We start from the raw sequence: 89,319 nt of genomic DNA, 5'->3' as shown, positions 1-89,319 counted from the left end.
GGCCCTGGCCTCCCGAAGCTGCCGCGAAGTGACAAGTAGCTCTCTGTAGCCGATGTGACGGCCTGTTGTCCCGGTTTCCTGCGTTCTGGCTCTATCTCCGTTGTGCTCGCATCACCTTGGTCGCGTTGCGGTGATCGAGGTGAGGAGTAGGGCGTGCGTCGGGAGTGGGAACCGGAGGACCTGATCGAGGTCTGGACGCTGCTGGAGGAGGACCAGGAGCGGCTTCGGAACAAGTCGGGGGCGAACCGGCTGGGCTTCGTTATCTGGAGTCACTGAGGCACTGTCCAGGACGTGCAGCACGTACGGGTGAAGCCCCCTCGGCCACGTCCTGGATGGGATTACCTTCCGTCATCCACAACGGATGAGCGGGAGGTTCCATGAGGGTGCAGCGCGTGCTGATGCCGGACTCGGAGGCCGAGTCGTGGACCGTGCTCGGGGACGACCACGTGGCGGTCGCGCCGATCGAGCGCTACCTGGCCTACCTGGCCTGGGGCGAGAAGTCACCGAACACGGTCAAGGCGTACGCCCACGACCTGAAGGACTGGTTCGTCTATCTCACCGGCCGCGGGCTGGACTGGCAGTCGGTGACGCTGGAGGACGTCGCAGGGTTCGTGGGCTGGCTACGGCTTCCGCCGCAGGCCCGGGACGGAAAGGTCGCGGTGCTGCCCACGGCGGACCACCACTGCGCGGAGTCCAGCGTGAACCGCAAGCTCGCCGCCCTGTCGTCGTTCTGCGAGTTCCACGCCCGCCACGGGGTACCGCTCGGCGACCTGATGGTGACGATGCGGCCCGCTGGCCGCCGGGGCCGCGGCAGCTCCTACAAGCCGTTCCTGGAGCACATCGCCAAGAGCCGACCGCAGAAGGCCCGCACGATCCGGCTGCGGCAACCGCGGCGCCGGCCGGTCGTGCTGTCCGCCGGGGACGCCCAGGCGGTGCTGGACGGATGCGAGCATCTGCGGGACCGGCTGCTGTTCGCGCTGCTGCTGGACACCGGGCTGCGGATCGGCGAGGCATTGGGCCTGCGGCACGAGGACATCGCGCTGGCCGAGCGGCAGGTGAGCGTCATCCCACGGCTGAACGCCAATCGGGTGCGGGCGAAGGCGGGCCGCTCACGGGAGGTCCCGGCCAGCGTGGAGCTGATGCGGCTGTATGCCGACTACCTCAACCGCGAGTACGGCGCCCTCGACTCGGACTACGTGTTCGTCAACCTCTGGGGCCGCCCGCACGGCCGCCCGCTCACCTACTCCGCCGTCTATGACCTGGTGGAACGGTTGCGCCGCCACACCGGCATCGACTTCGAGCCGCACCAGTTCCGGCACACCTACGCCACCTGGCTGCTGCGCAAGGGCGCCGGCATGGAGAGCGTGAAGGAACTCCTCGGACACGCCTCGATCACCACCACGATGGATACGTACGGGCACCTCACCGTCGAAGACGCCCGCCGGACGCTGGAAGCGGCAGGCTGGTTCACCGGCCGGGAGGTGCGGCTGTGACCGTCACACCCCTGTCCACGGGCCCGCTCGGCCGGTCCGGGCTGCTGGAGAAACTGCTGGCCGCCGTCCGCTCGGAGTTCCGCGTCGACGTCCTGGTCCCCGACGCCGACGACCCAGTGCTGGGCTGGAAGCGCTGCCCGGTGGCGGGTTGCAACCGCGCCGCGCACGAGCAGGGCATGTGCACTGGCCATGCCCAACGCTGGCGGCGGGACGGACGCCCTGACCTCGCGGTGTTCCTCGCCGACCCCGGCCCTCCGCTCCGGGGAGTGGGCGAGCTTACGCACTGCACCGTTCCGGGCTGCCGCTTCGGCGCCGCTGGCAAGGGACTGTGCTCGCGGCACCGCGACAAGTGGTCCCGCTCCGGCAGCCTTGATCCCGCCGTCTGGGCGGCCTCCGCGCCGCCGCTGCCGGGCACCGACCGCACCGAGTGCGCCCTGCCCAACTGCACCTTGTGGGTGGAGAACGCGTCGAACGCGTTCTGCAAGAGCCATCACGTCCGGTGGCGTCAGGACGGCGCCCCGCCGGTCGCGGACTTCATCATCGAGTGCCAGTCCTTCGGCCTGCCGCGAGTAGACTTCCGTGGACTGGCGGCGCAGCTCAGGCTGGAGTTCCAGTACGCCGTCCAGGCCCGCCGCGACGAGCAGACCGTCACCGCACCGGCCCGCATGATCGCGGCCGCTATCCGCTGGGCCCGCGAAGAGCACGTGGGCTCCCTGCTGGACTATTCCGCGGAACGGTGGCAGCGGGTCGCCGACCCCTACCAACGCCGCGGATCCGGCGGCTACGACAAGCGCGTCGCAGTGTTCCTCCTCTACGCCCGGGACGCGGTCGAGACCCTGCGCGACGGCACCGGCTGGGAGGTCGAGTACGCCCGGGACGTGTGGCGGCTGGGCAAGCTGACCGGGCTCAACCGCAGCGTCAGTCGGCCCCGTCCCCGCAGCGAGCTGCGGTTCGACCGCATCACCCAGCCCTGGATGCGGGTGCTGGCGAAGCGGTGGATCAGGCTGCGGCTGTCGTCCGGCCTGAACGTCAGCACAGTTGTCAGCGACATGCAGGCCCTGACCCGGTTCAGCGAGTTCCTCGACGCCGTCGGCCCCACCGTTGTCCGCGGCCTGGGCGACGTCGACAGGGCCCTGCTGGAGCGCTACCTGGCCTGGCTGACCGACCTCCCCGGCGGGCTCAGCTCGAACGAGAGCCGCGTCAACGGCCTGCACCTGTTCTTCCAGGCCATCCGCCAGCACGGCTGGGACAGCTCTCTGCCGACCAGCGCCGCGTTCTTCACGGGCGACTGCCCGCGGCGCCGCACACGGCTCGCCCGCCACCTGGCCGAGCACATCATGACCCAGGTCGAACAGCCGGCGAACCTCGACCGGTGGACCGATCCCGCCGCCCGGCTGATCACTCTCATCCTGATCCGCTGCGGCCTGCGGGTCTCCGACGCCTGCACCATCCGGTTCGACTGCCTGCTTCATGACGGCCAGGGCGCCCCTTACCTGCGCTACTTCAACAACAAGATGAGCCGGGAGGCCGCCGTCCCCATCGACGAGGGGATCGAGGCCGAAGTCCGGGCCCAGCAGCAGCGCGTCCTTCAACGCTGGCCGGACGGCAATCCGCACGTCTTCCCCGGGCTGAAGGGCAACGCCGACGGCACCCGGCACTTCTCCCCGGACACCTACCGGCAGATGCTCAAGCGCTGGCTCGCCCAGTGCGACGTCCGCGACGAGAACGGGCAGCCGGTCCACCTCACCCCGCACCAGTGGCGGCACACCTTCGCCACCAGGCTGATCAACCGCGACGTCCCGCAGGAAGTCGTCCGCGTCCTCCTCGACCACGACTCCCACCAAATGACGGCCCACTACGCGCGGATCACCGACCAGACCGTCCGGCGCCGCTGGGAGGCCGCCACCAAAGTCAACATCCGGGGCGAGCGCGTCACCCTCGACCCCGAGGGGCCGCTGGCCCAGGCCGAGTGGGCCAAGACTCGCTACGGCCTCTCCACCCAGACCCTCCCCAACGGCTACTGCGGACTGCCTGTTCAGAAGAGCTGTCCGCATGCCAACGCCTGTCTGACATGCCCGGTCTTCCTCACCGGCCCGGAGTTCCTGCCCGAGCTGAAGGCCCAGCACCGGCGGACGCTGACGCTGATCGACAATGCGAAGGGCTCCGGACATCAACGGGTGGCCGAGATGAACGAGCAGGTCGCGGCCAACCTCGACCAGATGATCACCGAACTCGAAGCCGACGGGCCGCAGGAGGCCGCCGATGCGGGCTGACAACTCCCCACACATCGTCGCTGCCGCCCGTTCCCGGGCCGCGGCAACGAGGGAACGGGCCATCGCCGCTGTGCGGCGCATGGACGCCGCCGGCCAGCCGGTCTCCTTCGACGGGGTCGCCCGAGAGGCCGGTGTCTCGCGATCCTGGCTCTACAGCCAGACCGACCTGCGGGCCGAGATCCACCGCCTGCGCGAGCGGCACGGCCCGGTGGCTTCGGCTCCCCAAGTCCCCGACCAGCAGCGCGCGTCTGATGCTTCCCTGCTGCGGCGGCTGGAGGCCGCGACGGCCCGAAACCGTCAGCTGGAGGCGGAGGTGAGAGAACTGAGGGACCAGCTCGCCCGCGTGCTCGGACAGCAGCGGGCCGCCGCCGTCACCTCTTCGGGTGAATCCCGCAGCCCTCGCCAGCAGTCGGTGAAGACCATCGGACCCTGCTGATCCGGTCCGTCGTCGACACCGGCCACCAGGCAACGACCCAGGTCAGAGCCACGTCCGGTTCTGCGGCTGAAGATAAGCTTCGCGCTGCTGCTGAAGTTCTTCGAGGTGGAGGCGCGCTTTCCGGAGGAAGCGGCGGAGGTCCCGGCGGCCGCGGTGTCGTATGTGGCTCAGCAGGTGAAGGTGCTGGCCGAGGAGTGGGGTGCATACGACTGGTCGGGGCGGGCGATCAAGCGGCACCGGATGGAGGTCCGGGCGGCGTTCGGGTTCCGCGAGTGCACGCAGGAGGACCAGGTCCAGCTCGCGCAGTGGTTGGCGGCGGAGCTGTGCCCGGTGGAGCTGAACCGGGACCGGCTGGCTGAAGCGGTGGTCGCGCGGTGCCGCAAGGATCGTCTGGAGCCGCCGGCGCCCGCGAGGGTGACGCGGCTGGTCGCCTCGGCGGTGAACACCTTCGAGGAGGGGTTCTGCGCGACGACGGTGGAGCGGTTGTCTGCGGCCTCGCGTTCCCGGCTGGACGACCTGGTGGCCGAGGACGACGGGGATGAGGGCAGCGTGGGCGGGGGCCGGACGTTCTTCACCGAGCTGAAGGCGGACCCCGGAGCGTTGGGCCTGGACAGCCTGCTGACGGAGGTGAACAAGCTGCAGCGGGTGCGTCAGCTGGATCTGCCTCCCGAGTTGTTCGGGGAGTTCTCGGAGAAGCTGGTGTCGGCGTGGCGGGCTCGGGCGGCGAAGGAGTACCCGTCCGACCTGGTGGCCGCGCCGGGGCACGTGCGGTACACGCTGCTGGCAGCGCTGTGCCACGTACGCGAGACCGAGATCACGGACTCGCTGGTGGACCTGTTCATCCAGCTGGTGCAGAAGATCAATACGCGGGCGGAGAAGAAGGTCGAGGGCGAGTTCGTCAAGGAGCTGAAGAAGGTCCGCGGCAAGGAGGCGATGATGCTGAGGGTCGCGGAGGCCGCTTTGGCCGAGCCGTCCGGCACGGTCCGCAAAGTGATCTACCCGGTGGTGGGCGGGGAGAAGACGCTCAAGGCGCTCGCGGCGGAGGCGGCGGCGAACGAGGCCAAGTACAAGGCACGGATCCGCACCGTGCTGCGGTCCTCGTACTCGGCGCACTGGCGCCGGATGCTCTCGCCGCTGCTGTCGGCCTGGGAGCTGAAGAGCAACAACACCGCCTACCGGCCGGTGATGGACGCGATCGACCTGCTCAAGCGCTACCTGGACCAGCCGATTAAGGACGGGGCGTTCTTCGACGCGGCGGAGAAGGTGCCGCTGGAGGGGGTGGTGCCTGAGCAGTGGCGGGCCGCGGTGGTGGACGACAAGGGCCGGGTCGAGCGCATCCCCTACGAGCTGTGTGTGCTGGTCAGTCTGCGCGACGCGCTGCGGCGCCGGGAGGTCTGGGTGGCTGGTGCCGGCCGGTGGCGCAACCCGGAGGACGACCTGCCCCCGGACTTCGAGGACAACCGGGACGTGCACTACTCGGCGATCCGCCAGCCGCAGGACCCGCAGGAGTTCATCGCCGCCCTGCAGAAGCGGCTGCGCGAAGCCCTCACGGGCTTCGACCGGGCGTTGGAGCTGGGCACCACGGGCGGGGTGGAGATCACCAGGAAGCACGGCGAGCCGTGGATCAAGGTGTCCCCGCTGGCCAAGCAGGAGGAGCCGGAGAACCTGGTCGCCCTGAAGGCTGAGATCCAGCGCCGCTGGGGGACGATCGACCTGATCGACATCCTCAAGGAGGCCGAGTTCGCCACCGGCTTCACCTCCGAGTTCGCCTCGGTAGCCTCCCGGGAGGCGGTCCCACGCGATGTCCTGCGGCGCCGGCTGCTGCTCGTGCTGTTCGCGCTGGGCACCAACATGGGCATCAAGCGGGTGGTGGCCACCGGCAAGCATGGCGAGTCCGAGGCGGTCCTGCGCCGGATCCGGCACCTGTTCGTGAACCGGACCAACATGAGGTCCGCGCTGATCAAGCTCGTCAACAACACCTTCGCCGCCAGGGACGAGGGCTGGTGGGGCGCGGGCACCGCGTGCGCCTCCGACAGCCGCAAGTTCGGTGCCTGGTCCAGCAACTTCATGACCGAGTGGCACCAGCGCTACCGGGACCCGGGCGTGATGATCTACTGGCATGTGGAGCGCAAGTCGGTGTGCATCTACTCCCAGCTCAAGCACTGCTCGGCCTCCGAGGTCGCCTCGATGATCGAGGGCGTGCTGCGGCACTGCACCGACATGGAGGTCGACCGGCAGTACACCGACACCCACGGCGCCTCCATCGTCGGGTTCGCGTTCGCGCACATGCTCGGCTTCAACCTGCTTCCCAGGCTGAAGAACGTGGGGTCGGCGCGGCTGTACCGCCCGGCCGCCGGCGAGGACGAGCAGTGGCCGCAGCTGGGCCCGGTGCTGTCGACCAGGACGATCGACTGGGAGCTGATCCGCCAGCAGTACGACCAGATCGTCAAATACACCACCGCCCTTCGCCTGGGCACCGCGGAGGCCGAGCAGGTCCTGCGCCGGTTCACCCGCGGCGGCCCCAAGCACCCCACCTACCGGGCCATCGAGGAACTGGGGCGGGCCGTGCACACGGCCTTCATCTGCGACTACCTCGCCGACGCGGGCCTGCGCCGGGAGATCGGCGAGGGCTTGCAGGTCGTCGAGAACTGGAACAGCGCGAACCACGACCTGTTCTACGGCAAGGACGGCGAACTGACCGGCAAGGACAAGGAGGGCCAGGAGATCTCGATGCTCGCCCTGCACCTCCTCCAGTCGGCCCTGGTCCACGTCAACACGCTCCTGGTCCAAGAGGTCCTGGCCGAGCCGAAGTGGGCGGACAAGCTCACCGAGGCGGACCGGCGCGGTCTCTCCCCGCTTTTCTGGACCCACGTGAACCCCTACGGCAGGTTCGAGCTGGACATGAACCGCCACCTGCACCTCGGCCCGCTCCTCCCACGGCAGCGAACGACCCAGGACGGTGCCGTTTCCTCCGGCACGGCACCGGTCGGATGAGGGCCGCACTTGCGGTCCCGGCTCACTGGTGCCCGCAGGACGTCCATCCAGCACGGCCGAGAAGGTCTGCTGCAGCCATCCGAACGTTCGGGTTCTCGTCCTGCAGAAGCTCGCGGGCTGCCGACCCGTAGGTGGTCTCGTCGTCGCTGACCTGGAGCAGGTAGACGAGGGCTCGACGTCGAACCCAGTGGTCCGGATCCTTGAGCGCCGATGCCAGCACCTGGGCGGCGTCGCTGTCGAGCTCGGCCAGGGTCCGTGCCGCGTCCATCCTCACTCCCCGGTCGGGGTCGTCGGCCAGGGCCTGGACCAGCGCGTCCCGGGCACGATCGGTAAGGGGCTGACGGCCGCCCAGGGTGTAGGCCGCGGCTCGTCGTTCGCCAGGGGAACCCGCGGCGGTCAGGATGTCGATGAGCTCCTCGGAACTGCCGCGCCTCTGATCGCGAAAGTCGGGGACGAGCTCACCCTCCGGCAGCGTGTCGAGCCAATGCTCGTACCAGGTCAGGAAGTCTGGCTGGGGATGGAAGACCGGAGGTGCGGCAAGGTCTCCGAGGTTGGCATCGAGGAGTCGGCCTCGGGCGGGGCCCGAGATGACCAGCAGCGTCATCTCCAGGCAGCCGCGATGCACGACAGTGTGGGTCCCGGCGTACGAGTTGTCCTGCATGTTGCGGAGACGTGCCCAATCGGCGGCGACGGAGTCAGTCGGTTCCAGCGTGAAGACTCGCCCAAGTTGCTGACTGGTGGTGGGGATGTCGTGGGCGGACCAACGCGTCAGAGGGAGTAGTCCGTAGTCGGGTCCAATGCCTCCGTTGCCGATCTCGCGCAGGAACGTGCGATAGCTACGGGGAAGACGGACGCCGTGAGTTGCCTCGTAGGCGACCACTCGTTCTTCGCTGATGGGGGCGCCCAAGCGTTGACCGCCGGGCGCCCGCACGAAGGTCCGCGGGCGAGGGACGGGTTCCGTACAGGCAGCGGCCAGTTTGGATCGGATGCGGGCGACGATGTCGTCCATGGATGCTTCTTCCAAGGGGCGGCGTCACCTTATGGGAAGCCGCGTTCGCCGACATCCTATGCAAGGGAACTCCCCGGCAAGATCCAACCTCCTTTCGCGGCCTCTTGGTCGTGTCCGTTTGAGGAACCCTCAACGAACAATCGTGATCTTGCCCGGTGGGAGAGAACGACCTGCGCTGACGGCGTCTCATTTAGGGTGTCCGGTGATCTGTACGATGAGCGGGGGCTTACCGTACGCTCCGGGCATGAGTGAACGCGTCGGCTACGCGAGATGCAGTCTGGACAAGCAGGACCTCACCGCCCAGCGCGAGATCCTGATCAGCCTGGACGTCCCGGAGGACCGGATCTACCTGGACCACGGGCTGACCGGGACCAATCGCGACCGGCCCGGCCTGGCCCAGGCCCTCGCGGCGGTCCGCGCCGGCGACACCCTCGTCGTCCCCAAGCTTGATCGCCTCGCACGCTCGGTACCCGACGCCCGCGACATCGGCGACTCTCTCACCGCCCGCGGCGTCAAGCTCTCGCTCGGCGGCACGCTCTACGATCCCGCCGACCCGATGGGCAAGATGTTCTTCAACATCCTGGCCACCTTCGCCGAGTTCGAGGTCGATCTCCTGCGCATGCGTACCCGTGAAGGCATGGCGGTGGCGCGGGCCAAGGGCAAGCTCAAGGGAAAGCAGCCCAAGCTCAGCGCCCGCCAGCAGAGCCACCTGGTCCAGCAGTACCAGTCCGGCGAGCACACCATCGCCGACCTCGCCGAGCTCTTCTCCGTCAGCCGCGCCACGGTCTACCGCGTCCTTGAACGCCACCAGAACGCAGCCACGCCGTCGACTCCCGGTGGGCAGTGACGTGCTGCCCTACGTCTATCAGGTCACCAAGTACGACCCCGCCGACCGCGACCAGCACGGCCACTACGCCGGCACTGAGGACACGACCAGCGACCACGGGCCGGTCGAAGCCGCCTACCTGCGGGCCGTCGCCGCCTTCGCCGAAGACAGCGGCGTCGACAAGCTGGCCATCCGCGAGCCGCAGCTCGGAGGCTTCGCCCACTTCGGCCTGGAACCACCGATCGACGGCTACGGCCTGGCCGGCCTCTTCCCCGCCGGCCCCGTCGGGTTCCACGACGGTGCGCTGGTGCCGATCGGTGTCGGCTTGGAACTTGTCCGAGCGATGCTCCGCGACAACGGCGCCTGGTGCCGCCTGGAAGCGGAGGGAGAGTTCACGGTGCACGTCGGCTGGGACCAGTACCTCTACATCGGCAGCAACCTGCCCTGCGAAACCGCACTGGCCCGCACCCGCACGCTCGGCCTGTTCCCGGAACGCCTGGACGCCTCGCCGTACGACTTCGCCCCCGACGACCCCGCCTACGTGCAGCGGCCGGCCGACGCCGACTTCTGGGCCCGCCTGCACTGGACCGTCAGTGCCCACCGCGCGGTGTTCCTGGAGGAGGTCTTCGCCGTCAACGCCTCCCGGTGGCACCGCCTGACCCGCGACAACATCGAGACTGTGCGCTCCCAGCTGGCCCCACGCGCACAACTGGCAATCTGGCCAGACCTGCTCACCGACGTCGACAAGGCCGTGGCCGCTCTGCCCGACGAAGGCCTCGTGGAGATCGTCTGGGAGGACGAGGACGGGCAGATCACGAGCACGGTCGTGGACGAGACCCAGTTCGAGGCAGTGACCTCCCAGCTCGCCAGCGCGCGTGCTGCCAGCGTCGTATCCATGTATGCCGGTGAAGATCTCCCGCTGTTCACCGCTGTGCTGCCCGACAGCGACGGCGTTCTGCGCGCTCGCTGGCAGACCGAGCCGACGCCCAGCGACCGGGACTGGGCGCTCCTGAAGACCCTGCGGCGCGGCCAGGTCGTCACCGGCACGGTGACGACCATCGCCAGCTTCGGCGTCACCTTCGTGGACATCGGCGGCTTCACCGCGATGATCAAAATCCCGGAGCTGTCCTGGCGCCCGTTCGACCACCCGTCCGACGTCGTCAGCGTCGGCCAGGAGGTCACAGCCGAGGTTCTCGACGTCGACATGGTCCGGGAACGGGTGCCTCTGTCGCTCCGAGCGGTGCAGGAAGACCCGTGGCCACAGGTAGCGCAGCGGATCGGCCAAGTGGTCATCGGGCCGGTCACCAAGATCGTGCCGTTCGGCGTCTTCGTCCGCATCGAAGACCGAGAGGACGGCTTCCAAGGGCTCGTGCACACCAGCGAGCTGGATGAATCCTCCAAAGACGTCGTCGAGGTCGGCGATGCCCTCACCGTGAAGATCACTGAGGTCGACATGGCCCGCCGTCGCATTTCCTTGTCGCATACCCAGGCCCGCACAACCCGCTCTGAGGGCGGCATTGAGGGTGGATCGGCATGAGGAGCCAGGGCCGAGCTCGACCGGGACATAGCCGCGCTCTTGGCGGCCATGGCGTTTACCGAGATACGGCATCTGGCCGGGAGGCCACAGCGCGGCGAGCAGGACACCTCCCATGACGAGGTTCTGGACCGCATCAGGTTCCTGGCCAACTTGTGCCACAACCTTCCGGGTGTGGCACGGCCACGTGCCAGGAGGCCCTCCCGCCAGGGCAAGCCCATCGGGAGCTTCGATCAGGCGATGACCGAACGGCCGATGAGTTGGGTGTGGAACACCGCCGGCCCGGACGCCCGTGCATGGATGCTGCGTCACATCGAACAGGCAGGACGAAGCTGGACGCCACCCCCGCCGCTGCCACAATCCCGCAGGGCCCCGTCGCCGATGACGCCGCGGCAACGGATGGGCCTTCTACTCAGACGTTGGCCGGTCAAGGCCCCCGCCGGGCGGCAGCCGCTACCCGCAGAAGCGAACGTTCTCAAGGCCCTCGACACCGAAGCGGTCTGCGCCTTGAACGACGAGGCCCGACGGCTTCGGCTCGGCCTGGGTGGTGGCGGATCGTGGTTCCGGGCCCATCTCGCCCCCGACGGCGTCCACTATCTGCTCCCGGATCCGGCAAACTACTACTGGCCCGGCACCTCCAACGGTCGCGACGGCGAGATCGATTGGTGGCAGTGCACCATGCTGCTGCAGATGTACAACGGAGAGCAGGTCGGCGGCATGGTCGCCGTACTCCCGGAGACCTTCACGGCGTTGCCCTCGACATTGCTCCGGAAGAACCAGCTGCGACTCGTCCACCGCGTCCGCTCCATCGAGCGAGACACCTCCCAATGGGGCCGAGACCACAAGGCCGAATGCGCACCGCAGCTTTGCGGCTACGTCCCCGAAGCGACCGATAACGCCCCGACGACTACATGACCGCAGCATGGTGGCATCGCTACTGAGAGCTACTTGTCACTTGGCGGCAGCTTCGGGAGTGCAGGGCCACCACGTCCGCGACACCACCTTCGCCGAGGACGCCTCACAGCTGCGGACCGGCAACGCGCCCCGAGCGATGGCCACCTGGCGCAACCTCGCCCTCGGAGCCCTCCGCACAGCAGGGGTGAAGAACATCGCAGCCGGCCTCCGCCGCAACGCCCGCGACCCTCGCCGACCCCTCACACTCCTCGGCCTCGGATGATCACGAACCGGACGTCATGCGACTACGCCGAAGCCCTGACCGGACGGTGAGCTGGCGGTAGCCGAACAGCCAGGAGATCGACCGCTCGATCTTCCAGCGGTGGCGGCCGAGCCGTTCGCCGGACTCGATGCCCGGGCAGGCGATGCGGGCGACGAGACGTCGACTGCGAGCCAGGCGAGGTGGTCGGCGGAGTGGTACGCCTTGTCCGCGCGGATCTTGACGGTAGGCCGGACAATCGCTGCTGCTGAAAGTGAACAAAGCCAGCACACAGATTGACTGAACGACACGACCCCGAATCAACCCTGATACAACGGCCGATGAGAGAGTGCACCGAGACGACAGTGACCTGATAGTCGGTCCAGTTGTCGCGGACGCGTGGCGTGCGTGCACCCTGGCCTCCTCCTGGGCGTGGACGCAGGAGAATTGGTCCGACGACCAATTCGGCATCGCCAGAGAATCCCAAAGGCGTGCGGCGTTCATCCTGTGCCAGTGGCTCCGATCAGGGCTTGGGGGTGTTGGCCTCGGTGACGTTGACGGCTGCCCAGGCCTTGTCGACGGCCTTGTATTCGGCGCTGTCGGCCCCGTGCATGTCGGCGGCGGCCTGGAGGGTGGCGGTTCGGGCCTGGTGGAAGTCCGTGGTCGAGACCATGTACCGGGTCAGGGCCCGGTAGAAGATCTGCAGGGCCCTGGCCCGGCCGATGCCCTTCACCGTGGAGCCGTCTTTGGTCGGGGAGTCGTAGTTCACGCCCCTGATGGTCTTCTGCCCGCTTCCCTCCGCCAGCAGGTAGAAGGCGTGGGAGGAGACACCGGAGCCTGAGTGGACCTCGCGGTCGACCGTGCTGTTGTCCCAGTAGTCGACGCCGCCCCCCACGATGTCCAGCGAGGGCTTGTCGAGGCGGCGAATCCACCCCTGTGCCGGGCCCAGCTTCTCACCGAAGAGGTAGTTCGGGGGGTTGGCCTTGTTGTCCGCGTTGAACTCCACACCGGTGGCGAAGATGTCGGCCAGGGACTCGTTGAGCGCTCCGGGCTCGCCGTAGAAGCCCGCCTTGTCTTCGCGGGTCGCCTGGAGGTTGGCGGTCGCGCTGACCACACCGTGGCTGAGCTCATGGGCGGTGGTATCCAGGGAGACCGGCGGAATGTTGAACGGTTTGCCAGCACCGCCGCCGTAGAGGATGCAGCGACAAGTCTCGCTCCAGCCGGCGTTCCCGACCTTGTTGCCCCAGTGGACGATGGCGTGCGGGCCCTTGCCGTCGTTGTAGATGCCCTTACGGCCGAAGGTGCTCGCGTAGAAGTCGTAGGTGGCGCTGAGGCCGTAGTGGACGTCGACGGCCGCGGTGGCGGGATCGGATGTCTTCCCGTTGCCCCAGCGGTTGTCCTTGTCGGTGAGCACCTTCCCGGAGGAGAAGTCGGTGGGGGTATGTGACCGGGCGTCCCTGGTCTCGAGGTTGCCGCGGCGGGGGTCCTTGAGCGTGAATGTGCCGTCGGCGTGCTTCGTCGTGCCCAGGGGTACCTGTCCCACGTACAGCGAGCTTCCCGTACCGCCCTTCCCCGCCGCGGTCGGCCCGAGCTGGACGCGGGGAGGGATGATGCCCTCCTGCAAGGGAGCGCTGCTGAACACCTTGGCGTCACGCGCGTCTGGGACGACGCTGTGGCCGCCGGACCGGTCCTGGCGGTCGACGACGTCGACCCGGTGGGCGAGCGGCACCCTGTCCTTACGGAGGTCGATGATCAGCTTGGGCTTGCCGACGGAGCCCTTGGCGACAGTGGAAGCCCGGGCCGCCGCCTGACCGGCGGTCAGCCTGGGAGAGAGCGCGGAGGGATCGACCTTGCGGAGCGTGGCCCGGGTCACCCCCCGGTACGCGTTGTGCGCGTCAAGGTGGATCACAAGGTCCCCGCCCTTCACAGGAACGCCCTTGGGGACGCGGTCGAAGCGCACATGCCTCTTGCCCTCGGGGTCGATGAGAACGTCCTTGGTCCTCAGGGGCTCCTTCTCACCGACGCCGGTCTCCCCGGCGTGAGCGATGGCGGCCTTCTCGGCCGCCTTGACCACCTCGGGGAACGGGCCCTGGTACGCCGTGCCGGAGATCCCCGCATCGGTGGTCCCGCGCCCGGACAGGAGCGCCGCCGACGCGGCACCCAGCACGGCTGCCGCGGTGAGCACACCGATCGCAACAGCCACTGCCCGCCCGCGGGACCTGAGGAGTACAGGCATGGTCTTGTCTGCCCTTTGTGTGGAGGAAATAGCACAGCGGCGGGCTGTGCTGCGCTGCGAGGGACACGCCAGAAGACCAAGCCGTTGGCCAGAAGAATCGGTTTCACATGGGGAATGCAGATCCCGTGATTCCACATTCCTGAGGCAATGCCCGGCCCACCTGGAAATGCCGAACCGCATCGGGACGGCAGTCATCGCAACTGCATGGCACAGCAGCGCGCCCTTCGCAGCCCAACTAGCTGCGAAGGGCGCCCCTTACGCGTTTTTTCGACGTTGTCGACATGAGGACTGCCGAGGACGGGGCACTTGACGTACTGCGCCAGCATACGCGCCGCGGGGCGGGCAGGTGCATGCCACCGAAGCGGCAGACGCCCTGACTGGTCTGCCGACAGTACCGACGGTGCTCCCCCGCAGCCACGGCCGAAGCGCCTGCCGCAGCAGCAGCACGCGTTCAAGCACGGCAGGTCAGTAGTGCCAGTACCTGTCCCTGAACCATGCGTTCGACGTGACGCCGGCATCACGCATGTCATCCGGGCTGGCTTCGTCCTGCGTCTGCTGTTCCGGTGAGCTGGCGGCCGTCCCGGTGTCGTGCGCCGGAGCCTGGCCGGACGCGAACGCGGCACCGCTGCCCAGGAACGCGAGGACGGCGCCGCCGGTCAGCGCGAGACGCAGACGGGCTGAGCGCTGTGAGCGCTCGGTGGGACGCCGGTGCGAGGCAGGGGCGGGAGAGGGCGGATCTATATCCGAATTCACAGAATTGTCCCTTTCGTTGAAGGCGCAGCGAGTTCTCACACGCATGGGTGCTGCCGAACTTCTTCAACCTCATCAGGCAGGGCTCACCATGACAACCGAACTGTTTCGGCCGAGCCGATGCTTCGGTTGCAATCCCGAACTATTTCTGTGGCCATTCGAAACGCTTCGGTCTCAGTGGGCGTTTAGAGGTGTGTTGTGTCGCTAGGTGAGCCTTGCGGTCGCCGGTTTTCAGGGCCCGCTTGCTCCGCTTCTCGTGCACGAAGTCCGTCTGGTTTGAAGATAAGACGGAAACGCCCATCAGGCAGCGGAAAATCATCATCCGCCTTGCTCATGCCAACGCTACGGCGTGAGCCAGCGGAGCCCGTAACCCCAGTGACTTGTCCGACGCCCGATGGGCCTTGATCGAGCCGACTTTGACGGCTTGGAGAAAGACCCGGCTTGACCGCAGACCCACCGGGAAACCGGCGTCGGTCTCCTGGCTGTTCGGCTACCGCCGGCTCACCGTCCGGTACGAACGAAAGGGCAGCCACTTCCTCGCGTTCCTCGGCCTCGCAGCAGCACTGACCTGCTACAAGAAGCTCGCCAAACTCACCACGTGAGACATCCTCTTAGCGCCGCAATTTCTGCCAGCCTGTCGACCCGAATAGGGCGGCCGCTGTCCTTCCGGGGCCGGCCGCAAGTTGGAAGTCGGGCTAGGGGCAGCGCCCGTCGGCGTAAGCCGTCGGCGCCAGTCGGGGGTTAAATGGAAATCGCTCTCAGTGGCGCGCAGCCAGCAGTGCTGGGGTCGGCTGACGATGGTCCGGGTCATTTTGATCAAGCCAAACAGCTTGCGGGTCTGTATTCGCACGCCTGTCGCCGAAGGAAAGCGCCTGGCCGCGCCCCAATTCCCCCTGCCCGTGAGGCACGTCACAGATCATGTCCATATTGTGGACACGCCGTGAAGTGTTCAGGCGCCCTCACGACCAGGGCTTCGGCGTAGTCGCATGACGTCCGGTTCGTGATCATCCGAGGCCGAGGAGTATGAGGGGTCGGGTCACTTCACTCGCGGGTGGCCTGGGATCTGGCGAGGGGGACGACAACGGCTGAACGGGTAGCGAGTTGTCTGCGGAGCGCGTCGTTCTCCGCGAGGAGGACGGCGATCACGGTCGCTGACGCATCGACTTGGTCCTGGAGGCGCCGCCCCTCGGCCGTCTTCGTCTTGAGTTGACGTCGCAGTTCTTTGATCGCTTGAGCTTGGTCCTGGTCGCGCTGGCTCGCCGTGCTGCCGCTGATCCGGCTGTTCCAGTCGTTGAGCAGGGTCGTAGCGCGGTTCATCGTGGCTCGGCTGACGCCGGCCTCGCGCCAGAGGTTGTTCTTGGTGAGCTTCCCGTCGGTGCGAAGAGGGGTGCCGGCGAAGAGCCGTTCCATGGCTTCTCGCAGGGCCTTCTCGGCCTTGTCAGAGACCCTTGGCGGCTGTGAGGCGGAGGTCACGATTCGCCCGCCTTCCTGAGCACGATCTCGACGTCGCGGATCTCCTCGTCAATCAACGCCCGGCGGGCCGAGGGGAGGTTCGGCAGGGACCGCAGCCGCGTCAGGGATCCGTGTTCGGCTTTCCAGATCGGGATCTGCTCGATGGTGATGACGCTGTTGCTGCATCTGGAGGGGCGGCAGCGGTCCGGCAGAGGGCCTCTGTGGCCTTCCGGGACGATCGCGTCCTCGATGCACTTCGCGCCGGTCGGGTTGTTGTCGTCCATGGTGCAGTGGTTGAGCTTGCCGAACCGGATCGGAAAGCCTGTGCGTCGGAGCAGGTCGTATTCGACCCGTGCGTCGCCGCGCTGGGCCTGCCCGGTGCTGCGGAGCTCTTCGGCCCGGCGACGTACCGCTTGAAAGGTCTCGCGCATGCGATCAGCGCCGGGCCCATAGCCGACAGTCCCGCCTCGACCGTCTGCGTCGAACAGTTCCTTGAGTCGGTTGAAGCGGCGCTCGGCGATGGCATCGTCCAGGTATTTGGCCCAAGTCGGGTCCTTGGCCATATAGCCCTGGGTCGACCGGTTGGCCAGGGCCCTGGTGGCGACGTGCTTGAGCTGCATTCCAACGGCGATCTCGGAGCCTGGGAAGTCGCGGGTGAGCATCGCCATGGTCCTGCGGAACATGTGCGGCTTCACGTCGCCAACGACCGGGATCTCGGCCAGCCCGCTGTGGTGCCGGTACTTGTTGACGTGCGTGATAAAGCTCTTGATGGCCACCTGGCTGTCGAAGATGGCATCGGCTTCCCCTTCGTTGACCGCGGCGAAGGCGAACTCGTCGTGCAGAGACAGTTGCGAGGCGACATCGATGGCCTTGGCGACGGGATCGATGATCCACCAGTGCTTTGTCGGCAGGTCAGGATCGAGTTTCCGCTTGGTGGACTTCACTGCCGGGTTGCTGTAGTACTCGACGACAGAGTCCTTGAGCACGGCACGGATTACTGGCGGGAGGGGGTTATTCCGACCGTGCACTATTCCCTCAGCTGCCCTCAGGTTGAGTGCGGTCGCGGCTCAGCGAGTGGCGGGCCGTTCCCTCAGGCGTGAAGGTGAAGCCGTCCATGAACGGGGTGCCGCCGGCGCGGAACGCCCAGAGGATTGGCTCGGCGTGGACGCACGACGACGATGGGCTTGGGCTCGGCGTGAAACTGTTCCAGAGGTGAAAACAGAGAAGGACGTCGTCTCGCCGATCGGTCGTATAGGCAAGTGTCTTGGGGTAGTTGGGGTTGGTCCCCCCGAAGAGCACCGAGGGCGGACCGAACGCCGTGACGACATCGCTGAGGAACCGACCCTTACGAATGACCCGAAGCAACCCACGAAGAAAGGTACGGATCCCGCATGACCGCGCCGACCTACCCGGACCTGCCGGAAAGCTGCTTGGTGGTCCTCATCGGCGCATCGGGCGCCGGGAAGAGCACGATCGCCGGGACCTGGCCCGCCTCGCAGGTCCTGTCCCTGGACGCGATGCGGGAGGCGGTGAGCGGGGATGCGGGCGACCAGGAGGCGACGGCCGACGCGGTCGACGCCCTGCACCTGATCCTGGAGCGCCGGATGGCGCGGCGCCGGTTCACGGTCGTCGACGCCACCAACGTCACCAGGTCTGCCAGGGAGCCGCTGGTTGCCGCCGCCAAGCGGCACGGCATGCCCGCCATTGCGGTCATGGTGTCCACCCCGGCCTCCGTGTGCGTGGAGCGGCAGGGACCGCGGCCGGCCAACCGGACCGTCCCGGACGACACGGTCCACCGGCAGCACAAGGCGATGGTGCACTCCCATCCGCAGCTCACGAAGGAGGGGTTCAACGACGTCGTCTTCGCCGACAGCCTCTACCGGCTGCTGCCGCTCCTGGAGCGCCTGAGCGAGACGCGGAACGCCGACCTCGGCCTGGACGGCGGCGACGGCCTGGACGACCTGCTGCTCGTACGCCGGGTGTTCGGCCCCGAGATCCTGCCGCTGTGGCAGTGGAAGGACCGCTCCGAGGTTGCGGGCGGCGACCGCGTCGCGCAGATCCGCCTCGGTCAGATGTACCTCACCCTCGCCCTGCGCACCGACGTGGACGGCGAGGGGGACTACGGGTTCGACGTGATGGTGCCGTGCCCGCACGACGACGAATGTGCCGGCTACGCCTGGGGGCCGCCACCCCCTTGATGTCCCCGCCGTTCTCGCAGCACTGACCGAGCGCGGCTGCTCCTTCAGCCTGGACTTCCACCTCCCCAGCGCCCCCCAGCTCATCCGCGCCGCCGCCCCCTGGCTCCGGCACGCGGTCACGATCTTCGTCAACGCCGAGGAACACGCCCTCCTCACCCACCACGCCAGCCCGCGCCCCTGCCCGGAGACCGTCGTTACCGACGGCCCTCGCCCGGCACGCGTTGTCCTGCCCGGCTGTGCACAGCGACCCGTCGCCCCGCCAGCCGTGCCCACCGTCCGGCAGATCACCGGTGCCGGCGACACTCTGGCCGGCACCTACCTCGCCCACCGCGCACGGCATCTCCCACCGGCCGCAGCCCTCGACCGCGCCGTACAGGCCGCCAGCCAGCACACCGCCCACGTGCCACTGACCTTCCCCGCCCCACCCCGCGCCCCGTCCTGACCAGCAGCAGGAGGCAGCCCGATGTACTACGTCGCCCACCGTCTCTTCGCCGCCCACGACCGCGCCCTCGCCGCTCAGCTGGCCCACCACCTTGCCCTCAAGATCGGCGAAGACCAGGTCTTCCTTCCCTTCTGCGACACAGACGAGGAAGACCTCGTCGCCGACGTCAAAGGGAGGCGGATCTTCGAACTCGACCGAGAGCGGCTCCGCAGCGTCCGTGCCTTCCTCGCCATCGTTCACGGACCCAGCCCGGACGACGGCGTGTGCATGGAGATCGGCTACGCCGCCGCCCTCGGTGCACCCGTCATCCTGCTGACCACTGACTTCCAGGACTACTCCGCCGCCCCCCACGGCCCGCGCACCGTCTTCCCCGACCCGCTATTGGACGCCCTCGCCACCCGCATCGTCCGCGTCCCCCTCCTCGGAACCGCCGTCCGGGGCCCAGCCACAAGCCGCTTCGCAGACTTCGCCGCCCGCAACCACGCCCAAGCCCAGTACGCAACCGAGGCATGCGTCGACGCCGCCCTCCAACTCCCCGCCCGACTCCCGACAATGTCCGTCCCCGCCCAAGACTCCAGCACCGTGTATGCCGAGCCATCCCCGTACACGGCAGCCCATTACGCCCTTCCCGGCCTGACCACGATCACGGGAGTCACCATCCTTGGCCCGACCCGCTTCGCGGCCGTCGAACCCATCACGGCCGCACGCCATGATTGGGACGCCGCTCTCAGCTCGGCGCGCATTGTCGTCGACGGCTCCGGCCCCGAGACCCCACCTGGCGCCGCCCTGCTGATCGGGGCGGCCTGTGCCACGGGCCGCCCGGTGGCCGCGTATCTGCCCCGCAGCACCTACACCCACGCCGTCGGCCGTGAGCCCAATCACCGCAATCTGATGGTCCAGTACGGCGTTGATGCCACACTCCGCAGCGCAGACGAGGTGACCGCGTGGATCAACGGGTGACCATTGACGAGATCGCCCAGCACCGCACCGTCGTACTCGAAGGCGGGGACGGCGTCGGCAAGACCACCCTCGCCGACCTTCTCGTCACCCAGAGTGGCTTCATCGCAGTGCACTCACCCCGCACGCCCGACCACCAGAACCTGACCCGCCGATACCGCGATCTTCTAGCCCGGCCGGGCCGGCTCGTCCTGGACCGCAGTTTCGTCAGCGAACTCGTCTACGGCCCCCTCTACCGCGACCGATCCCGCATCACATGGGACGAGGCCCTCGGCCTGGCCGGCCTCGTCACGGCCCGCGACGGCGTCTTCCTCCACCTCACCGCGCCCGCCGCTGTCGTACGCAGCCGTCTCATGGCCCGCGACGGCCAGGCTCCCGAACTGGAGGAGATCGCCGCACTTGGCGACGCTTATGAGCGCGTCTTCCGCGTCCTGACCGGCCATGTGTCCGCTTTTATGTACGCCGCCGAGCCGGAATCCCACCGCCCCACCGGCTGACTCCTGTCCCGTTCCCGCCTCCCCGGCACCTGGGCCTCGTTAGTGTTCCCCGAGAAGGCCGCACCGCACCGTCAAGGGGAACCGCCGTGAACATCACCGACGCCCAGAGGCTTGCCTGGAAGAACAAGCTCGACAAAGGGTTCAACACCTCCGACATCCCGCTGGAGTTCGGCCTGCTCACGGCCGAGGTTGGGGAGGCGTTCACGGCTTGGCGTAAGGGGTTGCCCGACCGCGGGGAAGAGCTCGCCGACGTATTCCTGTACTTGGTGGCGATCGCCGAGATGCAGGGCGTTGACCTCGGCGAAGAGGTCGCGCGGAAGATCGAGAAGAACGCACGACGCGAATACACCGCCGGCGCCAATGGCACACTCCTGCGCACCAGCCGAGAGTAGAAATCGGATGCAGGCGCTGGTCAGAAGGCCGTGCGCACCACGCTCCGGGGGTCTGCCGGCGCGGTCCGCCCCTCGTAGAGTCCCGCCCGTCCCGAGCGGCGCCACGGCCGGGCCAGACGGATCGCGACGTCGATGTCCGTGGTGACTCGCGTCAAATTGTCCTGCCGCTTCGCGGCTAACGACCTCACCCGCGATTGAGTTTGAGGCGTGTCGGCCTGGCGGTTCGGCTGATGGGTGATCAGCAGGCGGCGTCGTCGGCGAGGACGAGTGCGGTGCTGTGCTCGCGGCGGGTGGGCCGCTTGGCAGCACGGTCGGAGATCAGGGCGGCGATGGCCTGCTGGGTCTCGGGGAAGGTTTCGCGGCGTCCGGTGAACCGCCGCAGTGGGGCCCATTGGCGCAGTTCGGCGTTGGTGTGCTCGACGCAGATCCGGGCAGAGGACTGCCGTCGCCTCGCCTCGCGCCAGGCGTATTTGTCGCCGTCGCAGGCGTCTTCCTTCGGTTTCTTCGGCGGCGCAGTGACCTGGTGGGGGAACTCCTTGGCCAGGCCCTGGTAGCCGGAGTCGACTTTCGCCTTCACGCCGGGACGGGTCCTGAACTGCTCGGCGATGCCCTCGGTGCGTACTGCGGTCTGGTCGTGCATCCGGCCGGGCCGTTCCGCCCCGGAGTAGAGCAGGCGGCCCTGGCCGTCGCTGAACGTGGTGGTCTTGATGGTGTTCTGCCTGCGCTTGCCCGAGACGAATGCCCGGCGCCCGGGGCGGTCGGCCTTCGGACGGCGCACCTGGGTCTCCGCACCGTCGAGCCGCAGCTCGATATTCTCGGCGTCCGCGTAGGCGAACACGTCCTCCAAGGTGCGCAAGCGCAGGCCGGACCGGTCGGGGACCGCGAAGCCGCGGGCCGCGAGCACGGGCCTGATCTCCTGGATGGCCCGGCCGACCGTCGACGAGCCGACGTCGTAGACCACGGCGAGGGCATCCTGGGGCAGGCCGGTGCGCAGGTAGGCCAAAGTGATCACCAGCCTGTCGCGGAAGGCGAGTTCGTACTTCGGCCCCGCCCCGGCCTGCCGACGGCGGTCGTGCCCGCGCCGGTCATGGCGTTCGCCCTCGCACCGTGATTCCCACCGGGGTTCGACCTCGTCGAGCAACTCGCCGAAGTGTTGGCGGCTCACGCCGCAGAAGGCAGGATGAGACAAGGCCGCGCGGGCCCACTTCTTGATCACACTCGAAGAACCCGCGCGGCCCTCGTCATGTCACGGCCCCGCCCCGATCAATCGCGGGGGACCTCGTTAGAAAGCCTTTTCGTTTGCTAGTCGCTGATACCGCCAGCTAGCTATGGTGGCGGTATGGGAAAGCAGACGAACATCCGACTGGACGACGCCGTCAAGGCCGCTGCCGAGGACCGGGCCAAGCGCCGCGGCCTGAGCCTGCAGGGATACGTCGCCGATTTGATCAAGGCCGATGTGGACCAGACCCGTGCCGCCTTCATGGCCGGCGCCGCGACGTTCCTGGCCGGGTACGCGGACACGTTCGAGGCGGAGGTCGGCGAGGACCGCTACCCCGGCCTTCCGGAGGGGCTGATGGAGAGCGCGCCGAGGGACGCCGCGTGAATCTCCGCATCGACCTCGCCTGGATCTTGGCCGTGGCGCAGCAGATCCCGGGAGACCCCCAGGTCGTCGACTACGGCGTGCCGGTCGCGGCGGAAGCGCGTCATCGGGCGGAGGTCCTGGACCACGAGGTCTATCCCGAGCCTCATCACAAGGCCGCGGCGCTGCTGTGCGAGCTGGCGAGGAACCCCAGCCTGGAGGTGAGGAACCTCCTGTTCGCGGCCACGGTGACTGCGGCCTACCTCTCGGCGTGCGGCCTTCCGGTGAGTCCCGGCCTGGACACTGTTTTCCCCCTGGCCCGTGCGGCCCGGGACGGGCTCCCGGTGCGGGAGGTCGCGGCTCAGATCAAGACCTGGACGAGCTGACCAGCAGGCTCTTCCCGCAGTTGCGTGCCGGGTCAGGATTCCGGGCCGTCAACGAGCGTCGGCTGGTCATCCCTTGCGGTGAGGCGTTCCGCCAGACCCAGCAGAGCCATCACGGCGACGGAGCCCACCAGGATGGCCAGCCACCCCACCGTCCACGACGTGGTGCGAAGGCGGATCACGAGGGGCGTGAGGACCAGCATGACGACGACCGCGCCCGACATGAGCAACCAGTGGCCCTTCAAGGTCACTGCTCCGATGTGGTGTCCGGGCCGTGCACCGCGCGGCCGGCATGGGCGACGGGGAAGTCGGGGTGGTTGTTCCACCGGTCAGCCAACGCCGTGAGCGCGCTGAGGACGCGGGTGGCCTCAGTGGTCCTGCCCGTCTGGACTGCGGTGGCGTACTCCTGACTGAGCTCGTGGGCGTCGCGCCAGGACTGGATGTACGCGTCGTGCCCTTCGGGATGTTGTTCATCCCGGAGTTCGTCCTGGCGGTCGCGAACAAACTGGTACATCCGCACACCGGTCTGCAGATCCATCGCTCTTCTCCTCACCGGCGCCGCGAGCCTTCGGTCTTTCCGATTCTCCTCTACGCCTCGCACCGTCCCGTGGAACCGCCGTTCGCTGTGACCGATTTCGTCACCGGCTGGTAGTGGGGCCGCCCGCCGAGCGGAGCCTGGCGAGTCATCTCCTGGCCGGTCGTGCGGCGCGGGCGCGCCGAGCGGCGCGGAATACTTCGGCGGGATCGTCGCAGGCTCCGGGGGCGGGACGCCACTCATCGGCTCGCCAGAGCGTGAAGGGGTGCCACCGACCGTCGAGACCGGGCCGGATCTGGACGCCTGCGGTCGAGTCGGTGATCGCTCCGTCGGCGATGTCGATGATGCCGAGGGTGACGGCGCGGGAGGCGCGGAGGGCCTCTGCGGCCTGTTCCAGGGTGCTCGGCGGGATCGTGGCTGCGGCGAGGGTGGCATGGGCGCCGGCCGGGCCGCCGTGACGGTAGCCGATCATCATGGCGCGCAGCGTGGTTTCGGTGAGACCGGTGGCGTCGGCGGCGGCGGGTAGCCGGTCGATGCCGTGAGGGCTGGCGAGGATTCGCACGGTGTCGGCGAGGTCGTCGTGGGGTGGGTCCGGGATGGCGGTCAGGAGCGCTCGGGCGCGGTTGGCGGCGTCCTGGGTCATCCAGGCCAGGTCTTGGGCGCGGGGCCCGGGGATGGGCGGGTCGTCGAGGGTGGTGGTGACCGGGACGATGGGATCGAGGTCGATGTCGGGCGGGGAGTGCGGTGGCCGGTGGGCTGCCAGGGAGTAGAGCTGGTCGGCGCGGACGGTTCCATCGGCGTCTGCCGGGAGGGTGCCGGGGTCGGTGTCGGCCATGAGGTCGCGGACGAGGGCGGCGAGGCTGCGGGCGGGCATGCCGCGGGCGCCGAGCAGGATGGAGGCCGTGACGGCGAGGCGTTCGGTGACGGCGTGGCCGAGGGCGGCGCTGTGGTCGCACACACGGCCCGCGTGGCCGGTGGGGCAGGAGCAGGAGAACGTGATCTCTTCTGCGTCCGGGACGATGGCGACGCCGCCTGCGTGTCCGGGGTCTGCGATCGCCGCGGGGACCCGGTGGGCGAGGAGGTCGGCGACGGCTTGGGGGTTGCCGGCCAGGCGGTCGGCGAGAGTGTCCCACTGGCTGTCGGTCAGTTCGGGCAGGAGCAGGACGGCTTGGTGGGTGGCCTTCTTCGCGGTGACGGCGGCGGCCAGGCGGCCGGGCTGTGCGTGAATCTGGGCGACGGCGCCGTTGCGGTGGAGGTTGAGGCCCTTGCCGTAGGAGCCGGAGCCGTTGGTCGCCAGGTGGAAGGCTTGTTTCCAGGCGGCGACGAGGGGGGCCATGTTGCGGGTGTTGCCGGAGCCGGTCATCGGGTCCCCAGGGCGACGAGCGCGTTGAGTTCGGTGTCGTCGAGGTCGGCGAGGGCGCTCTCGCCGGAGGTGAGGACCGCGTCGGTAAGGGCGCGTTTGCGGGCGAGGAGGTCGTTGATGTGGTCTTCCACGGTGCCCTCGGTGATCAGGTGGTGGACCTGGACGGTGCGGCGCTGGCCGATGCGGTGGGCGCGGTCGGTCGCCTGGTCTTCGACGGCCGGGTTCCAGGGCCGGTCGTAGTGAACGACGTGCTCGGCCCGGGTGAGGGTCAGTCCGGTGCCGGCGGCCTTGACGGACAGGATGAACACCGGCGCGGGGTCCGGGTCGTTCTGGAAGGCGTCGACGAGGTCCTGGCGGCGCGCTGGGGGCGTCCCGCCGTGGAGGAAGCGGACGGAGCGGCCGCGGGCGCGGAGGTGGTGCTCGAGGATCCGGCCCATCTGTACATACCCAGTGAAGATCAGGGAGGCTTCGCCGCGCTCGGCCAGGGTGGGCATGAGGTCGTCCAGGGCTGCCAGCTTGCCCGAGCGGAGGGAGAGGCCGGCCGGGTCGGCGTCGTCCAGCGGCTCCTTGAGATACAGGCTGGGGGTGTTGCAGATCTGGCGCAGGGCCTGGAGCAGCTTGAGGACCAGGCCGCGGCGCTGGATTCCGGTGCTGGTGGCGATCTTGTCCATGGTGTCGCGGACCGATGCCTCGTACAGGCCGATCTGTTCTTCGGTGAGGGCGACGATGCGGTGGTGGTGCACTTTGCCGGGCAGTTCGGGGGCGATGCCGGGGTCCGTCTTGCGCCGTCGCAGCATGAACGGGCCGACGAGCCGAGCGAGTTGGGCTGCGGCGGGTGAGGCGGAGTCCTTCTCGACGGCGCCGTAGCGGGTGCGGAAGGCTTTGCGGGTGCCGAAGAGGGAGGGGTTGGTCCAGTCGAGGATGGCCCACAGCTCGGTGATGTTGTTCTCCACCGGGGTGCCGGTGACCGCGATCCGGCCGCGGGCGGGCACGGTGCGCAGTGCCTTGGCGGTGGCGGAGGTGGGGTTCTTGATGTGCTGGGCCTCGTCCGCGACGACCAGGCCCCACGCGGCGGCGGCGAGGGATGTGGTGTCACGGCGGACGGTGCCGTAGGTGGTGATGACGACCGTGTTGGGGTCGAGGGCGTCGCGGTCGAGGGTTCGGTCGGCGCCGTGGTAGCGCACGACCGTGGTGGAGGGCGCGAAGCGGGTGATCTCGCGCTCCCAGTTCGCGATCAGGGAGGCCGGGCAGACCACCAGCGTCGGGCCGGCGGCGCGGGTGGTCTCGACGCGGTTCAGGTGCAGGGCGATGGTCGTCAGGGTCTTGCCGAGGCCCATGTCGTCGGCGAGCAGCGTGCCGAAGCCCAGGTCGACCATGTTCGCGAGCCAGGTCAGGGCGCGCTGCTGGTAGTGGCGCAGCGTCGCTTTCAGGGCGGTCGGCGGGGGCACGGCCCGGGTCTCGTCGGGGGCGCCGCGCAGCGTGCCGACCAGGGTGGCCAGGGCGCCGGCGGGCCGGGCTTCGAGGGCTTCGCCGCGAGGGTGAGGGTGCCGGACAGGGCCGCGGTCAGCGCGTCGAGGGATGGCAGGGGTGCGAGGTCTCGGGCGCGGGCGCGGCGAGCGGTGTCGGCGTCGACCAGGAGCCAGCGGCCTCGTAGTTGGATCAGCGGCCACGCGGCGTCGGCCAGCGCGGTCATCTCCTGCTCGGTCAGCGGGTCACCGTCGAGGTTGATGTGCCAGCGGCAGTCCACCAGGCGTTCCAGTGCGAGGTATCCGCCACCCGTCGGGGACTCGTCCTCGTCGCCGGGGTCGTGGGTGCCGATGACGGCGGTGCCGGTGAGGGCGCCGAGGAGGGTGGGGGGCCACTGCACGGTGATGCCGGCCTCGGCGAGCGGGGCGGTGGCGTGGTCGTGGAGGCGGGCCAGGTCCTGGGCGGTCAGGGAGATGCGGTGGGGGCGTTCCTGGGCGGCGAGGTGCGCCAGGGGCGGGTAGTGGCGGGCGGCCCGGCGCAGCGCGCGGCGTACAGCGGGCAGGGCGGCGGGGGTGAGCTCGGCTTGGCTGTGCGGTGCCCCGTCCCAGACCGTGATCGCTGCAACGGTGTCGTCCTGGTCGGGGGCGGCGAGGTGCAGGACGGCAGGTGCGGACGGGATGGTGCCCGCGGTGTCGGGTTCCTTGATGCGCAGCACCAGGCGCGGGGTGGGGTGGGGATCGACGGTGTCCTCGATCGCGTCCGCCCACCTCCACAACTCGGGTGTCGCCTCGGCGTCCTGGCCGGCGGGCCCGGTGTGGGGGCCGGATCCCAGGAGGGTGGGGGTGCCGGGGGTGCGGAGCATGGTGTCGGCGACGGCGTCGAGCAGGGGCCACACCGCGTGTTCGGGGGACGGGACGCGGATGGGGTTGGTGCCGGCGAGGAGGCAGTGTCCTTCGGGGGCCATCAGCGCGGCGACGTCGGTGACGGCGGTGCGCAGGGCTTCGGTAATCGGGCCGATGCGCCAGCAGCCCTGGCCTTGGTCGGTGAGGGCCGGGTGGACGCGCTGCTGCGCCACGCACGTGAGGGCCAGGCGCAGAGGGTGGCGCCATCCGGTGACCGAGGCGTGCTCTCCCTGGCGGGGATCGAGGATCAGGGGGAGGGCGAGTCGGAGCGGGACAGCCATGCCGGTCACGGTGGCGCGGCGCGGCATGATGCCGCCGGTCCCGGCCAGGACGAGGTCGCGGGTGACCGGCTGAAGGGGCGCCGGCAGTAGTTCGAGGTCGGGGAGCGGTGCGCCGTCGGGCCGGAAGATCATCCAGGTGCTGTGGGCGGGGTGGCGGGCGGGCAGCAGGGTGAGCGCCGCGCCGTCGGCGAGGGCCTGCTCGAGGACGTGGTGCGCGCGGAACAACTCGGCTGCGCTGGCGGGAACGGCGGGGGGTGGCTCTTGTGTACGGGCGAGGCCGAGCGGCGGAAGCAGCGCCGGGGCGGTGGACGGGGTGGGAGGCTCGGGCGTGGGAGCTGCGGGGACCTCGGCGGCCAGTGCTTGCTGAAGCATTTCCAGGAGGCTGTTGGCCGCGGCCGCGCGGGCGCTCTGTTTGCTCGATCCCTCACCTGTCGCGGCGAGCTTCTGCCCGCGGTGGACGGCGGTGACCGTGGCGGTGAAGGCGGAAGCGGCCCCCGTGACCCGGAAGTCGGGTGTCGTGGTGTGCCCGGCCTGGGCGAACTCGTGAAGGACCGAGATGGGGCTGCGGCCCGCAGCGGGTGCCGAGCCGGCGCGAGGCGCCGGGGCTGGCGGCGGGACGGCGGGGCCGACGGATGCGCCCCATGCCTTCGCGGCACGGTCGGCGAGCGGGTCGGGAAGGCCGGCGAGCGCCGCGATGAGCGTGGTCATGGCCTGCTGCCGGGCGCCCTTGCGGGTGCGGGAGCGCTGAATGCTGCCGCTGATCTGCTGGTCGTCGACCGTGAGCGTGGCCTGCGCGTGAAAGCCGTCCTGGCTCCCGGCGTCCTGGCCCTCGCGGACGGTCGCCGCCGGCAGCCGGAGCAGCTGGGCGTGCATGGAGATGATGCTCGGCGCCAGTTCCGGGCTGGCGGTGACTGTGGTGAGCGCTGCACGGCGAACCGCCGCCCAGACCTCCGAGCCGGGGGTCTCCAGGAGCAGCACCCGCAGGTCGGATACCTCCAGGCGGCCCTGAGTGAGCCGGCGCGCCGCTTCGGCGGCCGCCGCCGCGGCAACGGTTGGCGCGGCATCGCGCGCGATGCCGCGCTTCAGCGCTGCGCGGAAGGCGTCGGTACTCATCGAGGAGGTGCCGTCGGCACGGGGTGCGGTGCGTGAGGCGGGGATGCCGGGTCCGGACGTACGAGCGGCCAGCGCTGCGGGGCTGATGGGCTGCAGGCGGTCGATGGACAAAGAGCACTCCCCCAGTAACCGGACGCCGTCGAGACCGCCCCCATTGTCACCTGCGGGTGCGTCAGCTCGGTGCCATACACACGCCAGGCAGCCTCGTCCGCCACCGTCCGAGGAGGCGGTCAAGGCCACACGCGCGTTGCGTATTCATATTTCAAGATGTACTTTGGTCGTATCGAGCCGGGCTCTCCGGCTTCTTTCCCTTCCTCCTCCACCGCATCAGCGCGGCCGTACTCGGCTACGGCTGCACGGAAAGGCGCGTTTGCCATGTCCAGGAAGCCCCGCGACTTCACGTTCTCCGCTCCCCTCGTTTCGGCGGACGATCCACACGCCAACACCATCGCCGCCGCCATCGTGGCGATCGAGGCCCAGTGCGGTGAACAGGAGGGGTGGAACCGTCCCTCCCGCCTCTTCACGCTGCGGCTGCTGCCCGGCGATCGGGTGGAGACGGCTCTGTATCCCGAGGCCATCTGGAACCCCGGCGGCGTCAACCCCGCTGATGCCTTGAGTGGGTTGAGCAGCTCGCTGCCGCCCGTCCCGGACCTTCTCCTGCCCGCCGACGCGGCTCAGGCGCCCGTCTGCGCGGTCGGGTTCATGTTTGAGGGCTGGATGCGCGACACGACCGTCCCGCTGCCCCCGGCGGTGGAGCGGCTCCGGCAGACGGGCATGCGGGTGAACCATCTGCTGCCCAATCGGCGGGAAGTCCGGCTCGTGCACGCCGTCGATCTCAACCAGCGCACCTTCCACGTGAAGCGTCAGCGGGGTGGAGAGGCGGACGTACGGGTCGCCGGTGGGCGGGACGACGCGGCGGGGCCGGAAGGAACCGTCTCCGTCGCACTGGCCCGCATCATGCACGCCATGCGCAACGGCGAACAGGTCATTCCCGGTCGGCCCGCCTGATCATCACCCGTCCCGGCCGCGGGACAACCCTCCCGGCGGCCGGGCCCCACCCAAGGAGTGCCATGCACCCGTTCCCCATGCTGTTCCGCTTCATCGCGAGCGGCGCCACGCCCGCGAACGCCTTCGCCCTCTACGCCGCCGCAGACCGAGAACTCCCGGTCGACCTGTTCTCGCCCCGCGCGGACCTGACGAAGGTGGACCGCGTCACCGTCGTACGCGAACGCGCCGCGCTGCACGCCGTCGCGGCGGGCTACTTCAACGCCTCCCACGACCCATCGTCGCCCTCCGACGGAGAACCCCTGAACGAAGACGACGCCGAGTGGCTGGCCGACCGCCTGATCGAGGATGACGCCCCGTGCGTCCGGCTGGGCGGCGCCGGAGCGCTACTGCTCGATGCCGCCGGACCCGAGCCGAGCTGGCTCTTCTTCGGCTGGAGCACCCGGGCCGAGTGACCCGGCCTTCGTAGCCCGGTGTCGTGGAGATCCACGGCACCGGGCCACCCTCGCGTTGTGGTCACTGCGAGTCGTCGTCGACGCCTTCCAGTGCAGGGGGCGCCTGCCATTTCAGGGTGTCCAACGGCCGCGGCAGGCGCTGGCCCGAGCCGGGCACGGGCGTCATCACGGCGGATGCCTCGTCGCTGAACAAGGCGACGGGCATGCCCGAAGTGTGAGCGGGCGCGGGTGCTGCCGCGCCTGATGTCTTCATGGTGGTCATCTGCTCCCCCTGATGCGTCGCGGGCCCTGCCCGCTCCAAGGCCGGCACACGGGCCGGCTGCGAAAGCGTACCCAGATTCGAATCTACGGTCCGAGAGGATTTCCCTGGGCCGCGCCCGCAGGCCAGGCTCTCTTCGCTGCTGATCGGCTGCAAGTCGGCGCTCCGCCCCGCAAGCTCCCGTTCGCCTTCTCACCTTCCGGATCCGCCGCGCCGGGGCCCGCTGCTCTCACCGCTCGCCCGCCGCCACGCGGACAGCGCCCGAGTACGGCAAGACCGGCCGCAGCGGCCGCCGCATCTCGTACAACCGGCCTGTCCCGGCCCGGCCGGTGCCCGAGGCCGACCCGGCGCTCTTGCCGACGACGTGGGTCATCTCGTCCAGGAGCAGCACGGACGGCTTGAGCGGCGCCAAGACGACGTCCACGGCCGGCCCTCGATCGCGGACCGCTCGCGCCAGTTGGTGGAGCTCTTCGTGGCCGCGATGGTCGGCCCGAAGCTGGTCCTCGTCCATGAACACGGCCATCCGGCCTTCCGTGGTGTCCGCGAACGGTCCGAACGTCTGCTCGGCGGCGGCTGGCCCGAGTTCGCGGCATTCGACGGTGTGCAGGGCGCGCCTCAGCACGGCCGCGAGCTGGTAAGCATCGGCGTCAGCCGGCAGCGGCGTCTTCCCGCGCCCCAGGGGGCCTATGAACATGGCCAGGTCCGGCAGTTGCTCACTCATCGTGGGGCTCTCCTTCTTCCAAGGGTCGACGGGGATCAGATCTGGTCGAGGTGGCGTTCGTACCAGGCGGTCAGGTGGGCGGGGTCCTGGGGCATCGTCTTGATCAGGCGGAGGAGTCCTTCGCGGACGGGGCGGACCTCCGTGCAGGCCAGGGCGGAAAGGTCGGTGGTGCGCAGGGCTGCGAAGCCGGCTACGTGGCGCTCTTCGACAGTGCGCGCGCCGGCGAGGCTGTCGGCTGCGGCGAGGTAGCGGGTGACGAACGGGTCGAGCGCTGCGCGGTGGGCGGCGAGGTGGCGGAGGTAGGTGGGGCTGTCGACCGCGGCGGTGTTGGCGGCTTCGCCGTGGTGGGGTGAGGGGAGCTCGAACCAGTCGCTGATGAGAGCGGTGAGGGTGGCCGGGTGGTCGGGCGGGGTGTCGGAGTGAGGATCGGTGCGCCAGTGGCCGTCGGTTGCTCCCTGGGTGAGGCCGACGCGGTCGTGGAGGCGGCCGAGGACGCTGGCGAGGGTGAAGAACCCCAGGACGTGATCGGCTCCGGCGATGACGGACCGGATCGTGGGCTCGACCGCGGCCGACTCCGTACTGGGCAGCAGGAGGCGCTGCTTGCGGTGCTCGCGCTGGAAGGGCAGGCAGACCGCCGCTTCGATCGCGGCGTGTTCGGCCAGCAGGACGGCGGCGCTCTGTGAGGGGGCGGCCTCGCGTTCCCATTCCATGGTGTCGTCCTCGTCGGCGAGGTCGCTCAGGCCGAGTGCTTCCAGGCTGACGCGGTAGACGCCGGTGGTGCTGGTGGTCAGGGTCAGGGTGCCGTCGCGGTCGGGCAGCTGCTGCCTGTGCTGAAGCGTGCCGTCGGCCTCATTGGGGTTCCAGTCCAGACGACTGGTGGGGCGGGTCGCGGCGGCGAGCGCCCAGTCGAGCAGGTGGAGGAGTTCTTCCTGGCCGGCGTTGACGAGGTCGGTGCGCGAGGTGTCGGAGGATCGGCTGGAGTAGTGCCTGCCGAGGCGCTGGAGTGCGTCCTCGGGGAGGTCGGTGACTTTCTCGGCGCCGGGCGGGAGGCAGGGGTCGGTGCCGTGGACGGTGCCTTGGGGATAGGTGCGGCAGCTGCCTGCCCAGCCACCGGAGGCGTAGACGCTGGCGTGGGCGGGGTCGGCGAGGACGTGGGTGGCGACGTCGAGAACGTGCTCGGCGGCCTGGACAAGGACGGGGGCGGTGCTCAGGCCGGTGAGGTGGCACAGGGCGCGGGCGGCGCGGTGGTCGGCGGCGCTGGAGGGGGCGTGGGCGGGTTCGATCTCGGTGAGGAGGTCGAGCACAGCAGTGCGCGGGTCCCTCGGGCCTGGGGCGGGTATCGAGCCGGCGGGCCACAGCGCCAGGGGCAGGGACCGAGAGGTCCACAACGGCAGGACGGTGGGGGTGGCCTCGCACGCCTCGATCAGGTGGAGGTCGCCGTGGTGGCGGGTGGTGAACAGGTGGACGTGACCGCTCCCGCGGGTGAGGGCGTCGACGAGCCGGATCCGGCGCAAGGTGGCGCTGAGGTGGTCGCAGGCGCCGGCGAGTTCGGCGTCCTCGGTGGCGGTGTGCTCGGCCCCGCCGGGGAGCTGGGGGATCCAGTGCGGCATGAGGCTGCTCTGGTCGGCGTTCCGGCGTCCGAGGGCAGCACGCCAGTCGCTCTCGCTGATTTCGGCGAGGAGCATCTTCGTTCCGGGCAAGGTCAGGATGATCCCGTCTCGCCGGCCGGCCCAGCGCAGTCCTGCGACGCCGCTCCCGCCCTGCCGGTAGGCGAGGGCGTCGATCCACCGATCTATCTGGGAGGGCGCGATCCTCACCACCAGTTCGTCGGTGCGGGGGGTGAGACTGCGGATGCCGAACGGGCCGCCGGTGAGTATGGGGCGGTGGCGGCCGTAGGCGGTGATGAGTGCCTGGAAGACCCGTGCCTCGCCTCGGGCCTGTCCGGGGGTGGGCGTCGAGATGAGGTGCTGGGCGTCCGTGAGCTCGGCTCGGGCGGTCTCCTCGGGCTCACCCGTGGCCATCTGGCGCAGGGCGACCGGGTCAAGGACCGTGTCGGTCGTGCGAAGGCCCCACTGCTGTCGGGGCGTGTACGGGGTGAGGGTGTCAGGCACGTGCAACTCCCGCTGTGAGGTCCGCTGTCACCTGCTACAGGTGTGCGGACGACGCGCGGTGTGACAGTCGGAGCAAACGAGTTTCCAAGCTCGTTCGGACGCTGGGCGAAGTGTTCGCGCACTGGGCGTTGAGCGAGTCCCATCGCAGGCTGCCGGCTTGCCTTCGTCTCACCGACGATTGCGTACGCCGTCCAGGGGGTTGTCGCCTCTCGCTCCTGACCGCGGAAGAGCCCGGGCAGGGTCGGCCAGAACGCCGACCCTGTGTAGTTCTCCGCGCCTCTCACGGACCGGTGCCCATGCCGCGCAGCTCCGGCTCTCAGCTGAAGATGTCGAGGACGTCCAGCCAGGAGCCGTCGTCGGCGGAGCGGGGCCGCATCGCGCGCGGCTCCGGGTAGGTGGCTGCTGCAGCTCGAGCACGGACGACCTCCGGCCCGCCGCACGCCTCGACCGCGAAGGCGCCGAAAACCTTGGCGAAGGCGGCGGGGTCGCGAAACTCCACGCCGAACGCCCGGCCGTCTTGGAGCGGAACCCACACCACCCGGTCGAACCGTATCCACTCCAGCACCGGCTGGTCGTCCGCAGTCGACCGCCCTTCCAGCCACAGCCGCGCCACGTGCAGCAGGTTCACCTGCTCCATCGCCAGCCGCTTGCGCCGCACACGCAGTTCACGCGTCGTCAACGTGATCAGCTGGTCCTTCTTCGGATACCAGACGACGCCGATCCCGAACGGCACCCACAGCAGGACCCCGATCATCGGCCAGACCAGAGCGTCGCCCCACGATCGGAACAGCCCCCCGTCCACCAGGTACAGGGCCCCGAAGACCACAACCCACTTCGCCGTCATCCGCCAGAACCCAGTGCCCTGCCGGTACAGGACCCGCCGCTTCCCCGTCATCGTCATGACCGCACGCTAACCGCCACCCTGCACTTCCCGACAAAGCCGGCTGTCCGCCGAAAGGCCCTGGGACTTCAGTGGGACTGCTCAGCCTTCACCGCGACAGGACCCGAAGGCGGTGACGTCCCCCGTTGGGTTCAGCCTTGCTGGACGCTCAGGGAGCGGGCGGAGCGAGGGTTCGATGCCCGTGGGCGTAGCTGAGCAGGTACAGCGCCGCCTGGAGGATGAGCGCGACGCGGTGCTTGGGCGGGGTGTCGATCAGGCCGTGGCAGACCTCGTTGCGCAGGTTCATGCCGCGGTCGGGGTCGACGAGGAGCAGCTCCAGGGCGCGGCTCCAGTCCGCGGGATACCCGGCGGCCGGCATGCTGCGGAGGAGTCCTCCCAGCTGGTCGACGGTCCCGGGGGACGGGCCCTTGGCCACGGACAAGATCGAGACTTGCCAGCGCAGGAGCTGTCTGAGGATCTGCTCTACCTGAGGCAGGGCGATGCATACCGCTGCGTCGAACTCCCCCAGCCAGAAGTACCGGAAGGCGTAGGCCAGAGTTCGGGCGCGCGCCTCCGGCAAGACGGCGTCATGGGCGAGGGCGCCGATCAGCTCGGGCTCGTCCGGATCGAAGCGCTCGTGGATGTGGTCGAGCTGATGGGCGGCGAGGTGCCCGAGGAAGTCCATCGCGAGGACCTGCAGTCCGACGAGGTGGTCGTCGTCGGCGTCGACGGGCGGAGCGACCTGGACGGGTCCGGCGGTGTTGATGCGCGTGCGCGGGAGCCGGAGCAGACCGTCCAGGAGGCCCACGTCGTCGGGGTGCTCGCGCATCGCCGGATGGGCGTCTTGCGCGGTTCGCCACAGTGCGTCTCGCAGGCTTGGGGCGGCGTCGACGTGCGCCCGGGCCCCGGCGAAGAGTCCTGGCGGGGGGATGAGCAGGCGAGGGATTCGAGTCCATCCCAGGGAGTCCGGATCGGTCTGTTGCAGGGCCATCTCGGCACGCACCCTCAGCTCGGGCAGACCTCGATCCCGCGCGATGGTCGCGGCCTGGGTCAGCAGGTTGTGGCGACGGAACCCCGTGTCGGCATCGGCGGCGTCGAGGAGGGCGCTGACGATCTCGGTGTCGATGCCGACTCGGCGGAACTCGGACGCCTCTTCCCGTATCAGCTTGAGAAAGCCGACGCGGGCGTGCACATCGCCGGCGTACCGACGGGCGGCGCGTTCTGCGAAGTCGGTGATGTCGTAGCGCTGGACACGCAGCCCCTCCAGGAGGTCGGCCATGATCGCCGTCTCGTCCTCGGGGGCGGCAAGGACGCGCTCGGCCAGGGCGACCGTGTCGTCGGTGACGCGCTTGCACAGGTCGGTCTGGTTATAGGTCCGGGCGAGGTCTCCGGCCCAGCGCAGACACTCGGTCGCACTCACCAGGCCGGGGAAGCGCTTGCGGGCGGCGAGCAGAAGCGGCACCGCGTCCAGGTACCCGGCGGCCGCGCCCCGGATGCGGTCGACCTTGCGACCGTGTCCTGCGACGAGCAGAAGGTGATGGAGGCGTCCCCGGACAAAAGAGTTGGTCACGGCCTCGGCGTACGCGCTCCAGGTCTCCATCTGGTCGGCGGCGACGTCGGACAGGCTCGCAGGCCACGCCCTGAGCGGCTGGCCAAGGACGATACCGGTGAACGTCTGCGCCCTGCCGGTCCCGGCGGGTCGGAGTCGCAGCGCGGCGAGTAGCGCATCGCGCTGCTGCTCGGCGGCCGCGTTCGTGCCGGTGTCCGCGGCCGCGAGGACGGCGGCGACGTCCTCGCAGGAAGCGGCGTTCGTCGCCGCTTCCGTGAGCACGTCGAGCACACACGGTTCTACTTGCGGCATGGGTACCTCGCTTCCTCCGTCGCCAGTATCGGTACGACTTCGGACCGGGCCCACTGCTTTTCCGGAGTTCGTCAACGCTCACGCCGTCGGCGCAGCATGCGGAGGGTGTCTGCCCATCGGCGTTGCCGGGGCACGCGGGGCGCGGGGGGCAGCTGTGGGGGCGGGGGAATCGTGGGCGGGGCCACAGGTGGCGGTGGGAAGGCGGTCGGCGCGATGTTCGCGGACGAGGCGACGGACGGAGTCACGTTCCCGCGCGGGGGTGCCTCGGCATCGTGCTGGTCGGCCGGCTGCGGAAGGTGTGGGGCGGTGTGCTGGTCTGTCTCAGCCTCGGTGGCGGGGGCTTCGGCCGTCGGGATCGGCGCGGCGGGCTGAGGAGTGGGCGGGGCGTGCCGCTCGGCGTACACCTCGCGGGCTCGCCGGTCGCGCCAGCGGTGCCGGCCCTCCTGGGCGGCATACAGCTCGTCCATGACCTTGTGCGCGTCGGCGGGGTGGAAGACCGCCCGGGTGCGGGTCAGCGAGGAAAGGGCGATCGGGACCAGGCCCCAGCAGTCCGCGGTGGGGGCCGGACGGGGCTTGCTGATCCGCCAGTCGTCCCGGGGGTCCTTGTGGCGCGGCCATTTCGGCCAGGCCGTCCAGTCCTGCTCGGGGCGGGCGGGGTGCCGGAAGGCGTGGTAGCCGTAGGGCACCAGCACGAGCTTCCCGTCGAGCCAGTACACATGGCCGCCGGCGTCGAGGATGGCCAGCTGCTGCTCGGTGGGGGCGACACGCTGGTGCTCGACGTCCCGTCCGCTCAGGCGGACCTTGTGGCTGGGGAGTTGGCCGAATTGGCCAGGGTCGCGGCGCAGGAACCAGACGTGTGCGGCTCCGGCGTGGTGCTCGCGTACCGCGAGGATGCGTCGGCGGACGGCCTGAGGGCTGGGCAGCGTGCCGGGGCGTTCGATGACAACGGCGGTGTCGCCGCACTGTGCGATGACGACCGGCGGGAGTCCGATCGGGTCGCGAGGGTCGTCTCCGGGGGAGGCGAGGGTGCAGCCGGTGATGCCGGGCAGGGCGCGAATCTGGTGGCTCAGCTGGATGACGACCTGGTCGTCCGCGTCGATCTGCGCTTCCCGTTCTGCCAGTCGGCACGGACCTCCCTCCTGGTGGGAGAAGTGCGGCGTGACCTTCGCTTCGGGCCGGGCGCCCCTGAGGATCAGTGGATCCGCGCAGGCTCTGCACAGGTACCGTCCGCCCGCCAGGCCGATCGGCAGCCCCTCCACGCCCAGATCGACATAGATCGGCCGCTTGGTCTCGGTGTCCCACGCGCTTGCACCCATGCCGTGATCATGACGGGCGCTACGGCTGTCCGGCCAGACCTTCTCCCGCCACACGGGCGCCCGGTGCCTGAACGACCAGCACGACGGGAAACAGCTTGCCCCCGTGGCCCGCCTGACGGGAGCTTCGCCGCCGAGAGCCGGCCACGCTGCGACAGGCCGGCCTGGGGGCACCCGGCCAGCTGACCGACGAGGCGGCCGTCGTCGCCTTGACGTTCACCAAGGCGCTGGAGGCGCCGAGCAGGCCGCCGTGGCAGTCCTTGCCGTCCAGGGCGCGGCGTAGCCCATTCCCTCACCACTCCCCCATCGCCGCCGCCGAGGTCGGCTCGCTCCCCCGGCCCAGGTGTGCGGCTAGAACAGGGTCAACGGCTGAGGAGGGGTTGGTGCGGTCTGGTGTTCTCGGATCGCGTCCCGAAGCTCCGCGGCGGTGACGCGGGCGGCGTCGAACGTCTCGGTCCAGCCGTTGGGCAACTGGGCGGCGGTGAGGAAGACGCCGTGCCCGGCGGCGCGCAGGCGCCGCAGGATCGTCTGTTCGACGGACAGGGCGTCGTCGCCGGTGGGCACGTGGTGCTCGTAGTACAGGGTCCAACCAAGGCGGCGGTGCTGGCCGATGCGGTCGTTGCGCTGACGAGCGCCGGCGACGCCGATCTTGACGGCGCCGTGCTGTACGTGGGTGACGACGTAGACGCGGGCGGGCGCGGCACGGTCGAAGCCGAAGCGGGCGCAGTACTTGCATCCGCGGCCGCTGCGGATCTTGGACAAGGTGGGAGTCGAGGTGCGGCCGCAGGTGGTGCAGCGGCAGCGCCAGGGCGTCATGGACGTGGTGTAGGGCTCCAGGGGCTCGAGACCGGCCTCGCGCATGGAGGCGGCGGCGCGCTCGGGGTCTTCCCGTCGTGCGGCGGCGGAGCGGAGGTCGGCGCAGCGCCGGCATCCGCTCTGGCCGGCGAGGACGGATCCGAAGGTCGGTGAGGTGATGGTGCCGCAGCCGTGGCACAGGCACCGCCAGGGGTACTTGACCCCGTGGTACGGCTCCTGGGGTTCGAATCCGTGCTCGCGCATCTCGGCGACGGCCAGGTCCTCGTCATGGCGCTGTGCTGCACCGTTGGCCCGGTCGGCGCACCGCTTGCAGCCAGGACGCCGGCTCCGGCCGGTCAGGGAACCCAGGCGCGGGGAGACGATGGACCCGCACGTGATGCAGCGGCTCTTCCACGCGAACTCCGTGCCGGGGTACGGCTCCAGCGGCTCCAGGCCCGCCGCCCGCATCACCGCGGCCGCGGTCTCGGCGTCGTGGCGCATCGACTCGTTGGCCTTGCGCCGGCCGCAGGGGTAGCAGCCGCCCTGCCCCTGACGGATGGAGCCCAGCGTGGGGGCCCCTGGCGCTCCGCACGCCCGACATCGGACCGGCCAGGGCGTGTCCACTCCCGGGTACGGGCCGAGGGGGTCCAGGCCCGCGGCCCGCATGTCGGCCGCCGCAACGTCGGGGTCGACCGGCGCGTTCGGTGCGCACCACCGGCAGGGCCCGGCACCGGAGTTGATCCGGACATAGGTGGGTGTGACCTCGCGTCCGCATGCGCGGTGACGGCACCGCCACTTCCGGTCGCTGCCGCCGGGGTACGGCTCGAGCGGCTCCAGCCCGGCCGCCCGCATCACCGCGGCTGCGGCCTCGGGTTCGATCCGGGCGTGTCCGGAGCAGTAGACGCAGCCGCGCTGTCCCTTGGTGATGTTGCTCAGGCGGGGGGTGACCTCCCGCCCGCACGCCGTATGGCGGCACCGCCACGGGGCGGAGCTGCCGCGGTAGGGCTCCAGCGGCTCCAGGCCGGCCGCGCGCATGATCTCTTCCGCCTGTCGCGGATCCTTCCGCGGTCGGCCGCTGCCTGCCAAGTCCAACTCCCCGCTCTCCAGGGTGAGCGGGGTCATGCCTCGCTGTTCGGCGCAGCATAGGGGTGGCCACTGACATCGACTCTGATCGTCGCCTTGCCGCTGGTGGGTTGCGGTGTCCGTCTTCCGCTGGGTGGCCCGGCGGCTTCATTCAGTTCGCGGCCGAGCAGCACGGTGACGGTCCGGGGCGCCGGGGACCTGTTGAGGGCCGCCGGTGGGCGGTGCGTTCGGCGCGGTCATCAGACAGGGGAAAGGTCCGGCACGACAGTGGGCCCGCCCGCCTGAACCACTGGGTGCGCAACATCTCACGGCGGTCAAAGAGTGCTCAGCAGGACGAGGAGAACCGTCAATGTGCCTGTTGTGAGCACCGTGCCTACCACGGTGAACACCATGTACAACGAAGTCGAGTCCCAGCCGCGGATCTCGAAGCGGCGGGGATCGTTCTCGTCGTAGAGGACGAAGACCGAGTTGCCGACGCCGTAGCCGTTGAGGACCTTGCCTCGGCCGAACGTGGAGGAGTACGTGCACTCGCTGCCGTCCCGGGTCGTCCAGGCTACGACCGGGTGGTGGTACTTGGCTCCGTCGTCGTCTCGCCTGGTGTCGTGGCGGACGACTCGCCCTACGGCGGTGATGCCCGTGCGGCGAAGCGCGCTGGCGCGGCGGAGTCCGTACACGCCGGCACAGAGAAAGCTCACGCCGATCACCAGCGGTATGAGCGTGAAGAGCCATTCGCGGTTCATGTCGTGTCCGACGCGTGCGTGGCGGCATCGGTTGCCCGAGGCACGAGTGCGGTTCGCCCCGGTGACCTGCGGACCCGTACGTATCGACGGTCGTGGCGCCGTATTCGGGCGGTAGGGCGGCGCTGGGAGGTGCACGCCGATGGCGGCACGGTCTGGTCGGTTCGTCGGGGCGCTAGGGCATCCGGGGCTGGGCGGGGAGGGGGCCGGGGCGGTGTCGGTGCGTGACCTGGCCGGTGGGAGTCGGCCGAGCAAGGCTGGAGGGGGAGCGGCCCGGGGTGAGCATCGCCGTGAGCAGTGCTGTGGCCGGCCACAGCACGACGCCGACAGCGGTGAGGGCAAGTCCCGAGAGGCCGGCGTGGTGGCCGGTGAGCAGGACGACGGCGGTGTGGAGGATGCCGGCGGTCGTGGCGAGATCGGCGTGCCAGGCACTCCGGTGAAGGCTGTGCTCGACCAGGCGGCGCACGCCGCTGGCGAAGGCGAGCAGGGCGGGGCCACCGAGGACTGCGATGGCCAGGGCGTTCGCCCACAGGCCGGGGGCGTTGACCAGGACGGCGAGCGCCATGCCGCCGGTCAGGAGCAGGGTGGTCAGCAGGCAGGCCGTGGTGATCCTCAGCTGCTCGGGGTGCGGCGACTGGGGCGGGTCGAGAAGGTAGAGGGCGGCGAGGAGCAGCCCAGCGAGAGTGCCGAGGTCGGCCGTCCAGGCGGTCGGCAGTGTGGTGGTGAGTGAGAGTTCGCCGGCGATGGCGGCGGCGGTGACGGCGCCCGCGACCACGGCGGGGAGCCGGGTGCCGGGTTCGCGGCCTTCGGCGGCCCGGTCGATGGTGGTGGCGACCCGCGTGGGCGGCTGCGGGTTCGGGACTGCGGTGGGTGCGTCGGCGAAGGCGGCCAGTGCGGTGTGCAGCTGGGTGAGGCGTGCGCGGGTGTCGGCCGCGGTGGGCCGGCGGTCGGGGTTCTTGTCGAGGAGCTCCAGGACCAGCTGTTCGAGCTCGCGGGGGACGCCGGGGCGCAGGGCGGACAGCGGGGTCGGCGCGTCGTTCAGGTGCTGGTTGAGGACCTGCCATCCCGTGCCGGTGAAGGGGACGCTGCCGGCGAGAAGTTCGTGGAGGAGGCAGCCGAGCGAGTAGAGGTCACTGGGCGCGCCCAGGGTGGTGTCTCCGCGGGCCTGCTCGGGCGACATGTAGGCGGGGGTTCCGATGGCGACGCCGGTCACGGTCAGGGTGTGATGGGTGGCTTCGGCCAGGCGCGCGATGCCGAAGTCGCACAGGTACGCGGTGTCCGACCGGTCGATGAGGATGTTGGACGGCTTGAGGTCGCGGTGGACGATGCCGGACTGATGGGCGGCCTCCAGGGCCTGGCTGATCTGGATCGCCCAGGTCAGGGCATCAGTCAGGGAGAGTGGACTGCCGGTCAGTGTGTTCAGCGGGCGGCCGTCGACAAGGTCCATGGCCAGAAAGAAGATGCGGCGGCCGTCGAGGTCGGCGGCGCCGTGGTCGTGGACGGCGACGACGTGCGGGTGGGACAGGCGCGCGGCCACGTGTGCCTCCCGGCGAAAGGCCGCCTCACGTACCGCGTCCCCCTCCCCCACCGGGATGATCTTGAGGGCGACGTCGTGAAGGTGGTGGAGGTCCTCGGCTCGCCAGACCGTGCCCATGCCTCCGCTGCCGATGGCCTCCTTCAGCCTGTACCGGCCGGCGACCGTCGTGCCGCGCATCAAATCCTCCAGCCCTGCGTATCCGGGCGATGGAGCCGGCCGGCTCCAGGCGCACCGCGGGCGAGGGCGTGCCCGCGGTGCGGCGGAGCATACGAAAACGCCTTGCCCGGGGCTGGGCGGAGCGATGCCGACAGCGGGACTGCGGCCCACACTCCAGTGGGTGTCTTTGCAGGTCAGCGGCATGTGAATGTGGTTGTACGGGCTGCGCGGCGGGCTGCGCCGGTGCTACCGGACGGCGGTGGCCCCAGGTGCTGTCATCGGGTTCCGGGGGAATCCTTCGGATATGGACGACAGATGCGCGTGGTGTGGCGCCGGGCTACCCGGCGGGCGGCGGCGCCGATACTGCCCTCGTCCGCGTTCCTGTCGGCAGGAGGCGTACCGGGAGCGGCGGCGGGCGGCAGCTGCCCTTCGGGCACGGATCGCTCTGCTGCAGATCTCGCGCGAGATCCGGGCCCGGTGCGAGGCCCTGGAACTGCTGGTGGCCGACGCGGTCGGCAACGAGCGGGCCGACGCAGGGCTGCACAGCACCGCGGCCGCGGACTTCCGACACCTGACCAGCGAGCTGGTGCGGTGCGCGGTGATCGCGGATCGGGAGGTGGGCGCCACCTGGGAGCAGATCGGGCGCCCGCACGGTCTGAGCGCGGACGCGGCCAGGGCCCGGTACGGCCGGGCCCGGCTCCTGTGGCCTCCGCCGAGGCCGGAGTGACGCCAGCCTGTGGAGAGGGGCCCGGCCAGCTGCGCCGGGAGGTGGCGAGGAGGTCGTTGGCGCCCTGGCGCGCGGTGCCCGGATACAACGACGGGCCCGGCTGCATGCCGGGCCCGTCGGTCAGTAGCGGGGACAGGATTTGAACCTGCGACCTCTGGGTTATGAGCCCAGCGAGCTACCGAGCTGCTCCACCCCGCGTCGGTGAGGCCACTCTACACAGTGATCTTCGCGGGCGGGGCTGCGCGTACGGCCGTCAGCTCCGGACGATGTTCTCGGCCTGGGGGCCCTTCTGTCCCTGGGTCACATCGAAGGTGACCGCGTCGCCCTCCGTCAGCTCGCGGTAGCCGCTGCCGGCGATGTTGGAGTAGTGGGCGAAGACGTCCGGGCCGCCGCCGTCCTGGGCGATGAAGCCGAAGCCCTTCTCCGAGTTGAACCACTTCACGGTGCCGCTGGCCATACTGCGTGTCCTTCGATCTTGCCGAGGAATCCCCGGCTGGTCTGGAGTCGAGCCCTCTGTAAACGGAGGGCACTCGGCGTCCGTTCTACCCCATCGGCGCCGCAACTATCCGGTCTCCACGCAGTGATCGTCTGACGGAGTGCGACCTGGTGAAGCCAGGTCGCGGTCCTGGAGTGGGTCACGGCACGAGTGGGGACGGGGTTACTTGCCCTTCGCGGCTTCCTTGAGCTTGGAGCCCGCCGAGACCTTCACGCTGTCCAAGCGTGGATCAGGGACCGTAACGGTCAACTGCAGGCCGGGCGGGCTCCGTGAGGAGCAGCGAAATGTTCGAGAGGTTCACCGACCGCGCGCGGCGGGTTGTCGTCCTGGCTCACGAAGAAGCCCGGATGCACAACCACAACCACATCGACACCGAGCACATCCTCTTGGCCCTGATCCATGAGAGTGAGGGCGTCGCCGCCGAAACCCTTGAGAGCCTCGGGATTTCGCTTGAGACGGTCCGTCTGCAGGTCGAGGAGATCATCGGCGAAACCGAGCAGACCCGAGAGAACGCGGGTGAGACCGAGCAGACCGAAGAGACCGAGGAGATCTCCGGAGACCAGCAGGACCCGTCTGGTCATATCCCTTTCACCCTCCGTGCCAAGAAGGTCTTGGAGCTGTCGCTCCGCGAGGCCGTTCAGCTGAGCCACAACTACATCGGTACGGAGCACATCCTGCTCGGCCTGATCCGTGAGGGTGAGGGCGTCGCCGCACAGGTCCTGGTCAAGCTGGGCGCGGATCTCAACCGGGTACGGCAGCAAGTGATTGAGGCACTGCCCAGTGACCAGCCCACCCAGGCCGGTGGCGACGGCAGCCTAGCCGACGCCACCCGCTCGGCCTCACTCATCCTGGACCAGTTCGGCCACTACCTGACGCCGGCCGCCCGCGATTCCAACCCCTACCCGGTCATTGGGCGCGAGTGGGAAATCGAACGGGTCATGCAGGTTCTGTCGCGCCGTACGAAGAACAACCCTGTCCTGATCGGCGAGCCCGGCGTCGGCAAGACCGCCGTCGTGGACGGGCTCGCCCAGACGATTGCCGTTGGCGACGTGCCTGAGTCTCTCAAGGACAAACAGCTCTACGCCCTCGACTGGGACGCACTGATGACGCGGGCGGGCAGCGCCACTGACATGCAGGAGCTCCTGAAGCAGGCATTGGCGGAGATCCGTGCCCGCGGCGACATCATCTTGTTTCTTGACGAGCTTCACACGGTGGTGGGTGCGGCAGCCGCCGAGGGCACGATCGACGCCGCTTCAGTTCTGAAGCCGATGCTGGTCCGCGGTGAGTTGCAGACCATCGGCGCCACAACGCCCGATGAGTACAGCAAGCTGGAGAAGGACGCGGCTCTGGAGCGCCGTTTCCAGTCCATCGAGGTCGCCGAGCCGTCGGTGGCGCACACGATCGAGATCCTCAAGGCTCTGCGGGACCGTTACGAGGCCCACCACCGCATCAGCATCACGGATGCCGCGCTGGTCGCTGCGGCGACCCTGGCCGACCGATACATCTCCGACCGCTTCCTCCCGACCAAAGCCATCGACCTGCTCGACGAGGCCGGTTCCCGGACGGGTATCCAGCGGGCGACCGCGCCGCCGGAGCTGCGCGAGTTCGACGAGAAGATCGCCGCCGTCCGCCGGGACAAGGAATCCGCGATCGACTTGCAGGACTTCGACAAGGCCGCCTCCCTCCGCGATGGGGAGAAGCGGCTTCTGGCCGCCCGGGCCACGCGGGAGAAGGAGTGGAGGGCCGGCGACCTCGTCGACGAGATCGTTGAAGAGGACATCGTCGAAGCGGTCTCCAGGCTGTCCGGGGTTCCGGTGCGGCGAATCCTTGGAGGGCTTTCCGATGTCGATCGATCCGCCACCGCGGGCGAAAGCGTAAGCAGTGACTTCGGGGAAAATTATGTACTGCTGAATGATGAGCCGGCCGACAAAACGGAAGACGACCTTCTTGGCGCCGGTGAGATCGCCGCAGGCATCGCCTCCATACTGACTGCTTCGAGAACGGCCGCCCCCTTTGTGCTGGCCATTGACGGGGGCTGGGGAATAGGCAAAAGCACACTATTGCGACTGATCGAGTCTCGCCTGGTAGAATCTCGACAGGTCGGCGAACAAGAAATTGTCTGCGTTCGGTTCAATGCGTGGACGGCGCAAGGCAGTAGTGCACTCGAGGGATTGATCAAGTCGGTTCTCGGGCGCCTTGACCGCAATGTGGTGCGGCGCTGGATGCGCCGTTTGACCGAACACAGACGCGCACTCGGCATGGCATGGATCATATCGGCGATCATTGGCCGATTTTTGGGCGTTTCACGCTTGATAGATGAAATGTGGAATGCGTTGGCTGTCGACGCGAAGTCGCGCAATGAAATGCGTGGCCTGATTTCAGGCATGCTGACGGACTGGGTGGACGACACCGGTCATCCCGGTCGAGCCCTCGTGGTCTTCGTTGACGATCTCGACCGATGCTCCGACGACGTGGTCATCGAAGTATGCGAAGCCGTGAAACTGTATCTGGATGCTCCAGGACTCATTTTTGTCCTGGCGTGTGACTTTTCCGTGCTTGCCCGGAGCGTCTCCACATCAGCACGTGGGGGCGTGGGCGAGGGGCGCGCTTACCTTGAGAAGATCGTCCAGGTTGCGTACCGGGTCTCCCCACCCGACGAGTCACAGCTCAAGAAACTCATAGACGGCTACGGGAAACGATCTGGAACATCACAGCTGGTCGACGACATAGTGACGAGCATCCTTCTAGAGCGGGCCGGAACTAATCCGCGAAGAATCAAGCGGATCATCAACGGGTTCATTCTAGAATATCGTTTGAATCCTGCTTGGCGCGCGATTCCGCTGGATAGTTCACTGCTTATAACGGCGATACTCCTGCAGCACCTCTATGCCTCGTTCTATGATTTCCTGGTGGCCGATGAATCGAGTGATGACCCTATTGGGGATTTTCTCGACTATGCTACGGTGCGCGCCAGAGCTTCAACTCCTCCGCCATCCAATCATGCATGGTGGACGGTCGTGCGCAGGACATTTCAGAAACATGGCATTCCTGCGCCGGACAGGTCCGCGACGGGCGAGGAGTTGATGAGGGAGGTTGAGCGGCTGGAGTCCGCACTGCCCGAAGATTTTCCGATGCTCGCCCGCACCAACGCGTTTATCCGGTTGCTGCGCAGTATCGGAGACAAGGAGACTCGCCAAGCGCTGTGCGCCGAGCTGGTCAGTCGACCCTTTTCAAGCGAGGGGGCGAGCTGACGATCCTCGATTGAGGTTCGCCAAGTCACGGACCACCGCGGCTCCCACCCCGGGGCCAACTCGAGCGCGGCTCGCCCGTCGGAGACGTCGACCGAGGCGAGCAGGTCTGCCCCCACGTGACCACAGCGCATCGGCATACGTCCCAGCGGCCACCGTCAAACCCGCTTCTCGTGTCCACATCACCAAGCAACCAGATCGCTGGCGTGCGCCGATCCCAACGACCGAAGTTGGTGACAACCAGAGCGAAAAACCCCAGGTAGTGACAACTGAAATGCCCAAACGGTGACAGCTACCGCGCTCAAGTCCGTGTTGGTCGCCAGCTCACCGATCCGCCTTGGTGTCACCTAGCTCGACCAGTCACAGCGCTCCGTCCCCTGGTCGGGGTGGATGACAGTGGCGCCTCGTCGGCACGGTCTCGGGATGCGCGGGGCCGTTGTCCGGCAGACACCTGGGTTCCGGTGACAGATGGGCCCGACCAACGCGAGCGAGTGCTAACAGCGATGCTCAAACGGTGCCATCTATCGCGACCGCCACGGCGCATCGTGCCTGTCCGGCAGGCTCCGCCGGGTGCCCACTGTGGCGACCAGTCATAGGCGTACGCCGATGGCCCATGCCGCGTTGTCGGTGGTCGTCAGCCGTACAGCCACTGCTCCCAGGCTTTGCGGCCGGTCAAGGCGGTGGCCGGGATGCCCAGTTCGGTCAGCGCGCCGGGGTACACGCGCTCGTAGGCCGTGTTGTAGGCGCTGGCGAGGGCGGCGTCGCCGAGCAGCCACGGCGCGGGGGCGTGGTCGAGGTCGAGCACGGCGAAGTCGCCTTCGTAGCGGATGCTGCCGTGGAGGAGGCCGCGCTCGAGCAGGGTGTGCCAGCCGCGCCCGACGCGCTCGACGCGCTCGACGCGCTCGACCTCGGTCATGCCCTTGGCGGTGTCGATGACGGAAGCGACGTCGAACCGGCGGGGTGGGATGCGGGCATAGAGCTTGGCGATCATCCAGGGCAGGCCCAAGATCCGAAAGAGGTGTGTGCGATGGGCGCCGCCCATGGAGACGTTGTAGAGCGGTCCGGCCGGTCCGTTGATGACGCTGAGGGAGATTGCGGGTTCCTCGGCAAGGTGGTGGCGGATGAACGCGGCGAGCTGCTCGGGCTTGGTGGTGAGTAGTTCGCGGGCAGCGCGGGGTAACCAGCTGGGGCCGCGAGACGCCTCGGACCGGTCGAAGTCGCCCCAGACCTTATCGATGGCGTGCACGATGGCGTCGGTACGCACCCAGGCGGCGCTCTCGCTGGCTGCCCAGTCGTGCTCCCGCTGGCGGTTGTAGAGGTTGAAATGCGGCGACTGCGGCGCACTGGTCTGGAGCTGGGTGGTGGCCGCGCGCACCCGATCGCTGATCTCGTGCTCGGGCCAGGCCAGCTGGAGTTGGGTGATGGCGGCGACGGTGGCGTCGAGCGCGGCGCGGTCGGCATCGAAGGCGCGCAGGACATCCACCCGATCGATGCCGGGTGGGTCACTGCCCGCGGCGGGGGCTTCTGGCCGTTCGCCATGCAAGGTCAGGGTGATCTGTGGGCGGTGGCGGCTGGTGGCCTCGAACGACTGCAGGGCTTGCCCGGTGGCGTCGGGGGTAGCGCTCCAGCCGCGCACACAAAGACCGTCGTCGCGGTGCGCGGTCAGGTTGCCGTCGCTGTGCCATGTCGCTGCCCAGGTGCCGCCCGGCCGGTCGAGGTGCACGGGCCGGCGTGCGAGGTCGGCTTCAAGTCGCTGAAGATCGCCGCGGCGCCGGGCACGGGCGAGCAGGCTCGGCGCGGGGCGCAGTACACCCGCCAGGAGCTCTTCGTCGAGCGGATACTCTGCGCGCTCGCTGTGCCATTCGCGCAGGAGGTCTCGTGCCTGGGCGATGCGGTGTGCGGCTTGCTCAGCTGCGTCGCGAATCTCGTCGCCGTCGAGGTGGCCCTCGACGGCGGCCTCCGCGTGCCGGCCGGCCGCGGCCACCACCTGGTCCCACAGGTACAGCTCGTCCGTGGTCTGGTGCCACAGGTAGCCCTCGCGGGCGGACGTGTCCGACTCCTGGACTGTGGTGAGGGACCTTACGATCTGGGCGCGTTCGGCGGGCGGCTGGCCGCGGCCGCGGCGTACGGCGAACTGCAGCAGGATCAAGGTGAAGCGGCGGGCGAAGTGTGTGGGCCGGGGGCGGCCGTCCTTCGTGGTGCACGTCGTCATGCGCGAAGCCACGCACGTGGGGCATGTCCAGTCCAGTGCATCCCAGTCGGCCGCCACGCATCGGTCCTCTCGTCGGCGATCAGGTCAACCACCCCCGCAATGGGGATGGTTGCAGTGTGGCAGCGGGGACTGACACGGGAGCGCGAATGTGCCGCAGCGTCGGCGCGATCCGCTCGCTCCGGCACGCGCCCGGTCCCGGTTAACCCCGGGCCCGCGCTTCTGCTATGTGGTCGTGGCAGTCTGGCGGCGCTTGGCGCGCTCGACCTGCCGCAGCAACAGGTCGGCGAACTGAATGATCTCGGCTGCCTCGATGGGGTCGTCGAAGTCGACGGTGCGGTGGCTGGCGGGATTCTTGTACGCGCCCATGGCACCGGCGAACAGTGCGGAAGCAGCCTCCTGCTCACCTCCTTCGGCTCCGGCGTCGGCGAGCGGGCCGCCGGCCTTGCCGTTCTGGTGCGGCTGGAACGCCTTGCGCATCAGCGGCACGCCGACCAGGGAGTTGTCGAGGCCGGACGCGTCCCGGACAGCGACTTCGACCGCCTTCATCGCGGCGAAACACGCGGTCTCGTAGTCGCCCAGGTCGAAGTTGGTGCGCACCGTGTCTTCCAGCGCCGGGTGGAGCGGGCCGGACAGCCGCTGGCGAGCTTCGAACCGCGTGATGCCCTCGGGATCCTCCGCCAAACTCCTGCCGTCGCGGGACAGCTGGCGGAAGGCTTCCGACTGGCTGGGCACCCGGGACAGCAGCGCATGTGCCTCCAGCCAGGCCCAGGCATCGGAGAGGCGGTCGACGAGAACCTCGGTGTCCGGCTCGTCCTGGAACGCCTGGCGGGCCGAGCCCATCGTTCCGCCGTACTGCAGGAAGCCGGTTCCGCCAGCGAGGTGCTGCAGGAGAAGGAGCGCAACGTCCCGGGTGGGCAGCTGCCGGATCTGTTCCGCCGGAACCGGCGGCGTGAACGTGTACCTCATGGGCGCACGCTACGGCGTGGCACCGACAGCCGAGTGCCGTACCTCGGCAGAGGGACACCGATGGGCCGAACCGGTGACGGCGTGCATCGGTGCTCGTCCTGCCGGGTGGAAGGTGAGGCCCTGCAACAGCCCAGAGGCATCGGCAGGGAGCGGCACGTGGCGTACGAGGTGATCAGGGTGGAGTTCCGTTCGGAGCTCCAGGCCCGCTGGTCGGTGTTCTTCGACCACCTGCGGGTGCCGTGGGCGTACGAGCCGGTGACCTTCTACGACAGCGAGGGCTCGCCGCGTACGCCGGCGTTCTGGCTGCCGGAGCAGCGGATCTGGTTCATGGCGGAGGTGGAGGCCCCGGTGTGGTGGGCCCGGTTCGCGATGGCGGCCGCGGGCTGCGACGAGTGGTGCGGCGGCCGGGACGAGGAGGCCGACAGCTGCCCGCCGGTGAAGGTTCCGGAGGAGTGGCACGGCAAAGCGCTGCTGGCCGAGGGCCCGTTCTTCCCGGACGACACGGCAGGCGTCGACACGTGGGGCCGCCCCGACCCTTGGAACGGGCCATGGCGGTTCCACGGGGCGACCGGGATGAGCGTCTACGACGACGAGCCCTACCAGTGGACGATGTGCCCGCAGTGCGGGGCCTTCGGCGCCGAGTTCTGCGGGTACGCCGAGCGGCTGCCCTGCGGCTGCCTCGATGACCGCGAGCACCACAAGGTCGCCAATGGCAGCGACAAACGCCTGCTGGCCGCCTACCGGGCCGCACAGCTCGAGCAATGGCATGCCGACGACTTCACCGACCCCCACGCGACCGCGCTGTGGCCCACCGTGCGCGAGGCCCTGGTCCATCAGCCCGGCGCCGCGGCCGCCGCCGCGAACTGCGCGGGCGAGTGCCGGTCGCTCGCCGAGCAGCTGCGCCAGGAGCTGTGCCCGCCTGCCGCTGGGAACAGCGAGGGCCTCGAAACGCTGTGCTCGGCATGCCCGGGGTTCGTCTGCGGACAGTGCGGCGAACGGCCAGCCCCCGCGGCCGGTGTTCCATGCCGGACGTGCGAGCCGGTCGTCCTGCTCACCGAGAACCAGGCGAGGCAGCGGCTCAACTGGAAGGTGGAGCAGCTCGCCGCCGCGACGGACATCCACGGACGCCGGGTCAACGGCATCGTCAACGACTCAATCGGGGCGAAGACGAGGTCAGGGATCTCTCTGGCCCAGCTCGGCGTCGCGCTCACCAACGTCGAGCGGTGGCTGGAAGACCCGTCGTCCATGCCGACCGGGCTCCCCGATCCCTCCTCCGAGGATCTCAACAAGCTGCACGGGGCCGAACTGCGCAAGCTCCTCGCCACCTACGTGGGGCCCCTGGCGGGAGCGCTACGCGAACCGATCCCCTTCGTCCAGAAACAGCTGAACGAATGGATGGGCGCGCCCAGCCGCGCCGAGGCAACGGACGAGCAACTACGCGACGCCATCATCCAGGCCCGGGCCTGGATCGAGAACCCCGACTCATACCGCGCCTACACCCACCCGGAACCGCCCGAGCCCGACGGCCTGCCCGCGCCGATGCGCACGAAGAACGCCGTCACGGACTCCTCCTGCAACCTGTGCGCCGCGCCGGTGATGGCCGGCGAACTCAACGGCCGGATGCCCCACCCGCGCCAGCCGTACGTTCCGATGGCCTGGCTGTGCGCCCACTGCCTGTTCGACCGGCGGGCCAAGCCCCGCCTCACCGACGTGCTTCTGCGGGTCTTCCACCACACCTTCAGCGGCAGCATCACCACACTGCTGAACACCACCGAGGCCGCGGTGCTCCTCGAAGCGCTGCTGACGGTTCCCGCACCGCAAGACGACGCGCACCTCCAGGAGGCGATCACCGCGCTCCGGCAGGGGATCGACGCGCCGGAGCCCGTGATGGGGCTGAGTTACCACCCGGCCCTTGCCGCTGTGGCCGCGCTGCACGCGGCGAGGCCGCAGGAGGCCGCGGCTGGTGACGCCGCTGTCCTCGCCGCTGTCGCTCAGCACCTGGCCGAGTGGCAGCACAACCCCCAAGACATCGACCAGGCCCCCTACAAGAACCGCACCCTGTGGCGGCAAGCCGTCCTCGAGAGCACGCTCACCCCCACCGTCCTGTCGCAGCGCGGCGGCCCCTTCTGGGTATGACGCCACCGGCGCCGTGATCCGCCCCGCCTGACCAACCTGGAGGAACACCCGATGCCGTACGACGTCACCCGCGACATCAACGCCGGCCCCCTCGTCCTGCCCGGCGTCCGCGGATCCGTAGGCGCCGTCTACTCCGAGCACCGCACCGACAAGCCGGGCTACGGCGCCGCCGTGGAGCTCCCCGCCGTTCTGGAACTCCTCGCCGCCATCGAGACCGGTCAGATCACCGCGGCCCAGGCCCAGGAGGCGTTCGCCCCCTTCCTCCACCGGCTCGAAGAGTACGACCGCGAGATGGATGACCGGGCCGCTCGCTACGAGTACAGCTGAGGAGCAGCAGCCATGGCCGACGCCGAAAAATGGCGCACGCACTGGACAACGTTTCCACTGGAAACGGGGGCCTGACACTGCCGGAGCCACATCCCCACCCCCGAGGGCAAAGGCTGACTGGTCTCCGCGGGCGGTCCTCGACTTGGCCCTCGGCTCCAGGCCTGGCAAAACCATTGACCAGCCCTTTCGTTGGAGGTTGGATGGCGCTCCCAGCGATCAAGGGGGCGCCATGGCTCACGTGTCCATCCAGCGCAGTAGCGACCTGCCCTCCTGCTCCCGATGCAACGGCCCGCTCATCCTCGCCGCGCAGATGCCCCAACTCGATGCGTCCGGAAAACCGATCAGCCTGGAGTTGTGCCGAACCTGCGATGCCGGGGACACCGCGGCTGGCGCTCTGGTCCGCTTCTTCTCCTCCGGCGCGGGCAACGACACTTCCCGAGCCAAGGAGGGTGCCGAGCTCATCGTGGAGTTCCAGAAGGAAGTGATGGCCGCACACGGCTACGTCCTGATGGATAACTCGCCCCCCGGGTCCTCCGACTATCCACCCCACATCGGAACGCCCCCCAAGGGCGTCGGCTGACCGCTTGCTCATGCGCGCGGGCCGCGCGTCGGACGCAACTCATCACCGTCGGCCTGTGCGGTGGGGAAGTCGCACGTCGGGGAAAGCCGCCGGGCGGCACGGCAAGAGGTGGGCGTACCTCGTTGCCGGATGGGGCACCGGCCGTTGCGCCTCCTTGACTGGCCGCCGGGCTCCCGATGTCATCAGCTTGGGCAACGTGAACGCCCGGCCGCGCGATGGAAGAAGCCCCCGCAGCTCCTTCGCCGAGGACCGGCCAGAAGTCTCACCGCTCGCACCACACCGACAGGACCACCGTACAAAGCGCTCGCCGCCGGGGGCCGGTCCGGCGCAGAAAGCGATCATGCCCCCTCTGGCCGCCTTGGCCTTCACCGAAGACCGCCGCCGCAGCACCGGCGAATCCCACCAGGCCCTCTGCACACTCCTCGGGGAAAGCGGCCAAGCGCTCCCTATCCCCGCAGCCCGTCACCCGGAGCAGGCGCAGCTGGAGACCGCGGTCTTCCTTGCATGCTGCAAGATCGGCGGCCTCTCCGAGCACCCCCTGGGCATCGTCCGCGTCCGACCCGAGGAAGATCAACTGACCATCCGGGTCGTCAACGAGCCGTACGTCATCCACTACTGGGCTGAGTTCCTCCTCCCCCGCCTGAGCAGCGAAGACGCCTTGGACCCCCGGGACCAGGTCAGCGGCGTGGCCGGCCTCCGCTTCCGTCGTGAAGGCAGCCAGATCTGCCTTCACCAGCCTGGAATGCCAGCCCGCATCATGCTGACCGGGTTCAATCCGTGGTGGTGGCAACGCATCGTCGACCGGCTCACCGCCGACTACGACCTGCTCCAAAGCGAGCCGGACTGGTGTGCCGAAGCACGATAGTTGTCACCACCGGCATCGCCTGGCCTGCGGCTTCAGTAGGACAAAGCATGGTGGTTGTCACCGATGCGGCGCGCTACCTGTCACCAGCGGCAAGCGAAGCAGGGGCGATGTCACCGCGTTCGGCTTCTGATGGGCAGTGTGCCGAACGGCGGCCCTTGGCGATCACGGGCCATATTTCGCGCGCCCTACGCGAACCCCGCCCCTACGATCACCTGGTACGACTGCTGGAGGGGCGGGAATGCTTGAGGACATCGAGGACGGGACAGCGGCAGCGACGCGGCTCGCGGGAGGTACGCCGCTTCACAGCACGCTTGATGTCGCCGACCCCGCTGACTGGCTCGCGCTGGACGCAGGAGTGCGTGAGGTGGCCTGGCACCGCCCGGAGTTCCTGCCGGGGTGGGAGCACTCCGCCCCACTGCCCGCCGACCTGACTCAGCTCGGCGAGTCTCGGCTCGCACTCGCCCTCTGCCACCGCGACGGGAGGATCCGTCAGGAGGCGGTGCGTCAGTCGGTCCGATACCCCGGTCTGCTGCCGTTGGTCGTGATCCGCTGCGCCGATTGGGTCGGCCCAGTGCGCGAGCACGCTCGGAAGTTGCTGCGCGAGGCCCTGAACGTGGACTCTGCCCTCGACCTCGCGCCGCTCATCCTCCGCGTCGGCCGCCGCGACAGAGGTGCCTTCGGCGTCGATGTGCTCGGCCAGATCCTGCGACAGGCATCCCACGGGCAACTCGCTGTTCTCTTCGCTGACCCCGACCGCATCGTCCGGCGGTTCGCGTACCGGCTTGCCATCGAGGGCCAACTGCTCCATCCCGCTGAGCTGGCCCGCGCGGCCGCCGGGGACCAGGACACCGTGGTCCAGGACCTGTGTGCCACAGCGGCGCTCACGGCTCTGGGGGATGAGGATGCCTACGAGGGTGTGCTGCCTCCACTGCTGTCCGCACGCAACCCGCGTACCCGTTCGGCCGGCGTCACCGCGCTGAGACGGGCGGGGCGGGCAGAGCAGGCGGAGCCGTTTCTCAGCGACCGTTCCGCGCTCGTGCGTGCTTGTGCCCGGTATGTCGTACGACAGCAGGGTGTTGACCCGGCGGTCTGGTACCGGGAGCGGTGCACGACACCGGACGACCCCGATTTGCCGCCCGGTGCGGTCATCGGGCTGGCCGAGTGCGGGAACCGCGCGGACGCCGGGCTGCTGCGGCTGCTGCTCGTGCACCCGGCGGCCGGGGTGCGGGCGCGAGCGGTGGCAGGGCTGCGGGCGCTGGACTGCGCGGATGCGGAGCAGTTGCGGCCGCTCCTCGACGACCCTGCCGCCGGTGTCGTCCGCGAGACCGCCGCCGCCCTGCTGCCCTCGGCCAAGGAACTGCCCGCCGACTGGCTATTGGAGCGCACCAGTACCGCTCGGCCGCGGCACGTCCGCGTCGGCGCGTTCCGGCTGCTCGACGCGCGCGGCGGCACCGTGGCGCTACGGGCGGCGGTCGGTCTGTTCCAGGACCCGGATATGAAGCTGCGCACCTGGGCCGCGCAATCAGTGCAGCGCTGGCATCCGTCGCCTGATGGGCGGGGCGGCGACGCAGAGGTGGGTGAACTGCTCGACCAGAGCCGACACCTCTTCAGCGACCACATGCTGGCCGACGCAAGTGGGAAGCCGGGGTGGACAGCTGAGACTGCACCGCGGTCCAGAACTCTGCTCAGCACTCGCCCCCCGGTGGCCCTGGTGACAGCACGCCTGCCTTGGTGACAACTATCGTGCTTTGGCTCAACTGGACACCTGTGGAACGCGCCGCCTACGCCGCCACCGCAGCCTCGTCCTTCGAACCCGCCTCGCTTTTCTCACCCTTGCTTCGCCGAATCCGGGCGACCGCCGGCCCCGGCTCGATCAACAGCACCGACGCCTGGAGCGCCATCGGCGGGAACTTCCGCCTGGAGACGACCGACGGTCCTCCGTGCCCGGACCTCATTCGGCTCCTTGGGAACGGCCCCACCGGACTCGGCTGGGAAGTCGACGACAAGAGTTGCACCTGCCTGTGCGACCACACGCACACAGCCGTCGGATGCAATATCGACTTCCGGGAACCCGCCACCGGACGGTTCGTGTACTACTCCAACACCATGTGGGGACGCACACTCGATGACCGCCGCCGCCAGACCATCTCCGAAATGAACCGCGCAGCCTTCACCTGAACCTCAGGTCCAGTCGTCGAGTACGCGGTAGGTGGCCCGCGAGATGAGCTCGGCGTGCTGGCGGATCTGAGCGATGAGGCCGTCTTCTGCGGCGATGAGGGCCTGGGCGACGGAGGCGGTCATGCTGCGGGCGTTCTCCGATGGCTGTCGCATGGTGGGTATACGTGCCTCTCGTGCTCGGGGCCCTTTCGCCGGCGGAACCCGGCCCTCGGTGGGGTGGGACGTTCAGCCGCTGATCGTGGCCTCGGGTGTCTGTGGGTGGCGGGTGAGGCCTGCGGCGGTGACGGCGTGGAGGTGTTCGGGGGGCAGCTCGTCCCAGCGTTTGCGGAGGTTCTTGAGCCACTGACCGACCTTGTACTCCTCACCGTCGAGAGTGACGGTGTCGCGTTGGCGGATGTGGAGGTGACCTTCGCGGTCGCGGAAGGCGGCGACGGCTGCCAGGCCCTGGTCGAGCTGCCGCTGCTGGCGGGCGGCGCGGCCGGTGGGCTGTGGCGGTTCGTCTTCGGCGGGTTCGATCAGGGTGATGCCCAGTTCGCGCACGAGCCGGAGCTGTTCGGGGTGGAGGGTGCTGTAGTCGGTGCTCTGGGTGCGGACCCATTCGCCGAGGGGCTCGTCGTCGTCGGTGATGAAATCGGCGGGGAGGTCGTCGAGAGTGATGCTCGCGTTGGCGTAGGTGCGCGCGGTGTAGTAGAGGCGCTGCCAGGTGATCGGCCACGGCGGGTTCCAGTACGGGTCGATCTCGGTGAGCGCGGTGTCGGTGGGGTCGGGTTCGAGTCCGCTGTCCGCGCGCGTGCGGGCGGCGGCTCGGCGGTTGGTGAGCCAGCGGCCGAGGGCGAAGTCGCCGGCCATCTCGCCGGTGGGAGCGGCGAGATGGCCGTGGCGGTTGGCCCAGTTGCGGGCGTGGAGGAGTCCGCGTTCGGCGGCCTGGGTCTGGAGGTTCCAGATGATGCCGAGGCGTTCGAGGGACTTGATCTGGGCGGACTTGAGAGTGCCGGCCGCGTACGCCTTACGTGCCCGGTTGATCCAGCGGCCCAGTGCGAAGCCGTTCTCGTCGTCGTAGAGCCGAGGGACGTCGAGGTGCCCGTGGTGCTGCTGGTAGGCGGTGGCGGCTTCCAGACCGCGGCGGAAGGACGCTTCGCGGGGGCGGAGGACGCGCAGCCGGAACGCCTGGGCGATGGTGTCGGCGGGGAAGGGCCGGTCGAAGACGACGTCCACGGGCACGCCCGTCTCCTCGTCCTCCTCGTCCGGGACCGGGTGGGCGGGCTGCTGGGGGACGGCGAGACGGTCGGCGATGCGGTCGTCGTGAGCACGCAGGGCCTGGAGGACGCGCCAGAGCGGCCGGTACAGGTTCGAGCCCATGAGGTCGTCGGCGTCCTCGCCGGGGGCGACGTACACGGGGACGATGAGGGTGGCCTTCTTGCCCTGGCCGGGCTTCTGTCGAAGGGCCCGGCCGACGGCCTGGACCGTGTCGACGATCGACTCCTTGGGGTCGGCGAAGACCACGGTGTCGATGCTGGGGATGTTGACGCCCTCGCCGAGAAGGCGGGCGTTCGCGATCAAGGTGCGGTGAGCGGGCTCGAGGAACTCGCCGGGGCTGCCGTCGAAGCGGTCGAGGAGCTCGCGGCGGTAGGCGGGGTCCTGGGTGCCGTCGAGGCCGGTCGCCCACAGCTCGCCCGGGTCGGGACAGCTGGTTCCGGTCTCGTCGAGCGCGTAGAGGAGGGCGGCGGTCTCGCGGAGGGTGCCGGCGAAGGCATGAGCGTCGGCCACGCGGTGGTGAAAGGAGACGACGCGGCGCAGGTCGAGCTCGGCCATGGCGCGCAGGACGGCGATCTGGAGGGCGGCCTGGCGCAGTTCGGCTTCGGTGGCCTTGTCGGAGATCCCGAGCCGGGTGCGGATGGTGGCCTCGTTCACCTCCATGACGACGACCCGGTAGTCGGCCAGGAGGTCTACGTCGATGGCCTCGGCGAGCGGGAGGCGAAAGCAGGTGTCGCCGTAGAGAGCCGGGTTGTCCATGGACGCGACGAGCGAGCCGTCCTCGTCGTCACCGGGCTCGCCGGCCGACCAGATCCTCGGGGTGGCGGTGAGGTAGAGCCGCTTGTGCGCGGGGATCAGTTCGTCGTCATGGACGGCGGCCCAGCGTTTCCCCAGGTCACCACTGGTGCGGTGGGCTTCGTCGACCGCCACCAGCGACCAGGTGGGGAGGCCGAAGTGGGTGTGTGCGTACTGGACGCGGTGCAGGGAGTGGTAGGTGGCGAAAACCGTCAGGCCGGGGTTCTGGTGGACGGTGGCAGCCAGGGCAGCCGGGTCGGTGGTGAACGCGACGGGCTCGCCCGCGGTGTTGGGGCGCTTGGAGCACAGGGCGAGCACGGGCCCGGTCATGCCGGCGGTGCGCCAGTCGTCGATGGTCTGGGCGAGGAGCTCCAGAGTGGGCAGCAGCACCAGCCGGGTGCCCTGGGGGGCGACACGGGCGGCGGTGCGCGCGGCGACGTACGTCTTGCCGGTGCCGCAGGCCATCACGACGGAGATCCGGGCGGTCAGGCGCAGCGCGGTGTGCGCGGCGTGGACGGCCTTGGACTGGTGCGGGCGCAGCCTGATCCTGGGCGGTGGGGCGGTGGTGGTCGCGGTCACGGGGTGGCCGGTCCTTTCAGCCGGGTGCGGGCGGCGGGTCAGATGCTGAACTTGATGTGGTCGATGCCGGTCAGTGCGACCGACTGAAGAGAGGTGGCCCGCGAGCCGCCGTCGGTGAAGTAGTCGTCCCGCAGCCCGTCGGCGACGATCTGGGCGAGGTCTTCCTCCGAGGCGCCGGCCTCTTTGGCTTCGAAGAGGGCTGCGGCGGTGGCGGCGTCCAGGCGGCGGGTGAGGCGGCGGTAGCGGGGGTCGTTGGTGGTGCCCTTGGGGGACTTGAACCCGAATTTCCCTCTTACGTCCACTTTGATGCCGCCGGTGGTGACGGCGGCCTGGAGCTTCTTCGCCTTGACGATCGGCTGCCAGAGCTGCTTGACCGTGGCTTCAATGAGGGCGGCGGTCTCGGGCTTCGCGGCCTTGATCTCGTCGTCGCGGTAGCGCTCGACGGTGCGCTGGGATTTGCCGATCTTCTCGGCGACCGCGCGGGCGGCCTCGGCGCGGCTGACGCCCTTCTCCTGCTTGAGCAGGAAACGGATCCGCGCGCCGAGCGTCTTGGGGATCGGCTGGGAGTAGGCGGTCTCGGCGGCCTCTTCCAAGCGGTCTTCGATCAGTCCCACGGTCAGTCAGCTTCCCTACGGTTCAGGCCACGCGGACGAGCGAGGCGTCCTTGATTTCGTTGGCAATGTTCACTCCGTCGGCGAGCAGGTCCAGCGCCCAGCCGATGGTCTGGCTCCCCTGGTGCTTGACGGAGCCCGGGTTGACGCCGAGGCGGAAGCCGCCGCGGATCGGCTCGCCGTCGGGGCCGAGCAGGACCGGCAGCGGCGACAGGCCGTCGATCGCGTAGACGACGCAGTCGTTGTTGACGGCGAGCGGGTACCGCCCCGCGATGGTGAGGCTCTGCATCTTGCGGTGCATGTTGGTCCGCGCCTTCGACAGGATCATGGCGCGGATGTCGGGCCGCCACGTCAGCCGCCTCAGGGCCGGCCACGGGTCGCCGAAGACGTGGTCGAGGCCAAGGTTGGGGCGCTGGCGCAGCTTGCCGATCCCGGACTTGGCGGTGGCCTTGATGGCGTTCGCCAGCGTCACCAGGAGCGGGTCGCCGTCCTTGTAGTGGGCCATCGCCGCGAGAAAGGCTTCGTCGTCGAGGTCCGTGGTGACGCCGAGGTCGGCCATCACGGTCAGGTAGGCGTCGCGGAGGGTGTCGTACCAGGGCTGGAGGTAGGGGCTGTGGGTCTCACGGACCCATGCCTCCATCGGGCGGACGTCGGCGCCGAGTTCGACGGCGTAGGCGACGGTGGGCGTGGCGTACCAGCCGGGTCCCTCGGGGCGCTCGCCGCTGGAGGTGAAGGGGCTGGGCAGGCGCGGGTCGGTCTCGATGTGGGAGAGGTCCAGGAACCAGGAGCCGGGCAGCTCGGGGTCGAAGGACGGGTTGCGGGGGTAGTGGATGGCCGGGCCGGTGCCGACGTGCAGACGCCGGCAGGCGGCGAGGAAGGCCACCTGCACGTCGAGGGCGGCGACGTGGGTGCGGGCCCGTTCGTCGTCGGTGATGAGTTCGGCGGGGCGGACCCAGATGCAGGCTTCCTCGTCGAGGGCCTCGCTGGCGGGCCGGGAGCCTTCCTCGGGGTAGTCAGCGACGACGACGGGGTGTTCGTCGGGGGCCTCGCACGGGGCGGGGTCGACGACGGTGTGAAGGGTGTGGGGCACCTTCGCCGAGACGTACTTGTTCTCCTTCTCGCTCCACTCTGCCTTGGTGGGCGGGCGCAGCGAGGTCATGAGCTGTTCGCCGGTGACGGCGAGGGTGCCGCGGGGGGTGATGACCAGGCGGGCGTAGGTGCCGAGCATTCTGGCGAGTTCGCCGGCGGGCAGGTCACCGGCCTTGCCCCAGGCGCGGGTCTCCAGCGCGCCCCAGGGCACGAGGGCGAGCTGGACGCAGTGGCGCTTTCCGTCGAGGCGCTTGAAGATCCTGGCCCAGGGGCCGAAGCCGGACTTGGTGAGCTCCCAGCCTGCCTTCGTGATGTTCTTGACGATCTTGTCGTCGGCCGGCAGGCGCAGGTCCTCCTGGTCCGCGAGGTTGGTGGGCAGGCCGAAGTGGGCCACGGCCCCTTCGGTGAGGATGATCAGCGGGTCCTGGTCGAACCCGTTGTCGTGGAGCTTGGCTGCTCCCAGGCGGATCTTCTTCTTGTCCAGCGCCCACGCGGCCAGAGCCTGGAGCGTCTTGGCCGGGCACGGCACGGTGCGGCCGTCGACAAGGTGTGCGGTCAGGGCGCCGTCGGTGATGTCGAGGACGGCCAGCGGACCGTCGGCGTGCTCGGGGGCCACCGCCTTCACGGCCGGCCTCTTCGCCGTCTTGCGGCGGAAGGCCGAACTGGTGGCGGTGACCGGGCGGCGCGGCACGGCCGGCGGACGAACGGGAGACGCGGGCGCAGTAGCCGGGAGCGCGCGTGCCGGTGCGGCGACCGGTGGTGCGGCGTCCGCCGGGGGGGCGGGAGCCGGTGCGACGGCAGCGGGCACGGGGGCGGCCGTCTCGGTCGCGGTCGGCAGGACGGGCGCGGCCGGGGCAGGGGGCTGGGTGCCGCAGCGAGGCATGCCCATGGCGGCCATGGCCTGGAGGTAGATGTGGCGGGGCTGGCCTTCGACGAGGCATGACGTCGGCTTGCCGCAGCGGACACAGGGGCGGGTGACGTCCTCGGGCAGGTGGGTCCAGGAGCCGGGCACGTCGTACTCGGGGTACTCGGCCCGCGCCGCCGTGTTGTCGAGGGCGGGGCTCTGGTCGGTGTCCGGCCAGGTGAGTTCGGGCGGGTCCTCGATGTCGTAGTCGAACAGGGGGGCCTGCTCTTCCTCCGCGGCGGCCGCCGGCTGCGGCACAGGCTCGGTGTCGGGCACGGGCACCGGAGCGGCGGCGCCGCTCGTCACTGCGGCGCGAGCGAGCTCGTCGGCGAAGTAGGCGAGGAGCCGGGCGTAGAGCTGCCCCTTCTCCCCACGCGGTGTGCGGGGTGGATCCGATTCCCAGGTCCACACCGTCTCGCGGCGCACGCTGGTCGCCTTGCCCATCTGCGTGACGGTCCAGCCGAACTCCTCGCGGAGCCGGACGCGTGCGGCCGGGTCCGGCAGCGGCGGCACCGGGCCGTCGAGCGGGATCCGTGCGAGCACCGCCGTTACCGGGTCGGTTGCCGGGTCCACGTCCACCTCCACCCTCAGAAACAGAATCTAACGCGAATCTAACGTACTCGCGCCGACTGCCGATTGCAAGTTCTGTTCACATTTCAATGTGCATTATGGTTGTTGCGTCTTCTCTTTTCAAGATGTAATCTCATTGAGGGGCGCCGCCGACGGATGGCGGGCGCACCCCCCGCACAGGGCCGGTACACGCCCGAGCCCGCCCCCGGCCGAGCCGGGAGCCCCTTTCCTGTCCTGCATGACACCTGAGGAGTACGACAGCCATGGCCTTTCCCCCTCGGCACGTTCTGTCCCCCGAACCCGGGGAGCCTGCCGCGCCCGGGTCGCGGATCACCGTGGAGGCCGGCGACATCCTGATGCGACGAGGTCTCAACGATCACGCCCGCTCGGCCCAGGTGAACGTGATCGAGGCCGCCAAGGCGCTGGAGGACTTCCGCCTCGGCCGCGGCGCCGCGCTGGAGCGCGCTGAGAATCTCGCCGGCCGTGCCGTCACGACCTTCCAGGAGCGCACGGGCGAGCACGACGAGGCCGCTTGGCAGGCCGCCGTGGTCTACATGGTGGAGCTGTGGGCGAGTCGCTACACCGCGGGCCGCCCGGCCGCCTTCGACCCCGCCCCGGCCCCGCCGTCCCTGTTCACCCCGGGGCACCCGCTGCGGCTGGAGACGGTCAGCCGCGATGCCCACGACCACGTCCTCGGCGCCGGCCGGTCGCTGGAGCGGGCGGCGCGCGGCGTGGACACGATCGACATCGCCCGCGCACAGCACGGCATGCACGAAGCCGCCCGGCTGCTCCATGACCAGCTCGACGGTCTGTCCATGCCGCTGTGGGTGCTCATCAGCCGGTTGTGCGCCGAGATCCACGCGGAGAACCTCCGCATTCTGAAGACGCCCGCCCCGGGCACCTCGGCCTGAACCTCTTCTCCCCCTCGCCGGGCGCATGCCGCTGCCCGGCACCAACCCTTCGCCACCAGCCAGGAGTTCACCATGAGCATCACCACGCCCGTCTCGTCCGCCGTCGGCCCCGTCCGGGCCGGGCAGCTGTGGCAGGACATGGCCCCCGACATGGTCGACCGCAAGCGGATGCTGCGCGTGGTCGCCGTGGGCGCGACACACGCCGACTGCGTGGTCGAGCGCGACAACAAGCCGGGCGCGGCCGGCCGCAAGGCGCGGCCGCTGGCACTGAGGCGCTTCGCGACGAGCGCCTTCACCCTGATCGAGGACGTCGTCGACGACGCCGACCAGACCGTCTACGCCCGTTTCCTGGCGGCGATCACGGGCGTGCAGGGCGACAGTCCGTCCCCCGTGGAGTACGCGACCGCGGCGCTGCGCGTACACAAGGAGCTCACCGCCGAGGCAGCGAAGGGCCAGGACTGACCCGGCCCTCGGCACCAGCCTGTCCAGCCGCGCGGCGGACGCCCGAGGGTGGCCGCCGATCCCGCACCCCGCTAACCCACGGCCTGGTGGCCGATTCGTGTGATCGCTGATGGAAGGAAGCAGAGAAGAGATGGCGTTGTCGGCGAAGACCGGGGCCGCCCAGGCCCCGGACACCGCGTCCGGAGACGAGGTGTTGCAGTCCGGTGAGATCGTGGCCGTGGAAGGCTGGCCGGGCGAATGGGAGCTGATGGAGCCCGGGCCCGGTCCTGGTGTGTGGACCGTGGAGTCCGCGCGGCTCGAAAACCGTGTGAGCGCGCAGGCCGCGCTGAGCGCGCTGCAGCGCCTGGTTGACGCTCCCCACGTGCGGCGGGGCGACCTGGTGATGCAGTCCTACCCCGAGCAGGAGCGTGCCGCAGTGGTCGGCGCCGTGTTCCGGCTGGGCCAGTGGGTGGCGGTGAAGTCGTACACGCTGCCCGACGGCAGGGTCTGGCGCACGATGGACGCGGTCGACCGGCTGGAGGTGGTCACGCCGGAGCAGCTGACCGCGGCCGTCCGGCTGGTGGTCGCCCACGGCACGCACCGGGGCCGGATCGTGCAGGCAGTCGTGTCCTCGCGCGCCGGGCAGTTCCGCGTGGTGTGCACCTGTGCGCCGGGTGCCGGCGAGATCTGCCGCGACGGCCGCAAGGTCACCTGGTGCCCCAGCCTGAACAGCGCCCGGGACCTGTGGGACTGGCACGTGTACGGCACTGCCCCTACTGAGAGCGCCTCGTAGTTGTCCGAATCCCGGTGACCGCCACAAAGATGGAGCCACCCTTTGGCCGGACACAGGACTCCTCGGCCTCACCGGGGCGAGAATGGCGGCCATGTCACTCTCCCTGGCCCGCTGTGTGGAAGCGGTTGCCCGCCTGCTGGATGCCTGCGGCCCGCTGGAGCCGGTCCGGCTGTGCATGAGCGAGGCGGACGTGCAGGCGGAAGTGTGCGCGAGCGGGCCGGCCGCCTCGGCAAGCATGGCGCGGCTGGCAGCAGCGTGCGGCGAGGCGGCCGGCCTCCCGGCCCACCGTGACGGTGTGCTGACGGTGGACCTGGAGGAGGAGCTGGTCCTGGTGGCCGCCGTGGATGCACCGGTGCGCGGCGCCGTCCCAGGGGGACGGCTGACGTCGGCGGAGGCAGCGGCCGAACTGCTGCGGACACTGGTCCCGTGGACGGCCGCACTGGACCAGGAGCGGTTGCCGGGGGCGCAGTTGTGGGTGGAGGACGACGGCCGGGGTTTCACGGTCCGGCTGCTGGCGACAGCCGCGAGCAGTGACGACATGGAGGGGGTCGCCGCTGCCGCCGGCGCAGGGCTGGAGCGGATCCGGACCCGGCGCACCGACAGCGGACTGGACGGGCAGGGATGTCTCCCGTGCGGGCGGACCGTCCACCTCGGGGTCGTCCCCCTCTCCTGACCACCGGCGGCGGCTGATGTCCCCGTCCGGTGCGCGGTGCGCAGCGGACGGCGTCGGCTGAGGATCCGCTCCACCGGCTGGTCCGCGCTCTCCCGCGCGGGAGGAGCATGCCGAGGCCCCGGCCCATCGCCCGCATGAGGCGTGAGGAGCGGCGGTCCGGCGTGGGCGGCGGCCTGCTGCCCCCGAGGGTGGGAGAGCTGCACGAACTTCCGTTGTTGTGTATTAGCGTTTCAATATGTAAGGTTGTTCGTGTTGAGGGCGCTGCTTCCCTCCAACGCACATCGCTTGGAGCTGCACTGCCGCTCCCCCGTGCCCCCTTCCGGAGAACTCCCATGTCCGAAGCCGAAGTCGTCCGCACCGTCATAGCCCGGCTCGTCGCCGAGGCCGACGAGACCCAGACGCACCTCATCCACGAACTCGCCCGCCAGGCCGGCTACCTGTGGCGCTGCGGGAACCCGGCCTGCCCCGCCTACAACGACCGGGGCTGGCGCTACTGCCAGGGCTGCGGCTGGGGCCACAAGGGCAAGCCGGTCGGCGACGTCCACCCCTCCATGTACACCGAAGTCCGGTGGACCCGGCTGCGCCGAGCGCTCCTCAAGCACTACGCCCTCGACGCTCCGATGCCCGACGCCGTGGTCTTCGACTACTGGGGCGGGCCCGGCTGGCGCGGCGCCGAGGTCACCGAGATGTACGGCGGCATGACCGAAGAGATCACCGACGGCTTCCGCGACCGGGCCCGCTTCGAGGACATCGCCGCTGCGCTCGACTCCCTCACCAAGTGGTCGGAGCCGAGCTATGGCGAACACATCCGCGTCGTCCTGACCCCTTGAACCCCGCCGCCCGCCGGGGTCCGGCGAGCAACCGCTGGGCCCTGGGGCCGCAGAGAGCGAACCCGCCGTGTCCACTCTGCTGATCGGCTGCTGGTCCAAGGACCGCGTCACCCTCAGTATCACCGCTTCCCACCAGGTCGCCGACGGGGACCAGGCCGCCATCGACGCCCTCACCCGGCCCGCGTTCGCCCAAGGCGCGAACTGGGCGTGCGAGTTCGACGTCGACGCACATCGTCGCGCCGTGCAGCGCGCGTACGAGGAGTTCGCCCGCGACGACGGCGCCTGGGTCGACGACACCGTCGAGCACTACGAGCCCGACGCCTACTGACCGTCCCACCACCGGGCGGCCCTGCACCTCGGGCCGCCCGGCCCCTCCCTCTCCCGCGCTTCCGCATCCGAAGGGCTCCCGCATGCTCGACCACACCGAATTCGAATGGGTCCCCGCCGACGCCACACCGGTCCTGCTCTACCCCGGCTTCACCTCCGACGACGCGCTCGTCGAGCCCGGCGAGATCACCGCCGCCGTCTACAACGGCAGCGACGGCATCGCCCTCCACGGCGCCCGCGACGAGGTGCTCGCCCTCCTCCTCCGGCTCGCCGACGCCGTCCGCAACGCTCCGCCCGTCCCGACCACGGAGGCGTGCATCGCAGCCTCGACCGACCCCTCCACCTGGGTGCCGGGACCACTCACCGAATCGCTGGCCCCGAGCACCAGGGCCTGGCCCCTGTGCGATTCCGAGACCCCCCAGCCCATCGCGGCCGACCCCCGCCTGGCCACCTGTTCCAACTGCGTCGACGCCTTCAACGAGCACGGGCCGCTGACCCCCCTCCGCCTCGTCCACTTCCTCCCCGACCAGCCCTGACCCACCCACCGCGAAGGCCGCTTCCGTGACCAACTCCAAGCCTGCGCGCCGACCGAAGCCCCTCCCCGAGATCGGCGCCACCTACGCCGAGCGCAGCGAGCTGTGGCGCCACCACATCCTCGGCGCACGCCAGGTTCATGTCTGGACCGTCACCAGCCACATCGACGGCCGCGTCGCCTTCAACGGCCACACCGAGCCGACGTTCTCCGCCTACTGGATCGGCAAGCACCTGATGCGCTGCGAACCCGACGGCTCCCCCACCGACCCCGCGTACGTGGAGCGCCAACGTGCCCGCCTCCAGGACATGGAGAGGCAGCACGCCGCCCTTCCCCCGCTCGACCAGGTCATCAGCGAACTGATCGCCGAGAAGCTCCGGCCCTCCTGACCACACCCCGTTCCGGTGCCGGGCCCCGCAGGGGCCCGGCACCCCGACCTGAGGCACCCATGAACACTCCGCATGACGCAGCCGGCTCTCTCTACGAAGCCCTCCTCGCCGAAGCCCAGCAGTGGGCGTGCGACGACGCCGAGGACCAGAAGGTGCTCGACGCGATCGACTACGCGCCCACCCCGCACGACAAGCTCGCGCTGCTGCAGAACTCCAACCTCGTCCCCTCCCACCTGTCCTCGGCCATCGCCGACGCCCTCCTCGCACTCGACCCCGCCACCTACTCCCCCACGCCGACACCCCCGGGAACCCCCATGCCAGACCCCGAACTCCACCGCGTCCGCGACGCCTCGATCACCGTGGTCGACGCCTCCCCCAAGGACAACACCCCCAGCGACGTCTACGAGATCCAGGTCTTCGGCGTCAGCATCCTCATCCGCCGGCGCGCCCAGTGGGGCCCCGACACCGACGTCCCCTACATCCACATCGAGGACCAGCGCGACGAGGCTGGCCTGCTGCTCGTCAAGGTGAACAACAGCGGCGAACACGAGCACCGCCCCGGCGCCGAGGAGACCGCAGCATGACCCCCGACCGCGCCTACGCCACCGCCCGCCAGCTGATCGACCCCGACGCCGACTACACCGTCCACGTCCGCACCGACACCGGCTGGACCCAGCCCGCCGACCCCGACCACCGGGAACTGCCCGGCCTGGACGTCCTCCTTGCCGCCCGCCGACTCCTGCGTGCCCAGCCCCCGGGCCGCGTCAGCAGTACCCATCCCGACACTCTGGACATGCACTCCGGCGACGGCCGGTTCTGGCTGCGCTTCGTCGCCACCCCCGCCGAGGAAAACCCGGGTCAGGCCGAGCCGACCACCAACGGCCGGGCGCCGGACGGGCTGTGGCGGCTGCTCGGCCTCTCCGGATCCTCACTCGTGCCGGTCGCCCGCGGCGATCTCACGGACTCCGACCTGGTGACACTGGCCCGCGCCTGCCTCACCCTCAAACAGGCCCACCCGCTTCCCCAGCAGGGCGTGACGCCCGAAGTGGCGCTGCTGCTGGAGCGCCTCGCGACCAGCATGGACGCCCTCGACAACGGCCTTCCCGGCGCCCCGGACATCGACGAAGTCTTCTGCCGCACAGAGCTGCTCATCCTCGCCGAGGCGGCACTCTCCCTGTACCGGACCCACGCAGACCCCGACAACCTCCTCGGCCGCCCCGAGGTTCTCCTCCTGGCTCACCTCGCCTACGACGACACCCCGCCCTGACCTACCTCCCCGCACCATGAGAGCCCGGTCCGCGCTGAGCAGCGCGGACCGGGCTCTGCCTCTCGGATCACCGATTGAAGGTCCCGGCCTGAGGCACTGACGAGCTTCTCCTGCCGCCCAGCCGCTTCGAGTCGGTCGCGTACCTGCGCCGCCCCGCCGCCGGCCGCTCCCCCGCCACTTGCGGCACACAACTCGTGTGCCGTCGCATGCCGTCACGCCGCACCGGCCTCGGCGGCCTCTTCGCCGCGCGGACCCGTACGTGCCCCTGGGGCCGGGGCATGCCCCGGCAGGGCCGGTTCAGTCCCGGCGTGGGATCCAGCCCGGGGCGGGGTCGCCCGGCGCGGTGAGGACGTGGGCGAGGTTGTCGGCGGTGGTGTACGGGACGCGGGGGTCGGTGACGAACGCGGCGGGCTCCACAGCGCGGGTCACCATCAACGGCAGCACCTGCCAAGGCTGTTCGGAAGCGGCCCGGCAGGCCCCCGCGGCTTGTGCGGGGAAGGCGGCGATGGTGGCCGTCTTGGCCAGGAGCTTGTCGCGGTAGCGGGTCGTGAAGCGCTGGATGTGCTGGAGGACGGCGTGCGGTGCCACGGCGGGTACCGGGTTCTTCGCCTCGATCACCCACAGCCTCCCGCGGTCCGGGTCGGCGATGAGCAGGTCGACTTCGCCGGTCAGGCCGGGGATGCCGAGAGAGGCGGCGGTCTTCTCCAGCAGGCGGAAGCGGTGGGGCAGACCTGCCCGCTGGGCGATCTCCTTGAGGTCGCTCTCCAGGAGCTCGTCGAGCTGCTGACGGTGGCGGAGCAGGGCCTTCCCGACAGGATCGGGGACATCGGGACGGGGCAGTCGTCCTTCGTCGATGTAGCCGGCGTAGAGCTCCTGGGCGGCGTGGACGAGCCAGGGAAGGACGAGCAGCCGGTCCCCGGCGGTGATCAGGGGGTGGGTCATGGGGCGGGTGCGCCGCTCGACCTCGGTGTAGGGATGCGCTCCGACGGAGGCCGCGTTGCCCGGGTGCAGGGTCAGCCGCTCGGTGGCGGCGATCAGCTCCTCGTCGGGCAGGTTCGACCAGGCGGCGGCTTCGCGTAGGAGGTCTTCGGCCGTGACGGCGGTGGTGCCTTGCGGGCCGGTGGGCCAGTCGGCGGCGGTGGCCAGCACGGCGCCCAGGGCGGCCAGGCCGCAGTTCCAGTGCTGGCGCAGCAGCTGGTCGGCCTGGGCGAGGTGGCTGCGGGGTGGCAGGTCCGCCTGGGTGTACTCGGTCGCCGTGCGGATGCCTGGGCCGGCCAGGACGGTGGCGGCGTCGAGCGGTTCGGGATCGGCGGTCGCGGCCCGGGTGATGCGGTGCTGCTGGCGGGCGCTTTGGTAGGCGTGGGCGTCGTAGCCGAGGTGGGCGGCGAGTTCGGCGTCCGTGCCCTGGATGTCGGCCGAGTCGGGGTCGGGGGTGTCGGGGTCGGGGGTGTCGGTGAGGGTGAAGACGCCGGTGGGGTGGATCTGCAGGTGGAGGTCGTGCAGGCGTCGGGCGGCGGCGACTGCGGTGGTGCCGCAGTGTCGTACGAGCTCGGCCAGGGCGACGAGCTCGGCGACCGCGATCGTGTCGACGGGCTTTTCGCCGGCGGGCGGGGTGGCGATCGCCTGCTGGAGCAGGAGTTGCAGTGCGGAGGTCGCGTTGGCGCCGTCGCTCTGGCGCCGGCCTGCCTCCTCGATCCAGTTCTCCGCCCACGGCGCCGTCAGGTTCGCGGCGGCCTCGGCGTCGCCGCGCGTGCGGCTGGACCAGGCGGCGTTCAGGTGGCGGGCCAACTCGTCGACCAGGTCGGGCCGGTGCGCGCGGATCTCCTCGGCGAGCATCTCCTCCAGCGCGTGGAGCAGTTGCTCGGCGGGACCGCCCCGGGCGTAAGCCTGCGGGCCGCTCCATGTGCTGGCCGGGATCCGGGCTCGGCGGACGGCCGCGGCCGCGGTGCGCAGGGCGCGGGCGTGCAGGTGGGGCGAGCGCGGCAGGGTGTAGGCGGGGGCGGTGGCGGGCCAGGAGTTGGTGGCGCCGCTCAGGCGCAGGACCGGGTGGGCTGTGTCCCATTCCGCCAGGTAGGTCTCCCGGTCGGTGCCGGGGCCGGCGCCGCGGGCCTGGCGGATCTGGTCGAGCAGGTGGTGCAGCACCTGGCCGACGATGTGGTGTCCCTGGCGGCCGTCGCCGGTGAACGCGGCCAGCAGCGGAGGGTCGATGTCCACGCCGATGCGGGCGCGGTCCGGATCTGCGCCGACGTGCAGCAGCAACCGCTCCCCCGCTTCCGGGTCGCCGTCGGGTTCGGCGTCCACGCCGGCGGTCGCCGGGGGCTGGTGGGGCTCGGCGGTTGCGGTCAGCTCGATGACGATGGGGGCGCCGTCGGGGAGCGTGGCGTGGTCGGCGACCGTGGGACAGGTGACCAGGGTGGTGCGCAGGGCGTCCGCGAGTCCGGTCATCGTGCCTGGGTCGAGGAACGTGTCCGGGCCGGGGCGGACGGTGGCGAGGACCACGAGCGGTGGGAGCGTGGAGACGTGCGCGATCATCTGGCCCGTTGAGGTGGGGTAGACGAGGTCGGCTTGCTCGCCCACGGGGTCCGGGTCGGGCTTGTCCAGGCGGGCGAAGCGCCAGTGGAGGGCTTCGGGCAGTTCAGCGGCGGCCAGCACCTCGTCGGTGGCCGCCCACGCCGCGGCCCGGTCCCAGGACACGTCGTGCACGGCCGGCGAGACGGCGGCGACCTCGTCGCGGTACGGGCCCGGCGGCAGCAGCGTCGTCTCGCGCCGCCACGCGGTCCACGCGTCCAGCACGTCGCGGTAGAAGACGCCGTGCACGCCGGGGTGTTCGGTGAGTTCCAGGATGAACAGGGCCAGTACGGCCAGGTCACCTTCTGCGTCGGCGAGGATCTCGGCGAGTTCCTCGGTGTGCAGGTAGACGGTGTCCTCGATGAGCTCCGGGCCCAGGAACCGCGGTCCGCCGTAGACGACCAGGCGGCCCCGCCCGGTCGCCAACTCGCCCAGGACGGATCGGGCTTCCTCGATCCGGGCCGACAAGGCGCTCTCGGCCAGCGCGCTGACGATCGCGATGTCATAGCGGTCGGCGGGTGCGGACAGCACGCACACCCGGCCGGGACGGGCCGGGACTTCTTCCATGCCCAGCAGCTGCGCGGTCCGGGAGACGACGAGGTCCTGCAACCTCTCCTCGGCGGCCTCCACCGCCGAGGCGGGAAGAGCGCCCAGCAGGCGGCCGGCAGCCGGGGCGAGGGCATCGGTCGCGGCGCAGGCCGGCACCACTACCCGCCTGCCATGCGCGGTGACCGCGAGGACCGGCCCGAGCAACGGCGCCTGCGGGTGGTAGCGCAGCGGAAGGCCCTCGATCGCTTCGGTCAGCCAATCCAGCGCCCGCGCGGCGTCCGCCGGCTGCCCGCACGCGGCGGTGACCGCGTCCAGGTCCGCGCCGGCCAGCAGACGGGCGGCGCCGACCTCGTCCTCGGCGAGGGCGCACACGACCTGCGGGTCCTCGTCCAGCGCGCCAGCCGCCCACGCCGGGGACACCGCGATGAGGGTGTGGTCGCTCAGGCGCAGCGCGAGCTCCAGAACATTGCTCAGGCCGAACCCGACCGCTGCGCGCGCCGGTTCATCGACAGCCAGCGCGGTCAGCTGCAAGCTGCGCAGGACCAGGAGGGGGTGCGCGAGCTGGCCGGGATGGACCAGCAGCCGCTCCCCCGCCCGGGTGGCGAACCGGACCCTGCCCCGTACGTCACTGGGAACCCGGTCGGTCACCACACCGCGCCCGGGCGCCGCCCGCCCGGCGGCCTCAACCAGCCCCGGCAGATCCGCGGCTGCCGCAGCAGCACCGGTACGCGCGGGAGTTCGCAGAGTGCGGGTCCACAGCAGCAGGAGGTGGTCGTGAACACGGGAACAGCCCGGAGACGCCAGCGCGGCCTGGAGTAGCACCGTAATCGAATCGGTGGAGAAGGGGGCCAGCGCCCCGTCGATGGTCTTCCACTGCACCCGCCGCTGCTGAGCGGCGGTGAGCGGGCTGCGTGCCATGGTGCGTTCCGTCCGTACGTCCCCGGTGATGCGAGGGCTCAGCCTGACAGGCAACACGGCGCCTGCGCCCCGGTTTCGGCGTATTGATCAACAGGACGCGGTGGCCGTGGACTTCTCGCCCGGTGGGGTGTGGCGGCTATCTACAATGCTGACGGAGGGATGTCGGCCTCCCGCTGTTACCCGCGTGTGCGGGGATGCGCCCGCCTCGCTGCGGCCTCGGCTTCCCTTCTTCGCTGGCACGATCTCGGCCGGCGCGCCGAGGAAGCGGAGCGGCTCGTACGGGAGACCGTTCAGGTGCCCACCCTGTTGGCCGACCAGGCCGAGGCCATCGCTGTTACTGCACACGGTGAAGTGCAGGAGCTGCTGGCGTTCGCGCCCCGCAGCAAGGTTCTGGGTTACACCTACCGGACGGAAGCCGGGTACGGCTGGGTCACGGCGTACGGCACCCACACCCCCTACGCGGAGACCTCCCATGACGATGCCGAGCAGCTCATCCCCCTGTCCCTGGTCGACGACCGCAAGGACGGCCGCGACGGAGCGGGGCCGGCCCGAGCGCTTCAGGTGGACTCTGGCCGTACGACGAAGACGGTGTACGTCTCGGTTGGACCTACACGGTGCCGGGCCGGTACTTCGACCGTGGGCAAATGACGTACGGCTGCATCGTCGAGAACGGGCGCACCGGGCAACTGGTGAACAGTCGAGACGATGCCCGTGCCGAGCTCGCCGAGGCATGGGCGACAGACCGAGTGGCCGCTTTGGCGTGAGGTCTGGAACTCAGCTAGGCGTGCAATGACTCGATGCCCCGAGCATCTCTGTCCCGTAGGCAGGTGAATGAAGCCGGGCAACGGTGCCGCAGGGAAGGAAGCTGGGTTCGATCCTGTTGGGGAACTCTTCAGCCACTGAGTCGTTCACTTATTCACACACTTCCACGCACGCACACACGCATACGGCCTCACTGGCGCGTAGACCTGCGTTTTTACTGCCAGCGCGCCCCAAACTCCCTCACCTCGAGAAGCAGGCACTGCAGTCGGGAAGAGGAAGCGCAAGAAGATCACCATCCCCCAAGGAGCCGAGATTCACTAATTCACACACTTCCACGCACGCACACGTGCACGCGGCCGTGATCGCGCCCACTCTTCCTCTCCATCTTGCGCTCTCTCGTGTTTTCGCACTAACTTCCCCGCTTCCATGTACGCGCGCTTCATCTCGCTCGACCGTCTTTGCTTACGTTCGCCACCTCGTTCTTGCTTCGCCTCTCACGTCTTTGCGCCGCCCCATACGCACTACGGCCTCTACTTTCAGTCGTGCGTCGCTTCCTGCAACTACGCTTGCAACCGCTCGTTCATCCATCCGTCCGGCCGTCTCTTCGGACGCTCTTTCTTTGCCTCTCTCGTCCATTTTGCTGTACGCACACTCGGACGCTCTCTCGGTCGGCTTCACTACAGCTCTACGGCTCATACACCCTTTCGGGCGTACTTACTTTGCTGCGCGCTTGCTTCCGATCTTGCGCACGTCCCTCGCTGCTTACGCTTTTGCGTTCAGCCCTCACCGCCTACTTCAATCCGCACCCCCCTTCCAACCCCCTGCCGTCCGTGTTCACGTCGACTCGCGCGCGCTTGCGGCCGTACTGCGACAAAGCGCCCCCCACAGTCAGAAGTGCTGGCGCACTCTCGCAGCCGCCTTCTCCTCTGCGGGCTTTCGTCAACTCCTCATTCCGGTATGGCGCACTAGCCGACGCGCGCCCGACCTCCGCCTGCCACGCGCCTTCACTGCGATGTGCAAGCGCACCCACCCTTAGACGCTCGTCCCGTCATTTGCAGTCACACCCAGGCGGCAACCACCACGGGCAGACGCAACCCCTACATCCGCTACCTCAAGCCCCGCGCAGGACAACGCTGACGAACTCACTCGCTGCCGCGCCTGAACACGCACGAGCGGCGTCCCCTGCACAACCATGTGCGCCCCCAGTCGCCCTGGCCCGGTCGACCCAGCGCACGCCGAGCCGCGCTTCCGGGCAGGCGTCCCATCGCACTGATGCCAGCTCACGCGAGCCCTAGCGCGGTCATGCTGTCCCGCGTTGATGCGGCCCGGCCTGCGGCCTCGCACCTCCACTTGACGCCCTAGGCCCACACGCGGAGACGCGGCGCCGGCAGTCGAGGCAACCAAGCCTGGCTACATATCGCACAAAACGCGCTATAACGCGTCACTGGGAAGGGAGTTCGGGACTGACAGATTCGATGCCTCAGTCGAACGAGCACCGTCGACACGCTGTCTGACCCGGTACTGCAAGGGATGCGACCCCCCGACTGTTAATCTTGCGACCGTCATAGTGAATCTGACAGTCCCAAACCCCCAACAGACGTCGACAGTGCCCCAGGACAGCGAGCAACCAGGGCGAGGTAGGGGAGAGGGAGGAAGGCACCCATGAAGGTCATCATCCTCGCCAGCCAAAAGGGTGGAGTGGGTAAAACCACGACAACCGCGAATATCGGTGCAAGTCTCGCCAGCGGTGGAGCTCGCGTCGGCATGATCGACCTCGAACTCCAGGGCCAGCTCGGCGTCTCCCTTGGCGCGTTCGCCCGCAAGCCGCAGGACATCGGCAGCGCGCTGATCGACTACATCGACGCCCTCGACTCCGACGACCTCGGAGCGATGCCGCCACTGCACAGCCGCATGGTCGACCGAAGCGTCCTCCTCAAGGAGTTCGAGAAGCCTGGGACCCTGAGCGTCATCGGGTCGGTCATGAACGTCACCGACCGTGCCCGAACCGAGGTAGCGAAGCGCGGCTGGGAGGCCATCTCCAGTCTTAGAGAGCTGCTCGTGACGGTGGAGGACGAGTTCGACTTCATCCTCGTCGACACCCCACCCTCCGCGGACGCTCTGTCCTCGGTAGCTCTTGCCGCCGGCGACTTCGTCATCGCCGTGTGCAACCCGCGACTCGCGACCGCCGATGGAGCCCGCGTGGTACGGAACAACGTTGCGAAGGTCCCCGAGAGGACCGAGGGAAAGTGTCAGCCTGTCTTCCTCGGCACGGTGATCAATGAAGCACAGCCGCCTTCCAAGCGAACCGATGAGGCTGACGCTGTCGACACGTACCTCCAGAAGCACGAGCTCGCGCCCTTCAGCAAGCAGATCCGAACGAGCCCGCAAATCTCTGCTTCGTATGGAATCAGCCGACCCATCGTGATTGATGAGCCGAGCTATGCGGCAAGCGGCTGGTACGAGGACCTCACCGTCGAGATCCTCGCTCGCATGAAGGGCTCGACGACGTGAGCACCGTTCCTGATGACCAGGTGGAGGCACAGGAAGGCACAGGGAAGCGGCCGGCCGAGACTGGAGCGAGCCCGAAGCGGAGGAGAGGGAAATCTCGATCTTTCGATTTCTCCGCCATCGAGCACGTAGGCAACGATGCCACCGAGGGTGGCTTCCTTGGCGACGACGCAGCCGAATCTGAACGCCGTGGCAGCTCCGAGCCGTCCGCCTCGCTCCCGCCAGCACCCGAACCGCCGGCCCCCGCAGATGAGGAACCTGCTCGCGAACTGCGGGCTGTCAATATCGACGAACCTCCTGCGGGGGAGCAGGTGGCAGTAGAAGCCACCCGCACCTTGCCTCCAGTTGACGCCTCCAACGCGGTGTCCCTTCCCAATCAGGCTGCTGCGGCAGAGACGGAAGAGCCGCCAGGGGCGCAGCTGGCCGAACAGGAGCAGGGAACGGACCAGCCCATCGTCGAGGCGCCCGCGTCGGCCGCTCCAGAGGCGATCTCTACAGAAGAGGGCACTCGCCCCAGTCGGCCGGCCACACGGCAACGCCGCAATGACGGGCCAGGGTTTTCCGCTGCCTCGGCGGAGCCGACTCTAAGGCCGAGGCGAAAGAAGGCAGGCAGCCCAGGCCCCGTTCAAGCTACCGTCCTTCAGTCGTTCATCAAGCACCGTACTGAACGAAACTGGGTGACTTGGTCTGGCCGAATCGAGGGCGAGACCAAGGCCCGGCTTCTGGACAAGGCTGACGACGACGCAGCAAGCTCGAAGCGCAACCTCATGCCCGGCCACTATCTCGATGCGGCTCTGCGAAAGATCAGCGAGCTGAGCCCTGAGGAGCTCGCGTCGCTCGCCAACGAGTGGCTGATCGAGAGGTGGTCAGGCGAGCACCCGCCGGGCGTGAGCATTCAAGCCGGTGTTTCCCCGGACATGTCCGAGTTCCTCAAAGGACTCAAGCGCACGATGCGTGGCCAACGGGGTGCCGGGAGCGGAGGAATCATCCTCGACGTCGTCTCCGCAGCCGTCGACCGCTTCCTTGACGAGGTGGACGAGGAAGGCCCATTCCCCTCAGTCCGGTAGAGATCAGCGCGTAGTTGAAGGGCTCGGCCACATCGGCCGGGCCCTTCAACTACATGTTGATTCACATATTCACCCACTTTCACGCACGCACCCCAACACGCACCCATACGCACGACGTTGCGCGCATACCGCCGCAGGGGCCGCCCGACTCGCCCAAGGGCGGAACTTCGCACCGTGACACTGTCACGCTCACCGGCATCCCTCTCTGCTTCTGTCACTACCGCGACCATGACGGTTGATTGTGCTGATTTGCCCTGAGTTTCGGGCTTTTTGATGGACCATCAAGCCGCAGGAAAGTACGACGATGCGACACCCGGTGGTTCTGTCATTACCAAAATGCTGGCGATCACGGGGTAGGATGCCGCTAACGGAAAGTGAGGATGGATTGATGAGGACTGCCCCGGGCGGTTGGTCACTCAGAGCCCTGGCACAAGAGGCCCATGTTCTGCCCAAGGTGGCGCGAGACGCGGCTGACGAGGGCGTGATCGACGCCCACCACATCGTCGAGTCGGACATCGTTCTGGTCCGGCTCTACGGCGCGTTGAAGCGCCTTGTCTGGCCGGAAGAACGTCGGCCGGCCAACAAGGACCAGGGGCTACGGGTCTGGGAGTCAATAACGATCGAGACTGCGCGGGCTGCCCTGCCGGACGAAGTCCAACCAGACACGGGCCTGTTCGTACACCAAACCGGATGTGAACTGGCCACGGGCCCGGGGCCCTACTGCTCCGCCCTCTTCAAGCTCGCTTCGGAGCCCTTCTACTACGCGCCGCTGGGCCTCTGGTTCACGGAACTTCCATCGAAGCGGCCGACCAACGAGGTCGCCGGCTCTGCCCGCTAGCAGCGGCTTATGACTTGCACTCAGGGGACGCACGGACTACCCCCTGATGCAAATGGCCCGGGTGCACGACCCGGGCCAAATCTGTCGAGGAGGTTAGGCACTACTCAAATTCCAAACTCCACACCGTCACGTGATCGGCTCCTCTACCTCCCCAGGCAGCGCCGGTCCGCGATGGCCGTTGTTCTCCTACCTCCTCGACAGGAGCAGATCATAGCTACCCGTCCGAGGGCTGGCTCAGTCGTGCCCAACGCCGAAACAACGCGGCGCGCCCCGGCCCCACACTCGCCCGACAACCTCGCTGATGAGCGGCAGGCCAATGAGCCTCTTCTGCTATCTCCAGCGATGCGTACGGCTCTTGCCTCCGCAGTTCGGGAGCTGCTTCACGACTCCCGACTGGCTGGGCAAAGTCCGCTCGTCAAGCTGACCGCCGTGGTCCTGTTGGCGAAAGCTCCCTTGATGTCTGCCGTCGTAGATATGACGGCTCGTGACGTTGGTGGCTGGCTGGGATGCTCGGTCTCGCACGTTGGGCACACGTTGGTGCCGGATGCGAAGAAGTCGGGTTCCATCTTGTGCGCGCCGAAGCGGTCCGAGGAGGGGCGGACTGTCGCGCTGCGCTTTGAGCTTCTTCCGCTGCGGGAAGCGCGCGCTGCTGCTGGTGGGGCGCCGCTCGGGACGCTGACCAAGCGGGAGCTGGCAACACTGCTGCGGTTCTGCGAGGCCGTGACATGTCCGGGATGGACACCGAAGGACAAGCCCGCCACTTCGGCTGGGTTCATGGCGTCGCGGCGCGAAAGGGGCGCAGCGACGGACCGTCTGGCCATGGTGCTGCTGTGCCTGGAGGCCCGAGCCGACGGTCGGGTACGGATGGCCCCAGGTCGGGTAGCTCAGGGGATCAGGCGAGCCGATGTGACGGTGGCTCGCCTGATGGGTTGCGAGGTCGATGTCGCAGCAGCTGCGGTCGACCGCTTGGTGGCCGCCGGGGAACTCCAGTTGGAGGGGGAGGAGCGCGCTGATGGCGGTCGACTTCGGGTGCCAGCGGTCGCAGCCGCTCATGCGCGGCTGCGCAAGGTATCGCCAACGGAGTCTGCCAGCCGTTCTTCCGTGTTGGCGGATGAACCGGCGCAGGAGGGTGGACCGTGTCCACGGTGCGCAGGGACTGAATCTCCCGCGGACGAAATGGTGTTGGCCGGTGATGGGTGGGCTCAGGAGAGCCTGGAAGACCTCCTGTTGGCCGCCTCCGCCGCCTCCACTTGTGCATCCGGGGATCAGTCGGCCAAGGATTCGGTAAATGCCCAGGTCAGTACGGGTCCTCGCGAGCAAGCCGACCCGTCGGCTTCTGCAGACCTCCACGCTGGCCACGCACCGGTGGTTACTCATGGTGGTTCTGGTACTGCTTCATCTCGCTTTTCCGGCGAAGCCGCGTTGGGGTTCCCACCGTTGCCGGAGCGCGCGGATGGGCGCGAGATCGAATCCGGCGCGGGCAGGATCGGCGTGGTCGACGAGCCGGGTGTGCAGGGTGGCCCGCTTCGCGGGGAACAGCAGCCGGATCGAGCAGGGATCGGGCAGACGGCGCCCGGGCCGGTCGTCGCGAAGCCGGTCCGGTTGCGGTGGTCGTTGCCGCGGGGGCTGGAGCAGGTGCTGGACCCGGTGCGGCTGGAGTGGGCCCGGATCGGGCATGCCGGGGGGCGTACCCGGGTGCGGGTGGCGCTCAAGGCCGAGTTGCGGCGGCTGGCGGGGATCGTGGGTTCGGAGCAGGCGCCGGTGGTGCTGGCCGAGCGGCTGGAGCGGCGGCTTGCTGCTCAGCACGGTGAGCGGGTGCGCGAGCCGGTCGGCTGGCTGTTGTCGCGGGGTCTGCCGCAGCGGGCGGAGTGCTACGCGACGGCGTGCGACGACCAGGTTCGGATGGACACCGGTCTGGTGTGCCCGAGCTGCGAGCTCCTGATCGGGGACCGGCGCGCGCTGCGGCACCAGGTCGTCCAGGCCATGGCCGCCGAGCTGCCCCGCCTGGCGCCGGCCGAAGCCCGGGCGGAGGTCGAACGGCGGCTGAGCCGGGAGGTCGCCCTGCGGGCCGCGCGGGACGCCGTACGGCGCGAGCGCGCCGTGGCGGAGCGGGCGCGCCGCGAGGTGGTCTGGGCGCAGCAGCGCGAGGAACTCGAGGTAGCGAAGGCGGAGTTGGCGGCACAGGCGTGTGAGGAGTGCGGGGTCCCGGAGGCCGCTGGCCTGTGCCCGGTGTGCTCGTACAACCGCACGGTCCGTGCGGCTGTGGAGGAGGCGGCGCAGGTCGCAGCCGCCGTAAACGGGCCGGTGAAGGATCTGGGCGTGGTGGCGGGCCGGCTGGCTGCGTCCCGGGTTCGGCTGGAGGGCGAAGTCGACCGGGTGACGGGACGGTTGCGGCGAGAGGGGATGCCGGAGGCCGCGGTGGCCTGGGAGGCGCGGAACCTGGCCGAGGAGCTGCTGCGACAGGAGCGGGCCCGCGCGGTGGACGCTCTGCTGGAGTCGGCGGAGGCCCAGGCTGAGGCCGAACGGGTCTTCGGCATCGAGCGGGCGCGGCGCAGCGGTGAGCTGCAGGCCCGTGCGGTGTCCGAGCAGGCCCGGCAGCGCTGCGCGGAGCTCCTTCTCGCCCAGCGGCTCGGGCAGGTCAGGGCTGTGGATCGGCCGTCGGCTTCCGAGGAGGTCGTCGGTTGGCGGCAGCGGATGGTCGAGCTGGCGGCGCGTCCGCTCGACGACGAGATCCGCGTGCCGCGGCCGGCGGCGGGCGAGTGCCGGGAGGCGGTGAGCGCGGCGTGATCGGGGGAGTGGAGTTGGCCCTGCGGTGCGCTGAGCGGGGGTGGTGGGTGCATCCGCTGCTGCCGGGGTCGAAGCGTCCGGCGGGCAACTGCCGTCGGTGCCGGCCGCCGTCGACCGGGGCGCGCCCGGCGTGCGGATTCCCCGATGCGGACGGGTGTGCGTGCCGGGAGGCCGGGCGGTACTGCCACGGGGTGCGTGCGGCGACGCGGGAGCGGGAGCTGATCCACCGCTGGTGGCGCGGCCAAGACTTCGGCGTCGGCGTGGCCACGGGGCCGTCCGGCCTGGTGGTGCTCGACCTCGACGACCATGACCGTCCGCCGCCGGATCAGGCGCTGTTGCTGCCGGGCGTCGACTTGACGCAGCACCCGGACACGGAGCTGGACCGGGTGCGGACTGGGATGGACGTGCTGGACCTGCTGTGCCGGGTACGGCGGGCGGCCAGCTTGCTGGAGGCCCCGGCGACGCTGACCGTGCAGACCCCGAGCGTTATCAACGGGGCCTGAGCTCTTCTCTTCTATGTCTTCTACGAGCGTCACTGTGAGCGTTCTGCGTCGTTGATGCATTGCTATCAGCGGGAGTTCTTCAACGAGACGGAACAGCACCAGTGGCACACAGCTTGGCGGTCCGGCCCGAGAGCGGGCGGCGTACGTGGACGGTGATCGACGAGAGGTACCGGACGGTCGCCCCGGTCGAGGAGTGGTTGGAGGCTCACCGGCATCTGTGGTCGCCGAACACCGTCCGTGGCTATGCCACGTCGCTGGCCCAGTGGTGGACGTTCCTCGAACAGCGCGACGAGACCACGAACTGGCGGGATCTCGGGGTCCCGGCGGTGTCCGGATTCCTGTCCTGGCTGCGCAACGGCCGCACCGTCGAGCACGCCCTGGTCGCGCCCGAGGAAGCGCCCGCGCCGGAGACGCTGGAGACCAGGCTGGCCGCGCTGATCTCCTTCTACCGCTGGCAGGGGGCGGTCTACTCGGTGCCGGTCGCGGGCCGGCTGATGCGCGGAACGCCGCGTCGGGCCCCCGCCCGCGGACTGCTCGCGCACCTGGATGCCCGCACGGTGCCGAGCCCGTCCTCACTGGTCCGAGTCCGGCGGCATCGCCATCGCGGACGACCGCCGCTGCTGCTGCCGACGGAGATCCAGGCGATCCTGGACGGCTGCGCGAGGCCGGACCCGTCCAGCGGCGAGTGGGCGGGAAACCTGCGCGACCGGCTGCTGTTCGCCTTGCTGGCGGAGAGCGGGATGCGCCTGGGCGAGGCCCTCGGCCTGCGCATCAGCGACTTCGTCATGGGCCGGGGCGGCACGCCCTACGTCGAGATCGTGCCGCGCGAGGACAACCAGAACGGCGCGAGGGTGAAGATGATGCGCCCGAGACGGGTCTATGTCGGCACCGATCTGGAGCGACTGTTCGTCGACTATCTAACCCATCTGGCCTGCCGGGCAGCGGAGTTGGGCTTGGAGATCGGTACGGACTCGCCGCTTCTGGTGAACCAGGACCGGCCCCCGCTGTTGGCCGCCCTGCGGGAAGGGACAGTGCGGGACAAGACCGCCGCCCTGCGCAAGAAGAAGATCGGACCGGCGTCGTGGACGCCGCACTGGTTCCGCCACAGTCACGCCACCGCGTTGCTGCTGGCCGGCACGCCTGAGTGGGTGGTCTCCCGCCGACTCGGTCACGCACACGTGCAGACCACACTCGACCTATACGGCTGGGTCCGGGAGGACGAGGCTCTGCGGGCCGCGGCGAACTGGAAGTCGTACACCAGCGGATGGCAGGTGGCCGACAGTGAGTGAGGATCTCCGCCGGCTGCGCCTGGCCGGTCAGATCGACCCCGTCGAGCGTCTCCGCCGCGACCTGCCTGACGCCTGGCGAGGCCCGGTCATCGGTCCCGACATCCCGGACTGGCGCACTGCCCCCGGGGCCCACAAGGACAATCTCATCCTGACCGGGCTCCCCGAGACCTTCCAGGTCGAGCTGGCCTGGATGGCGCACTGGCAGGAAGTCGTGGACGGCACGCCCGCCTCGGTCCAGCCGATCAACCAGTTCGCGCTCGTTCTGCGCCGGGCGATGAAGGAGAACAAGCCGTTTCCCGCGTCAGTCCGGGAGATGAGCTGGGAGACGGCTGAAGCACTGCTCGGTTGGTTCTACGCAACCCGCTGGAAGAAGCTCCTTCCCGAGCACTGCCGCAGCCGCCTGCGGGCTGTGTTCCGACTCGCCCGTTGGGCCATGATCGCGCGTTGCCACGACGGGCACTGGTGGGAGCTGGACGTGTGGCATCCCCGCTGCAATCCGCGGATTCCCATCTCCCCGCGGGAACCTCACAACAGCCGTGTCACACCCGGCCGGATCAACCACGCCTGGCTTCGCGCTGCCGTCAAATGGCACCTGGGCACCAGTCTGGAGGCCGGCACCCTGCGCTGGTCCACCATCAGCCAGGCCCGGCTCCTGGTGCGGTTCGACCGGTGGCTCGCTGTTGCCTTCGACGACGCCACGGACGTGCTCGGCGACCCAGCGGAAGCGCCCGCCCAGGCGGCCGCGTTCCGGCACTGGGCCGCCGACCCGGCCAACCGGTGGCACCGGCCCCGAGACCGGTCACAGAAGGGCGTGGTGCACCCCCGTCTCATCAACAACGACCTGCAAGCAGTCGGCGAGTTGTTCGCGTTCGTTGCTGAATATTCCGCCGAAGCCCGTTCAATTCTCGGCCCGTCATCGCCTTGGCGACGCGTCACCGAAGCACACGCGGCCAGCTGGTTTCACCAGGCATCCCTGCGCACGCCCCGGCAGCATGACCTCAACGACGAGCACTACGTCGATGACCGTGCACTCGAGCAGATCACCGCCGCGCTGCCCCTGATCAGCCTGCCACGCGGCCAGCACATGACCGTCACCCGCAGCGACGGCACCCAAGTCTCAGCCGAGGGATTCGGCGACCCGCAGGCCATGCGCATGATCCTGCTCCAGATCCTCACCGGCCGCCGCGCCAGCGAGGTCCGGATCTGCGAGTTCGACTGCCTCTCGCCAGCCGACGGTCCAGCAGACGCAGACGGCGAGGTCATCCGCTTCCGCTACGCCCAAAGCAAGATCGACATCGCGCCGGACACCATCCTCATCGACCACGAAGTCGCCGCCGTCATCGAAGAACAGCAACAGTGGGTCCGCAAGCAGTTCCCGAACATCGAGCCCAGGTTCCTGTTCACCCAGCGCATCAGCAACCTCGCCGGAACCAAGCCCTACTCCTCGGGCACCTACGGCCGAGCACTGCGGAACTTCAGCGACATCGTCCAGATCCGGGACAGCAAAGGGAGACCGGTGAAGCTCAGCCACACGCACCGGTTCCGACACACCAAGCTCACCCGTCTCGCCGAACTCGGCCTGCCTGTCCATGTGTTGATGCGCTATGCCGGGCACGCCACCCCCTCGATGTCGATGCACTACATCGCCGCCCGCCAGGAACACGCAGAGCAGGCATTCCTGGCCACCGCCAAGCTGAAGGCAGACGGCACCCAACTCGTCCTCTCCCACAACGATCACGACAGTCTTCACCTGTTCAACCGTGCCGACCGGTTCCTGCCCCACGGCTGGTGCCTGCTGCCACCCCTGCAGAAGTGCGACAAGGGAAATGCCTGCCTGACCTGCTCAGTCTTCGTCACCGACGCCTCCCACAAGCCCGCTCTGGAACGGCAACTGGCAGAGACCGAAGCCCTGATCGACCGCGCAACCACGGCCTTCCAGGAACGTCACGGTCGTCCCATGCCCGAGGACAACGTCTGGCTCCTGCAGCGGCGGGCCGAACACGCAGCCCTGACCCGGCTCCTGGACACCATCCGCGACAAGGCCGGCCGCGCGGTCCAGGGCGCCGGCTGCGGCCCCGCCCCCACCGGTCCGGTTCCCCTCGCCCTCGACCTCGACCGCCACCGAAGGACCCGGCCGTGACCGACGCCCGCACCAAGCGCACGCAGACCCTCGCCGCCGCCGCCAAAGCGAAATCGCAGGCCAAAACGAAGGCCGCGGAGCAGGCGATCCGCGCTCTCATCAAGCGCGGCGAGCCGATCACCTTCCAGGCCGTCCAGCGGGAGGCCAACGTCTCCCACGCCTTCCTCTACGGACACCCCGACCTGCGCGGACGCATCGAACACCTCCGAGCTCAGGCACGTCCGATCCCCGCTCCGGCTCCTCCGGCCGATGAGCAGACCACCCTCGTGCTCGCGCTGACCAGCCAGATCGCCCGGCTGAAGAAGCAGCACCGCGAGGAAACCCAAGCCTTGCGAGATGCCCTGGAACGGGCCCACGGCGAGAACCTCGACCTCCGCCGCGAACTCGCCCGCCGCAGCGGAAGCATCCCATCGCCTTCCCAGGTCATCGGCCCCTGCTGACCACGTTGTGTCGATCGAAGAAAGGTGCTGAGCAGCAGAAACACACACAGAACAAGATCGAACCGTCGATAACGAGCGGCGGGATCCACCTGTGGTACCGGGCGCAGGACACGAGCCGGTACGTGCAGGGCGCGGGCCGGCTCGGCTGGCAGGTCGACGTGCGGGCTGGGTGGTCCACCGCGGTCGCGCCCGACACCGTCACCGCGGCCGGCAGCTACCGGATGGTCGGGGACCAGGAACTGCCGGCGCGTCTGCCGCGCTGGGTCGCGCTGGAGCTGGACCGTGTAGGGCTGCGCCACCGTGACGCGGCACCCGTCACGAAGGAGTTCCGGCAGCGCATGGCCACCGAGCCGGGCACATGGACTCAACGGAGCATGCTGGCGCCGCCCCCGGACAGCGACCGCGGTTTCTGGCTGGCGGCCGACCATCTCCTCGGCGGTGGCCTGGTCCGGGACTTCGGCGCCGAGCACGTCGTGATCGGCGCGCCCGGCCAGATCCGCGCCACGCCGTGTCCCGCCCGGTGGGCGAACTCCACGGCCCGCAGCTCCGCCGTAATCTGCCCGTCGGCGGTGCGCTCGACAACGGCGAGGCCGGGCCACGACGGGGACGCACTGCTCACGTGCGCCAGCAGTTTGCCCCCGGGAGCGAGCTGTTCGACGAGGGCCGTGGGCACGCGCTCCACCGTGTACGACACGAAGATCCGGTCGAACTCCCGCCCCGCAACGCCCTGTTCTCCTGACCCGCACACCACCTCTGGACGGAACCCGAGATCGGCCAGCCGGGCCGCAGCCGCGTCAGTGAGGTGCCGATCCCGGTCGAGGGAGACCACCCCCTGGTCGCCGCAGACCTGGCAGGCCACCGCGGCGGTCACTCCCGCTCCCGTCCCGACGTCCAGCAGCCGCAGACCCGGACGCAGATCCAGCTCCTCCAGCAGCGAGGCGGTCAGACCCATCACCGTCGACATTGACGTGATCGACGCCCCCGACCGCGTCCCGCGCGCCCGGCCCACCAACGGCTCGCCGTCGTGCTGGACGAGCACACTGGCCCCGCCGTACAGCAGCCCGAGCAGCTCGGGGCGGTCCTGCGGCGCCGACCAGTCCAGCAGGTCCCACCGCGGCGGCTCCTCGCTCGGCGCACTGCGCCGTACGTACGCCTGCGGCATCAGAACCTCGCGCGGCAGGGCGAGCAGCGCCTCACGTACCGGGCCGGCCGCCAGATCGCCAGCCTTCTCCAGGCGGGCGACCATCGCTGCCCGGGCTGCAGCAGCACCGCGGTCACCCCGGGTGCCGCGGCTGTCCGCCGACCCGGTGACTTCTGCCGTCTCCGTGTGGAAGGGGTCCGTAGTGGAAAACGTCGCTGGAGCGTGCGCAGCTGGGGAAGCGGGCCTTCGCGTGGTCTCCCCGGTGTTCAGGTCCGTCATGTGGCGCCTCCGTCCAACGAGCTCTCACGGCGGATGTCTGCGGCGGCCGCCGCTCCAGGGGCCGGCACCTGAGGTGGAGGGCCGGGGCGCGGTAGTTCTTCGGCAGGCGCGGGTTCCTCCCGCTCGGGCGGGGCACCGGGCATCTGCCGCAGGCCGCGCAGCGGAGAGAGCGCCAGGACCAGGAGCGGCACAGTGAGCAGAAAGGCACCGACGACCAGGGCGGCCCGGACACCGGCCCACGTCCCCAGTGCGCCGGCGAGCAGCGCGCCGACCGGCCTGGCACCCGATGTCAACCAGGTGCTCACCGCCTGCATCCGTGCCTGCATGCGGGAGTTGGTGATGATCTGACGGATTGACCGCTGGGTGGTGCCCGCCGCACCCGCGCACGCCAACTGCACGAACAGCGCCGCACCGATCACGATCTGCCAGCCAAGGCCGGGAGAGGCGAGCAGCAGCGGAATCTGGGTCACCGGCGTGATCGCGAGCGCGGCCAGCATCATCGGCCCGGGCCCGATCCGTCGAGCAAGGGCAGGGGCGAGGAGCGCGCCGGCGGCCGCGCCCAGGGCGCCGAGCCCCAGCACGACACCGAACGCCGTGGTGCTCATCGCAAGGGTGCGCAGCAAGTACAGCGCCCACAGTGTGTTGAGCAGTGCGAGGGCGAAGGAAGTCGACGCGTTGACCAGCGTCAAGGTACGCAGCCGGTCGTCACTGCGTACATACCGCACGCCCTCGCCGATCTCCGCCCACAGCCGACGCTCCCCGGTACGTGCCCGGTCGGTCTTGGGCATGCGGATGCGCGCGGTGCACCAGGCACTGATGAGATAGGAGAGGACGTCTCCGAGCAGGGCTCGGGCCGGTCCGACCAAGGCGGTCAGAGCGGCGCCGAGGTTGCTGCCGCCGGTCGCGGAGAGGGCGAAGAGTGCGCCGACCCGGCTGTTGCTCCGCTGGATCAAGGACCGGTCGACCAGGCTGGGCAGGATGCTGATGGCCGCCGCGTCATGCACCACGCCCGCGGCGCCCTGCACCACGGCGACCGCCATGAGTTGGGGCAGGGTCAGTGCGTCGAGGGCTGCCGCCACCGGCACCGTGGCCAGTGCGGCCGCACTGACCAGATCCCCGATGATCATCTGGCGCTGCTTGGAATGGCGGTCAGCGAGCGCCCCGGCGTGCAGGGCGAGCACCGCGGGTGGCAGCAGTCCAAGGAACGCCAACCAGGCCACCTGAGAGGTGGTGGCGTGCAGCTCCAGGACGGCGATCACCGGGATCACCATCGAGCTGATCGAGCTGCCGGTCACGCTGGCGCTCTGCCCGATCATGAACGTCCGGAAGTTGCGGTGCCGCCACAGCGACGTCTGGAGCCGAGCGGGAGAGTCAGCGGAGCTGGTCACGGAGCACCTCCTCCGCCTCGTCCAGGCGGGCGCACAGCACACCCAGGGCCTCGTGGCGGGCCCGCCCGTACGCCTCCAGCTGACGGGTGACCGCGGTTGGGTCGTCGAGCGGCTCCGAGAGCGGGTACACCGAGCAGGCCAGGTAGCCGGCCGCCACCCGGGGCACCGTCATGAGGTCCTCGTCCGGTATGGCCGGGTTGGTCTCCCGGTAGGCGGCGACGGCCGTGGCCAGGCCCGTGGGCCAGTCCGGGGCGGTCAGGACCGTGCGCGGATCGAGCACGATGCGTCCCAGCTCCCACATCGGGCTGCGGTGCGTCGGCGGCCGGAAGTCGACGACCGCGGCGACCTTCTCGCCTCTCAGCATCAGGTTGAGGGAGGACAGGTCGCCATGGACGATCTGCGCTGCCACGGTCAAGGGGAGTGCTTCGAGCATGGATGCCGTGGCGGGGAGTTCGTCCAGCCGTTGTTGGGCGGCGTCTCTCGACCACGCTCCGAACGCGGAACTCGGGGGTTGCTTCGCGTAGCTGTCGAGGAGCCGTTCCAGGCGCTGGCGGCCCCGCTCGATGTCACAGACCTCGTGGGACGGGGCGCGGCGCGGCGGCCCGTCCGGATGTCGCGCGAGCGTGCGGTGCAGTCGGCCCACGGTCGCGCCGACGGCGGCCCACTGCTCGCCGTGCAGGCCGCCTTCCGCTGTCTCGGCGCCCTCGGCGAACGCGGTGACGGCCACCGCCAGGCAGCCTTCGACGGCGATGAGGTCGCCGTCCAGGGTCCGGCGCATCGCCGGCACCGGGACCCCGCCGAGTGCGGCGAACTCGGCCAGCTCGAGGGCGCGCCCCTCGGCGCCCAGGTCAGCGTGCTCTGGGTAGGCCTTCACAAACCATCGGCGGCCGTCGCCGTCCTTGGCCACGTAGTTGCACGTGGCGGTCCCTGACGGCCCTTCGCGGACGTCGGTGGGGACGACGCGGTAGTGCAGCGCCAGGATTCCCGCCACGGCCGTGACGTCGAACTGCGCGTTCAATGCCCGGCCTCCGGCCTGCCGGGGCCGTTCATCAGCCGGCGCAGCGCCCGGGCGTCCGCCTGTAGTTGGGCCTCTTCCTGGCGCCCGAGGTCGAGCACGTCGAAGGGCAAGGGGCCGCCCGGCGCCGGGTCCGCACCCGCCTCCCGTCGCGGCACGACGTGATGGTGGGCATGCGGAATGGCGTTACCGAGGAGCAGGTAGTTCATCTTCAACGGCTGGTAGTGCGCCTCAAGTGCGCGGCCCAGGGCGAGGGTGTCCCGCCAGAAGGCGGCGGCTTCGTCGTCCGAAAGTTCGGTGGGCTCGGCCACGTGGCGCGCGGTCACGATGGTGATGGAGTAGCCCCGGACTTGCCCGGAGCGCCAGAGATAGGACTGGGACACCTCGCCGCGGTGCAGCAGCAGCCCCCATCCGATGTCATCGGCCGTCCAATCGTTGCCGCACATTGGGCAGTCGTGGCCGGCGCGGTGCGCGAGGAAGTGCTCAGGCCAGGAAGAGCTGGGTGTCGGTGGGAGCGTCACAGGTGCTCACCAGCCCGTCTGAGTGTACGGGCGGCCCGCGACGATGCCTTCGATCGCCAGGCGGGTGTACGGCACGACCTTTGCCGGAAGATCCTGCGGGCTGAACCACCGCCACGCCACGCACCGGTCGGGCTCCAGGAGTTGCGGGGTACCGGACCATGCCCGGGCCTGGAAGACGAGCGCGATCCGTGCCCGCGCCGTCGGCGAGTCGACGTGGTGGACCACATGCACGAGCTCGATGTCACCGGGATCGATGATCAGCCCGGCCTCCTCCTGAGCTTCGCGCACCAAACAGCTGATGGCGGCTTCCCTCTCGCAATGACCTGCCAAAAAGTGCCATTCGTCCGATGCGAAGGCCGAGTCGGGATGGCGCAGTCCGAGGAGGATCCGGCCCTGCCCGTCCTGGAGGTGAAGGTGGACGCCGATGATGTGGAGTTCGGTCCCCTCCGGTGCCTCTTCGTGCAGTGGGCGGATGCGGTCCGGCGGGCTGCCGGCCGGGGGGTGCTCGGCCGCGTGGCGGCGGATCAGGTCGCCGAGACCGGGACTCATGGGTAGTCGGTCCAGCATGTCGGGGGTGAACCATTGCAGGAGGACGCCCTCTTGTAGGTCCGCCGTGTCGGGGTGTCCACTCCAGCGGGCCGTGAAGACCTTGATCGGCACCGCGAGGCCGTCGACGCTCGTCGCCTCTTCGACTGCGTAGGGCACCAAGCCCACCGGTGCAAGGCCGGGGGCCTCCTCGGCGAGCTCCCGCCGCAAGGTGTCCTCCAGGCACCGGTCATCCCTTTCGCGCCCGCCTCCCAGGAGGTCGAAGACCCCGGGCGCCCAGATGCCCTCCCGCAGATCCCTGAGATGAAGCAGGTAGCGTCCGAAGCCGTCGTGGACCAGAGCCGACGCGTTGACTGGCTCCGGCTGCCCGTCGAGCCCATCGGCCTCGGCGTCCGACAGCTTGGCCCGCAGCGTTGGGGACCTGACGTCGGCGAACGCAAGCCACTGGGAACCCGAGACCTCTTCGTCCTGGAGCCTGAGCGGCGGCAGCTGCTCGGCGCTGACGTAGAAGGCGAAGCGGAAGTCGAAGTGCTGATGGCTCGGCTCGCCCTTTGCGGGATTGGCGTCGATCCCCTGCACGTCGATGTCGATCGGGCCGCCCAGGAACTGCGGGGTCAGACACAGGTCACCGGGCCGGATGCCCGTCTCCTCGGACACCTCCCGAAGAGCAGCGGCCATCAGGCTCCGGTCCGCCTCGGCGTGCCCGCCCGGGGTGAGCAGCAGCCCAGTGGCCTTGTGGACGATGTGCAGTACGCGCCGGTCTCGGTCGATGACGACCGCGCTGCAGGTGACGTGGCCGGGAAGAGTCGCCCGGCTGGACGGGTCGTCCGGCCCGTCCAGGACGGCAAACAGGCCGGCCAGGGACTCTCGCTCGTGCGGGTGCCGAGTCAGGTAGCTGTCGAGGGTCGCGCGGATGTGGGAGCGGGTGATCGGCACGTCAACACCTCGGAGAAGCATGGAAGGGCTGGTGGATGGGTCGAGGCTGGGCGGGTCAGCGGGGGCCGTGCGCCCGGGCGGAGCTGGTGAAGTGGTGTCGGTTCCCTTCACGCGCGGGTTCCGTGCTTCTCGCCGGCCGGCTCCGAGGTGACCTGGTAGGACAGCAACTGCTGGAACAGGCCGCCTTCTTGGGCGGCGAGGTCCTTGTAGGTGCCCTCCTGCACGACTCTGCCCTCGTCGAGGACA

75 protein-coding genes, 1 tRNA gene and 6 pseudogenes (1 of these 82 running past the window's edge) are annotated in these 89,319 nt (G+C 69.6%); 48 read left to right on the top strand and 34 right to left on the bottom strand.

Going from position 1 to position 89,319, the window contains the following annotated elements:
• Positions 1 to 153 precede the first annotated feature (153 nt).
• The 5 genes from OG293_RS41700 (at position 154) to OG293_RS41680 (ending at position 7,196) form a co-directional block, all read left to right on the top strand.
• On the top strand, positions 154 to 276 hold the full coding sequence (locus OG293_RS41700; RefSeq protein WP_331752124.1) for a hypothetical protein: 123 nt from the start codon (positions 154 to 156) through the stop codon (positions 274 to 276).
• A 101-nt stretch (positions 277 to 377) separates the two neighbouring features.
• A complete protein-coding gene (locus OG293_RS41695; RefSeq protein WP_331752125.1) occupies positions 378 to 1,493 on the top strand; it encodes a tyrosine-type recombinase/integrase in 1,116 nt (371 codons plus the stop codon).
• Positions 1,490 to 3,766, top strand: coding sequence for a site-specific integrase (locus OG293_RS41690; RefSeq protein WP_331752126.1), 2,277 nt, complete (start codon positions 1,490 to 1,492; stop codon positions 3,764 to 3,766). The genes OG293_RS41695 and OG293_RS41690 overlap by 4 nt, the downstream gene beginning before the upstream one ends.
• Positions 3,756 to 4,202 carry a DUF6262 family protein gene (locus tag OG293_RS41685; RefSeq protein WP_331752127.1) on the top strand — a complete coding sequence of 149 codons (447 nt, stop codon included), beginning with the start codon at positions 3,756 to 3,758 and terminating at the stop codon, positions 4,200 to 4,202. The genes OG293_RS41690 and OG293_RS41685 overlap by 11 nt, the downstream gene beginning before the upstream one ends.
• Positions 4,203 to 4,262: 60 nt before the next feature.
• Positions 4,263 to 7,196, top strand: coding sequence for a Tn3 family transposase (locus tag OG293_RS41680; protein WP_331752570.1), 2,934 nt, complete (start codon positions 4,263 to 4,265; stop codon positions 7,194 to 7,196).
• A gap of 22 nt (positions 7,197 to 7,218) precedes the next feature.
• Here OG293_RS41680 and OG293_RS41675 read toward each other — a convergent pair whose 3' ends face one another.
• On the bottom strand, positions 7,219 to 8,205 hold the full coding sequence (locus OG293_RS41675) for a HEAT repeat domain-containing protein (protein WP_331752128.1): 987 nt from the start codon (positions 8,203 to 8,205) through the stop codon (positions 7,219 to 7,221).
• Positions 8,206 to 8,449: 244 nt separating this feature from the next.
• Between OG293_RS41675 and OG293_RS41670 the strand changes: the two genes are divergently transcribed.
• From OG293_RS41670 to OG293_RS41655, 4 genes are read left to right on the top strand one after another with little or no spacing between them, the layout of a single operon-like run.
• Positions 8,450 to 9,052: a recombinase family protein gene (locus OG293_RS41670; RefSeq protein WP_331752129.1), complete on the top strand. Its 603-nt coding sequence runs from the start codon at positions 8,450 to 8,452 to the stop codon at positions 9,050 to 9,052.
• A 1-nt stretch (position 9,053) separates the two neighbouring features.
• Positions 9,054 to 10,568, top strand: coding sequence for a S1 RNA-binding domain-containing protein (locus OG293_RS41665; RefSeq protein WP_331752548.1), 1,515 nt, complete (start codon positions 9,054 to 9,056; stop codon positions 10,566 to 10,568).
• 48 nt (positions 10,569 to 10,616) lie between these two features.
• Entirely contained in the window at positions 10,617 to 11,480 is an 864-nt protein-coding gene (locus tag OG293_RS41660) for a hypothetical protein (protein WP_331752130.1), read from the top strand.
• 40 nt (positions 11,481 to 11,520) lie between these two features.
• Positions 11,521 to 11,742 carry a hypothetical protein gene (locus OG293_RS41655; RefSeq protein WP_406003938.1) on the top strand — a complete coding sequence of 74 codons (222 nt, stop codon included), beginning with the start codon at positions 11,521 to 11,523 and terminating at the stop codon, positions 11,740 to 11,742.
• A 499-nt stretch (positions 11,743 to 12,241) separates the two neighbouring features.
• Here OG293_RS41655 and OG293_RS41650 read toward each other — a convergent pair whose 3' ends face one another.
• Together OG293_RS41650 and OG293_RS41645 are read right to left on the bottom strand one after the other, a co-directional pair.
• On the bottom strand, positions 12,242 to 13,954 hold the full coding sequence (locus tag OG293_RS41650) for a M4 family metallopeptidase (RefSeq protein WP_331752131.1): 1,713 nt from the start codon (positions 13,952 to 13,954) through the stop codon (positions 12,242 to 12,244).
• A gap of 465 nt (positions 13,955 to 14,419) precedes the next feature.
• The gene (locus tag OG293_RS41645; RefSeq protein ID WP_331752132.1) at positions 14,420 to 14,707 is read right to left on the bottom strand and encodes a hypothetical protein; all 288 of its coding nucleotides are present in this window, start codon (positions 14,705 to 14,707) and stop codon (positions 14,420 to 14,422) included.
• A gap of 346 nt (positions 14,708 to 15,053) precedes the next feature.
• Here OG293_RS41645 and OG293_RS41640 point away from each other — a divergent pair.
• Together OG293_RS41640 and OG293_RS41635 are read left to right on the top strand one after the other, a co-directional pair.
• Positions 15,054 to 15,180, top strand: a pseudogene (locus OG293_RS41640) (IS5/IS1182 family transposase); the annotation flags it as partial.
• Positions 15,175 to 15,306, top strand: a pseudogene (locus tag OG293_RS41635) (IS5/IS1182 family transposase); the annotation flags it as partial. The pseudogenes OG293_RS41640 and OG293_RS41635, both read left to right, overlap by 6 nt.
• Positions 15,307 to 15,745: 439 nt before the next feature.
• On the opposite strand, the gene OG293_RS41630 reads toward OG293_RS41635, so the two are convergent.
• Together OG293_RS41630 and OG293_RS41625 are read right to left on the bottom strand one after the other, a co-directional pair.
• Positions 15,746 to 16,177, bottom strand: coding sequence for a hypothetical protein (locus tag OG293_RS41630; protein ID WP_331752133.1), 432 nt, complete (start codon positions 16,175 to 16,177; stop codon positions 15,746 to 15,748).
• Positions 16,174 to 17,142 carry a hypothetical protein gene (locus OG293_RS41625; RefSeq protein ID WP_331752134.1) on the bottom strand — a complete coding sequence of 323 codons (969 nt, stop codon included), beginning with the start codon at positions 17,140 to 17,142 and terminating at the stop codon, positions 16,174 to 16,176. The genes OG293_RS41630 and OG293_RS41625 overlap by 4 nt, the downstream gene beginning before the upstream one ends.
• A gap of 405 nt (positions 17,143 to 17,547) precedes the next feature.
• Here OG293_RS41625 and OG293_RS41620 point away from each other — a divergent pair, with 405 nt between their 5' ends.
• The 5 genes from OG293_RS41620 to OG293_RS41600 all read left to right on the top strand — a co-directional run bounded on the left by OG293_RS41620 (position 17,548) and on the right by OG293_RS41600 (position 20,642).
• Positions 17,548 to 18,354, top strand: coding sequence for an ATP-binding protein (locus tag OG293_RS41620; protein ID WP_331752136.1), 807 nt, complete (start codon positions 17,548 to 17,550; stop codon positions 18,352 to 18,354).
• Entirely contained in the window at positions 18,320 to 18,796 is a 477-nt protein-coding gene (locus tag OG293_RS41615) for a carbohydrate kinase family protein (RefSeq protein ID WP_331752137.1), read from the top strand. Before OG293_RS41620 ends, OG293_RS41615 begins: the two co-directional genes overlap by 35 nt.
• A gap of 21 nt (positions 18,797 to 18,817) precedes the next feature.
• Positions 18,818 to 19,756, top strand: a complete 939-nt coding sequence (locus tag OG293_RS41610) for a nucleoside 2-deoxyribosyltransferase (protein WP_331752138.1) — start codon at positions 18,818 to 18,820, stop codon at positions 19,754 to 19,756.
• Entirely contained in the window at positions 19,753 to 20,250 is a 498-nt protein-coding gene (locus tag OG293_RS41605; RefSeq protein WP_406003896.1) for a hypothetical protein, read from the top strand. Before OG293_RS41610 ends, OG293_RS41605 begins: the two co-directional genes overlap by 4 nt.
• Positions 20,251 to 20,336: 86 nt before the next feature.
• Positions 20,337 to 20,642, top strand: a complete 306-nt coding sequence (locus tag OG293_RS41600) for a MazG nucleotide pyrophosphohydrolase domain-containing protein (protein WP_331752140.1) — start codon at positions 20,337 to 20,339, stop codon at positions 20,640 to 20,642.
• A 238-nt stretch (positions 20,643 to 20,880) separates the two neighbouring features.
• Here the strand turns inward: OG293_RS41600 and OG293_RS41595 are convergent, their stop codons facing one another.
• Complete coding sequence (locus tag OG293_RS41595; RefSeq protein ID WP_406003897.1) at positions 20,881 to 21,807, bottom strand: transposase family protein; 927 nt, start codon at positions 21,805 to 21,807, stop codon at positions 20,881 to 20,883.
• Between the two features lie 174 nt (positions 21,808 to 21,981).
• Here OG293_RS41595 and OG293_RS41590 point away from each other — a divergent pair, with 174 nt between their 5' ends.
• Together OG293_RS41590 and OG293_RS41585 are read left to right on the top strand one after the other, a co-directional pair.
• On the top strand, positions 21,982 to 22,245 hold the full coding sequence (locus tag OG293_RS41590) for a hypothetical protein (protein ID WP_331752142.1): 264 nt from the start codon (positions 21,982 to 21,984) through the stop codon (positions 22,243 to 22,245).
• Positions 22,242 to 22,607 (top strand): hypothetical protein, encoded by a 366-nt coding sequence (locus OG293_RS41585; protein WP_331752144.1) that lies wholly within the window; start codon positions 22,242 to 22,244, stop codon positions 22,605 to 22,607. The genes OG293_RS41590 and OG293_RS41585 overlap by 4 nt, the downstream gene beginning before the upstream one ends.
• 32 nt (positions 22,608 to 22,639) lie before the next feature.
• Here OG293_RS41585 and OG293_RS41580 read toward each other — a convergent pair whose 3' ends face one another.
• The 4 genes and pseudogenes from OG293_RS41580 to OG293_RS41565 form a co-directional block, all read right to left on the bottom strand.
• Positions 22,640 to 22,855: a hypothetical protein gene (locus OG293_RS41580; RefSeq protein WP_331752146.1), complete on the bottom strand. Its 216-nt coding sequence runs from the start codon at positions 22,853 to 22,855 to the stop codon at positions 22,640 to 22,642.
• Positions 22,852 to 23,142, bottom strand: coding sequence for a hypothetical protein (locus tag OG293_RS41575; RefSeq protein ID WP_331752148.1), 291 nt, complete (start codon positions 23,140 to 23,142; stop codon positions 22,852 to 22,854). The genes OG293_RS41580 and OG293_RS41575 overlap by 4 nt, the downstream gene beginning before the upstream one ends.
• Before the next feature lie 145 nt (positions 23,143 to 23,287).
• A complete protein-coding gene (locus OG293_RS41570) occupies positions 23,288 to 24,502 on the bottom strand; it encodes a hypothetical protein (RefSeq protein WP_331752531.1) in 1,215 nt (404 codons plus the stop codon).
• A pseudogene (locus tag OG293_RS41565) lies at positions 24,499 to 28,265 on the bottom strand (SNF2-related protein). Before OG293_RS41565 ends, OG293_RS41570 begins: the two are co-directional and overlap by 4 nt.
• 375 nt (positions 28,266 to 28,640) lie before the next feature.
• Between OG293_RS41565 and OG293_RS41560 the strand changes: the two are divergent.
• Both OG293_RS41560 and OG293_RS41555 read left to right on the top strand, forming a co-directional pair.
• Entirely contained in the window at positions 28,641 to 29,273 is a 633-nt protein-coding gene (locus OG293_RS41560; protein ID WP_212728862.1) for a hypothetical protein, read from the top strand.
• A 62-nt stretch (positions 29,274 to 29,335) separates the two neighbouring features.
• Positions 29,336 to 29,725 (top strand): hypothetical protein, encoded by a 390-nt coding sequence (locus tag OG293_RS41555; RefSeq protein WP_200728139.1) that lies wholly within the window; start codon positions 29,336 to 29,338, stop codon positions 29,723 to 29,725.
• Positions 29,726 to 29,786: 61 nt separating this feature from the next.
• On the opposite strand, the gene OG293_RS41550 is transcribed toward OG293_RS41555, so the two are convergent.
• The 9 genes from OG293_RS41550 to OG293_RS41510 form a co-directional block, all read right to left on the bottom strand.
• The gene (locus OG293_RS41550; RefSeq protein WP_234374049.1) at positions 29,787 to 29,930 is read right to left on the bottom strand and encodes a hypothetical protein; all 144 of its coding nucleotides are present in this window, start codon (positions 29,928 to 29,930) and stop codon (positions 29,787 to 29,789) included.
• A 283-nt stretch (positions 29,931 to 30,213) separates the two neighbouring features.
• Entirely contained in the window at positions 30,214 to 30,705 is a 492-nt protein-coding gene (locus tag OG293_RS41545) for a hypothetical protein (RefSeq protein WP_331752522.1), read from the bottom strand.
• Positions 30,706 to 30,740: 35 nt separating this feature from the next.
• Positions 30,741 to 32,816, bottom strand: a complete 2,076-nt coding sequence (locus OG293_RS41540; RefSeq protein WP_331752520.1) for a hypothetical protein — start codon at positions 32,814 to 32,816, stop codon at positions 30,741 to 30,743.
• 316 nt (positions 32,817 to 33,132) lie between these two features.
• Positions 33,133 to 33,717, bottom strand: a complete 585-nt coding sequence (locus OG293_RS41535) for a hypothetical protein (protein WP_406003935.1) — start codon at positions 33,715 to 33,717, stop codon at positions 33,133 to 33,135.
• A 148-nt stretch (positions 33,718 to 33,865) separates the two neighbouring features.
• The gene (locus tag OG293_RS41530) at positions 33,866 to 35,557 is read right to left on the bottom strand and encodes a DUF4209 domain-containing protein (RefSeq protein ID WP_406003934.1); all 1,692 of its coding nucleotides are present in this window, start codon (positions 35,555 to 35,557) and stop codon (positions 33,866 to 33,868) included.
• A 71-nt stretch (positions 35,558 to 35,628) separates the two neighbouring features.
• Positions 35,629 to 36,873 carry a hypothetical protein gene (locus tag OG293_RS41525; protein WP_331752514.1) on the bottom strand — a complete coding sequence of 415 codons (1,245 nt, stop codon included), beginning with the start codon at positions 36,871 to 36,873 and terminating at the stop codon, positions 35,629 to 35,631.
• A 348-nt stretch (positions 36,874 to 37,221) separates the two neighbouring features.
• Positions 37,222 to 38,787 carry a GIY-YIG nuclease family protein gene (locus OG293_RS41520; protein ID WP_331752513.1) on the bottom strand — a complete coding sequence of 522 codons (1,566 nt, stop codon included), beginning with the start codon at positions 38,785 to 38,787 and terminating at the stop codon, positions 37,222 to 37,224.
• A gap of 275 nt (positions 38,788 to 39,062) precedes the next feature.
• Positions 39,063 to 39,488, bottom strand: coding sequence for a DUF3592 domain-containing protein (locus tag OG293_RS41515; protein WP_190148877.1), 426 nt, complete (start codon positions 39,486 to 39,488; stop codon positions 39,063 to 39,065).
• Positions 39,489 to 39,660: 172 nt separating this feature from the next.
• On the bottom strand, positions 39,661 to 41,199 hold the full coding sequence (locus OG293_RS41510; RefSeq protein WP_331752508.1) for a serine/threonine-protein kinase: 1,539 nt from the start codon (positions 41,197 to 41,199) through the stop codon (positions 39,661 to 39,663).
• A 478-nt stretch (positions 41,200 to 41,677) separates the two neighbouring features.
• Between OG293_RS41510 and OG293_RS41505 the strand changes: the two genes are divergently transcribed.
• Positions 41,678 to 41,905 (top strand): hypothetical protein, encoded by a 228-nt coding sequence (locus tag OG293_RS41505; RefSeq protein ID WP_406003933.1) that lies wholly within the window; start codon positions 41,678 to 41,680, stop codon positions 41,903 to 41,905.
• Positions 41,906 to 42,029: 124 nt separating this feature from the next.
• Here the strand turns inward: OG293_RS41505 and OG293_RS41500 are convergent.
• Both OG293_RS41500 and OG293_RS41495 read right to left on the bottom strand, forming a co-directional pair.
• Positions 42,030 to 42,103, bottom strand: a tRNA-Met gene (locus tag OG293_RS41500).
• Between the two features lie 55 nt (positions 42,104 to 42,158).
• Positions 42,159 to 42,362 carry a cold-shock protein gene (locus OG293_RS41495; RefSeq protein ID WP_055714469.1) on the bottom strand — a complete coding sequence of 68 codons (204 nt, stop codon included), beginning with the start codon at positions 42,360 to 42,362 and terminating at the stop codon, positions 42,159 to 42,161.
• 323 nt (positions 42,363 to 42,685) lie between these two features.
• Here OG293_RS41495 and OG293_RS41490 point away from each other — a divergent pair.
• Positions 42,686 to 45,199: pseudogene (locus OG293_RS41490) on the top strand (P-loop NTPase fold protein); the annotation flags it as partial.
• A 1,084-nt stretch (positions 45,200 to 46,283) separates the two neighbouring features.
• Here OG293_RS41490 and OG293_RS41485 read toward each other — a convergent pair.
• Together OG293_RS41485 and OG293_RS41480 are read right to left on the bottom strand one after the other, a co-directional pair.
• A complete protein-coding gene (locus OG293_RS41485) occupies positions 46,284 to 47,861 on the bottom strand; it encodes a hypothetical protein (protein ID WP_406003932.1) in 1,578 nt (525 codons plus the stop codon).
• 222 nt (positions 47,862 to 48,083) lie between these two features.
• Positions 48,084 to 48,827 (bottom strand): TIGR02391 family protein, encoded by a 744-nt coding sequence (locus OG293_RS41480; protein WP_331752500.1) that lies wholly within the window; start codon positions 48,825 to 48,827, stop codon positions 48,084 to 48,086.
• Between the two features lie 156 nt (positions 48,828 to 48,983).
• Between OG293_RS41480 and OG293_RS41475 the strand changes: the two genes are divergently transcribed.
• The 6 genes from OG293_RS41475 to OG293_RS41450 all read left to right on the top strand — a co-directional run bounded on the left by OG293_RS41475 (position 48,984) and on the right by OG293_RS41450 (position 54,913).
• Entirely contained in the window at positions 48,984 to 50,963 is a 1,980-nt protein-coding gene (locus OG293_RS41475; protein ID WP_331752498.1) for a hypothetical protein, read from the top strand.
• Between the two features lie 51 nt (positions 50,964 to 51,014).
• Positions 51,015 to 51,290, top strand: a complete 276-nt coding sequence (locus OG293_RS41470) for a hypothetical protein (protein WP_053679643.1) — start codon at positions 51,015 to 51,017, stop codon at positions 51,288 to 51,290.
• 229 nt (positions 51,291 to 51,519) lie between these two features.
• Positions 51,520 to 51,870, top strand: coding sequence for a DUF6300 family protein (locus OG293_RS41465; RefSeq protein WP_319656778.1), 351 nt, complete (start codon positions 51,520 to 51,522; stop codon positions 51,868 to 51,870).
• 340 nt (positions 51,871 to 52,210) lie between these two features.
• Positions 52,211 to 52,735: a hypothetical protein gene (locus OG293_RS41460; protein ID WP_331752495.1), complete on the top strand. Its 525-nt coding sequence runs from the start codon at positions 52,211 to 52,213 to the stop codon at positions 52,733 to 52,735.
• A gap of 238 nt (positions 52,736 to 52,973) precedes the next feature.
• Positions 52,974 to 54,470, top strand: coding sequence for a hypothetical protein (locus OG293_RS41455; RefSeq protein ID WP_331752493.1), 1,497 nt, complete (start codon positions 52,974 to 52,976; stop codon positions 54,468 to 54,470).
• Positions 54,467 to 54,913: a hypothetical protein gene (locus OG293_RS41450; RefSeq protein WP_406003931.1), complete on the top strand. Its 447-nt coding sequence runs from the start codon at positions 54,467 to 54,469 to the stop codon at positions 54,911 to 54,913. Before OG293_RS41455 ends, OG293_RS41450 begins: the two co-directional genes overlap by 4 nt.
• 3 nt (positions 54,914 to 54,916) lie before the next feature.
• Here the strand turns inward: OG293_RS41450 and OG293_RS41445 are convergent, their stop codons facing one another.
• The 4 genes from OG293_RS41445 to tap form a co-directional block, all read right to left on the bottom strand.
• A complete protein-coding gene (locus OG293_RS41445; protein ID WP_406003930.1) occupies positions 54,917 to 55,066 on the bottom strand; it encodes a hypothetical protein in 150 nt (49 codons plus the stop codon).
• Positions 55,067 to 55,138: 72 nt separating this feature from the next.
• The gene (locus OG293_RS41440) at positions 55,139 to 57,541 is read right to left on the bottom strand and encodes a Helicase associated domain protein (protein ID WP_331752489.1); all 2,403 of its coding nucleotides are present in this window, start codon (positions 57,539 to 57,541) and stop codon (positions 55,139 to 55,141) included.
• 38 nt (positions 57,542 to 57,579) lie between these two features.
• Positions 57,580 to 58,155: a telomere-protecting terminal protein Tpg gene (gene tpg / locus OG293_RS41435; RefSeq protein ID WP_212728853.1), complete on the bottom strand. Its 576-nt coding sequence runs from the start codon at positions 58,153 to 58,155 to the stop codon at positions 57,580 to 57,582.
• Between the two features lie 22 nt (positions 58,156 to 58,177).
• Positions 58,178 to 60,718 (bottom strand): telomere-associated protein Tap, encoded by a 2,541-nt coding sequence (gene tap, locus OG293_RS41430; protein WP_331752486.1) that lies wholly within the window; start codon positions 60,716 to 60,718, stop codon positions 58,178 to 58,180.
• Between the two features lie 260 nt (positions 60,719 to 60,978).
• Here tap and OG293_RS41425 point away from each other — a divergent pair, with 260 nt between their 5' ends.
• The 10 genes from OG293_RS41425 (at position 60,979) to OG293_RS41380 (ending at position 66,878) form a co-directional block, all read left to right on the top strand.
• On the top strand, positions 60,979 to 61,626 hold the full coding sequence (locus OG293_RS41425; protein ID WP_331752484.1) for a hypothetical protein: 648 nt from the start codon (positions 60,979 to 60,981) through the stop codon (positions 61,624 to 61,626).
• A 72-nt stretch (positions 61,627 to 61,698) separates the two neighbouring features.
• Positions 61,699 to 62,088 carry a DUF6354 family protein gene (locus OG293_RS41420; RefSeq protein ID WP_331752482.1) on the top strand — a complete coding sequence of 130 codons (390 nt, stop codon included), beginning with the start codon at positions 61,699 to 61,701 and terminating at the stop codon, positions 62,086 to 62,088.
• A gap of 130 nt (positions 62,089 to 62,218) precedes the next feature.
• Positions 62,219 to 62,860, top strand: coding sequence for a hypothetical protein (locus OG293_RS41415; protein ID WP_331752480.1), 642 nt, complete (start codon positions 62,219 to 62,221; stop codon positions 62,858 to 62,860).
• A 91-nt stretch (positions 62,861 to 62,951) separates the two neighbouring features.
• Entirely contained in the window at positions 62,952 to 63,533 is a 582-nt protein-coding gene (locus tag OG293_RS41410; RefSeq protein WP_406003929.1) for a hypothetical protein, read from the top strand.
• Positions 63,534 to 63,865: 332 nt separating this feature from the next.
• Complete coding sequence (locus OG293_RS41405; protein WP_331752476.1) at positions 63,866 to 64,363, top strand: hypothetical protein; 498 nt, start codon at positions 63,866 to 63,868, stop codon at positions 64,361 to 64,363.
• Between the two features lie 67 nt (positions 64,364 to 64,430).
• Positions 64,431 to 64,691, top strand: a complete 261-nt coding sequence (locus OG293_RS41400; RefSeq protein WP_329448987.1) for a hypothetical protein — start codon at positions 64,431 to 64,433, stop codon at positions 64,689 to 64,691.
• 82 nt (positions 64,692 to 64,773) lie between these two features.
• Entirely contained in the window at positions 64,774 to 65,226 is a 453-nt protein-coding gene (locus OG293_RS41395) for a hypothetical protein (protein WP_329449234.1), read from the top strand.
• A gap of 25 nt (positions 65,227 to 65,251) precedes the next feature.
• Positions 65,252 to 65,611, top strand: a complete 360-nt coding sequence (locus OG293_RS41390) for a hypothetical protein (RefSeq protein ID WP_331752472.1) — start codon at positions 65,252 to 65,254, stop codon at positions 65,609 to 65,611.
• 59 nt (positions 65,612 to 65,670) lie between these two features.
• Positions 65,671 to 66,195: a hypothetical protein gene (locus OG293_RS41385; RefSeq protein WP_212728846.1), complete on the top strand. Its 525-nt coding sequence runs from the start codon at positions 65,671 to 65,673 to the stop codon at positions 66,193 to 66,195.
• Entirely contained in the window at positions 66,192 to 66,878 is a 687-nt protein-coding gene (locus tag OG293_RS41380; RefSeq protein WP_329448991.1) for a hypothetical protein, read from the top strand. The genes OG293_RS41385 and OG293_RS41380 overlap by 4 nt, the downstream gene beginning before the upstream one ends.
• Positions 66,879 to 67,175: 297 nt before the next feature.
• Here OG293_RS41380 and OG293_RS41375 read toward each other — a convergent pair whose 3' ends face one another.
• Positions 67,176 to 70,913, bottom strand: coding sequence for a hypothetical protein (locus OG293_RS41375; RefSeq protein WP_331752468.1), 3,738 nt, complete (start codon positions 70,911 to 70,913; stop codon positions 67,176 to 67,178).
• 159 nt (positions 70,914 to 71,072) lie between these two features.
• On the opposite strand from OG293_RS41375, the gene OG293_RS41370 reads away from it, so the two are divergent.
• The 10 genes and pseudogenes from OG293_RS41370 to OG293_RS41325 form a co-directional block, all read left to right on the top strand.
• Positions 71,073 to 71,561, top strand: a complete 489-nt coding sequence (locus OG293_RS41370; protein WP_406003928.1) for a hypothetical protein — start codon at positions 71,073 to 71,075, stop codon at positions 71,559 to 71,561.
• Positions 71,562 to 73,337: 1,776 nt separating this feature from the next.
• Entirely contained in the window at positions 73,338 to 74,186 is an 849-nt protein-coding gene (locus tag OG293_RS41365) for a ParA family protein (RefSeq protein WP_079088861.1), read from the top strand.
• Positions 74,183 to 75,250, top strand: coding sequence for a hypothetical protein (locus tag OG293_RS41360; RefSeq protein ID WP_406003927.1), 1,068 nt, complete (start codon positions 74,183 to 74,185; stop codon positions 75,248 to 75,250). Before OG293_RS41365 ends, OG293_RS41360 begins: the two co-directional genes overlap by 4 nt.
• 388 nt (positions 75,251 to 75,638) lie before the next feature.
• A complete protein-coding gene (locus tag OG293_RS41355) occupies positions 75,639 to 76,088 on the top strand; it encodes a hypothetical protein (RefSeq protein WP_060880027.1) in 450 nt (149 codons plus the stop codon).
• A gap of 1,437 nt (positions 76,089 to 77,525) precedes the next feature.
• The gene (locus OG293_RS41350; protein ID WP_331752462.1) at positions 77,526 to 78,875 is read left to right on the top strand and encodes a hypothetical protein; all 1,350 of its coding nucleotides are present in this window, start codon (positions 77,526 to 77,528) and stop codon (positions 78,873 to 78,875) included.
• The gene (locus OG293_RS41345) at positions 78,848 to 79,378 is read left to right on the top strand and encodes a bifunctional DNA primase/polymerase (RefSeq protein ID WP_331752460.1); all 531 of its coding nucleotides are present in this window, start codon (positions 78,848 to 78,850) and stop codon (positions 79,376 to 79,378) included. Before OG293_RS41350 ends, OG293_RS41345 begins: the two co-directional genes overlap by 28 nt.
• Before the next feature lie 101 nt (positions 79,379 to 79,479).
• Entirely contained in the window at positions 79,480 to 80,667 is a 1,188-nt protein-coding gene (locus OG293_RS41340; protein ID WP_331752458.1) for a tyrosine-type recombinase/integrase, read from the top strand.
• On the top strand, positions 80,660 to 82,807 hold the full coding sequence (locus tag OG293_RS41335) for a tyrosine-type recombinase/integrase (protein ID WP_331752457.1): 2,148 nt from the start codon (positions 80,660 to 80,662) through the stop codon (positions 82,805 to 82,807). The genes OG293_RS41340 and OG293_RS41335 overlap by 8 nt, the downstream gene beginning before the upstream one ends.
• On the top strand, positions 82,804 to 83,247 hold the full coding sequence (locus OG293_RS41330) for a DUF6262 family protein (RefSeq protein ID WP_331752455.1): 444 nt from the start codon (positions 82,804 to 82,806) through the stop codon (positions 83,245 to 83,247). Before OG293_RS41335 ends, OG293_RS41330 begins: the two co-directional genes overlap by 4 nt.
• A gap of 5 nt (positions 83,248 to 83,252) precedes the next feature.
• Positions 83,253 to 83,498: pseudogene (locus tag OG293_RS41325) on the top strand (bifunctional DNA primase/polymerase); the annotation flags it as partial.
• Positions 83,499 to 83,611: 113 nt separating this feature from the next.
• On the opposite strand, the gene OG293_RS41320 reads toward OG293_RS41325, so the two are convergent.
• The 6 genes and pseudogenes from OG293_RS41320 to OG293_RS41295 all read right to left on the bottom strand — a co-directional run.
• Entirely contained in the window at positions 83,612 to 84,493 is an 882-nt protein-coding gene (locus OG293_RS41320; RefSeq protein ID WP_406003926.1) for a protein-L-isoaspartate O-methyltransferase family protein, read from the bottom strand.
• 170 nt (positions 84,494 to 84,663) lie between these two features.
• Positions 84,664 to 86,055 carry an MFS transporter gene (locus OG293_RS41315; protein ID WP_331752450.1) on the bottom strand — a complete coding sequence of 464 codons (1,392 nt, stop codon included), beginning with the start codon at positions 86,053 to 86,055 and terminating at the stop codon, positions 84,664 to 84,666.
• Positions 86,039 to 87,073 (bottom strand): phosphotransferase, encoded by a 1,035-nt coding sequence (locus tag OG293_RS41310; protein ID WP_331752448.1) that lies wholly within the window; start codon positions 87,071 to 87,073, stop codon positions 86,039 to 86,041. The genes OG293_RS41315 and OG293_RS41310 overlap by 17 nt, the downstream gene beginning before the upstream one ends.
• Positions 87,070 to 87,516, bottom strand: a complete 447-nt coding sequence (locus tag OG293_RS41305; protein ID WP_006378580.1) for an HIT family protein — start codon at positions 87,514 to 87,516, stop codon at positions 87,070 to 87,072. The genes OG293_RS41310 and OG293_RS41305 overlap by 4 nt, the downstream gene beginning before the upstream one ends.
• Positions 87,517 to 87,597: 81 nt before the next feature.
• Positions 87,598 to 89,073 carry an NUDIX domain-containing protein gene (locus tag OG293_RS41300; RefSeq protein ID WP_331752444.1) on the bottom strand — a complete coding sequence of 492 codons (1,476 nt, stop codon included), beginning with the start codon at positions 89,071 to 89,073 and terminating at the stop codon, positions 87,598 to 87,600.
• A 107-nt stretch (positions 89,074 to 89,180) separates the two neighbouring features.
• Positions 89,181 to 89,319: pseudogene (locus OG293_RS41295) on the bottom strand (ABC transporter ATP-binding protein); its annotated part runs 131 nt beyond the window's last position; the annotation flags it as partial.

Origin of the sequence: Streptomyces sp. NBC_00829, from assembly GCF_045161795.1 — a bacterium.
GTDB lineage: Bacteria > Actinomycetota > Actinomycetes > Streptomycetales > Streptomycetaceae > Streptomyces.
Note: the sequence above shows the minus strand (reverse complement) of the source record. Positions and strands in the feature narration are given on the sequence as shown.

Bases quoted from the DNA above. Each gene is read 5' to 3' on its own strand.
- OG293_RS41660 (WP_331752130.1), top strand. From the start codon at position 10,617: ATGGCGTTTACCGAGATACGGCATCTGGCCGGGAGGCCACAGCGCGGC.
- OG293_RS41550 (WP_234374049.1), bottom strand. From the start codon at position 29,930: ATGCCCGTCGCCTTGTTCAGCGACGAGGCATCCGCCGTGATGACGCCC.
- OG293_RS41485 (WP_406003932.1), bottom strand. From the start codon at position 47,861: ATGACGACGTGCACCACGAAGGACGGCCGCCCCCGGCCCACACACTTC.
- OG293_RS41370 (WP_406003928.1), top strand. From the start codon at position 71,073: ATGTCGGCCTCCCGCTGTTACCCGCGTGTGCGGGGATGCGCCCGCCTC.
- OG293_RS41365 (WP_079088861.1), top strand. From the start codon at position 73,338: ATGAAGGTCATCATCCTCGCCAGCCAAAAGGGTGGAGTGGGTAAAACC.
- OG293_RS41420 (WP_331752482.1), top strand. From the start codon at position 61,699: ATGAGCATCACCACGCCCGTCTCGTCCGCCGTCGGCCCCGTCCGGGCC.
- OG293_RS41535 (WP_406003935.1), bottom strand. From the start codon at position 33,717: ATGACGATGACGGGGAAGCGGCGGGTCCTGTACCGGCAGGGCACTGGG.
- OG293_RS41520 (WP_331752513.1), bottom strand. From the start codon at position 38,787: ATGACCCCGCTCACCCTGGAGAGCGGGGAGTTGGACTTGGCAGGCAGC.
- OG293_RS41395 (WP_329449234.1), top strand. From the start codon at position 64,774: ATGCTCGACCACACCGAATTCGAATGGGTCCCCGCCGACGCCACACCG.
- OG293_RS41675 (WP_331752128.1), bottom strand. From the start codon at position 8,205: ATGGACGACATCGTCGCCCGCATCCGATCCAAACTGGCCGCTGCCTGT.
- OG293_RS41570 (WP_331752531.1), bottom strand. From the start codon at position 24,502: ATGACCGGCTCCGGCAACACCCGCAACATGGCCCCCCTCGTCGCCGCC.
- OG293_RS41355 (WP_060880027.1), top strand. From the start codon at position 75,639: ATGAGGACTGCCCCGGGCGGTTGGTCACTCAGAGCCCTGGCACAAGAG.
- OG293_RS41610 (WP_331752138.1), top strand. From the start codon at position 18,818: ATGTACTACGTCGCCCACCGTCTCTTCGCCGCCCACGACCGCGCCCTC.
- OG293_RS41465 (WP_319656778.1), top strand. From the start codon at position 51,520: ATGGCTCACGTGTCCATCCAGCGCAGTAGCGACCTGCCCTCCTGCTCC.
- OG293_RS41410 (WP_406003929.1), top strand. From the start codon at position 62,952: ATGTCACTCTCCCTGGCCCGCTGTGTGGAAGCGGTTGCCCGCCTGCTG.
- OG293_RS41385 (WP_212728846.1), top strand. From the start codon at position 65,671: ATGAACACTCCGCATGACGCAGCCGGCTCTCTCTACGAAGCCCTCCTC.
- OG293_RS41670 (WP_331752129.1), top strand. From the start codon at position 8,450: ATGAGTGAACGCGTCGGCTACGCGAGATGCAGTCTGGACAAGCAGGAC.
- OG293_RS41510 (WP_331752508.1), bottom strand. From the start codon at position 41,199: ATGCGCGGCACGACGGTCGCCGGCCGGTACAGGCTGAAGGAGGCCATC.
- OG293_RS41405 (WP_331752476.1), top strand. From the start codon at position 63,866: ATGTCCGAAGCCGAAGTCGTCCGCACCGTCATAGCCCGGCTCGTCGCC.
- OG293_RS41650 (WP_331752131.1), bottom strand. From the start codon at position 13,954: ATGCCTGTACTCCTCAGGTCCCGCGGGCGGGCAGTGGCTGTTGCGATC.
- OG293_RS41515 (WP_190148877.1), bottom strand. From the start codon at position 39,488: ATGAACCGCGAATGGCTCTTCACGCTCATACCGCTGGTGATCGGCGTG.
- OG293_RS41620 (WP_331752136.1), top strand. From the start codon at position 17,548: ATGACCGCGCCGACCTACCCGGACCTGCCGGAAAGCTGCTTGGTGGTC.
- OG293_RS41460 (WP_331752495.1), top strand. From the start codon at position 52,211: ATGCCCCCTCTGGCCGCCTTGGCCTTCACCGAAGACCGCCGCCGCAGC.
- OG293_RS41425 (WP_331752484.1), top strand. From the start codon at position 60,979: ATGGCCTTTCCCCCTCGGCACGTTCTGTCCCCCGAACCCGGGGAGCCT.
- OG293_RS41530 (WP_406003934.1), bottom strand. From the start codon at position 35,557: ATGCCGCAAGTAGAACCGTGTGTGCTCGACGTGCTCACGGAAGCGGCG.
- OG293_RS41455 (WP_331752493.1), top strand. From the start codon at position 52,974: ATGCTTGAGGACATCGAGGACGGGACAGCGGCAGCGACGCGGCTCGCG.
- OG293_RS41495 (WP_055714469.1), bottom strand. From the start codon at position 42,362: ATGGCCAGCGGCACCGTGAAGTGGTTCAACTCGGAGAAGGGCTTCGGC.
- OG293_RS41445 (WP_406003930.1), bottom strand. From the start codon at position 55,066: ATGCGACAGCCATCGGAGAACGCCCGCAGCATGACCGCCTCCGTCGCC.
- OG293_RS41305 (WP_006378580.1), bottom strand. From the start codon at position 87,516: ATGTGCGGCAACGATTGGACGGCCGATGACATCGGATGGGGGCTGCTG.
- OG293_RS41685 (WP_331752127.1), top strand. From the start codon at position 3,756: ATGCGGGCTGACAACTCCCCACACATCGTCGCTGCCGCCCGTTCCCGG.
- OG293_RS41695 (WP_331752125.1), top strand. From the start codon at position 378: ATGAGGGTGCAGCGCGTGCTGATGCCGGACTCGGAGGCCGAGTCGTGG.
- OG293_RS41415 (WP_331752480.1), top strand. From the start codon at position 62,219: ATGGCGTTGTCGGCGAAGACCGGGGCCGCCCAGGCCCCGGACACCGCG.
- OG293_RS41590 (WP_331752142.1), top strand. From the start codon at position 21,982: ATGGGAAAGCAGACGAACATCCGACTGGACGACGCCGTCAAGGCCGCT.
- OG293_RS41470 (WP_053679643.1), top strand. From the start codon at position 51,015: ATGCCGTACGACGTCACCCGCGACATCAACGCCGGCCCCCTCGTCCTG.
- OG293_RS41555 (WP_200728139.1), top strand. From the start codon at position 29,336: ATGCACCCGTTCCCCATGCTGTTCCGCTTCATCGCGAGCGGCGCCACG.
- OG293_RS41320 (WP_406003926.1), bottom strand. From the start codon at position 84,493: ATGGTCGCCCGCCTGGAGAAGGCTGGCGATCTGGCGGCCGGCCCGGTA.
- OG293_RS41525 (WP_331752514.1), bottom strand. From the start codon at position 36,873: ATGGGTGCAAGCGCGTGGGACACCGAGACCAAGCGGCCGATCTATGTC.
- OG293_RS41545 (WP_331752522.1), bottom strand. From the start codon at position 30,705: ATGAGTGAGCAACTGCCGGACCTGGCCATGTTCATAGGCCCCCTGGGG.
- OG293_RS41575 (WP_331752148.1), bottom strand. From the start codon at position 23,142: ATGGATCTGCAGACCGGTGTGCGGATGTACCAGTTTGTTCGCGACCGC.
- OG293_RS41375 (WP_331752468.1), bottom strand. From the start codon at position 70,913: ATGGCACGCAGCCCGCTCACCGCCGCTCAGCAGCGGCGGGTGCAGTGG.
- OG293_RS41560 (WP_212728862.1), top strand. From the start codon at position 28,641: ATGTCCAGGAAGCCCCGCGACTTCACGTTCTCCGCTCCCCTCGTTTCG.
- OG293_RS41380 (WP_329448991.1), top strand. From the start codon at position 66,192: ATGACCCCCGACCGCGCCTACGCCACCGCCCGCCAGCTGATCGACCCC.
- OG293_RS41480 (WP_331752500.1), bottom strand. From the start codon at position 48,827: ATGAGGTACACGTTCACGCCGCCGGTTCCGGCGGAACAGATCCGGCAG.